Raw genomic sequence first — 113,066 nt, 5'->3', positions numbered from 1 at the left:
GCTCTACGAACTCGCATCCCGCTGCGCCGTTGCGGGTCCAGCAGAGGCGGGCACTGAGCAGATGAAGGCCCGGTATTCGGATGCGCAGCGGCACCTGCATGCGCGCCTCGGGAAAGTGTTCGATCCGGAATCCTTCCGGCGAAAGGTCCTGGAGGTGAGCCGCTTTCCAAGGGCGCGTGGTTCCCTGCCGCACTTCGCACCATATCGACACCGCCGCGCGCGCCGCACGGGCTACACGGCAATCGTACTCAGCGGCATCGGGCTCAGGCATTGCGTCTCCAATCGGCGGGCCCCTGATGGTCGCTGAAAGTTACCAGGCCGTTAACGATCTAAGCTGCACCGAGGCTGGAAAATAGACGAGAATGCGACCTGGTACCTCCATCGCCTTGATCCTGGCGGCACGTCAAGCCATCTTCAGTGCCAATGCCGCCGGGTACGAATCCGGTTCCATGCGAGAGGAGATTGCCGTGGTTGAGGCTGTGTATCCGGTTCCTTCTGACTGGGCTGCGAATGCCTTGATCGATGATACGCGTTACCAGGAGATGTACCGCAGGTCCGTTGACGATCCGGAGGGGTTCTGGCGCGACGAAGCCATGCGGATCGACTGGATCCGTCCGTTCACGAGCGTGAAGCAGACGAGTTTCAACGAGGAGGATTTCGGCATTTCCTGGTTCGCGGACGGAACGCTGAACCTTTCGGCGAACTGCCTCGATCGTCATCTCGCCACTCGCGGAGAGCAGATCGCCATCCTTTGGGAGCCGGACGATCCGAAAAAACCGGAGCGGCGGATCACGTATCGTGAACTGCACGAGGAGGTCTGCCGCTTCGCCAACGTCCTCAAGGCCAGGGGCGTGCGAAAGGGGGAGCGGGTCACCATCTATCTGCCCATGGTTCCTGAGGCGGCCGTTGCGATGCTGGCGTGCGCGCGAATTGGCGCTATTCACTCCATCGTCTTTGCCGGCTTTTCCCCCGATGCGCTTGCAGGCCGCATCCGCGACTGCGACAGCCGGATCGTCATCACGGCGGATCAGGGCCTGCGGGGAGGAAAGACAATCGCGCTGAAGGCCTGTGTCGACGATGCCTTGGCGACGTGCCCGGGCGTCGACACGGTGATCGTGCTTGCCCATACCGGGGCGGACGTTCCAATGGTGGACGGGCGCGACTTCGACTGGGCTCTGGCGGTGGCCGAACAGAGTGCCGACTGCCAGCCGGCGGAGATGAGCGCTGAGGATCCGCTCTTCATCCTCTACACGTCGGGCTCCACCGGCAAGCCGAAAGGCGTTCTCCACACCACGGGCGGCTATGCCGTCTGGGCCTCGATGACGCATGAGTATGTGTTCGACTATCGCCCTGGCCAGATCTACTGGTGCGCCGCCGATATCGGATGGGTGACCGGGCACTCATACGTCGTTTATGGTCCGCTCGCCAACGGCGCCACCACCGTCATGTTCGAAGGTGTTCCCACTTATCCGGATGCGAGCCGATTCTGGCAGGTGGTCGACAAGTTCGGTGTGGAGATCTTCTACGGCGCGCCGACTGCCCTGCGGGCCCTCATGCGCGAAGGCGACGAATGGGTTGCGCGGACCAGCCGCCGGTCCCTGCGCCTGCTCGGCTCCGTCGGCGAGCCGATAAATCCGGAGGCATGGTCGTGGTATCACGAGGTCGTCGGAAAGGGACGGTGTCCGATCGTCGACACGTGGTGGCAGACGGAGACCGGCGGTATCATGATTTCCCCTTTGCCGGGCGCCACCGCGCTCAAGCCCGGATCGGCCACTCGACCGTTTTTTGGCGTGCAACCCAGGCTGCTCGATGCGGAAGGGAAAGTGATCGAAGGGCCTGGCGATGGCTGTCTGGTGATCACCGACAGTTGGCCGGGGCAGATGCGCACCGTCTGGGGCGATCACGAGCGGTTCTTCCAGACCTATTTCAGCACGTTCAAGGGTACGTACTTCACAGGGGACGGCTGCCGGCGTGACGAAGACGGCTACTACTGGATCACCGGCCGCATCGATGACGTAATCAACGTGTCCGGACACCGGATGGGCACGGCCGAGATCGAAAGCGCGCTTGTGGCACATCCCAAGGTTGCCGAGGCCGCCGTTGTCGGAATGCCGCACGACATCAAGGGGCAGGGCATCTACGCCTTCGTGACCTGCAATGTCGAGGTCGAGCCCGACGAGGCGCTTCGCAGGGAGCTTGTTGCCTGGGTCCGACGCGAGATCGGCCCCGTGGCAACGCCCGATGTCCTCCAGTTCGCTCCCGGGCTGCCCAAGACCCGTTCTGGCAAGATCATGCGTCGCATCCTGCGAAAGATCGGCGAGAATGACGTAGCGAACCTGGGCGACACCTCCACGCTGGCCGACCCGTCGGTGGTCGATAACCTGCTGGCGAATAGGCCCCAGCCAGCGACTGCCTGAGGGTGGCGGGCGCGCGCTTTTCGCCTCGGTTGGAAAGCGCGTGCCCGTGTTGCGGGAAGGAGCCGAAGGTGTATGAGCGCCCCCGAAGTTCACATCGGGGAAAACTACGAAGATGCTGCCCAGGATCCAAACCGCTCCCTCGTTCAAGGACAACCTTCTGCAGATGCCGTCGATCGAGGGCGTGCAGCGCATCGATCTGGTGGACGATGCGGGTTCTGCGGTCGCCAGCATCGAAAACAAGCCGGGCAAGCAAGGCTCGCTCGCCGTCTACCAGTACCTTCGGCAAGCGTTCGGCCGTCTGGACGCAAACGCGGCCGAACATGGCCTTCTCGTCTTCGGAGAACACACGCAGGATGCGCGCAATCGGCCCGGCGCTCATCCGAACATTGATTTGCTGCTTGCCACCGCAACCGGCGGCCCTGTGTTACGCATCGAGGTGATTTCAACCGACATCTGAATTCTCCCCGACTTAGCTTTGGCGTGTCGTGCGGCAGGGGCGCGTGCAGTCGATGAAATGATGTACCGGCTCCGCGCCGTGAAAAGGATGGCATCGGCCAACAGGCGGCCGATGCCATGGGCCGTCCCTTTGCCGTTGACCGGCAGTTCTCAAATGATACGATACACAGTGTTGCATAAGTGCAGGGTTGCTTCTCTGCACGGGCAACGCACGCAGTAGGAGGGCACCGCGGGCACGCGCGGTGCTTCGCGACATGCGGAACGGGAGATCGAGGATGCAGAGGCTGGCGGAGCGGGATTATTTCACAGACTACGAGATCTTGAAGGAGCCTTACGCCTTCTTCGACGCCTTGCGGGAGCATGGCCCGGTATTCCAGCCGCCCGGCAAGGATTACTTCATCGTCACCGGCTTCGACGAGACGCTGGAAGTTCTGAAGAACCATGACGCCTTCTCCGCCGTGATCGGGCTTCAGGGTGCCGCCGCTCCGCTGCCGTTCACGCCTCACGGATCGGACATAACGCAGCAGATCGAGCAGCATCGCGCGCAGTTCGCGGGCGGTGACCAAGTCGTCAATCTCGATGACGATGCCCATACCCGGTTGCGCGCGCTCATCAACACGCTCTTTACGCCGTCCCGGCTCAAGGCCAGCGAGGCCTTCATCGCGGAGTACTCGGATCGGATGGTCCGGGAAGCCGTGGCTGCCGGAGGCGTCGAACTCATCGGCAAGATTGCCACGCCGTTCGTGACGGTGGTCGTGGCGGACCTGCTGGGCGTGCCGGTAGAAGACCGGCAGGTGTTCATGGACGCGATTGCCGCCGCACCGCCGCCGGGGAGCCTGGACGGCAGCAATCCCATGGAGGGAGAGAACCATCCCTTTGCCGTCATGGGGCGCTACTTCTACGGCTACATCGCCGAACGCCGTGCAAACCCGAGGCCGGACATCCTCACCGAACTTGCGGAGGCGACTTATCCGGACGGGACGAAGCCGGAAGTGCATGACCTGGTGCTGCTTGGTATGTTCATGTTCGGCGCAGGACAGGACACCAGTGCGAAGCTGCTGGGCAACGCGATGAAGTATCTCGTCGCCCGTCCGGAATTGCAGGATCAGCTGCGCGACGACCCCGGGATGATCCCGGCGTTCCTTGAAGAGGTGCTGCGTATCGAGGGATCGACGAAGCAGACGGCGCGGCTTGCCCGAAAGGATACGCAGGTCGGCGGTGTGAAGATCCCAGCGGGTACAAAGGTGCTTGTGGCTCTTTCAGCCGCGAACCGGGACGCCCGTCGCTGGGTAAACCCGAACGACCTCATTCTTGGCCGCAGGAGGATCGTCGAACATGTGGGCTTCGGACGCGGCAAGCACGTCTGCGCCGGCGCGCCGCTCGCGCGTGTGGAGGTTCGAGTGATCCTGGAGAAGTTCCTCGAGTACACCTCGAGGATCGAGCTTGACCCGGCACGGCATCCGAACGGAGTCGCCGACCTCGTCTACGAACCGAGCTTCATCATCCGCGGACTTGCGGAGATGCACCTCAAGTTGACTCCCGCCGAGAAACTTGGAGCCAGGATCGCTTCCGCCGCCGAGGCCTGACGGGTGCTTGTAGTGGGTGACGTTTCAGGGACGGACTCTCTGCCTGGATCCTGCCGGCTCTTGTGCCCCTGATCAGGTGAGGAGCACTGCCCCCGGAACTTGAACGTCCGGGGGCAGTGACGCCTTACTTCAAGCCGCGAGCCTTCAGCATCGGCTCCACCTGTGGATCGTGGCCCGTGAAGTCGCGGAACATCTCTCCGAAGTCCTTCGTATGGCCCTGGCCGAGGAAGGTCTTGCGGATATGTTCGCCGTTCGCGCGCGTCATGCCGCCGTTCTTCTCGACCCAGTCCCAACCGTCATGCGCGAGCATCTCGGTCCAGATGTATGAGTAGTACCCGGCCGCATAGCCGTTGTCCCAGATATGGCGGAAGTACGGAGTGCGGTAGCGGGGCGGGATGAGATCGGTGGCGAGGCCGGACGCCGCGAGAGCCTTGGCCTCGAACGCCATGGGCGCCTGCGCGGCCTGTTCCGGCGTGAGTTGGTGCCAGTCGTTGTCCAGCATCGCTGCCGACAGGGTCTCGCCCAGCCCCAGGCCCTGGTTGAACGTGGAAGCCGCCTTGATCTTCGTCACCAGGTCGGCGGGAATGACCGCGCCCGTCTGGTAGTGCTTGGCGTAGCTGTTCAGCACGACCGGCAGCGTCCCGAAGTTCTCGTTGAACTGGCTGGGGAACTCCACGAAGTCGCGCGCTGTGCTGGTGCCGGAGAGCGAAGGGTACTTCTGGCTTGCGAACAGGCCATGCAGGGCATGCCCGAACTCGTGGAACATGGTCATCACATCGTCGAAGCTGGCAAGCGCGGGCTGGCCCTCTGCGGGAGGAGCGATGTTCAAGGTGTTGGTGATGACGGGCTTCGTGCCGTGCAGGTAGGACTGCTCGACGAAGTTGTTCATCCAGGCACCGCCGCGCTTGTTCGAGCGGGCGAACGGGTCGAAGTAGAACAGGCCCAGCAGTGTGCCGTCCGCCTCGTGCACTTCATAGGCGCGCATCGTGGGGTGATAGACCGGCAGATCGGCACGCCGCTTGAAGGTCAGGCCATAGGTCTTGTTTGCGGCGAAGAACACGCCGTCCTCCAGCGTGCGCCACACTTCGAAGTAGGGCTTGATCTGGTTCTCGTCGAGATTGTAGCGCGCCTTGCGCACCTTCTCCGCATAGTAGGCCCAGTCCCAGGGCGCGAGCGGCTCGCTCTGTCCTTCCGCCTTCGCTGCGTCGGCCAGCAGCTTCGCCTCACGGTCCTGCGTGGCGCGCAGGGCAGGAACGAAGCCCTTCATGAACTCCATCGCCTGACCGGGCGTTTTCACCATGCGGTCGTACATCTGGTACGTCGCAAAGTCGGGTGCGCCGACCAGCTTCGCCTTGCGCGCGCGCAAGGTCGCTATCTGCGTGACCATCGCCGTCGTGTCATAGGCGTCCCCGCCCGAGGTGCGGTTGACGCTGGCATCCCACAACCGTTTGCGGCTGGTTCGGTTCGTCAGACTGCTCAGGGCCGCTTGCTGAGTGGTGTTGTTGAGCGCCAGCATGAACTTGCCGGGGTGGCCCTTCTCGGTGGCGAGGGCGGCGGCGGCGGCGATCTCTGCCTGCGAAAGGCCCGCCAGCTCTGCTGCAGTGTCGAAAACGGGCGCCTTGGCTGCGGTGGCCGTTGTCAGCTTCTGCGAGAAGGCGGTCTCAAGCTTGGCGATCTCCAGGTTCATCGCCTTGAGCTCGGTCTTCTGCGCGGAAGACAGCAGGGCGCCGCGATGAACGAACTTGTCGTAGGTCGTCTGCAGGAGCATGGCGTCTTCGCCCGTCAGCGCCTTGCCCTGCGGGCTGTCGTGGACGGCCTTGACGCGGGCGAAAAGCCGTTCGTCGAGGTAGATGTCGTCGTTGAGGGCGCTGATCAGCGGGCTGACCGCCGTATCCACCGCGTCGAGCGTGTCGTTGGTGTTGGCGGAGGTCAACTGGCCGAAGACGCTGTACACACGGCCCAGCAGGTCGCCTGACCGCTCGATGGCAACGATGGTGTTCTCGAACGTGGGCGCGGAACGGGCGAGAGTGATCGCGCGGATCTCCTGGCGCTTGGCCGCAATTCCCGCTTCGATCGCGGGCTGCCAGTCGGTATCCTTGTAAGCGGTGAAGTCAGGCGCCTGGAGATCCAGGGTGCTGGGCTTGGCGAAGGGGCCGGAATATGTCGCAACGGTTGCCGTAGCGGCATCCTTGGCAAAAGCTGTCACGGGAATTCCTCCAAGCAGGCCGGCGCCGAGGACGAGTGGGGCGGCAGCGGCCATGAGGCGGGTCTTCATCGAGTGGTTCTCCTGATCCGGCGGACGTGCTGCGGACGCGAGCACACCGCCGAAGTGGTCGATGCCCAAGCTTCAAGCGCAGATGCTTGTCAGACGCAAGCTTTGCGGTGCGAAATCAGAGGGCTTGCAGGGCTCAGACCTCTCGCAGATCGCAATGCGGCGGGTCATCCGAAGAGCCATGAGCCCAGCAGGCGGCCGGGCAGCAGCGTGAACATGCCGGCCACCGCAAGAGACAGGTAAGTGAGCGACATCGTGCGGCGATGCGCCGCAATGTTCCCCCGCCGGGCTTGCAGGATGCCGCGTGGGATCATCACCAACACCAGCACGGACAGCCCATGGATAAGACCGAGGCCGCCAGGCAGTCCGAAACTGGAGAGCGCCGCCACCATCATCAGGCCCCCCCAGATCCGTCCCGCCGTGCGATGGGCCTTGTCTCCCTTGCGGCGCAGCAGGACGTAGGCACCCACCGGCAAGGCGGGGATCACGGAGAGCAGGTGCAGCGTCAGCCAGAAGCCGCTGCCACTTGACCTTCCCGCGGCTCCGCCTGCAAGGCCTTGGATTAGAGCCAGCAGTATGGCGCCCCCGGCGATCGCACCTGCAATGACGATCCTCCGGTCGTAATCTGGCCCCGCGATCCTGGAGCGTGCAAGTATGTTCATGAATGTCTCCTTCTTGCCGCACGCTAGGCCCTATGCGGGCAAGCGCCAGCGCCGCTTCGTGTCTGGCACCGCGGCATTCGCGGGTGGGGCAGGACGGTGATGCCGGTGCCATTCGCGAAGCGTGAACTGGACGGCCGCCCGCAGGGTGTGCCCCGATGGCGCCGGGAGATGCTCGTGCTCTCCGGAATAATCCTGGCCATGACCGCACTTGGCCCGTTCAGCTCCTACGCGTCACCGCTGACGTCCAGGTTCCTTCATTGGGCGCTTCTTCTGCTGACTGGATACGCATTCTTCCGCCCAGTCATTTGGGCCGGGCAGGCTCTGGCCGATCGCACAGGGCTCTCGCAGTCTGCAGCGCTCGCGGTTGCCTGCCTGCTCGGCGCGGTGCCGACTAGTGTTGCCGCCGCACTCGTGTTCGGCGGCGTGCACTGGAGGGAGATGACGATCGACCAACTCGCGTTGATCTACATTCAGGTCCTGATCGTGGGTGCGACGGTGACGGTGGTCCAATTGCTGGCTTGCAAGGGGCAGCCTGCAGTGAAGGGTGTTTGCTCACCGGACACGTCGGGCGGGGCGGCGTCGCTGCTTCAGCCGCTGGACAACGGCGGAGACCTATCCCGTCCGGTGAACGGCCTGACGATCGAAGCAGGCAGCCCGGCCGAGTTCAATAAGCTTCTCCCACCCCACCTGGGTACGGAGGTGATTTGCCTGAGGAACGAGGATCATTATGTCAGGGTCTATACCACCTTGGGCAACGTCCTCCTGCTCATGCGTATGCGCGATGCCGTGACGCAGCTTGCAGGCCAGGGTGAGCGGGTGCACCGCAGTTGGTGGGTCGCCACCGCTGCCGTCACTCTCGTTATCCGAGAAGGTCGTAACGTGCGTCTAAGGTTGTCGGATGGGCGGGAAGTGCCCGTTGCCCGCTCTGCGGTGGCGGAACTGCGCGCGAAGGGGTGGCTCCAGGCCCTGCCTGCAGTCGCCTGAGGGGATGCCCCGCAGGATCTTGCCTCATGCGTTTGCGACGCTAGTGTTAGGGTATTCCATCTCAAAGGAAATCTTCCTTGTACAAGACATTGCGATTTGCCCTGGCCACCACTCTTGTCCTTCTGAGTTCCACCTCCATGTCTTACGCTGCAACACCCGCACCCGCCGACCCGCGCGATCCCGCAGACTCGTTGATCTGGCTGGAAGATCTCGACAGCGCACGCTCCATGGAGTGGGTGAAGTCGCACAACGCCACCACCGAACAGCGCCTGCAGGCAGACCCCCGCTATCAGCGCTTCTACAACGAAGCCCTTGCCATCATGGGTGCGAAGGACCGCATCCCGGCACCGCGCTTCCTGAACGGCCAGATCTACAACTTCTGGCAGGATGAGCAGCACCTGCGGGGCATCTGGCGCCGCACGACGCTGGCGGACTATCGCAGCGCGGAGCCGAAGTGGGAAACGGTGCTGGATATCGACGCACTCGGCAAGGCGGAAGGGAAGAGCTGGGTCTTCAAAGGCGCCAGCTGCCTCGAGCCCGAGCAGCGCCGGTGCCTCATCTCGCTTTCGAACGGCGGCGAAGATGCCGTCGAACTGCGCGAATTCGACCTTGTTTCCGGGACGTTCGTGGAAGGGGGCTTCCGCATACCGCGCGCCAAGCAGGGAGTTGCCTGGGAGGACGCCGATCATCTGTTGCTAGCAACCGAATGGACGCCTGGCGATGTAACCGCTTCCGGCTACGCTTATGTGGTGAAGCGTGTCGCCCGTGGACGCCCACTGTCCGAAGCGGTCGAGCTTTATCGTGGCCAGAAGAGCGACGTCGCCACTGCGCCGTCCGTGCTGCATGATGGTCAGGGCCGGTCACTCACGCTTATCGTGCAGGCGCTCGACTTTTTCCATTCGCGCACGCTTGTTCTGGGCAAGGACGGCAAGCCGCGTGAACTCAAGATACCGCAGAAGGTTTCCGTTGCCGGGCTGGTGGCAGGCCAGGTTGTGTTCAGCCTCGATGAAGCCTGGGGGGACTTGCCTTCCGGCGCCGTCGCAACGGCGCCTCTCGACGACGTGATCGCTCACCCTGATGCGATCAGGGCGCGGCTGGCCTGGAAGCCGGGTGCGCGACAGGCGCTGGAGGGGGTTTCGACCAGCCGTGACCGCCTGCTGCTCTCGATCCTCGACAACGTGAACGGCAGTCTGCTTTCGCTGGAGCCGACCGAAGATGGTACCTGGAAAGCCACGAAGCTGCCGCTTCCGGACAAGCTGGCGCTCGGCTTCGGTTCGGCGGACACCCGCAGCAACCTGGTCTTTGCAGCGGCCGAAGGCTTCACGACCCCGAGCAGCCTCTATCTCGTAGATGCCGCATCCGCGTCCGCCGAGCCGATCAAGAGCCTGCCGGCGCGTTTCGACGCCAGCAACCTGGTGGTTGACCAGTTCGAAGCGAAGTCCACCGATGGAACGATGGTTCCGTACTTCCTTGTCCATCGCAAGGACATGCCGCTCAATGGCTCCACGCCTGTCCTCCTCAACGCGTACGGTGGCTTTCAGGTAAGCTCCACGCCCTCCTACTCGGGCACTACCGGAAAGCTGTGGCTGGAGCGGGGCGGCGCATACGCGGTGGCCAACATCCGCGGTGGTGGCGAGTTCGGCCCTGACTGGCATCAGGCAGCCCTCAAGACCAAGCGCCAGATCGCTTATGACGACTTCGCCAGCGTTGCGCGGGACATGATCGCGCGCAAGGTCACTACGCCGAAGAAGCTGGGCATCGTGGGCGGTTCCAACGGCGGGCTGCTGATGGGTGTGCAGATGACTCAGTTTCCTGAGCTGTACAATGCGGTGGTGATCCAGGTGCCGCTGCTCGATATGATCCGCATCAGCAAGATCGCCGCCGGCGCGAGCTGGCAGGGTGAATATGGCGATGTCTATGCCGATCCTGAGGCGCGTGCTTTCTGGCTGAAGAATTCTCCTTACCATGCCCTCAAAAAGGGCGGAAAATACCCGGAGCCGTACATCTTCACCACCACGCGCGACGATCGTACCGGCCCCCAGCACGCGCGTAAGTTCGCCGCGCGCATGGAGGATCTCGGCCTGCCGTTCTACTACTACGAGAACACCGAAGGCGGGCACGGATCGGGCGCCGACATCAAGCAGTCGGCCAAGACCAGCGCCTTGTGGATGACTTATCTCGCGCGCAAGCTGGAAGATTGATCGGGATATTCCCCAGTCTTGCCCTGCAGGGCTGGGGGATCCGCCTGTTTTCTCTTCATGAAGCAGTCGGGCAGGTAGATCGACGCTGCCGGCCTGTTTACCCCAGCTTGAACCGCGTAGGTGGCAACTTCATTCCGGGAACGTCCGATCGCCCACGAAGAAGGAAGGAGTGCGGCGCGGAGATATTTCCCCCTACCTTGAGCGTGTCACCGCCGTCGGCCGGAACTACATTGAAATACATATCGCGCATGTCTTCGCCGCCGAAGCGAAGCTGGGTGATCGAGCCGGCAGCTCCCGGGTAAGGCGCAAGCTCACTCCCGCCGGAAGTGAGACGGGTAAAGGCGCTTGAGCGGAAGCCCGTGATCCAGACATTGCCGTCAACGTCGAGCGCCATGCCGTCTGCGTCCTCCTTCTCAAGAACGAGCCGGCGATTTGAAAGCAAAAGGTCCGCGCTCACGTCGAATGCCCAGGTGCCCCGGAAGGTGTCGTTGCAGTAGAAGCGGTTTCGCCCGGCATCGAACATGATGCCATTGCTAAAGCCAATATCGGCAAGCAGGATCACCTCGCCCTCGGCGGTCAGGCGGTAGATTCGGGTGGGGCCCGTCGCCTTCCCGGCGATGACCATCTCGATATCGATGGTGCCGAAAAACATGCCGCCTGCACCATCGGGCGCCAACTCGTTCACGCCGTTGATGGGCTTGCCATCGATCTGCTGCAACAGCCAGCCTGACCTTCCCGTGTCGGGATCGTTCCACATGATCCCACCTTCGCCCGTCGAAAGCACCGCCCCATCCGCGTTCACCAGAACGCCGCCCGTCCATTTTCGGTCAGTGTTGAAGGACGTGACGCTGGTCCCGTCGGGCTTCACGCCGTGAACGCCCCCGCCGATGACATCGCTGTACCAGATGATGTCACGCCGGTGATCAATCGCCAGACCTTCAAGATATAGCCCGGTCGCGATGGTTTCTATCGTGGCAGCTTCGCCGTGCGCCATCGTCGTCTCTCCCCCGATCGGTTGTGCTCATCAGGCCCGCGGGGCATCGCGCCCTCGGGTTCTACGGCTTACATTTTCACTTTGTAGGAGGCATACTGCGGCGGCGACGCTCCGGTGCCAGCGCGGACGGACGGGGGGTACTTCCCGCCGATATCCGTGATGCCGTAGTCCCGGCCGACCTCCGCTCCGATCACCGTCTTGCCGTTGAACCGGGCCACCATGGCGGGATCGTTGAACATGGCCCATGCCAGATGGCCGGTATAGCCGGCGGATTCCAACGTGCCTTCCAATTGCCGGCGCAACTCTGGCCTCGCTTCGAGCATGCCGGCCATGCGCTCGGTCGTGAGGGCGCCCATCCAGACGGAGGTGCAGGCCACGTTGGCACCGGCATCTGCAAAATCCGTACCCATGTCGAATGCCATCTTGTCCACCGCGGCCTTGTGAGCGCCGTAGCTGGGACCCATGCAGTAGTGCATCGAACCCGGGGAGGACGTGAAGAGGATCAGCCCCTTGTCCTGCCGGACCATATGTGGCGCGGCGTACCACGCGGTGACGAAGCCGCTGCGTGCCCCGACCGTGATCATGTCGGCCACTTCGAGTGCCTTTTCCCAGAACTGGCCGGAGTGCGCGGTGAGGGCACTGCCCTGCCAAGCGGCGTTGTTGACGAGAATGTCGATCCGCCCTTGCTCCGCGATCACCCGCTCGATCAGCGCCCTGATCTGGTCGTCGTCCGAGGAGTCGCAGCGAACGGCGATGCCTTGCCCGCCGGCTTCCGTTACTTCGCGAGCCGTGGCGTGGATGGTGCCGGGAACTTCCGCGTCGCCTTCGTTTTCCGAACGTCCTGTGACATAGACCGTGCAGCCGTGGGAGCCCAGAGCCACGGCTATTCCCCGACCGGCGCCCCGGCTGGCGCCCGTCACGATTGCGATAGCTCCCACTTCCCGCCCTCTCATATGTGATCGCGTAAATTCGTAATCATGTTAGCGGGAGCGAAGCACGGGTCAAACGGGAGGGGGGGACACCGCGCAAGCGTCGATAACATATCGTGGCCGCGAACGGCCCACCGCTTCCGATCAAACAGCCGCAGACAGGCCCATCCAGACCGCCATGGCGATCATCATCAGGTTCTCGGTGAGCGACACGAATCCCAGCGGCACATTGCTGGACCCGCCGACGCAGGCGCATTTCAGTTCCCTGCGGTCCAGGTAGACCGCCTTGAAAACGGACACGGCGCCCACGGTTCCGATGAACAGCGCCGTTGGCACGGAAAGCCAGGTCAACACGCCTGCTATCATCAGCACGCCGGCCAGTCCTTCCGCAAAGGGATAGACGTAGGAGTAGGGCACCCAGCGCCGTGCCAGCAGGTCGTAGTTGAGAAACATGGTAGCGAAGCTCTCGACGTTCTGGAGTTTGAGAAGAGCGAGCACGGCCATGCTGAAGCCGATAAACCATTCACCGGCGCGGATGGTAAATGGCGTTCCGTATACGGCGTAGCTTACCGCCAGCGCCATCAGCGCAGTCACGGCAAAGAGGGCAATTACGGGTTTGTAGGAGGTGGCCCTGGGATCCGGGACCGTCTTGCCGAAATGCCGGCGAAGGTCGTCGTAGCCCCCCACACGCTCGCCTGCGATGAAGATCTGCGGCGTGGTTTTAACCCCGTGTTCCGCCTTGAAGGCGTCGGTTTCTTCTCGTGTTTGCAGCCAGTGATCCTCAACTTCGTAGCCCTGGCGGCGCAGAAAATCCTTGGCCTTGAGGCCGTAGGGGCAGACATGCGTCTCCATGACCATGCGGTAGAGAATGGCGCGGCGCGGGTCGGCGAGCGAGATCATGCGGCAGCTTTCACCTTGTTTTCCTTGTGCTGCCACGCATATAGGGTCTGTACCATGGTACGGAGTCAAGACATGGCAGTACTGACGATCGCCGGACTCGCGCGTGCGGGGAACGTTGGCGTCGAGACGGTGCGCTACTACCAGCGCCGCGGTCTTCTGCAGACGCCTGACCGGCCGGGCGGCGCCGGCCATGCGGGCGGTGTACGGCGTTACGCTGAGGAGGACGTGCGCCGGCTTCGGTTCATCCGTTCGGGCCAGGCCGCAGGGTTCACGCTGGAGCAGATTGCCGAACTGCTGGCTCTGGATGCCACCGACGACCGGGCACGGGCTCGCGCGCTGGCGCACGAACGCATCGCCGCCCTGGACCTGAAGATCGCGGAACTGGAGGAGGCGCGCGCTTCACTTCTTCGTCTCGCCCGGGAGTGCGCAGACGGATCGGACGGACCGTGCCCTATCCTCGCCTCATTCGAACACAGCTAAGATTGTGAATCACAGGCGCCTGACGGGTTCCCAATCGGGAAGAGCAGATGTGAAGTTGCGTGCTCCCGCAGTGAGGTGATGCAATCGCCGGTCCGACTGAGGCGTCGCCACCCCTCGGTCCGTCATCCCAGCCGCGCGATCGTCACCATCCTCACCAGATCGGACAGCGTCCTCGCCTGCATCTTCATCATCACGTTCGCGCGATAGACCTCGACCGTTCGGGCGCTGATCTCCAGGTCGAAGGCAATCGCCTTGTTCGCCTGCCCCGCAACAAGGCCATCCATAACCTCTCGCTCCCTGGGGCTGAGAGTGTCGATACGATCGAGTACCGCCTGCCGCTCGGCTCCTGCCGTCTCCTCGTCGCTGTGCCTCGCAAGCGCATCGCAAATGGCGGTGATCATGACGTCGTCGTCGAACGGCTTTTCGATGAAATCGGCAACTCCTGCCTTCATCGCCTGGATGGCGAGGGGTACGTCGGCATGGCCGGTCACCACGATCACGGGCGTGCCTGCCGACCTGCGCCGCAGTTCCTCGGCGAGTTCCACGCCCGTCATGCCCGGCATCCTCACATCGGTGACTACGCAGGCACCGGCAAGGGGGGGAGCCGATTTCAGGAAAGCATCGGCTGAAGCGAAGGAGCGGACCCGGATACCCGCCACATCGAGCAGGAATTCCAGCGAGTGGCGCACGCTTTCATCGTCATCAATGACGTAAACGATGGGATCACGGGACATCGTAAAGACCTTCTTTTTCCACGCGCGGCAGCGTGAAGCGGAACAACGCACCGCCCCCTTCCGCCGGCTCGGCCCAGATGCGGCCGCCGTGGGCTTCGACAATGGTGCGCGAAATTGACAAACCAACTCCCATCCCGGTTCGCTTGGTCGTGATGAAGGGCTGAAACAGGCGATCGGCAACCTCGGAGGAAATGCCTGGCCCAGTGTCGCCCACCGTCACACGTGCCATCTCGCCCTCGAACGGCTCGATGCACACTGTTAGCTCGCGTTTTTCCAGATTCGAAGCGCTCATCGAATCGACCGCGTTTCGAACAAGGTTGAGGACGACCTGCTGCACCTGAACCTTGTCCGCCAATACGCGGTCGACCTGCTCGCTGAAGTCATATTGCACGCGTATGCCGTAGTCCTTCGCCCCGACAAGTGCCAGCGCGCTTGCCTCCTCCACGAGCCTGGGCAGGCTTTCGAGGGAACGCTCGGTCTCTCCGCGTGCGACGAAGTCGCGGAGGCGCCGGATGATGTCGCCCGCTCGCAGGGCCTCGGCAGCCGCTCGCCCGACAGCGTCGATCACACGGGAGTTGGCAACCTCCTCCCGCTCGAGGAGCATCCGGCTACCCTTCAGATAGTTCGCGATCGCGGAAAGGGGCTGGTTCAGTTCATGTGCCAGAGCCGAGGCCATTTCGCCCAGGGCGGTGAGACGGGAGATGTGGACCAGCTCGTTCTGCATCTCCTGCAGCCGGGCTTCCGCATGCTGGCGCTCGGTCAGGTCGCGTATGAAACCGGTGAAGAAGCGGCTGCCATTGACCTGCACTTCGCCTACCGCCAGCTCGATCGGAAAGGTGGAGCCGTCGCGCCGCTCGCCAACCACGATCCGGCCATGGCCGATGATGCGCCTTTCACCCGTGCGGTAGTAGCGTTCCAGGTATCCGTCGTGCGCGGAGCGGTAAGGTTCCGGCATCAGCACTTCGACGTTCTTGCCCGCGATCTCGTCGGCGCGCCAGCCGAACATCTGTTCCGCAGCGGGGCTGAAGTCACGGATCAGGCCGTCTCCGTCAATGACGACCATCGCGTCAGGAACCGTGTCGAGGATCGAACGCAGGTGGGCCTCCCGGTTCGCCAACTCCGCGCCGGCGGCTTCGGTGTCGAGGCGCGCCCTCTGGAACCACTCGCCGCCGACCGCGATGGCGAGGCCGATTACCACGAAAGCAGCCGCAGCGATCAGACTGCCATTTTCGACCGGCCCCGTCAGGCGATCGCACAGCAACCCCGCGGCCGCACCGGCAAACGCGGCGAGAGCGCCGGCGCGAAAGCCAGAGAGCGCACTCGCGACAACGACTCCGGGGACGAAAAAGATGAACGTCGCTCTCGATCCAAGATCATGAGCGAACAGCAGCCGGACCGCGGAACCGCCTGCAATGGCGATGAGAGCCAGGAACAGGGCGACCGGAAGAGACAGGCGGGGCAGGAAGCGGCTGGCGAAGCGGCCACGCCCCACCTCCGGTAAACCCCTTAGGGGCCGCTCGGTAGGGACATCATCCAAATTTTGGCACCTCTTCTGATCCCCTACCTACGGCGCATCGGCGGCACACAAGCAATCGTGCCGCGAACCGGAGACGTTCAATGACTGCACCGTTCATCGATCTTGGGGTCCATCATAAGGCCGGCGGCCTTTCGGACAAGGTCGCGCTCGGCTTCACCAAGGTGCTGCGCTGGTGCGCTGACACTTTCTTCGCACAGCGCTATGGTCACCGTGCCGTGGTTCTGGAAACGGTCGCCGCTGTTCCCGGTATGGTCGGCGCGACGATCAACCACCTCACGTGCCTGCGTCGGATGTGCGACGACAGGGGGTGGATCAGGACGCTCATGGACGAGGCCGAAAACGAGCGTATGCACCTCATGACCTTTATCGAGGTCTCCAAGCCCACGTGGTTCGAACGCGCGGTGATCATCGGCGTGCAGTGGGTCTTCTACGTGTTCTTCTTCGCCCTCTACCTCGTCAGCGCGAAGACCGCTCACCGCGTGGTCGGCTACTTCGAGGAGGAAGCCGTGATCAGCTACACGCACTACCTCGCCGAAATCGATGAGGGGCGCAGCCCGAATGTTCCGGCACCCGAGATCGCCCGCCGCTACTGGGGTCTGCCAGAAGACGCCACGCTGCGCGACGTGGTGCTGGTTGTCCGCGCTGACGAAGCGCATCACCGCGACGTCAACCATGGCTTCGCCAACGAATTGGCCGGGTTGCCAGTCGGCGCCATTGCCAAGTGCCCGCCGCATGCGGAGCTTTTGCCCAACTGGAAGAAGGCTGCCTGACTGCAGGCACGGCGGGGAGGACAGGGCATGCACGAGGATCATTCCATCCTGCTGTTCGAGAGCGATCAGGCAGTCCTGTCCTCCCTGCAGTTTGCGCTCACGCTCCAGGGGTTTATGGCCGAGGATGGCAGCACCTCTGGACTGAGCGCTGCAGCCTCATGCCTTGTGATCGACCAGCGATACAGGGCCGATGGACTCGCTTTCCTCGCACAGCTTCGCGCCGACGGGATCAAGGCGCCGGCGGTCCTTCTGGCGACCAACCCCACGCCGCGATTGCAGCGCCGCGCGGAGGCCTTCGATGTCGCCATCATCGAAAAGCCATTGCTGGGAGACGAACTTCCAGTCGCGCTTCACGCTCTTCTCACGTCCAGCAAGGCCGCCTGATATGGCACACAGCCCCATCAGGGAAGAAGACATCGCCCGGCTGGTGCCGACCTTCTACGGGCGCGTCAGGCAGGACAGCCTGCTTGGACCCATCTTCAACGACGCTGTCACCGACTGGGCTCATCATCTGGCGACGCTACAGGATTTCTGGTCATCGGTGCTGCTCGCAAGCGGGCGCTACAAGGGGCAGCCGATGATCGCCCACGTGCGCCATGAGAACCGCATGAGTCGTGAAGCGTTCGGCCGCTGGCTTGATATCTGGCGCCAGACCACGAGCGAACTTTTCGAGCCGGCCATGGCCGCCATGCTTCAGGAGAAGGCGGACCGCATCGCTGAAAGCCTGCAGCTGGGGATGAGCTTCTACCGCGACAGGAAATCGGCATGAGTGCGACAATTCCCCCGGGTGCCGTTGCCTACCAAAGGACGCCGACTTTCACCGAGACGACGATTCCTGATGCTCTTCGGAAGGACCACGCGACGAAGGCAGGTGCCTGGGGGCTGATCCGTGTGGAACATGGAACGTTGCGCTATGTCGTCACGGACCATCAGCGAACGCCAACGGAACGTATCCTGACCCCGTCGGCCGAGCCCGGCGTGGTGGAGCCCACCATCCTTCACCATGTGGAGCCGCTCGGACCAGTGCGTTTTCACGTCGAGTTCCTCAGGCTCCCATGACAGCCGGAGCCGGTGCCGGAGCCGGTGCCGACCTCAATGCCTCATTTTCAGAAAGACAAAGGAGCACCTAATGCGAACCGTCTCTCCTGCCGCCATGCAGATCGTCAAGAGCACGGCTCCCGCCATCGAGCAGTATGGGGTGGACATCACCACCGCCATGTATGCACGCCTGCTGCAGGATCCGGAGATCGCAGCCATGTTCGATCGCGCCGCGCAGGAAAGCGGCGAGCAGCCGAGGCGTCTGGCCGGCGCCATCCTTGCTTACGCCAAGAACATCGACAAGCTGCAGAATCTTGGACCAGCCGTGCAGCGGATGGTGGCGCGCCATGTGGAAACGGGCGTGAAGGCCGAGCACTACCCGCAGGTCGCCGCGGCGCTGCTCCCGGCCATCCGCGATGTGCTGGGGGAGGATGTGGCGACCGATGATGTGCTTGCCGCCTGGGGCGAGGCTTACTGGATGCTCGCGGACATTCTCATCGCCGCGGAAGCTCAGGCCTACCAGGAGGCGCGGTCCGCCTGACGAAACGCGGCTTCAGGCAGGCTACGCGGCCTGGCCCGGATCGCGCACACCTGCCTGAAGCTACTCGAGAACAAAATGCCGGCGGATGAACACTCCTCTTGCGCGCCGTTGACCGATCACGTCTTTCTACGGCAAGGGTGCGGCGAGGGGGGCTCCCATGCGCATTGTCATCATCGACGACAGCGGCCTTCGCGCGACCGTACTCGAAGAGGGGCTGCGCGATGCCGGCTACGACGACATTCACATCGTCCCGCCGCGCGGCGCCTTCGTCGCCCGGCTCGAACGCATGGCTCCCGATGTCGTGCTGATGGACCTTGGCAGCCCCAGCCGCGACACACTGGAGGAAATGCTCACCGTCAGCCGCGCGCTCGCCCGCCCCATCGCGATGTTCGTGGACCAGTCCGACGAAACGATGATCGGCGCTGCCATCGATGCCGGAGTGTCGGCCTACGTCGTCGACGGCTTGCGCAAGGAACGCGTCAAGCCGGTGCTGGAACTCGCGGTGCGGCGCTTCAACGCGTTCTCCCGCATGCAGGCGGAACTAGAGGACGCCCGAACCCAGCTTGCCGATCGCAAGGTGATCGACCGCGCCAAATCGATCCTGATGAACCAGCGCGGCCTGTCCGAACAGGATGCTTACGCTCTCCTTCGCTCGACCGCGATGAACCAGGGCAAGAAGATCGTCGACGTGGCGCAGGCACTGATAACAGCCAGCGACCTGCTGGGAGGGGTATGATGACGACCAACCTTCGCATTGCCTTCCTGCCGCTCAACGACGTGGCGGTTCTTGCCGCAGCGCGTGAGCAGGGGTTTGCCGAACAGGAGGGCCTGTCGCTTGATCTCGTGCGGACGACCAGCTGGGCAACGCTGCGCGACCGGCTCGTGTATGGACAGGTGCAGGCCGCGCATATGCTGGCTCCGCTGGCCGTGGCGGTAACATTGGGCCTGAGCCAGCAGCCGGCGGCGCTGGCCGCTCCGTTCAAGCTGGGCGTCAACGGCAACCTGCTGGTGATGACGAAGGAGTTCGCCGCCGCCCTGGCTCCCGATCCGGTGGCGCGGCTCGCAGACCCGACCGGCACGGCGCATGACTTTGCGGCCGCGATCGGGCTGTGGCGGCGCAAGCCCGTCATCGGCGTGGTTCACCGGTTCTCCAGCCACGCTCTGATACTGCGCTACTGGCTCTCCACTGCGGGCGTCGATCCTGATCGCGATGTGACCCTGCGCGTCCTGCCGCCATCGTTGATGGTCGAAGCGATCCAGGCTGGTGAGATCGACGGCTTCATCGCAGGAGAACCCTGGGGCAGCGCGGCTGTCGATTTAGGTACGGCGGAGGCGGTGGCCATCGGCCAGCGCATCTGGCAGCGCGGCGTCGAGAAGGTGCTGGCCTTTCGCAAGGCATGGCTGGAGGAGAACCCGGAGACGACCGACCGCCTGCTGCGCGCGCTCGCCCGGGCCGCCGTCTGGTGCGATGCGCCTGAAAACAGGGAAACGCTGGCAGACATGCTCGCGGAAACACGCTACGTCGGCCAGCCTTCCGAGCTGATCCTGCGCGGCCTGACCGGTTCCATCGTTCCGCGCGCCGGCGATGCGCCGGTTTCCACTCCGGATTTCATGCTTTTCTCCCGGGAGGCAACGCCTTTCCCATGGCGCAGTCAGGCGTTGTGGATATATTCGCAGCTCGTGCGCTGGAACATGGTCGAACCCTCTGCGGAGGCGGAGGGCAGGGCGGCCGCCGTGTTCCGGCCGGATGTCTACCGTCGCGCACTGGCCGGCAGCGACCTGCCGATGCCGGGCGCCAGCATGAAGCTGGAAGGCGCCGTGGCGGCGCCGCTCGGCGTGGGCTCGCGCAAGGGCGACCTGATGCTGGGCCCGGACAGGTTCTTCGACGGGCGGATCTTCGATCCTGAGCGAATCGAAGATTACCTCGCCGGCTTCGAGAGGCCGGAACGGGGACAAACCTGAACACGATCTGGAAGGGGAAGAGAGTGCTATTTTGCACCTTGCCAGATCCGGCGAATCACTCGAATATATGAAGGTCGCGCGATGATGCGCGTGTAACTGGACAGGCGGTCCCAAGGACGGGACGCCATCCTCACTGAATTCGCAGCAAAGCCGCTGACCGGGCTCACCACCAGGGTGACGTCCGGGCCGCGGCTTTTTTCGTGCCCGTTTCATTTTTCATGGGGGACGTATCATGGCCACCGCATTCTGGCGACCTGACCAAGACCCTGCCGGCTCCCCGGCAGACGACGTTCGCAGCAAGCCTGCCGTCAGCTTCTGGCAGGCCGGCCACGCGCCGACGCTCATCGCAGCCTTCCTTTATTTCGACCTGGCCTTCATGGTGTGGGTCCTTCTCGGACCGCTGGCGCCCGAGATCTCGAGAACCCTTGGCCTGACGCCCGCGCAAAAAGGACTGATGGTGGCGCTGCCGACCCTGGCAGGTGCGCTGCTGCGAGTCGTCAACGGCCTCCTTGTCGATCGCATCGGACCAAAGCGTGCAGGCGCGATGAATCAGGGCATCGTCATCCTCGGTCTGTTCCTTGCCTGGTCGACAGGCATCGACAGCTTCGGAGGCACCCTGGCACTCGGCCTGATCCTGGGCTTTGCGGGGGCAAGCTTCGCCATCGCGCTCCCGCTGGCGAGCCGGTGGTACCCGCCCGAACACCAGGGCAAAGCGATGGGACTGGCCGGTATGGGCAATTCGGGAACCGTCTTCGCCGCGCTGTTCGCCCCGACGCTCGCCAGACTGTTCGGCTGGAACGCCGTTCTGGGCCTTGCCTGCATCCCGTTGGCGCTTGTGCTCTGCCTGTACCTCGTGCTGGCCAAGGACGCGCCGAACCCGCCCGCACCACGTAAGCTGGTAGATTATGCCGCACTTCTCAGACAGGCTGACGCGTGGTGGCTGATGGCGTTCTATGCAGTGACATTCGGTGGTTTCGTGGGCCTTGCGGCATCGCTCCCGATCTACTTCACCGATCAGTTCGGCCTCAGCACCGTGGTGGCGGGATATTGCACAGCAGGCTGCGTCTTTGCGGGATCGCTCGTGCGTCCGCTGGGCGGCGCGCTGGCAGACCGGATCGGCGGCGTGAAAGCGCTGATGATGGTCTACGCCGTCGCCGCCATCGCACTTATCGGTGTATCGCAGGCGTCGGGGCTTCCGTCAGCTCTCGCACTCTTCGTCGTGGCCATGTTGGCGCTCGGCACTGGAAATGGGTCGGTTTTCCAGCTTGTGCCTCAGCGTTTCCAGGCCGAGATCGGCGTGATGACGGGCCTTGTCGGCATGGCAGGCGGCGTAGGCGGCTTCTATCTCGCCAGTTCGCTCGGCCTTGCCAAGCAGTTCACGGGAAGCTTCGCGCCGGGTTTTCTGATCTTCGCCTGCCTTGCAGTCGTTGCCCTCGTCTCGCTGGCGAAGGTGAAGACCCGCTGGCGTGCGACCTGGAAAACCGCCGCGCGGATCTAGGCGGGTTGATCGGGGTGGCGGCTTCCATCCGAAGCTGCCGCCGGCCCAAACCTCTACGTGCTGAGGGCGCGCCAAATGACAGTCATGATGAAAACGGTAGCCGCGCTAGCCATCGGAGGAGCCGCTTGTGCCGCATCCGCAGGGGCGCAGGAGATCACGGTCACACCGATCGCGGAAGCGCGGATCCGCTACGAGACTGCCGAGCAGGACGACATTGTCGCAAGGGCTCATGCCCTAACCATGCGCGTTCGCGGAGGAGCCCGGCTCGCCCGCGGGGCAATCAGCGCCAGCATCATCGGCCAGGGCAACCTCGCAGCGGTGGACACCTACTACGATGGACTGACCGGCGCCGCGTCGCGGCCACTGGTGGCCGATCCGCAGAACATCGCGCTTTACATCGCACAACTGCAGTACAGCGTTCGGGATCTGACGGTGACCGCAGGGCGTCAGAAAATTGCGCTGGATGACGAGCGCTTCGTGGGCAATGTCGCGTTCCGCAACAACGCGCAGACTTTCGACGCCGTTCGGGCGGAGATTGCGCCCGCGCAGGGCCTGAAGCTTGACCTTTCCTACGTCTGGAGCGTGCGCACGATCTGGGGCATCGACGGTAAGGAGGGGCGCCAGCAGGCGGTCGGCGGCAATAGCGTCCTCGCCAATATCGGCTGCAAGACGCCGGTCGGCACACTGACGGGGTTCGCCTATCTCGTCGATCAGGACGAGGCGGCAGTGCAGGGCTACCGCCTCTCAAGTCAGACATATGGCGCGCGACTTGCCGGTTCGCACGTCTTGGCGACATCCGTGAAGCTTGCTTACCAGGCGAGCTACGCGCGTCAGTCCGACTGGGGCCGCAATCCCGGTGATTACCGTGCCGGGTACTGGCTGGCCGACGCTTTACTTGACGTGCATGGCTGGAAGATAGGCGCGGGGTACGAAGTGCTTGGCGCTGCAAAAGGTCGAGTGGCGGGTTCGCCCTTCACGAGCTTCCAGACCCCGCTCGGAACCAACTTCAAGTTCCAGGGCTGGGCAGACAAGTTCCTGACGACACCGCCGGACGGCGTGCGCGACCTGTATGTGGGGGGCGGATATGGCGCCGGGCAGATGGGTTCGTTCTCCGCCGTTAGCCTGCAGGGGACCTGGCACCGCTTCGAGAGTGACCGGTTCGGCCAGCATTACGGTAACGAAATCGACCTTCTGGCGTCGGCGAAGGTGCGCGGGACGACCATTGCGCTGCGCTATGCCCACTACGAAGCCGAAACCCTTGCAACCGACACGGACAAGCTTTGGGTGCAGCTCGACTGGGCTATTTGACAAAAGCGACGTGAAAATCGCTTGAGCCGCCCGCCAGTTCCATTTATGTTGCAGTGCAAAGGGCAGTGTTGTCCTTCTCACATCGCCGAAATGTCCCGCTGAGGGGACGTGTAGGCACCGAATGATGGCAAGGCCGCCATCCTGACTCCCGGTTTCGCACCGGGGGTCAGGATGGCGGCCTTTTCTCGTTTTCAACTCCATTTCCCATGACAGCCGGAGTTTCGAACATGGACTTTCAGGACCGGATCGAACCGCAACAGACCCTCGCGACCGACTACGACGACGCGCTGGTCGTACCCTGCGACGATGTGCGCGAGCATCTGGTTGTCGTCGGCAACGGCATGGCCGGCTGCCGTGCCGTCGAGGAACTGCTGGCGCGTGACGCCGCCCGCTACCGCGTGACGATCTTCGGCGCCGAGCCGCACGTGAACTACAACCGCATCATGCTCTCGCCCGTGCTGGCGGGCGAGAAGACCTTCGAACAGATCGTCATCAACACGCGCGAATGGTATGACGAGAACGGCATCGATCTCATCACCGCCGATCCGGTCACCGCGATCGACCGCGCGGCAAAGACCGTCACCTCGCGTTCGGGCCGCACGATGCATTACGATCGCCTGCTGATCGCGACCGGCTCCGACCCCTTCATCATTCCGGTTCCCGGCAAGGACCTGCCGGGCGTCATCTCGTTCCGCGACATGAACGACGTCGATACCATGCTGGCGGCCGCCGAGGCCGGCAAGGCCTCCGGCGGCGGCTCGGCCGTGGTCATCGGCGGCGGCCTGCTGGGCCTCGAGGCGGCGCACGGCCTGACCCTGCGCGGCATGAAGGTCACCGTGATTCACCTGATGCCAACGCTGATGGAGCGCCAGCTGGACGAAGCGGCGGGCTGGCTGCTCAAGTCCGCGCTGGAAGCGCGCGGCCAGACCATCCTCACCGGCGCCGATACCGCCGAGATCTACGGCGAGGGCAAAGTCGAGGGCGTTCGCCTCAAGGACGGTCGCGAGATTCCGGCCAGCCTTGTCGTCATGGCCGTCGGCATCCGCCCCTCCATTGCGCTGGCGCGGGAGGCGGGACTGGAGGTCAACCGCGGCATCAAGGTTGACGACCACATGGCGACGAGCGACCCTTCCATTTTCGCGGTGGGCGAGTGCGTCGAGCATGACGGACAGGTCTACGGCCTTGTCGCGCCGCTGTGGGACATGTGTCGCAGCCTTGCTGATGGCCTTACCGACCAGCACACGGGCTATCGCGGTTCGGTCACCTCGACGAAGTTGAAGGTGGCAGGGCTGGACGTGTTCTCGGCAGGCGACTTCTCCGGCGGAGATGGATGCGAGGACATCGTGCTGCGCGATGCCGCCCGCGGGGTCTACAAGCGCGTGGTGGTGAAGGACGACCGCATTGTCGGCGCCGTGCTCTACGGTGATACGGCAGACGGCGGGTGGTACTTCGATCTGCTCCGTAAGGGCGAGAACGTCGGCGAAATCCGAGACCTGCTCATCTTCGGCCAGGCGTTTGCTTCGGGCGGTGCTGCGCTGGACCCTAAGGCCGCCGTTGCGGCACTCCCCGCAGATGCGGAAATCTGCGGCTGCAACGGCGTCTCGAAGGGACAGGTTGTCGGTTGTATCGAGGCTGGGGCCTGCAGCCTCGATGCGGTGCGCGCGACCTGCAAGGCCTCGGCCAGCTGCGGACAGTGCACCGGCCTCGTCGAGAACCTGCTCGCGCTGACGCTGGGCGAGGAGGTGAAATCCGGCCCCAAGACCATGTGCAAGTGCACCAGCTTCACGCATGACGACGTGCGCCGCGAGATCGTGGCACAGGACATGCGCTCGATACCGGAAGTCATGCACAAGCTGCACTGGTCAACGCCGGACGGATGCTCGTCTTGCCGCCCGGCGCTCAACTACTACCTGCTCTGCGCGCTTCCGGGCGAATACGTGGACGACCAGCAGAGCCGCTTCGTCAACGAGCGCATGCACGCCAACATACAGAAGGACGGCACCTACTCCGTCGTCCCGCGCATGTGGGGCGGCCTCACCAACCCGCGGGAGTTGCGCGCCATTGCTGACGTGGTCGAGAAGTACAACGCGCCCATGGTCAAGGTGACCGGCGGCCAGCGGCTCGACATTTTCGGCATCAGGAAGGAAGACCTTACCGCAGTCTGGGCAGACCTCAACGCAGCCGGGATGGTCTCCGGCCACGCCTACGGCAAGTCGCTGCGGACGGTCAAAACCTGCGTGGGTTCGGAATGGTGCCGCTTCGGTACGCAGGATTCGACCGGACTAGGGGTGAAGACGGAGCGAATGACCTGGGGCAGCTGGATGCCGCACAAGTTCAAGATCGCCGTCTCCGGCTGCCCGCGCAACTGCGCTGAGGCCACGATCAAGGATTTCGGAATCGTCTGCGTGGACTCCGGGTACGAACTCCACGTCGGCGGCAATGGCGGCATTCACGTGCGCGCCACCGACCTCTTGTGCAAGGTGAACACCGAGGAGGAAGCCCTCGAATACTGCGCCGCCTTCATCCAGGTCTACCGTGAGGAAGCGCGCTATCTCGAACGCACCGCGCCGTGGATCGAACGTGTCGGCGTCGCCTACGTGAAGTCCCGCGTGGTCGAGGACGAGGCGGGCCGCAAGGCGCTTGCCGACCGGTTCCACCACTCGCAGCGCTACAGCCAGGACGATCCATGGGCGCAGCGCGCTGCGGGCGACCGTGCCGACCTGCACCAGCACCTCGAGCCCACACCCCTTACACCTCAGGTACTCGAAGCGGCGGAGTGAACACAATGACCGACTGGATCGATATCGGAACTCTCAACGACATTCCTCAGCCCGGCGCCCGCACGGTCCGCCTTGAGGGGGAACCGGAGATCGCGGTGTTTCGCACCGGCGACGACAGGATCTTCGCGCTCGTCAACGAGTGCCCGCACAAGAAGGGGCCGTTGAGCCAAGGCATCGTCCATGGACATTCGGTTGCCTGTCCGCTGCACAACTGGAACATCGCGCTGGGGAGCGGTGAGGCGCAAGGGGCCGACAGCGGCTGCACCCCCACAATCGCCGTGCGCCAGGAAAACGGTCGCATTCTGATCGCGAGGCCTGCACCCATGAGGGATGCTGCCTGATGGGCGAGGCGGTCCGCACCACCTGCGCTTATTGCGGTGTCGGCTGCGGCATCTCGGCAACGCCCACGGGCGCGCGCGAGGTGACGATCCGGGGTGACGATGCGCACCCGGCCAACGGTGGGCGCCTCTGCTCCAAGGGAACGCACCTTGGCGAGACGATCGGGCTCACGGGCCGTCTCCTCCACCCGATGATCGGCGAGAGGCGCGTGCGCTGGGACAAGGCGCTGGACCTCGTGGCCAAGCGTTTTCGCGACACTATCGCCCGGCATGGGCCGGCCAGCGTCGCCTTCTACGTCTCGGGCCAGTTGCTGACCGAAGACTATTACGTCGCCAACAAGCTGATGAAGGGTTTCATCGGCTCTGCCAACATCGACACCAATTCGCGCCTCTGTATGTCAAGCGCCGTCGCCGGTCATAACCGGGCCTTTGGCGAAGACGTGGTGCCCGCCGGCTACGAAGATCTGGAAAAGGCGGACCTCATCGTTCTGATCGGATCGAACACGGCATGGTGTCATCCGATCGTCTACCAGCGGATCCAGGCCGCGCGCGCCGAACGGGGCACGAAGCTTGTGGTCATCGACCCGCGCCGAACCGAAACCTGCGAAGGCGCGGACCTTCACCTGCCACTGCGCCCCGGGAGCGACGTGGCCCTGATGAACGGCCTCCTTGCCTGGCTTGCCGAGCAGGGCATGGTCCACAAGCCGTTCATGGACAGCCACGTCGAGGTGCCGGAGGGTTTCTGGAAGCATCTGGGGACCGGCCACGACCTCTGGACCACGGCGAGGATTTGCGATCTCGATCCGGCGCTGCTGCGCCGGTTCTACGAGCTGTTCGCGGCGAACCCGCGCACGGTTACGATGTTCAGCCAGGGCATCAACCAGTCGATCCGCGGTACCGATCAGGTCAACGCGATCATCAACGTCCACCTTGCCACGGGGCGCATCGGGCAGCCGGGCGCCGCCCCGTTCTCAATCACCGGCCAGCCCAATGCGATGGGTGGCCGCGAGGTGGGCGGCCTCGCCTCGACACTGGCCGCCCACATGGACTTCGCGCCCGAAAACGTCGCGCGTGTTGGCCGCTTCTGGGCGGCGCCGGCCATGGCGACCAAACCGGGGCTCAAGGCAGTCGACCTGTTCCGCGCCATCGGGGAAGGCCGTATCAAGGCGCTGTGGGTCATGGCTACCAATCCCGCGGTCTCTTTGCCCGATGCCGCCACCGTGCGCGCCGCGCTGGAAAAGTGCCCCTTCGTCGTCGTCTCCGACGTCATTGCCGATACCGATACCACCGCCTATGCCGACGTGCGCCTGCCCGCTGCCGCATGGGGTGAGAAGGACGGCACCGTCACCAATTCGGAACGCACGATCAGCCGCCAGCGTCCCTTCATGGATCTGCCAGGTGAGGCAAAGCCCGACTGGTGGATCATCAAGGAAGTGGCCCGCCGGATGGGCTGGTCAGGGGAGTTCGCCTATGACACGCCCGCCGATATCTGGCGCGAGCATGCGCGTCTCACCGCCTATCAGAACGATGGTGCGCGCGTGCTCAACCTCGCCGCCCATGCGGCGATCGGCAACTCCGCCTACGAAGCGATGGAGCCGTTCCGCTGGGGCGGTACGCCCTTCGCCGACGGTCGTTTTCCGACGCCGAGCGGCCGCGCGCGCATGATCAAGGTTGGGCAGATGGAGCTGCAGGCGCCGCTCGCCGACTGGCCGCTGACGCTCAACACCGGGCGCTATCGTGACCAGTGGCATACGATGACCCGGACCGGACTGGCTCCCAAACTCGCGCGTCACCGCGAGGAACCGCTCGTCGAGGTTCACCCTAAGGACGCTGCCGCGCTGGACTTGAAGGATGGCGACCTTGCCCGTGTCTCGACCCCGCAAGGAAACAGCACCTTTCGCGTCCTCCTGAGTGAAGGCCAGCGATCGGGCGAGATATTCACACCGATCCACTGGACCGACCAAGTGTCCACCGGCGGCCGCACCGGCCTGCTGCCACGCCCGCTGGTGGATCCGCACTCCGGCCAACCTGGGTTCAAGTCCACCCCCGCCGCGCTCGCGAGGGTGGACACCGAATGGAGAGGCTTCCTCATCCTGCGCGGAGACGAGCCTGCTCACGTGCCCTGCTTTTGGGCAACGCGCGTGGCGGTGCCCGGCGGCGCCCTGTATGAAGTCGCCGGCAACGGCGACCCGTCCCGCATCGAATCCTGCCTGCCCAAGGGCGAGCGGATCGAGGCTATCGACGACACCCGAGGTACGCGCCGCGTCGCGGTGATCGTCGAAGGGAGGCTGGCGGGCGTGCTGTTCGTCACCCGCACCGGTATCCTGCCCCCGCGGAACTGGCTGATCGGGCAACTGGCCGTCGAGGGAGTCGGGGCTGCCGTGCTTGCCGCGCGCGGGCCCGGCAACCAGCCCGACAAGGGCGCGACCGTGTGCGTATGCTTCGACATCGGCCTCAACCAGATCGTGACCGCCATCCGTGAACAGCGATTGGTCGATGTGGCCGGAGTAGGCAGGGCGCTTGGCGCGGGCACCAACTGCGGATCATGCCGGCCCGCTCTCGCCAGGATAGTCACCCAGACCAACGAGGAGGTTCTCGATGCCGCAGAATGATGGCAACCATGAGCTTATCGCACCCGGCGAAGTCTGGCTGGTCGGAGCAGGGCCCGGTGATCCGGACCTGCTTACCCGCAAGGCGGAGAAATTGATCCGCGCCGCCGAAGTCGTCTTCTACGATGCACTGGTGGGTCCCGGCGTGCTTGCGATGATTCCCGTGGGCACGGAGCGGGTTTGCGTGGGCAAACGCTCCGGGCGTCACTCGAAGGATCAGCCGACGATTGACCGGATGCTTGTCGAGGCTGCCCTCGCGGGACGTCGCGTCGTGCGCCTCAAGGGCGGGGATCCGGCGATGTTTGCCCGGGCGACGGAAGAGATGGCGGCGTTACGCAAAGTCGGCGCACCCGTACATGTCTGCCCGGGTATCACGGCCGCCAGCGCCGTGGCCGCTTCAGCCGGCATGTCGTTGTCGCTAAGAGGAATTGCCCGCCGGGTGCAATTCGTCACCGCCCATTGCCGCAGCGGGCAGCCACTTGATCTGGATTGGCCGGCGCTGGCCGATCCCGCCTGCACCCTGGCAGTATACATGGGGCGGGAGGCGGCACCTGAACTCACCGCCGCGCTGATGGCGGCGGGCCTGCCAGGTTCCACGCCGGCGCTGGTCACCTGCGACGCCTCGCTCCCGACAGAACAGCAACTGCGCACCCGCCTCGATCTGCTGCCGCTGGTGACACAGGCCTTCGCCCATGATCGGCCCACGCTGATACTCATCGGTGAGGCCGTCGGACAGGCGCTGGTACATACGCCGGCGCAGGGCGAAGAGGCACAGATCCTGCCTGCGTGAGGGCAGGAACGGACTAGCGGGGCCGCCACGCCTCCAACTGCGTCAGGATGTCGCTTGTGATCTGTTCCGTTGAGAAGCCGGTCAGGTCACGGTGCCGTCCATCGCTGCCGCCTTGAGCTGAAAGCATCCAGGTCATGCTGCGGCGGCCTTCCGGTGCGTCGAGCGCGGTATAGGCGGCGAGGGGACGCTGCCGAGGAGAGAGCCGGTAACTGAAAACGCGCTCCGGCGCGAAAGTAATCGTGATGGAGGTCCAATCTTCCCCGCTGTCAACCTGGCTGTCGGCCCACCCTTCCGCCACCATAACCTCGCACACGCTGCGCAGCGCCGGCATGCCGTTGACTTCCATTTGACGGAGGACTTCCTTGCGGCTGGCGGGTACGAACAGGCGCTTCAGGCGCTCACCCACCGGTGGCGCTTCTTCTGAAAGGGCGACGCCGGACAGGTCCGCTCCCGCCTGCCTGACGAGGCCGAACGCCAGCAGGAGCATGATGATGCAGAAGGGCAGCGCGGCCAGCAGCGTCGCGGTCTGCAGCGCGCCGAGCCCCCCTGCCAGCAGAAGCAGGGTCGCCGTCACGCCGAGCAGCAGGCACCAGTACACCCGCTGCCACCGCGGAGTGTCGTCGGCCCCGCCGGATGCAAGCGTGTCGATCACCAAGGCACCGGAATCGGCAGAGGTGATGAAGAACACGCCTACGAGCAAAATTGCGAGCGTCGATGTGAAACCTGCAGCAGGCAGGTATTCAAGGAACTTGAACAGTGCGGTGGAGAGGTTCGCCTGCACCGCATCGGCAATCCCACCGGCCGCTCCCCCGAGGTCGAGCGCTATCGCGGTGTTGCCGAAAACCGTCATCCATAGGAAGGTGAACGCCGCAGGCACGAATAGCACGCCCACGATGAATTCACGGACGGTGCGGCCGCGCGAAATGCGGGCGATGAACATGCCAACGAAGGGCGACCAGGCAATCCACCAGGCCCAGTAGAACAGCGTCCAATCCGCCATCCACGCACGCGGCTCGTAGGCATAGAGCGTGAAGGTGCGCATGATGAAATGGTCGAGGTAAAGCCCGAAGTTCTGGACGAGCGCGTTCATCAGGAACAACGTCGGCCCCCATAGCATCACGAACACCATCAGCAGGACCGCGAGCGCAAGGTTGAGCTCTGACAACCGGCGGACTCCGCGATCGGCACCGCTGAGCACCGAGAGGCTTGCCGCGCCCATCACCACAGCGATCACCGTGACCTGCGAGCCCACCGTGTCCGGAAGTCCGTATATGTAGGCAAGACCGGCGGTCATCTGTGACACGCCGAAGCCTAGTGAGGTCGACACGCCGAACACGGTTCCGCACACACCAAAAATGTCGATCGCGTCCCCGATCGGCCCCCTGATCCTCTTGCCGAAGATCGGGTGAAGCCCCGAACGTAAAGTCAGTGGCAGGCCCTTGCGATAGGTGAAGTAGGCCAGGCTCAGGCCGACAAGAGCGTAGATCGCCCAGGCATGAACGCCATAGTGGTGGAAGGTGAGGGCCATCGCTTCCCGAGCGGCCGCCATGGTGCCGGGCGCGACGTCGGGCGGCGCGATGTAATGCTGGATCGGCTCGGCGACCGCGAAATACATCAGCCCGATGCCCATTCCCGCAGCAAACAGCATGGCCAGCCAGGAGACATAAGGGAAATCGGGCTCAGCGTCGTCCGGCCCCAGACGAAGCTTGCCGGCGGGCCCGAAACCCAGCGCGAGCGCGACGCCGACGAAGATCGCGACGCAGGCGACGTAGAACCAGCCGAAGGTCTCGATAACCCAGCTCTGAGCGGCCTGGAACGCGGCGCCGGAGGCGCCGGGCGCCAGAAGCGTCGCAATGAGCAGGGCAGCAATCGTTGCGGAAGCGCCCCAGAAGACGCGGGGGTTCATCGTGCGGTTCGCCATGGGGGTCAAGATAGACGCAACACGGCACAATGTTAAATGCTGCGTCCTTGCCTTCGAATTATGCTCCCTAAGGCTAAGCCAACATCCAGATCGCCGCGCCGAGCGCCAGCGTGGCAGCCACGAGCGCGCCTGTCATGAGGCGCATTTTCATAGGACGCAGGGTTCGGATCTGATGCGCTTCCAGGCGTGAGATGATGCTGCATGCACGGCGCTCTGCAGATACGAAGATGAAGATCGCGATCAAAAGGAAAGCGGTGGCGATCGCCTTTGGTACCCAAACCGGCTGCAGGGCCTTGAACAGAGCATTGAACCCGAGGCCAATGCCCACTGAGGCCATGCCCGTGCGGACCCACCCCGCAAAGCTGCGTTCGTGTGCGAGAATGGTCCGATCCTCGGCCAGGGACGTGCGGGTTTCCGCCAATTCGTTACGGTCTTCCTCAGCCAAGGCGCTCTCCGATTCCCGCGTCAGCCGGGGCGCCACTCGCCAAGAGTGCTGCCATCCGAATCTTCGAAAGCCACGCGATCGAGATGAGCAGCCACGATGCAGACGGGGCGCTGGTCCGGCCCGGCAGCGCGGCAGGCGATAGCTTTATCGTTGGGGAAAGCCGTGATGCGCCCTTCGAGCACCATGCGAAAGCCCGCCTTCGGCCAGGTCAACGGTGCTTCGTCCGTTGCACGCACCGTGTACTCATAGGCACGACCGTTGCGACGGCCCAGCCTTGACCCGCCGGCTTCGAACACCGCCGCGATCCCCAGCGTCTGTGGAGAGGCAGGAGAGGAGCCTGTCTGCAATGGATCGGTCTGCACCGCCGGGCAGGTTGCCGAGCCCAACCAGGGGTAGGGAATCCAGAAGCCTTCAACAGCCTCCCACTTGGCCGAAGTGCCGGCCTTTGCCAGCAAGGTGGAACCTGCCCAATCCCCCGGCATCATGCGCAGCTGAATTGCTTTGCGATCCACCGTCCAGTCGGCTGCGGCCAGGCCGCTTTCCTCAGCAGATCCTTCCTGCGCGGTTCCCGCGCCGCCACACCCGAATGGAAGGCGCACGGAAAAGCTGCGTCCAACCAGCGGGTCTTTTTTTCGGGAAACATCGCCGGCAGAGTATGCGGATGCGGCCTCCCTCGCAGCGGCCACGAGGTCGCTCCGCGTCAGGACGGGCGGCCGGGCCGGCACGACGGAACCGACCGGCTTCTCCTGCAAAGCAGGGGAATCATCCTGAACCTTCCTGGCGGAGGGATCAGCCGCTTCCTGTCCGCAGCCCGCGAGAATGCAAGCGGCAATCGCCGTCGTCAGCGTGCTTGACGCGGCCCGGAGGCGGGAGATCGTTGCTGGTTTGAGGTGAAGCATCGTCGGGCAGTAGCATCCAGGCTGGCATAATGGGAGCGCTGCGCCCTTAAAGCTTGACGTTGTGCCGAGGGCAAGGTTTGCCCGCACAATGAGTTTCAACCAAATCCTGGCGCTGGTCGTCCTCGTTGCCGTCGTGGGCGTGCTGATCCACGGCAAATTGCGCGCGGAAGTGGCTGCGCTGACGGCCGCTGCATCGTTGATGCTGACCGGGGTGGTACGCCCGGTGGAAGTGCAGGGAGCCTTTGCAAGCCCGGCCATCATCGCCCTCGCCTGCCTCTTCATCATCGCCTATGCGATCGAGCTGTCCGGGCTCCTCGGCCTGCTGATCCGCCAGGCAACCCGAATGTGTACTCGTCTGGGCAGTGCAGGACTGTGGATAGTGCTGGCGATGTGCGGAGCGGCATCGGCGGTGCTGAACAACACCCCCATCGTCGTGCTTGCGGCGCCAGTGGTGAAGGATGTCGCCACATCGCTGCAGTTGTCACCAAAGCGATTCCTGATCCCGCTCAGCTACATTACCATCCTGGGCGGTGCCTGCACCCTGATCGGCACCTCCACCAACCTGCTCGTCAACGACATGGCCCGCAACGCAGGGCAGCCGGTATTCAGCGTCTTCGAGATAACACCCGTCGGCCTCATCATCGCGGCAGCCGGGGCGCTGTATCTCTTCCTGGTCGGCGGACGCTTGCTGACTCACAGCGACGACAACGGACAATCAACGTCGCCTCACCTGCACGAGCAGACTGGCGACGGTATGTTAGGCGATGCGGAACTTTTCGCCGTCGACAAGGCCTTCGATCCAAAGAAGGCGCTCATCTCGCTGGCGGTTTTTCTGGGGGTGGTGGTCTCGGCCGCAATCGGGGTTACTTCAATCGCCGCAGCGGCATTCGCAGGGGCTGTGCTGCTGATACTGTTGAAGGTGATCAGCCCCGAGGAGGCCTATGCCGGTCTTCGCCCCGAGGTGCTGCTCCTGATCGCTGGAATGGTGGTGGTCGGCCTGTCGATCGAGATCACCGGGCTTGCGGCAACGGGGACGGCGCTTCTGATCGACTTCATCGAGCCGTTCGGACCACTCGTCGCCCTTGCCATCCTCTATGGCGCGACACTTTTCATCACGGAGTTCCTCTCGAACGCGGCGGTGGCGGTCCTGCTCACGCCGGTGGCGGTCGCATTGGCGGAAAGCCTTGGCGTGGCGCCGCGCCCGTTCCTCGTCGCGGTAATGATGGCCGCCAGCGCCGCATTCGCGACCCCGTTTGGCTACCAGACCAACGTGCTCGTTTTCCAGATTGGAGGATACAGGTACATGGATTTCGTACGCGTGGGAGTGCCGCTAAACCTCATCACCTGGGTCGTAGGTGTGATCGCGATCCCCGTATTTTTCCCGTTCTGACCGAAGTCCGCACGCCTAAGGGGCAGCGTCAGCGCAGCCAGACGCCTACGAGAGCGGCAAGGCTGACCAGCATGAGAAATCCGTTCACCGCGATGAGGATGGCGGGCGGCAGCCGCGGGGTGTCAGGCGTTGGTGGGGCAACACGGATCATCTCTCGCCGGACGGCGACGAAGAAGCAGAAGCCGCTGAACAGGATGAGAAGGCTCCCGGTGGCCAGCGCCAGCCCCTGCGGGACCACGCCCTCGAGTAGGGCGCCGGCTCCGACACCCGAGGCGAGGGCCGCAACCCCGGTCCGCACCCAGGCCGCATAGGTCCGTTCAGCGGCGAGCACGGTCCGGTCTGCCGCCAACTCGGTCCGGCGGTCGGCGCTGTCGACCTGCTGGTCCGCGCTTTCCTCAAGTTTCGCCGCGCTCTTCTCGAGCTTTCCCTGCCCGGATGCCGGGCGCATCTGTTCTCCTGCCATGGCAAGGCAAACGCACTGCGGCCGCCCAGGCTGCAACCGCTGCGCCGAATGGCCTGCAGTTCGGTGCTCCGGCTCCGGCCTTGCTCATCGGAGAACCGTTCATGCCCCGGTGGCAAGCCGGTGCTCGGGTACGATGACCGGCCAGCTTCCGGTGTTGTCGGTCCGGGCGGTGATACCATAGACCGATCTCAGCCTTGCCGGGGAAAGCACGTGGAGCGGCGGGCCCAGCGCGCCGACCTCACCACGATCAAGAAGAAGGAGGCGATCGCAAAACCGCGCCGCCATGGTAAGATCGTGCAGGACCGCGATGACGAGCTTGCCGGCTCGCGCCTCGGCAGCGAGCAGTTCCATGACGTCGATCTGATGGCCGGGATCAAGCGATGCGAGAGGCTCGTCTGCGACGAGTACAGGGGCCTGCACCGCGAGGGCGCGGGCGAGCATCACACGGGCTCGTTCACCACCGGACAGCTCTGTCGCGAGGCGCCCCCGTAGATGAGCCACATCGGCCTGCTCCAGCGCGGCTTCGATGATGGCGCTGTCTTCGGGGGAGATGGCGGAGAAAGGGGCGAGGTGCGGAAGCCGGCCTAGGGCGACCAGACGCTCGACGCTGAGTGGCCAATGCAGTGTGTGCCCCTGGGGCAGGTACGCGACCGACCGCGCGACCTGGCGGCGTGACAGCCCTGCAACCGGGCGCCCGTCAAGAAGTACTGCCCCGCGGGCCGGTTTCAGGAGGCCGAGAAGCGCCCGCACCAGCGTGGTCTTGCCTGCGCCGTTTGGACCGAGGATGCCGACGAGCATGCCGGGCGGAAATGTCGCCGTAACGCTGTTCAGGATCGGGCGCGGTCCGACGGAGACGCACAGATCGTCAAGGTGGATCGTCACCATACACGGCGTTCCTTCAGAAGGTGAGCAAGGAAGACCGGCACGCCCAGGAAGGCGGTCACGATTCCGAGCTTGAGTTCGTTGTTGGTGGGAATGAGCCTCACGCCCGTATCGGCACCCGTAAGCAGGACTGCGCCCGCGAGGAACGAGGGCAACAGGATGGCCGAGGGGCTGCGATCGGTGAGAGGACGGATGAGGTGAGGCACAATGAGGCCGACGAATCCAATCGAGCCGGACACCGCCACGGCTCCGCCGACGCCGATGCTGATGCCGAGGAGCAGGCGAATGCGGGTGCGGCGCAGATTGACGCCCAGCGCCTGCGCGCTGTCCTCCCCCAGGCTCAAGGCATCCAGCGAACGCCCGTCCAGCAGCAGCAGTCCCGATCCAAGAACCACGCAGGGCACGGCAAGCCATACATGCTCGATTGACCGGTTCTCCAAAGAGCCGAGCAGCCAGGTCGTGATTTCCATGGCTGCGAACGGGTTGGGCGACAGATTGAGCGCAAGGCTGATGCCCGCTCCAGCCAGGGTGGAGAGCGCTATGCCTGCCAGGATGAGCGACAGCGGGCTCTGGGAACGGCCGGCGAGGGCGAAGAGCGATGCGAGCGCCACAATGCTCCCGCCGATAGCCATGAGGGGCAGGACGAGGACATGCAGATCCGAAAAGCCAAAATAAAGCGCGCCGACGGCACCCAGCGCCGCGGCATTGGACGCGCCAAGGACTGAGGGTTCGGCAAGCGGATTGCGCAGGTAGCCTTGCAGCACGGCACCCGCGAGCCCCAACATGCCGCCGACTGCCAGACCGAGAATGGCGCGGGGAAGGCGAAGGTCGAACAGGATCGCAGTGGCCACAGGATCGCCGCTGCCGAGAAGCGCCGACCACAGCCGGGTCAGGCTGATGGCGGCGGGCCCCACCAAGAACGAGCCCAGCAGCATCAGGGTCGCCGCGACCGCCAGCAGGGGGATAAGAATAGCGCGGCGCGTGTCAGGTCTTCGATACATGGAAACAGGCACCTCGCATTGGATTGGTGACCCCGTCACGCTTGTGTCCCGGGGTTGCTCGATTATGGGGAATGGCATGTCGCCATTCTCGGAAACGCTGCGCCTTGCCGGACTCGCCCTGATCGGTTCGCTGCTGCTGACAAGCTGCGGCTCGTCGCCGTCCCCGTCCGGGAAGGGGCCGAGCGGGCAAGACGACGCGTGGCCGGAAGGGAAACCCAGCCGAATCGTGTCGCTCAACCTGTGCGCGGATCAGTACCTCCTGGCTCTGGCCGATCGTGAACAGATCGCCGGGCTGACCCGCAATGCGCCGGATCCGGCCATGTCGGCTGCGGCGTCCCGGGCGAGGGGCCTGCCCATTCTCAAGGGCAGTGCAGAGGAAGTCGCTGCGATCGAGCCGGATCTGGTGCTGGGCGCTTCCAAGCGCCGCTCGGACATGCTGGCAGGCCTGCCGCGCGGCAGTTACCGGATAATCGAACCCCCGACAGCACGGAGCTTCGCCGATATCGTGGTCCATATTCGGCAGGTCGCCCGGGCGGTGGGTCATCCGGAGCGTGGAGAGGCGCTGATCGCGAAGATGGAGCGCGATCTGGCTGCGATCCATATGGCGCATGTCGACAGGGTCGCCGCCTACTACCAGCGCCGTGGCTTCCTCACGGGTACGGGGACGTTGGTGGATGATCTCATGCAGCGCAGCGGCGTCACAAATCTTGCCGAGAAGCTGGATAAGCCGATACTTGCCCAACTCAGCCTCGAGGAACTGATCGAGGCCCGGCCCGATTACCTGATCGTGGAAAGCGACAGCGACGAAGTGGTCGATCAGGGCACCGAGATGCTCAACCACCCGCTTCTGAAGGACATTCCGCGCATTCGCCTTCCGCAGGCGTGGACGGTTTGTGGCGGGCCGGCTTACGTCGATGCGGCGCGCAGCCTGTCCCGCCAACTTGCAGAGGCTGAGAAAGCGCGGCTCAACGCTCACTGACGCGATCCTGCCAACACTCGCGCGCCTGCCAGCCGCGACGGTCCAGTTCAGGCCGGTCGGAGGGCTCCTCGGGGTACCCGATGCAAAGCAAGGCCACGAAGTGCCACTCCGGCGGGGTGCAGAGGAGCTGGTTCACGACGGCCGCCTCCAGGATCGAGATCCAGCCAAGGCCGATGCCTCGGCTGCTCGCAGCGAGCCACAGCGTGTGGATCGCAAGAACGGTCGAATAGCGTAGAGCTTCGGGCATCGTCCGGATGCCAAGGCCGTGTCCCGCAGACGGCCGTTCATCGGAATAGACCGCGACGATCTCGGGGGCTTCGCGCACACCATGCAGCTTGAGCGCGTTGTACAACGCCTGGCACTCGCCCTCGTAAGCCTGTCCCGCCTCCATGGCGGTCTCGTCGACATGCCGCGCAAGCGCGACGCGCAGATCAGGGTTGCGCACACGCACGAAGCGCCAGGGCTGGGCGTTGCCGACGGAGGGCGCAAAACGGGTCAGGGCGAACAACTGCTCCATCTCCGCTTCCGGCACAGGTCGACGTTGAAAATGCCGGACGTCGCGTCGCCACTCCAGCAGGGTTTCGAGCGCGCAAGCGGGAGATGTCCGGCCGTCGTCAGGCGTCGAAACGTCAACAGAGGTCAAAACTCGATACCGGCCTGGGCCTTGATGCCCTGCTCCCGAGAAGGATGCTTCACCAGCGTCATCTCCGTCACGAGGTCCGCCATGTCGATCAGTGCCGCCGGAGCGTTGCGGCCGGTGACGATGACGTGAGTGTCCGCAGGTTTGGCACGCAGCACTTCCAGGACTTCGTCGAGAGGAAGGTACTCGTAGCGCAGGACGATGTTGAGCTCGTCCGCCAGCACCATGTCGTAGGTTGGGTCGGCTATCATGCGCCGGACTTCCTCCCAGGCGGCACGTGCCGAGGCGATGTCCTGAGCGCGGTTCTGCGTGTCCCAGGTGAAGCCGTCACCCATTGGCCTGAATTCGACATGTTCAGGGAACCGGCCGAACACCGCCTTCTCGCCGGTATCCATGGCGCCTTTCACGAACTGGACGACACCGACCTTCTTGCCGTGGCCGATAGCACGCAGCACCATGCCGAGCGCAGCCGTGGTCTTGCCCTTGCCCTTGCCTGTATGGACGATCAGTAGGCCTTTTTCAGCGGTCCGCGCCGCCATGATCCTGTCGTGCGCCGCCTGCTTCTTTTTCATCTTGGCGGCGTGCTGTTCCTCGGTCCGTTCGGCCATCGATCATTCTCCTGCAAGCTGGGCGAGCTTCATGCGCGCGCTGTTGGATTTTGGTTGCCAGAGGCCGCGGTCCAGAGCTTCGGCGAGCCTTGCCGCCGTCTCGCGCAGGGCAGCCGGATTGGCCTCGGCCATGAAGGCGCGGACCGCCTCGTCCTCTATGAAGGCCGCGTAGACCGCATCGAAATGGTGGTCGCGCACGGCATGGGTGGTGGCGGCAAAGCCGAAGAGGTAGTCGACCGACGCGGCGATCTCGAAGGCGCCCTTGTAGCCGTGCCGCATGACCCCCGCGATCCATTTGGGATTGGTCACGCGGGCACGCACGATGCGGCCGATCTCATCTTCGAGCGTACGGATGACCGGCCGTTCCGGACGGCTGTGATCGTTGTGGTACGCCTGTGGCCGCCTGCCCGAGAGATGCTCCACCGCCGCAGCGATCCCGCCCTCGAACTGGTAGTAGTCGTCGCTGTCGAGCAAGTCGTGCTCTCGGTTGTCCTGGTTCTGCACGATGGCATCCGTCTGGACGAGGCGGCGGGTGAACAGGTCCCGCTCTGCATCGCCTTCGGTGCCGGCCCCGTAAGCATAGCTACCCCAATCGAGGTAGACGTTCGCGAGGTCGGCACGCTCGTGCCAGATCTTCTCGTCGATCATGGCCTGAAGCCCGGCGCCGTACGCCCCCGGCTTCGATCCAAAGACGCGAAACCCCGCGCGCATGCGGGCGGTCTCGGACGGGTCGCCGGCTTCGATGAGATGAACCGTTTCGGCCCGGTGCCGCGCGGCGGCGGGATTGTCCTCAGGCCCCTCGTTCAGGTCCATGACGGCGCGAGCGGCGCTGTCGAGGAGCGCCATCTGCTCGGGAAAGGCATCGCGAAAGAAGCCGGAGACGCGGAACGTGACGTCGACCCGAGGGCGATCAAGCTCGACCACTGTCATGATCTCAAAGCCGATGACCCGCCCCGAGGTCCAGTCCCAGCGTGGCCTAACACCCATGAGTGCGAGGGCCTGCGCGATGTCATCCCCGCCGGTGCGCATGTTCGCGGTGCCCCAGGCGGAGAGCGCGACTGCCCTGGGGTATTCGCCCTCGCGCTGAAGGTAATCCTCCACAAGGAGCTGTGCCGAGCGATAGCCAAGATCCCAGGCGGTGGCGGTGGGGACGGCGCGGGTATCGACCGAAAAGAAGTTGCGCCCTGTGGGAAGCACTTCGGGCCGGCCGCGGGTGGGCGCACCCGACGGTCCGGGCATGACAAAACGGCCATCGAGGCCGGCGAGGAGAGCGGCGGTCTCGGCAGGTCCGCAGGCATCGACGCGTGCGGCAAGGTCGCCAAGGACGCGCGACATGACAGCCTGCGAGGAAGGGCCGGGGGGAGCCACTCCTTCAACGAGGGCGGCGGCCAGCAGCTCGAGGCGCTCGATAGTGTCGCCGCAGGTTCGCCAGGGAGACGCCGACATATCCGCCAGAACGGGGGGCCTGTCGCCCGACCACGGAGTGGCCATCGTGCAGTCCAGCGGATCGAAGTCGAGCTCCAGATCGGCCGCCATCGCGCGCAGCAGCGACGCCTGACCGGGATGGTCATAGCCGCGAGGGGTACGGGCCAGCGCGACGAGCAGATCGGTGCGCTGGCGTCCCTCTGGGGAGCGGGTGAACACGTGCAGTCCGTCACGGATCTGCAGTTCTTTCAGCTCGCAAAGGTAATTGTCGAGCGCTGCCAGCGCGTCCTCGCCATCGCCCACGGCGCCCGCATCCGTATCGAGCCCCTGCGCACGAGCCAAAGCGAGGATCTCGGTCCTGAGGTGACTGATCCGGCGTGGATCCATTCCGGCAGCGAGATAGTACTCGTCCACCAGCGCCTCGAGCGCCTTGAGAGGCCCGTAACTCTCCGCCCGCGTCAGCGGCGGGGTCAGGTGGTCGATGATGGCAGCCCCGATGCGGCGCTTGGCCTGGGTGCCTTCGCCGGGATCGTTGACGATGAAGGGATAGAGCTGGGGGACGGGCCCCGCGCAGATCTCCGGGAAGCAGCTATCCGAGAGTGCCAGCGCCTTGCCGGGCAGCCATTCAAGGTTCCCGTGCTTTCCAACGTGGACGATGGCGTGCGCCGCGAAGACAGTGTTCAGCCAGAAATGGAAGGCCAGATAGCCATGCGGCGGTACAAGCGCGGGATCGTGGTAGGTGCTCTTGGGATCGATGTTGTAGCCGCGCGCAGGCTGCACCGCGACGACGACATGCCCGAAGCGATGCGCCGGAAGCTGGAAGGCGCCATCGCCGAAGAACGGATCGTTGTTCGGCTCACCCCACCGCGCGACCACCGCTTCGCGCACGCTTTCGGGGAGGCGGGCGAACCGCACGCGATAGTCCTCAAGCGACAGGCTGATCTCGCGTCTGCGCGCCCCTGAGCCCGACGCGTTGGTGATGCCGCCCAACAGGACGTCCATGAGCGCCGGGCCGTCCAGCGGAGCCCCGTCGATCCGATATCCCGCTCCACCGAGCGCGGCGAGGATGGCGGCAGCACTGGCGGGAGTGTCGAGGCCGACACCGTTGCCGAGCCGCCCGTCACGATTGGGATAATTCGCCAGCACAAGCCCGACGCGGCGCTGCGCGGCTGGAGTACGGCGCAGAAGAGCCCAGTTGGCGGCAAGATCGGCGACGAAAGCCACGCGGCCCGGCAGGACTTTGGGAACCACGATTCCGCATTGGGTACGCTCGTCGAAGCGTTCCGCCGCCTTGAAGGCGACAGCGCGCGCGAACAGCCGTCCGTCGACTTCCGGAAGCGCGACGTTCATGGCGAGATCGCGTGGCCCCAGCCCGCGCGCGCTGCCGTTCCAGTCCTCCGCGTCCATGCCTGCGAACACGGTCTGGAGGATGGGACAGTCGGCCTGTTCGAGCACGCTCGCTTGCCGCTGCTCGCCGGGGGAAGAGGCTGCGAAGGACGTCGTGTTCAGGATCACGTCGGGCCGTGCTTCAGCGATCACGCCGCGCAGCCAGTCGACGGCGAATGGCTCCCGCAGCGAACGGACATGTACGGAGAGGACGTTGAGGCCCCGCGCGATCAGCGCACGCACAAGCGCGTCGATGGCATCAAGCGTGCCGGCCATCATCAGCGCTCGGTAAAAGCACACCAGCGCCACCGGACGCCCGGCGATCCAGTCCGCCCGGACATCGGCTATGCTCGGGTGTTCGTTTCCGGCGAGATAGAGCCCCGCATCCGCGATCGTGACGGGTTCATCCGGCGGGCCGGCGTCCCTCCCGATCAGCCGTGCAGCATGGCGTAGGAAGCTGACCGCATTGGCGACACCGCCCTGGCGCAGATAATCTCTCAGGCGCTCGTTGATGTGCTTGGGAAGGGTGGACGCCGCATCGAGCGCGGGGTCCGGCTCGCGGCCATCCGCAATGGCGGCAAAGACGATCCCGTGCTCGCGCGCGGTCCGGGCGATCTCGTCCACTCCATAAGGCCAGTAGGATTTTCCACCCAGAAGCACGACGCAGACGAAGCGGGCCTTGGCTATGACCTTCTCGACATAGAGATCGACCGAATAGGGATGCTTGAGCTGGAGCAGGTTGGCGAGCCGTATCGATGGCGCGCTGTCGCCCAGTGCCGCGGCCGCCTTGGCGAAGCACGCGAGTTCGCTGTCCGCGACCGTGAGAAACACGATCTCGCCCGGGCTCTGGTCGAGGTCGATCGCTTCGTCGCCGTTGGAGACGGTCCCCGGGGTCGCGGACAGCAGGTGCATCAGGCTTGCGCCCCTGCCGGTTGACCCGCCAGGATCGGCGCCAGCGCCGCGCTGATCGCGGCCCGGTCGAGCCCCTTCTGGCCGATGACCACAAGTTGCGACAGCCGTATTTCATCCGGCTTCCACGCGCGGTCGAAGTAATGCTGGATACGCGGGCCCACTGCCTGGATCACCAAGCGAGCGGGGCGACCTTCCACCGCGACCATGCCCTTGACGCGCAGGATGTCGTGCTCGGCGATCAAGGCGGCAAGCGCGGCAAGCAGCGCGTTGCTCCCGGTGGGCTCCCCGCCCTTGACGACGAAGCTCTCAAAGTCGTCGTGATCGTGATCGGGGTCCACGTCATGGTGGGAGGGACGCGTGTCAAGGTCGTCCTCCGCCGCCGCGGTTATGCCCAGCAGCGCGCCGATATCGACGGCGCCGTGATCGGCCCGCACGATCTTCACTCCGGGACGCGTCTCGCCCGCGATCTGGTCCTGAACCGCCGCCAGCACCTCCGCATCGACGAGGTCGGTCTTGTTGAGCACGACCATGTCGGCACAGGCCAGCTGATCCTCGAACAGCTCTTCGAGCGGGCTTTCGTGGTCGAGGCTGGGATCGGCTGCCCGCGCTGCCGCCAGCGCCGCTTCGTCGGTCGCGAAGCGGCCAGCGGCAACGGCATCAGCGTCGATCAGGGCGACCACCCCGTCCACTGTCGCGCGGGTGCGGATGTCGGGCCACTGAAAGGCCTTCACCAGCGGCTTGGGAAGCGCCAGACCCGAGGTCTCGATGATGATGTGCTCGGGCGGGTTCGGGCGGTCCAGCAGCTTCTGCATCGTGGGCAGGAAATCGTCGGCCACGGTGCAGCAGATGCAGCCGTTGGCGAGTTCCACGATGTCCTCCTCAGGACATGCCGCGTCGTTGCAGCCCTTCACGAGCTCGCCATCGACGCCGACGTCCCCGAACTCGTTGATGACGAGGGCGAGGCGCCTGCCGCGTGCGTTCTGCAGGAGGTGGCGGATAAGCGTGGTCTTGCCTGCGCCCAGGAACCCGGTGATGACGGTGGTAGGCACTTTGCTCAAGCGGCTTCTCCTTCTTCGATTTCGAGCGGTTGATGGTCATTCAGCGCGCGCCAAGGGATGACGCGCGCGTCACCGGCTGCGGCAAGCCGCCGCAGCACGATCCGTGCCTTCGCCCGCCCGCGACGGGTGTTCGGCCACGCGGCAAATTCCGGAGCGGCGCCGGTGGTCAGCATGCGGTGCAGCCACTCTTCCACCGCCCGGTCTTCGGGCAGGCCGAAATTGTCGAGATGAGGCGAGAAGGCGGCGTCTATCTCCGGTATGAAGTCCTGCCGCTCTCCCAGCGGGGTTCGCCAGGGGGAGCGGGGATGGACGCTAAGGGCGGACTGCAGGCCATCGGGTATCGGGACGTTCGAGGAATGCGGCCGGTCCTTCGACACCAGCTTGAGCAGCAGGTGCGTGTGCGGGCCGACCGGCGATTGCCCCTCGGGCGGCGGTATCGGCTGAAACACCTCGATACGCCCGGCGGGGGACAGCATGACCCGGTGCGGCTGAGCGCGCAGGATCTGCGTCATGATGGCGGGGCTGGACGCCTGCGACCGTCCCGTATGCTGTTCGAGAATGCCGATTAGTCCTTCGTCCCGCGTCCGTACCGCCATGACAACGTTGCCGGTGCCCACGCCGATGTCGAAGAGGCGGGCGCTCCTGTCCTCGTCGCGCAGGGCACCCCCGTCGCAGCCGATGTCGCGGATGACCTGCGGGGGCGTGGGCGGGCGCTCGCAGCAGAACGCCAGGTGATGGCTCCAGCTCTCGCCGTCGGAAGACAGTGAATCCCAGGCGACAGGCCGGAGCGCCGCTTGCGGAGCGATGCGCATGCCTCCACGCGGCGTGACGATCTCGACGAGGTTCTCACCCCGGCGGATCGCCGCCGGTTCATCCTCGTTCCGGATGAATTCGCCGATGGCGCCGAAGCTGCCGATGCTCCAGCCGTTCGCGGGGTCGGCGGCGAGTTCGGCCATGAGGTTGAACGGTGCAAATGTCATGGAGCCTCCGCGGCAGAAAGAAAACGGACCGTCGTGCCGTCGTTGTCGCGCACGAGCCGCACGGGAATGCCGTAGAGAGCGCTGAGGAGCGCGGGCGTCGCCGCGCTCTCGATCGGACCGGCAGCCATGATCGCGCCGTCGCGGATCGCTACCAGGTCGTCGGCATGATTCAGCGCGAGGTCCAGATCGTGGATAGCGACGATTACGGTGCAGCCTTCGCGGGCGCGGGCCCGTACCCGCCGCATGGCGTCGATGGCATGCCGGGGGTCCAGACCGGCGGTCGGCTCATCCACGATGAGCAGTTCCGGCGCGCTCACGAAGGCGCGGGCCAACATGACGCGCGCGAGCTCCCCGCCCGACAGCGCATTGGCGGGGCGTTCCCGCAGATGCCCGACGTCGCACGATGCCAGCGCCCCTTCGATGGCGGGCAGAAAGCGCTGGGGGAGAGGTCCGAAGGCAGGTAACTGGGGTACAAGACCAAGGGCAACGACACGCTCGACGGTGATCGGCCAGTCGACATCCGCTCGTTGCGGCAGATAGGCACGCCGCCGTGCGAGCTCCCGGCGATGGAGGCGGCTGATATCCGCTCCGTCGAGCGTGACCCGCCCCGCGTCCGGCTGCAGGAGGCCGGCAGCGGCATTCAGCATGGTGCTCTTGCCAGCGCCATTGGGGCCGATCACCGCCGTCACCCGGTGCGCCTGAAACGTGGCGGAGTTCCCGTCCAGCACCTTGCGGCCGCGCCGGAGCACGGTCACCCGATCCAGTTTCAATACGCTCATGCGGTGCGGCTCCGCACATGCATGACGAGCCAGAGGAAGAACGGCGTCCCGATGAGGCTCGTGAAGACGCCGATGTTGAGGGGAGCACCGGCTAGGACGACGGTTCGGGTGGCGATGTCGGCCAGGGTGACCAGCAGAGCGCCGGCAAGCATGGCCGGAACGAGCGCCCGCCCCGGCTGGTACCCGACCAGCGGGCGCACCACGTGCGGCGCCATCAGCCCCACGAACCCGATAGCGCCCGCCGTGGCCGTGGCGGTGCCGACCGAAAGCGCTGTGCCGACGAGGGCCAGCAGACGCGTCCGCGCGACCGGTACGCCGAGGCTCTCGGCTTGCACGTCACCAAGTGCCAGAGTGTCGAGGGCACGTCCGGTGGATAGCAGGAGTGCAAGGCCCGGCACGATGAAAGGCAGCGCCAGTGCCAGGTGGTCCCAGCTGCGGTCACTCAGCGACCCCATGAGCCAGGTCATGATTTCGTAGGCCGCATAAGGGTTGGGCGCGAGGTTGAGCGCGAGCATGACAAGAGCCGTCGAGACCCCGCTGATCGCCACGCCGGCCAGGATCAGCGCCAGCGTACCCCCGGTCCGCGCCAGCAGCAGGACGATGCCTGCGGCGACGAATGCTCCGACGAGGGCGAACACCGGCGCCGCCAGAGGCAGAGCAGCGACAAACCCGAAATAGATCGCGACCACCGCTCCCAGCGATGCGCCCGAGGAAATTCCGAGCAAACCCGGTTCGGCGAGCGGATTGCGGAGCAGCCCCTGCAGTACGGCGCCTGACAAGCCGAGGCTCGCCCCGATGGCAATCGCCAGCATCACCCGTGGAAGCCGTATTTCCGTGACGATCAGGCCCGCAAGATCGGCCTTTCCGGAGAAAGCCGAAGCGAAGGCCTGGTGAGGTGACAGCCACACGGTTCCGGCCAGTGTGGATGCCGTGGCAGTCAGCAGAAGCAGCACCATCAGGGAGGGAGTGAGCCAGCGCATCACAACGTCTTTCCGGCGGCGAAGGGGAGGGGCGCCTGGACCTGCCTGGCAGCTGCCTGCAATTCGCCGCGCAAGCCGGAGATCGCATCCGCCACGAAGGGCGTGCCGCAGACGTAGTAGGACTGGCGCACGGTCAGCGTGCGCGCACCATCCCAGTAGCGCTGTACGAGCCTGTGGCGCTCGACGTTGTCCTGCAGGCCGGCGCGGCGCCCGGTTCCCGCGCCCTTGACGAGCAGAGTAGGGGCCGCGGCCAGCAGGACCTCGACGTCGGGGCGGCCGTAGGTGCTTGCCGGGGGACGGTTCGCGACGTTGACGGCGCCGGCGGCCTCCAGCACCGCATTGTAGAGCGAACCCTCGCTGGCATTGAAGCCGGCGCCGTCCCACGCCGCGACCTGGATGGCGGGTCCGGACTGCCGTGCGAGTTGCGATAGCTGGTGGTCCATGCGCGCGATCAGCGCCTCCCCCCGAGCTTCTTCGCCCACCGCCGCCGCAACCTGCCGTGTTATTGTCCGGATCTCATCGAAGCTGTCGGCATGGGCGACCTCGATCATCGGATAGCCGAGCCGCCTGAGCAGCATGCGGGTGGCCGGTGTCGTGAACGCTCCCGCCACGACAAGATCGGGCTGTTGCTGGACGACCTCTTCGGAAAGCCCGTGGTTGATCGCGACCTTCTGCGCCTCCCGATGCATCAGCGATCCGTCGGGATCGCGCGAAAGCCAGGTCACCGAAGCGATCCGCTCCGGCGGCAGCAGTGCGAGCACGAGCTGATCCGCGCACTGGTTCATCGACATCACCCGCAGGGGCCTGGGCCGGTGCGACGCTGACGAACCTGCTCGTTCCGCGCTGCCGACCGAAACCGGCAACGCGGCAAGGAGCAGCCCCGCGAAAAGGGCTCCAGAACGCATCAGAGGCGTACCCGCACGCCGCCGTAGGCGGCCCGCCCTGGCGTGGAGAACGTGAAGACCTCCTGGTAATCCTCGTCGAAGAGGTTCTCGACGCGGCCGAAGACCTGAAGCGTCCCGGAAATGTCGTAGGTGGCGGCCAGGTTCACCAGTGTAAAGGCCTTCAGGTCCACGAGCAGGCGCTGATACATGGAGTTGAAGGCGTAATCGCGCTGCTGCCCGTTGTGGCGCACGGTCAGCGTGGCCGACACGGGCACGGCCTCGGGCGCGTAGGTCAGGTTGAAGCTCGCGACGTTCTTTGGGCGTCGAACCGCCTGCGTTTCGACTGGAACTGCCGCCTGGTACGATCCATCCGCCGGTGCTGGGTTGACCAGCGCCGTCAGAACCTGCGGGGCCTTGAGATAAGTGTAGCTGGCGTCCACGTGCCAGTCGCCAAGACGGGCCTGAAGGTAGGTTTCGACGCCGCGCTGTTTGGCCACCACATCGTTGTTGATGCTCGTCGAGATGTATTGACCGCCGACCGAGGTGCCGACGGTCTGTATCTGGTTGTCGAACCGGCTGTGGAAGTACGTCGCGCCCAGCGTCAGTGCGCCTTCGAGCAGTCTCTGCTCCATGCCGGCTTCCCATCCGCGCGATCGTTCCGGCTGCAGGTCGGGGTTGCCGATGTACTGGCCGTCGACGTATCCGAAGAGTTCGGAGGAGGTGGGCGCCTTCACGCCCGAGCCATAGGCGGCGTGAATGCGCGTGCCGTTCGGGAAAAGGTAGCTGCCGGTAACCCGCGCGGTGGAGGCATCCTGGAAATAGTCGTTCGCGTCAATGCGTGCGGACGCGCCGAGTGCCAGCCTGTCATCGACGGTGACGTCGTATTGAGCAACGAAGCCCAGCGTGTCGACCTGCCGCGTACCGGTAAAGGCGTAGCCGGTAGGATCGACGTTGCGAAACTCCTCCCGCTCTGCATCGACGGCCAGCGTGAAGCGGTTCTTCACCCGCTCGTTGCCGAAGCGCAGCGTGTTCTCAAACGAACCGCGATAACGCCGGCCGCGATTGCCGTAGCTGTAGCCGTAGGCGGCAAAAGCGTCACGGTTGGCATCGGTGAGTTGCCCGGAAAGCGCCGTGGTCACGGCATCGTCGAACAGGCTCAACTCCGCGCGGACGAGGCCGTAGAATGCCTTGTTTCGGTAGTATGAGCCGGGCGTATCGATTGTGGTGATGACCGGATAGCCACGCACGACCGGCGAGGAGTCGTCGATCGCCTGATCGTTGAGGTCGGCCTTGGTATAGCTGTAGCGAGCAACGGCGGTGACCTTGAAGTCCGGCGTCGGCGTCCAGTTCAGCTTGCCCGACAGTCCGAGACTGTCGGAACCCAGATCGCGGTCTCCCGCAGGAGCGGTCGGATAGCCCTCGGTGGTGAGATAGCTACCGGATAGGGCGTAGTCGAATGTATCGCCCACAATACCCGCAGCGCGACCTGCCGTCGAAACCGTGCCGAATGAGCCACCCTCCACACGCGCGGTGAAGCCGGGCGCTTCGCGTCCCGAAAGCGTGGTATATGTGACGACGCCGCCTATCGCATCCGAACCATAGAGCGACGACTGCTGGCCGCGCAGGACTTCGACGCGGGCGGCTTCATCGGCGATGAGGGTGCCGAAATCAAATTCCCCGTGGAACGGGTCGGACGCCTTGATGCCATCGATGAAGACCAGCACATGATTGCCTTCCGAACCGCGGATGCGGATCTGGGTCAGGCCGCCGATCGCACCCGTCCGATTCACGGCGACGCCGGGAACGTCGCGCAGGACGTCGGACAGGACCCGCGTCTGGCGATTCTCAAGTGCTTCGCTGTCCAGAACCGTAATGGAGGAGCCGATCAGGTCGGCCGGAATGGCATCGCCCGAACGCGATGCGGTAACGACGATGTTCGTGTCGTCCGTCGCGCCGGTTTCGGCCAGCGCCGGCGTTGCCGCCAAGAGTGGGATCAGGGAAACAAAAGTCTTGGTCACGGCTGTTAAGCCTCCGCACGCCGAGCAACGTCAGGGCAGGGGCGTGCCGCCGGCAGCCCGTCAGCCGGTGAGGCAAACGGACGAACGAACGGTCGGCGCACGCCCACGGGCGGGCGCATGTCGCCCGCGATCGCGCACCGATGCGGCCCCGCCGCAAGGTTCGTCGCTCAGACGGAGATTGACCGTGCCGTGACCATCCCCTGGATCAAGGCAAGAGCGACCGGTGCGCTGGCAGGTCTCCTGGCTTGCGGGTCATCGCTTGATGCACGGCCTTCCCGGATCTCGCATCTTCATGCGTTCGATCCAGTGACCTGTCTGCCGATGGCACGGCCGACAATGTGCACTTCGCTCACCGCTCACAGTTGCAGGGACAGCCTCGGATTGGGATGGCGTGAACCATCCGCACCGCGTTCCCGTTTTAAGTCCTCTCGGACACCAGCGCGATCATGAACGTCCGCACACGCGAACATTCGCCGCCGCTCATAGGGCGCTGTGCGAGGAAAGCCAATCGCAGAATGCATCGTTCGGGCACGCCCAGACGATACGATGGTATGGCAATCGCCTGCGCGGCGAAATCGAGCGCTTGTCGCCCCTGAATATAAAGAACGCAGGGACGTGTTTGCCGGGAAGAGGCTGGCGGACAGGGTGGGATTCGAACCCACGGTGAGCTTGCACCCACGGCGGTTTTCAAGACCGCTGCCTTAAACCACTCGGCCACCTGTCCGCATACCGTCTAGTCCTGCCGATCCTGCACTTTCGTCGGTTCGCCATCAAGATGGAACCGCTTGGTGCGCGTCGCCTTCTGTGCCTTCCCTTCGGGGCTGGCGCTTCGGGAGACAGATAGGCCGGGTACTCTTCGGTCTGTCTGATGGTTGAGTGCCCTAGCTGTTTTTGCGGAGCATACAAGGTCTGTCCGCCACTGCTCGAAGCAATTGCGTCGATATCTTCCAAATCTCACCGAGAGGACAGGGGGGCAGGTGGGTATGCGCTGCCGGAATCAAGGCAGCCGCTGTACGCGTGTCATGCGACGGTAGGCCTTTTATGATGCGGCAAAAAAGCCCCGTCCTTCGGGGGATCGGGTTGAAGCCGAAGAACGGGGCGCAGGTGGTGTAAGGACGACTTGGTCTGCTGGACTACCCCCCTGAAGGGACAAGCTCCAGAACGCCGGCTAGCTGTTCTCCTTGATTGTACCACGCGTTGCTTTGAGCGGCTTCTTCTCTCATCTTCGCAAGTTGACGCTCTGCCTCGCCGTGGGAATTGGCGTACAGTACTCTGACGACATACAACTGGTCATGCTTCAGTCCGGGCGGGAGGGGGTGAAGCGTGGCAATCTTGTTGACCGCTCTCAAAGTTTCCCGGTCCAGATCACGGTGTCCTGACGATTTGAGGAGCGCGACGCCAGCCGGCGCTCCGGATTCACTGCAGTTGAACTTGACGGCCACCACGCCGCTACTTGGCCGCTGGGGACCGAAAGGCTCGGGATACCTGATCTCCCGGTCGATATCCTTGAAAACGCGATCGGACCAGCTTGCCAAAGTTGGCGGAGAGGCCGTGACAATTGTTTCGGCGTGGGCGGAGACTGTCGATCCGTAGGGCAGTATTGTTGCCACCGCCACCCAGGCGGTAATTTCTATTCTTTTCATGGCACAATGTCCCAAGTAGGTCGCTATGAAAGGCGAAAACACTTTGGGCGGACGCCACCTGTACGAGCGGGCTTTGTATATCAAGCGCAGGACTCGGTGGCCGGGGTAGACTGCGCCATATTTGTTCTTTGGTCTAGTGCTTTTACGAAATATTATGTTGCCGCGTATCTGCGATAGTAAATCTTTGTTTTAAAGCACTGTTCCCGATCACGTACATCATGGTTCCGTTCAACCGTATGGACGGACCGTCCGGCACGTGGCGAAGCCGACGATCAATCCTCACATGGCGTCAGGAGGTATGTTGGCTGCTCGGCACAAAGGGCCGGTTTTTGCCCTGTCGCGAGGGGCGGAGTGTCGATGAAGACCATGCAGCATGCGGTGGATGTCCCCCGACGCATGTCCTTCACCATTTGCAACCGCAAGGCTTTGTGCGAAGTTGCGTCGCGATGACTTTTGCCATGTTTCCGCGATCTCTGCGCAAAGCCCTTCTTGTTGTTGCTCTTGCGCTGCCGGCGGTTCCCGCCTGTGCTCAGTCCACCAGTTTCCCCGATTACCTGCAGCAGGTAGCTTCACGGGCACGGGTGCAGGGGGTGAGCGAAAGCGCGATCGCATCGGTGTTGTCCGGCCTCACACCGAACGAAAGAGTGATCGCCCTCGACAGTTCGCAACCAGGCAGCCGTGGCGCTCCGCCGCCGCTGGCGCCTTACATTGCGCAGCACGTGGGAAGCTCGATCATCTCTCGAGGCAAGGCGCGCTACGCTTCGCTCGCTTCCATCCTGCCGGGGATCGAGCGCCGCTATGGGGTGCCGGCCTCGGTGCTTTTCGCGATCTGGGGGCATGAAACGAACTACGGCAGCTACACGGGCGATTTCGATCTCGCGCGGTCGCTCGCGACTCTGGCGTGGGAGGGGCGCCGCCGGGAGCTGTTCGAAGGTGAACTCATCGCCCTGATGAAGATGGTCGATCGCGGCGTTCCCCGTTCGCAGCTCAAGGGGAGTTGGGCCGGTGCCTTCGGCTATCCGCAGTTCCTGCCGACCGTTTACCTGAGGCTTGCTGTCGACGGCGATGGCGACGGAAGGGCCGACATCTTCAACAGTTCCGCGGATACACTGGCATCGATCGCCAATTACTTCCGGGACGCGGGATGGCGTCAGGGCCAGCCGTGGGGCGTCCGGGTCAGCGTACCTGCTGACTTCAACACCGCTGCTTACGCCACGAAGCTGTCTTCACCAAGCTGCAAGGCCGTCCATGCGCGCCACTCCCAGTGGAAGACCGTCGCGCAATGGCGAGCGCTGGGCGTTGCGCCTCAAGGAGCCATCGGCAACGATGTGCTGGTATCCTTCTTTCAGCCAGACGGCCCTGGCACGCCCGCTTATCTGCTGAGCGGCAATTACCGCGTCATCCTCCAGTACAACTGCTCGAACTACTACGCCATGTCCGTGGGCTTGCTTGCGGACGAAATCGCCCGGTAAACGGTACGCTCCTGCCGGAAGCATGCCGGTCTGCAGCACGTAACCCCAGTTGCAGCGTATCACCACCTGGCAATTCGTGCCGCCAGCGCTCGTGCCGAACGCCAACCGTGCAAAAGCTGCCCCGACGCTGGAGCAGTGTCGGGGCGCGGGCTATAGGGATGCGCGAATCCTCCTGCGCGGACTGATTTCTACCAGTCTCCCGCGCAGAGTCAGGCGTCGGACGGCGCGGGAGAATACAGGTCTTGAAGTCACTTTCCAATGTCCTGACACTGGCGCTTGTCCTTGCCACCCCCGTCAGCGCCTCTGCCGCAGCTATGCCGGTTCCGCCCGCACAACTCGCGCCCATTCCCGTTATCCTGCTCGTGGATCTCGGCTCCGGGCAGGTGCTGCAGAAGCGCCATCCGGACACGCCCTTTCTCCCGGCCTCCGTCACGAAAGTGATGACGGCCTATGTAGCTTTTGAGGAAATCGGTGCGGGGCGCCTCAGCCTAGACCGCAAGTTCAACGAAAGCCCGGAGACGGAGCGGGAATGGTTCGCAAAAGGTACGAACATGTACCTGACTACGAAGGATTGGCCGACCACGCGCGATCTCCTGCATGGGATCATGACCGCTTCCGCAAACGACGCCTCCGTCGTTCTGGGGGAGGGCTACGCCGGCAGCGTCGCGGCGTGGACCGCGAAGATGAACGATGCGGCCCGCCGCCTTGGCATGACGCGCAGCCACTTCAACACGCCAAATGGCTGGATGGACGAGGGCCACACCTATGTCACGGCAAGTGACCTGGTGAAGCTGGCCGACGCGATGATCACCCGCTACCCTGACCTGTATCGGGAGTTCTCCGGGCATAAGCGCTGGGTCTGGCGTGACGTTCACATGCGCAGCCACGATCCCACAGTTGGCGTCGTCCCCGGCGCGGACGGCATAAAGACCGGTTACACCCGTGAAGCCGGCTACAACTTCCTGGGCACGGCCGAACGCGGTGGGCGTCGGCTTGTCATGGTTCTGGCCGGCGCGCCGCTGCCAAGGGTGCGGGACGATGCCGCCCGCGCCTTGCTCGAGTGGGGCTTCGCCGCCTGGGACACACGCCCCCTGTTCGACCAGGGCCAGACCGTCGCCCAAGCCCGGGTGCAGGGCGGTGACCGCCGCACACTGCCGCTGGTTGCCAATCGCCAGGTTCACGCAACCATCCCTCACGGCGTGAAGCCTCGGATCACACTTTCAGTCCATTACAAGGGTCCGATCGAGGCTCCCGTTCGCAAAGGACAGCAGGTCGGTGAACTCGAGATCCAGGTCGAGGGCCTGGAGCCGGGACGCGTCCCGCTTTTTGCCGGCCGCGACGTTAACAAGGCGGGCTGGCTGGACAGGCTGCTCAACGGCCTCGCCAACCTGATCTCATGATGCCGGGCCGTTTCATTGCTCTCGAAGGCGGCGAAGGGGCAGGCAAGTCCACCCAGGCGCGCCTGCTCGCGGACGCCCTGCGCCAGCGCGGGGTGGAGGTGGTGAGCACCCGCGAACCCGGCGGCACGCCCGGAGCGGAAGCGATCCGCTCGCTCCTGCTCGAAGGCGTGGAAGGCGACGGTGGCGATGGCTGGAACCCGCGCGCCGAAGCGCTTCTGTTCGCCGCTGCGCGTTCCGATCACGTTCACCGTCTCATTCGTCCAGCCCTTGCCCGCGGCGCCTGGGTCATCTGCGATCGCTATCTGGACTCAAGCCGCGCTTATCAGGGCGGCGGCGGCGGGCTTTCCGATGCGGACATCGGGATGCTTCACGCGATCGGCAGTGAAGGGCTTGTTCCCGACATGACCGTGCTGATCGAAGTGTCGCCCAATGTCGCCATGCGCCGGCTCGCAGCGCGGGACGAGGGCAGGACCGATCGCATCGGCGGGAGGGACGCGGCCTATCACGCGCGGGTTGCGGGCGCGTTTCGGACGATCTCGCAATCCGAGCCGGAGCGGTTCGCCCGCATCGAGGGGGATGGCGATCCGCAGACGACGCATGCCCTCATATTCGCGGCGCTCACTCCGATATTGCCGTGAACGAAGGGACATCTTTCATAGGTCAGGAGGCCGCGTGGCAAGAGTGGCTGTCCGCCATCCGGTCTGAGCGGATGCACCATGCCTGGCTGCTTGCCGGAGCCAAGGGGCTGGGCAAGCGCGCCTTCGCACGTGCAGCGGCGGCCGAACTGGTCCGCAACGATGAGAAGCCCGTCCACTCTGAGCTCCATCCCGACATACACATCCTCCAGCATCTTCCTGCCAACGATGACGAAGCGAAGAAGAAGGCGGAAGGCAAGGCGTACCAGACGAAGCGGAACATCACCGTCGATCAGGTTCGCGAGATGATCCGCCGCCTCGCGACCAAACCCACGATGGGGGCCCGGCGCGCCATCGTCATCGACCCTGCCGATGACATGGAAAAAGGCGCCGTGAACGCGTTGCTGAAAGCGCTGGAGGAACCTCCGGCGGGCACGTACTTCCTCCTCGTCACGCACCAGCCCGGACGCTTGCTGCCCACGATCCGCTCGCGGTGCCGTGTTCTCCGGTTCTCCGCCCTCGCGCCGGACCAGATCGAAGCGATGATCCAGCGCGAAGCGCCCGAAGCGGACGCGGCGTCCCGTGCGGCGGCCATCGCCGCTGCACAGGGAGCACCCGGCGTGGCGCTCGACATCGTCGAGCACGACCTCGGGGCCATGCACAGCCTCATGATGCGCATCCTGCGCAACGGCGATGCGGACTTCGTCCTGCGTGGAGGGCTTGCCGACGAGATGGGTGCACGTCCAGCGCGGGACCGGCAGCTTGCCGCGCTGGAGCTGGCACGCGCTGTTCTGGTACAGGAACTGCGCGAAGCCCCCCGGGCCCGGCAACTCCGCATCATCGAAGCGCATGGCGTGCTGACCAAGCTTGGGACGCAGGCGCCCACCTACAATTTCGATGCCGGCTTGCTTATAATGGAAATTGGCGGGTTGCTGGCATCGGTGGCAATGCCTAGAGAAGCCGCACGTTAGCGTGTTTTTTCGTGGTATCACCAGGTGAATGACGCGCCTGAAAACCGATCTGCAACACCAGTCAGGAAAGCGCGACGCCGCATGGGCGAGCCCTACTACATCACCACCGCCATCAGCTATCCCAACGGCCGGCCGCACATCGGCCACGCTTACGAAGCAATCGCCGCCGATGTGATCGCCCGTTTCAAGAAGGCGGAAGGGTTCGACGTCCGGTTTCAGACCGGGACGGACGAACATGGCCTGAAGATGGCGCAGAAGGCCCGTGATCTGGACGTGACTCCGGCCGCCCTGGCTGACGAGATGTCGTCCTACTTCAAAAGCATGTGCGATGCTCTGAACATCAGCTATGACGTCTTTATCCGGACGACCGAGCCGCGCCATCACGCCGCGACGCAGGAACTCTGGCGGCGCATGGAGGCGAACGGGGACCTGTACCTCGACCGGTACGAAGGATGGTACTCCGTGCGTGACGAGGCCTACTACGACGAAAGCGAACTTCAGGTCGGCGAAGACGGCGCGAAGCTATCGCCCCAAGGCACTCCGGTTGAATGGACGGTCGAGGAATCGTGGTTCTTCCGCCTTTCCCGTTACCAGGACAGGCTGCTCGATCTCTATGCCTCGGGTGAGTTCATCCGGCCCGAGAGCCGCCGCAACGAGATCCAGCGCTTCGTGGAAGGTGGACTGCGCGACTTGTCCGTTTCGCGCACAAGCTTCGACTGGGGCATCAAGGTTCCCGGCAGTGACAACCACGTGATGTATGTCTGGGTGGATGCGCTTACGAACTACATCACCGGTCTTGGTTTTCCCGATGAGGGCGGCGACTTTGCGCGGTACTGGCCAGCCAGCCTGCACCTGATCGGCAAGGACATCGTCCGGTTTCACACGGTCTACTGGCCAGCCTTCCTGATGAGCGCCGATCTTCCCGTGCCAAAGCAGGTGTTTGGTCACGGCTTTCTGCTGAACCGAGGCCAGAAGGAATCAAAATCGCTCGGCAATGTCACCGATCCTATCGCGCTGGCGGAAACCTTCGGCGTGGACACGCTTCGCTACTTCTTCCTTCGCGAAGTGGCTTTCGGCCAGGACGGCTCCTGGTCGACGGAAGCGATCGTGACACGCGCGAATGCGGAACTGGCGAACAGCTTTGGCAATCTTGCCCAGCGCAGCCTTTCCATGATCTTCAAGAACATGGATGGCGAACTCAAGGTACCCTCGGAAGTGTCCGAGGCTGACCGCACACTGCGTGCCGCCGTTGCGGAAGCCATTGCCGGTCTTCGCAGGGCGTTTGATGCCCTCGATTTCAGCGCCGGCCTGGAGGCCTGGATGCGGGGTGTATTCGCCTGCAACCAGTACGTTGACGATCAGGCACCCTGGGCGCTGCGCAAGAGCGACCCGGCCCGGATGGAAGCCGTGCTCATGACACTCTTCCAGGTCGTCCGCGATCTTGCCATCGCCGTTCGCCCCGTCGTTCCTTCCGCGATCGATGCGCTGCTCGACCAGATGGGTCAGGATGCAGAGAACCGCAACTATGCGGCGCTCGTTGATGAGGAATGGTTCAGCGCTCTCGTTGAGGCCGGCTTCCGCGTCGACAAGCCACAGGGTGTCTTCCCGCGCCTTGAGCTTCCCGTCGAGGCCGCAGCCTGATGTTCATCGACTCCCACTGCCACCTCGAATACGAAGGCCTTGTGGAGGATCAGCCGGCTGTTCTGGCGCGTGCGCGCGAGGCCGGTATCAAGGGCTTCCTCAATATCTCGACGCGGCAGGCGGAGTGGGATCGCGTGGTCGCCACCGCCAGCAGAGAGCCTGACGTCTGGGCATCGGTAGGCATTCATCCCCATGAAGCCGATCATCATGCCGACTTGGGCGAGGGGGCTCTCCTCGAAGCCGCTGCGCATCCGCGCGTCATCGGGATCGGCGAAACCGGCCTCGACTACTACTACGACAAATCGGATCGCGAAGTGCAACAGGCCCTGTTCCGCACGCACATCGCCGTGGCCCGCAGGACCGGGCTGCCGATTATCATTCATACACGGGATGCGGAAGAAGACACTGCCCGCATTCTCGAGGAGGAACTGGGGAAGGGGGCTTTCCCGGCCCTCATCCACTGCTTCACCGCGAGCGCCGAGTTCGGCCGAAAGGTGCTGGAGCTTGGGCTTACCATCAGCATATCGGGCATCGTGACTTTCAAAAATGCCAAGGACTTGCAAGAGGTTGTGAAGACCATCCCCGAAGATCGGCTGCTGGTCGAAACGGATTCGCCCTTCCTTGCCCCCGTCCCGCATCGGGGAAGGAAATGCGAGCCTGCGTTCACCGCCGACACGGCGCGTTTCGTTGCCGATCTGCGGCAGGTGAGCCTCGAAAGCCTGGGCGAGACCACCACGCGCAACTTCTTCAGTCTGTTCACCATGGCGAAGTACCAGGCGGCGCTTGCATGAAGGTCACCATCCTGGGCAGTGGCACATCGACCGGAGTACCGCGGCTTGGGGGCGAGGGCGGTTGCGCGGACTGGGGACTGTGCGACCCCGCCGAGCCGCGCAACCGGCGGACGCGAGTGGCCATCGTGCTGGAGAGCGATGCAGGTGCGCGCATCCTGGTCGACACCCCTACCGATCTGCGTTCGCAGCTTCTTGCCAACGACATACACCGCCTCGACGCTGTCTTCTGGACGCATGATCATGCGGACCACTGCCACGGCATCGACGACCTGCGCCCGTTACGGTATGGCCGTGCAGGCCCGATACCCGGCTATGCCCACGCAGAAACCGTGCGGCGCCTGAGGCAGCGTTTCGGCTACGTCTTTGCCGGACAATACGGCTACCCCACGCTTGTCTCGCTCGAGAACCTCGACACTCTGCGTCTGTGCGAAGGGTTCCGCGTCGGGCACGTGCAGATGCCTCACGGCGGCATGGATTCCACCGGCTTCCTCTTCGACGCCGACGGGAAATCAGTCGCTTATGCGACGGATTTCAACGAGATCACCAAAGGCATGGTGGACCTGTTCTACGGTTGCGACGTGTTGGTCGTGGACTGCTTGCGCCGCGAACCGCATCCCACGCACGCGCACCTTGCCATGTCACTCGAGCTGGCGGACGTCTGCCGTGCCGGTACAACCGTGCTGACGCATCTGGACAAGAGCATGGACTACGCGACGCTGTCCGCAGCCGTGCCGGACAACGTCATCGTCGGGTATGACGGACTGGTGGTTACGCCATGACACAGGCCGCCATGATCGTCTCGATCATCACGCTTCTGGGATGGCTGTTTCTGGTGCTGCGCAATTCCGAGATTCGCAGCCTTGATCGCAGCCGCGTACTGAAGCTGGCGGCGGTTTGGGCTGCGATCATCGTCACAATGCTTGTGGTCGTGCAGATGCTGGGCCTTAGTCGGCCGTAAGCCTCGTCACCCCACCCTTGATTTTACATAATCATGATTATCGTTCTTCGGTGGGTTCGAAATGAAGCATCAGGAAATCGACCGTCTTCTCTCCATCATGGCCCGGCTGCGCGATCCGCAGACCGGATGCGACTGGGACACGAAGCAGACCTTCGCTTCGATCGTTCCATACACGATCGAGGAAGCCTACGAGGTGGCGGAGGCTGTTGCCGTCAATGACATGTCGTCTCTGCGCGAGGAACTGGGAGATCTTCTTCTTCAGGTCGTGTTTCATTCGCGCATGGCCGAAGAACTCGGTCACTTTTCGTTTGCCGATGTCGCGGCGGCAATCGCAGCGAAACTCGAAGCTCGCCACCCCCACATCTTCGGCGATGACACCTCCAGTTCGACTCAGACCGAGCGCTGGGAAAACCTCAAGGCAAAGGAACGCGAGGCCAAGGGTGAGACCAGCGCGATGGACGGCGTGGCGCTGGCGCTGCCGGCGCTTCTGCGGGCTGAAAAGCTGCAAAAGCGCGCCGCGCGGGTCGGCTTCGACTGGCCCGATGCCCAAGGTGCAGCGGCCAAGGTTCACGAGGAAATGGCCGAACTGGCGGACGCTCCTGACGCCGAACGGCTGGAGGAAGCCGGTGACCTCCTGTTTGCAGCGGTCAACCTTGTCCGTCTGAACGGGCTTGCCCCCGAAGACGCCCTTCGCGCGGCAAACGCCAAGTTCGAACGGCGTTTCCGCGCGATGGAAGAACTCGCCAGGTCGTCAGACGAGGACTTCGCAACTCTCCCGCTCGACAAGCAGGAGAGCTATTGGCAGGCTGTCAAGCGCGACGAGTGATCTTCACAGGGCTTTGAAGCGCCCGAACTCCCGTTCGGACATCCGGACCTGGAGCCGGATCTGCGGCCCGCCGTCACCTTCTCCGGCCTCCTCCTCCGACACGACTTCGCCACGCGCGTGAAGGAAGGCGATGCGCTGTCCATCGGAAGCGGGAAGGACAAAGCTGTAGACGCGGGCGTCCTGCGTCAGCTTGCGCCCTGCGGTCTCGAGCAGGACATCGCACCCTTCCCCGGTCAGCGCGGAAAGCGGCACGATCGTCTCGCCTTCACGATGCTCCCGCGCCTCGCGAAGAGCTTCGGCCTGTGCCGGGCCGAGAAGGTCCCACTTGTTCCAGACTTCAATGATAGGGATCGACGGCTCCGTGGCCGCCTCTCCGGCATCCCCCTTCTCTCCAGCTGAATCCTTGTCCGACAGACCGAGAACGCCAAGGTCCGACAGCACCTCCAGCACCTGCCGCTTCTGCGCCTCGGTGTCGGGGTTCGCTATGTCACGCACGTGGACGATCACGTCCGCCGCCGTAACCTCTTCAAGGGTAGCGCGAAAGGCAGCCACCAACTGTGTCGGAAGATCGGAGATGAAGCCCACCGTGTCCGACAAAATGGCCTTTTCCAAACCCGGCAGCCGAATGGCGCGCATGGTCGGGTCGAGCGTTGCGAAAAGCAGGTTCTCGGCCATGACGCCGGCACCGGTGAGGCGGTTGAACAGCGTCGACTTGCCAGCATTGGTGTAGCCCACGAGCGCGATCACCGGCCAAGGCGCCTTTTCCCTGCGGTCGCGGTGGAGCCCACGGGTGCGGCGAACCTGCTCAAGCTCCCGACGGATTTTCGCCATACGATCGCGGATCATGCGTCGATCCGCCTCGATCTGTGTTTCACCCGGGCCACCGAGGAAGCCGAAGCCGCCGCGTTGGCGTTCCAGGTGAGTCCAGCTGCGGACCAGCCGTCCGGCCTGATAATCGAGGTGCGCCAGTTCCACCTGGAGGCGGCCTTCGGCGGTCGCTGCCCGCTCGCCGAAGATTTCGAGGATAAGACCGGTGCGGTCGATGACCTTGCGCTTCAGCTTTTCTTCGAGATTGCGCTGCTGGATGGCGCTGAGCGAACCGTCAACGATGACCAGTTCCGCCTCGTTGAGTTCGCAGGCGGTGGCAATGTTCTGGATCTGGCCTTCGCCGAAAAGCGTGCCCGCGCGGGGTTCACGTATGACGATCGCCATCGCCTCGGCCACAACCAGACCGATTGCAAGCGCGAGGCCTCTTGCCTCCTCCAGCCGGGCCTCGGGATCAAGATCGCCGCGGCCCCGCATCTGAGGATATACAACGAGGGCACGCGCGCCGCGCGTGACCTCACCTTTGAGTTCATCGTTCAAATCGGTTCAGCTTCTCTCAGTCTTCAGCCTCTTCATGCGCCTGGAGATCCACCGGGGTTACCGGCTGGATGGTCGAGACGGCATGCTTGTAGGCCAGTTGTACGTACCCCTCACGCTCCAGCAGCATGCAGAAGAGGTCGTAGGCGGCGACGCGGCCCTGCAGCATCACGCCGTTGATGAGGAACATCGTCACCTGCACGCCGGCATTGCGAATGCTGGAGAGGAAGACATCCTGCAGAACGCGCTGTTTCTTCGCGTTCTCCGGACCGCTGCCGAACTGGCCGGCATCGACCGGAGTGGAGGGCATGATGGTGGAGATTGCGTGCTTGTAGACGAGCTGCGACTGACCATCCCGGCGCAGAAGGATCGAAAAGTTGTCGAACCAGGTGACGATGCCCTGCAGCTTGACGCCCTTGACCAGGAACATCGTGACAGGCGTCTTGTTCTTGCGCAGCAAGTTCAGGAACTGGTCCTGCAGGTTCTGGCCACCCTTCCCAGCGGGAGCGGCAGTTACCGGCGGTGCCGTTTCCTCGACTTCGGGAGTCGGCGGCGGGGTGGGTTTGGGGCGCGCCGAAAGCGTACGTCCAGCCATGTCTCATTCTCCGTCTTTTTGGCGGCCGCCCCTGCGGTCCGCAATCTGGCCCCGTTCGTGACGGCAGCCGTTCTCGAATCGGAAGGTACTCACTTGCTGCAGTGCAGTAAACCGCGTTTTTGTAGCATAAATGTTACACAGGTTCAGGCCTGCTCATCGAGGTCCGATTCGTCCTCCCGCCTTTCGGACATGCCCAGGAGCTTCAGCTTGCGATGAAGCGCCGATCGCTCCATCCCGATGAACGCGGCAGTCTTGGAGATGTTGCCGGAGAAGCGCCGTATCTGCACGCGCAGATACTCACGTTCGAAGCTTTCGCGCGCCTCGCGTAACGGCGCGCTCATCATGACCGAGGCGCCGGCATCGCTGCCGCCGCGGCTGTTGAAGATCTCCGGCGGCAGCATGTCCGCCTCGATCGTTGCGAGCTTTTCCCGCGGGGCCATGATCACTGTGCGTTCGACGACATTGCGCAACTGGCGCACGTTGCCGGGCCATTCATAAGCCTGCAAGGCGGTCATCGCCTCCCCGCTGACCTGGGGCGGCGGCACGCCCTGCTCGTTGGCATACCGGGCGAAAAAATGGTCGACCAGTGCGGGTATGTCATCGCGCCGTTCGCGCAGGGCGGGGATCGAGATCGGCACAACGTTCAGGCGATAGAACAGGTCTTCCCGGAAGCGGCGCTCGGCGATCTCCTTCTCGAGGTCTCGCGACGTGGAGGAGACGACGCGGACATCCACCCGGATCTGCCGGGTACCGCCGACACGGACGAACGCCTGATCGGTGAGCACACGCAGGATACGCGCCTGTGTCGACAGCGGCATGTCCGCCACCTCGTCGAAGTAAAGCGTCCCGCCGTCCGCACTTTCGAGAAGCCCGGACCGGACGAGCGTCCCATCCACTTCCTCACCGAACAGTTCCTGCTCGAACCGCTCGGGTGTGATGCGTGCCGAGTTCACGCTGACGAAAGCGCTGCCGGCCCTGGGGCTCCAGGCGTGAAGCAGCCGCGCGGCCACCTCCTTGCCCGAGCCGGCGGGCCCGGTGATCAAAAGACGGCTTCCGGTGTTGGCCACGCGCTTCAACGTGGCGCGCACCTGGTTGATGGCGCCGCTGGAGCCGTTGAACTCTTCGCCCGTGGAAACGCCCTGCCGAAGCTGGGCGTTCTCTCGGCGCAGCCGCTCGGTCTCGGTTGCTCGGGCGACCAGATGCAGCAACTTCTCGGCTTCGAAAGGCTTCTCGATGAAGTCCATGGCCCCGCGCGAGATGGCGGCGACGGCAGTGTCTATGTTCCCGTGCCCGGAGAAGATGATCACCGGCAGTTCGGGTTCACGCGCCTTGATGGCATCCAGCACTTCCAGCCCATCCATGGGGCTGCCGTGAAGCCAGACATCCAGCAGGACCAGCGAAGGACGGCGCGCGTCAACAGCCGCCAAAGCGGATTCGCTGTCACCGGCCGTGCGGCATTCGTAGCCTTCGTCGCTCAGCACGCCGGCGACCAGTTCGCGGATGTCGCGCTCGTCGTCGACGATCAGGATATCTAGTGCCATGAGCCAATCTTCTTCGTCTGGATGAAACGGGTCACTGCGCTGCCTCCGGCTTGCGGAACGGCAACGAACCGGAAGTCTCGTGCGAGAGCGGGTTGTGGGCAAAGCGCATCGCCACGGTGGTTCCGCCACCGGCCGCCGCTGCGAAGGTCATTTCGCCGCCATGTTCCTCGATGATCTTGTTGACGATCGCCAGCCCGAGGCCGGTGCCCTTCTCACGCGTGGTGACATAGGGTTCGATCAGGCGTTCCTTGTCCTGCGACAGCCCGATGCCGTTGTCCGTGATCCGCACGAGGATGGATGTATCCTCCTCGAGCACCTCCACCGTGATTGTGCCGCGGTAGTCTTGTGGCGCCTCGTTCGCTTTGGCTTCCGTGGCTTCAACGGCGTTCTTGAGCACGTTTGTCATCGCCTGCCCATATTGATGGCGATCACACTCAATGAGGCCGATGTCACGCTCCGCGACGAAGCGGAAATCGATGTCGGGCCGTGCCACTTCCTGGAGGAAAAGCGCCTGCCGGGCGAGGGCTACCGGATCCTCCGGACGGAACACGGGCTTGGGGAGGCGGGCGAAGGAGGAGAATTCGTCCACCATCTTGCGCAGATCGCCCACCTGGCGAATGATGGTTCGGGTCAGATCCTCGAACAGTTCGGGATTGTCGGTGATCTGCTTGCGATAGCGGCGGCTGAGCCGTTCCGTCGCCAGCTGTATCGGGGTCAGCGGGTTCTTGATCTCGTGGGCGATGCGCCGCGCCACATCGGACCAGGCGGCCGTCCGCTGGTCGATCAGTTGGCGGGTGATATCCTCGAACGTGATGACGTGGCCCGTGGCATCGCGACTGGTCTTGACGGCCAGCGTCAGGAGGTCACCTCCGCGGTTGTACTGGACCAGGCCGCTGGGAGCGCCCTGCTCCACCAGTGCCGCCAGTGAGGGCGCAACTTCGGCGATCAGCATCCCCTCCGGTGCGGTGCCTGTGCCATCGGTCAGAAGTTTCTGCGCCGTCGAGTTCATCAGAAGGATACGGCCCTGCTCGTTCAGCGAGATGATGCCCGAGGTCACTGATTCCAGCACGGCTTCGATGAAGACGCTGCGCTCGTGAAGCTGGCGGTTTGCGCCAAGCAAAGCCTGCGTCTGCTTGTCGATCTGCGCCGTCATGCGGTTGAAGGCGCGGTTCAGCAGCCCGATCTCGTCCGCGCCCGTGCGCCTCTCGATGCGTAATGTGTAGTTGCCCGCGCCAACACCGCGGGCCGCGTCCACCAGTTCATAGAGCGGCTCCACCTGCCGGTCGGCGAACCGCAGCGCGAACCAGACGGACAGGCCCACCAGCGCCAGCGACGCCACGAAGAGCGCCACGTTGAACCGCAACTGGAGCACGCGGGCGCGGCTTGTAAGCACCTCGTAGGCCTGAACGATGTTCTCCGCCCGCTCCCCCTGGCTGAGCGAGAGCAGGTCGGAACTGCGCACGACAAGCAGATAGACCCCCGAAGACCGCTCGATGGGCGCAGCGGCGACGATGCGGTTGTCGCGGGCATTGACGACATAGGGTTCGCCCTTGTCCAGCCGGTCCAGCCCGTCCTTGCTGATGCGATTGTTCTCGGCAACGCCGACCGGATCGACGATGATCGGGGTCCGCTGGTCCCCGCCCCGGTCGATCTGGATGATGGCCGCGCCGCTCAGGTTACGGCGGACGACCTGATAGGAAAGGAAGGTCTGGAACTCGCGGCTCGCGACCGGCACCTGGCTGAGTTCGTCCCGTGCGTCTGTGGCCATGGCGACGGATTCGTAGCCAACGTCCCGCAGTGTCTGGTCATAATAGCCCCTCGCCAGTTTGTTGGCGTTTTCCAGCAGCCCGCGCGAACTGTCGGAGAACCAGAACTCGACGCCTGACTGGAACAACCACGAAGCGAAGATGACCACCAGCAGCGTGGGAATGGCCGAGATCAGCGAGAAAATGAAAACGAGCCGGACGTGCATCTGGCCGGTGCCGCCGCTGATGTTTTCAGCCGCGCGGCGCAGTGCCATTCGCCGCCCCAGCAGAACCAGGATCGCCATCGCCGGCACGAGCGTTCCGACGAGCAGGCTTGCCGTCAGGTTGGACGGCAGCAGCTCACGCCGGTCTCCACCGCCGTTGAGCGCGTACCAGGTCGTTGCGGTCATAACCAGGAAGGCAAGGACCGAAAGCACCTCCATGACGGCGAAGAAGTTGGCCCGGCGAGCAGCCAACTGCATGCGCCGCCACCAGCGTGGCCACGCCCGCTTACGCGCCTGTCTAGGAACCGGACCCTCGTTCATCGTTGCCCTGTTACAACAGGACTGTGGCCTGCCTGCAAGTGCAAATCCACAAGGGCCGCTTTAAGGACGACGAGCAAATTCCTCGGGATCGAGCGCCAGTTCGCCCAGGCGTTTGCGCAGGGTGTTGCGGTTAATCCCCAGCGCCTGCGCGGCTCGCAGCTGATTGCCGGCGGTCTCGCGCAGAACCTGCGCGAAGAGCGGCCGCTCGAAGGCCGCCATGGCGCTGCCGTAGATCGTTCCGCTCGCCGGGCGGGTGGCCGCGAGCCATGCCTCGACAGCAGCGTCAATGCTGGCCGAGGCGCCATGCGCCCTGCCCTCACCGTACGGAGCGCTTCCTCCGGTGCTTTCGCCGTTCGCACCGGATTGCTCCTGCGCCAGCAGCGGGACGATGCTTTCAACGTCGATCACATCCTCGCGCGCAAGCAAGGCGAGGCGGTAGACGAAGTTCTTCAGTTCGCGGACATTGCCGCGCCATGGTTGACGGCTGAGCAGTTCGCCTGCCTGCGGCGTCAGCTGGTGGCGGGGCAGCCCCTCGTTCGCCGCATGAAGCAGGAAGTGACGGGCAAGAGCGTCGATGTCATCCGGGCGATCACGCAGTGGCGGCATGTTGATCGGCACTACGTTGAGCCGGTAATACAGGTCCTCACGAAAGCGGCCTGCGGCGATTTCGGGCTCAAGATCCTTGTTCGTGGCAGCGACGATCCGTGTGTCGAGGCGGATCTCCTCGCGCCCGCCCACGCGGCGCACGGTGCCGGACTGAAGAGCGCGCAGGAGGCGGGTCTGCGCCTGCATCGGCATGTCACCGATTTCGTCGAGGAAGAGCGTACCGCCCGCAGCCTGCTCGAACTTGCCGACGTGACGGGCCACGGCCCCCGTGAAGGCGCCTTTCTCATGGCCGAACAACTCGCTTTCGATGAGTTCGGCCGGTATCGCGGCAGTGTTGACCGCGATGAAGGGTCCCGACCGGCGATGCCCCAGCTGGTGTATCGCCTCGGCAACGAGCTCCTTGCCGGTGCCCGACTCTCCGAGAATCAGCACCGTCAGGTCATTGCGCAGCACGCGCGTGATCATGCGGAAAACCGACTGCATGGCCGCACTGCGGCCGACGAGCGGCAGGCCTTCGATAACCGGCTCCTCTCCGATCGTCTGACCCTGCGCGGCGCCGGCGGCCTGCCGCACGGTGCGCGCGAGTTCATCGATATCGAAGGGTTTGGGAAAGTATTCGAAGGCACCGGTGTCCGTGGCTCGAACAGCGGTATCGAGCGTATTCTGTGCCGACAGAATGACGATCGGCATCTGCGGATGATGCTCCCGGACCCGATCGATGGTCTCGATCCCGTCGCCGTCGGGAAGCATCACATCGGTCACCAGCGCGGCGAACCGTCCTTCCCTCAGCATGCTGTCCCGTTCCGCCAGCGTCTGGCAGTGCGAAACGGAAAAGCCCTCCGCCTCCAGCGCCGCGGTAATGACGATGGCGATGGAGGTATCATCCTCGACCAGCAGGACATTCACGGCCGGCTCTCCAGGGTTCGTGCGCGCGCCTGAGGAGCCAGCGGCAGGTGGATGCGGAAGTGAGTCAGGCCGTTTTCCTCGTCGCGGTCATGCGTGACGCGACCGTTCATGTCGCGCACCAGCTTTCGAACCAGCGGAAGCCCGAGCCCCTGCCCGGAGTTCTTGCTCGTCACGAAAGGCTCGAAGATGTGGTCCCGCATCGCAGGGTCAATGCCGGGACCGTTATCGCTGATGCGGACCTCGATTGGCAGCCGCAGCGGCGCTCCGTCCTCCGCGATCTGAAGCTGAAGACCGCTCGCAAAGCGGGTTCGGATGGTCACGCGCGGCTCTTCGGCGTTCTTGCATGCGTCCACCGCATTCGTCAGCAGGTTTATCAGGACCTGTACAAGCCCGTCCGGGCTGCCGAGAACCGGCGGCAGGGACGGGTCGAACTCCTCGACAAGGCGGAACGTCGGCCGCACACCCTCCGCAGCGTTCATGACGTCGATCGCCCGGCGCGCCGCTTCGTGCAAGTTGCAGGCCTCGACGGGAGGTGCAGTTCGGCCGCTAAGCTTCTGCATACGTTCGATAAGATTGGCAATACGATCCACTTCGCCCGTGATGAGGTCGGTAAGTGCCCGATCCCGCTCGCCGATCTTGCGCGCAAGAAGCTGCGCCGCTCCGCGAATGCCGGCCAGAGGGTTCTTGATCTCGTGCGCCATGATCTCCGGACCGCGCAGGACCGCATCATCCGGAGCGCCCGGATCATCGCCCAAGGCATCCGCGGCGGTGTTGTCATGCAAGGTCACGACCTGCCAGCCCGGACTGTCCGCCACCGGCGCCACGTTGATATCGATGCGCCGGGCGCCGCGCCCCTTGAGTTGCACGACCACTTCGCGGGCCGACACGGGCGCTTCGGAGTCGGAAAGGCGATCCAGCAAGCGCCGATCGGATATGGTCATGATGTCGCGCAGCCGTGTGCCGATGAGGCGCCGGGCGGACTGGCCGAAGAACTGCTCGGCCGCAGGATTAAGGGCGGCGATGGTCAGGCCATCCTCCAGCAGCACCATGGCGTGCGGCAGACTTGCAAGCAGCCGCTGGGCTTCCGGTATTGCCGAGTTGCCCTCCAGCCTCATGCCGCCTGCAACTGCCCGCCGCCACTGTCACGGTAGGGGGCGTAGAACTCCGCCAGCTCGCGGAGCACCTCATCGGGATCCGCAATGAAGTTCACCTTGTTTCTGAACTCTGCAGATCCGCGGACGCCCTTGATATACCAGCCAAGATGCTTGCGCGCCATTTTGACGCCGGTCTCACCGCCGTAATGGTCCAGCATGTCTTCGTAGTGGCGGCGTATGATCTCGTACTGCTCGGCAACGGTGGGATCGGCCGACACCGACTGCCCGCGCCACCACTGCATGACCTGCGCGAGGAACCATGGGCGCCCATACGAACCGCGGCCGATCATCAGGCCGTCCGCGCCGGACTGCTCCAGAGCCTTCGCCGCGTCCTCGATGGTGCAGATGTCGCCATTGACGATCACCGGGATCGATACGGCGTCCTTTACCTTGCGGACGAAGGCCCAGTCGGCTTCGCCCTTGTACATCTGGTTGCGGGTGCGGCCATGGACGGTGATCATCCGCGCGCCGAGATCCTCGGCGATGCGGGCCAGCTCGGGCGCGTTGAGGCTGTCATGGCACCAGCCCATCCGCATCTTCACGGTGACCGGCACCTTCACCGCCTTCACCGTCGCCTCGATCAGACGGGTGGCAAGCGGCACGTCGCGCATGAGCGCGGAGCCCGCATCCCCATTCACGACCTTTCGCACGGGGCATCCCATGTTGATGTCGATGATGGCGGCGCCACGGTCCTCGACCAGCCGGGCCGCTTCTCCCATCTGCTCAGGGTCGCATCCCACGAGCTGCATGGAGACCGGGTCCTCGACCTTGTCCCACATGGCTTTCTGGATCGAGACGCGCGTCTCGCGGATCGCCGCAGGACTGGCTATCATTTCGGTCACGTTGAGGCCTGAGCCGAAGGCGCGGACCATTCGGCGGAACGGCAGGTCGGAAACACCCGTCATTGGCGCGAGCACGACCGGGCAATCGATCGTCACCGGACCGACATTGATCGGCTTGAGGGCCGGGGAAGCGGGCATCTGAGTCATGGTCTGCGCAACACTGCCTAAAAAACAGGCAGCGCATAGTGGATTGCCCTCGGCTCGGCAAGGGATTACCCGCCTCGACGATGTCGCAGATTGTCTCCGCAGGTCGCAAACACAGCCCGAATCGGCCGGGCGTTCGCACCGCCGCCCTGGTGGTCGCCGCGGGCCAGGGGCTTCGCGCCGGGCAGCCCATGCCCAAGCAGTTCGTCAATTGGCGCGGGAAGCCGGTGGTACGCCACTCGGTAGAGGCACTGCTGGCTGCCGGATGCGCGCCGGTGCTGGTCATGATCCCGCAGAACGCCGAGGCGGTGGTTCGCGCGGCTCTGTCCGGTCTGACGGACGTGGATTTCGCCATCGGCGGGGCAACCCGCCAGGAGTCGGTGCGGCTCGGCCTGGAAGCGATTGCGCGGGAAAAGCCCGACCGCGTGCTGATCCACGATGCCGCCCGGCCCCTTCTTCCGGCAGAGGTCGTCGAAAGGCTCCAGACGGCTCTGGACACTCACACGGCCGCAATTCCCGTCCTGCCCGTGAGCGACAGCCTCACCCATGCGGCCGGAGACATGATGGGCGCACCGGCGCGGCGGGAGGAACTGCGACGGGTGCAGACACCCCAGGCCTTTCATTTTTCCGACATTCTCGCCGCCCATCGCGCCTGGGACGATGCGCCCACGGCTGGGGACGACGCTCAGGTGGCACAGGCATGGGGCATGGAAGTGGCGCTGGTCGAAGGAGACGAGATCTTGCACAAGCTTACCTACGCCTCCGATTTTGCCCCGACCCGCGCGGCGGTACGGGTGGGTAACGGTTATGACGTCCACCGGCTCGAGGAAGGCGAGGAGCTGTGGCTCTGCGGCGTTCGCGTAGAGCATACGCACGGTCTTGCGGGACACAGCGACGCCGACGTCGCCATCCATGCGCTTGTCGACGCCTTGCTGGGTGCGATCGGCGCAGGCGACATCGGCCAGCATTTCCCCCCCAGTGACGAACAGTGGAAAGGCGCTGCCTCAGACCGCTTCCTTGCCCACGCCGCCGAACTTGTGGCGGAGGCGGGGTACGCCCTCGGCAATGCGGACGTGACGATCATCTGCGAGGCCCCAAAGATCGGTCCTCACCGGGAGGCCATGCGCGCACGGCTCGCGCAAATTCTCGGCGTCGACGCGAGCGCGATCAGCGTGAAGGCGACCACGACGGAGAAGCTCGGCTTTACGGGGCGCCGCGAAGGGATTGCCGCTCAGGCCGTGGTCAGCCTCGCGCTGTTGTAGGTTGCCTCCGGCTTCAAAGTTTACGAGGATAGTTTCAATGCGCTTCATTCCGCGAACCCTGGCCCTGCTTGCCGCGATTGCGCCCTGCACCGCCATGGCCGCGCAGTCCGTCTGCATCACCAAGGCGGAGGCGACCTCACTGATCACCTACGCCCTGCCTCAGGCGATCAGCGCAACGGCCAAGCGTTGCGCGCCGTCCCTGCCCGCGAACGCGTTCCTGCGCACACGCAGCGCAGAGCTGGTAAGCCGTTACGCCGGGCAGAAGGACCGCCACTGGCTCAAGGCCAAGCCCGCCTTCATGAAGGCCGTTAACGCGCAAGACGCCGGTTCGGCGAAAATGTTCGCAAGTCTGCCTGACGAGAGCCTGCGTCAGATGGCGGATGTGTTCGTCGAAGGCTTCGTGTCGCAGCGCATCGCCACGCGGTCCTGCAAGCAGCTGGATCTCGCCATTGATCTGCTTTCGCCCCTTCCCCCGGAGAACACGGCCGGCCTGATCGCGCTAACGCTGGATATGGCGCGCGACGCCAATGCCCGGGCCGGCAGCGTTTCGCTTTGCAAGGATTGACGATCATGAGCGAGCCCAGCCCCGTTTTCCCGGCAGACCTCCTCGAACTCGCTCGCCGCGTGGTGGAAAAGAACGCTGCAATCGGCCGAATGGTCGCCGTTGCGGAAAGTTGCACCGGAGGACTGGTCTGCGCTGCCCTGACGGAGATCCCCGGCTCCTCGGCCGTCCTCGATCGCGGGTTCGTGACCTATTCCAACGAGGCCAAACAGGAGATGCTCGGCGTTCATCCCGACATCATCGATTCCTTCGGCGCGGTCTCTCCGGCAACGGCGTGGGCCATGGCGCAGGGGGCGATCTCACGCAGCCGCGCGGACGTGGCCGTGGCCATCAGCGGGGTAGCCGGGCCGGGTGGTGGAAGCGAGATGAAGCCGGTGGGCACGGTTGTGTTCGCCTGCGCACAGCGCGGAGTCGAAGAGGTGAACGCGGAACAGAAGCAGCTGGATGGCCGCAGCCGCGGTGAAATCCGCCACCAGGCGACGATCGTCGCGCTGGAGCTGCTGCTTCCCTGACATGCGTGCCCGGCCAAAGCCGGGACGCGCAGCCATCACCCCGCCTGGGCGACGCCGTAAAGCTCGGCCGCGCGGGTCTCGAACGCAGCCACCATCTTGCGGAAAGCCTTGTCGAAGTACTGACCAGCCAGCTTCTCGAAAAGCGGGTTACGAAACGTGAACTTCACGTCGAACTCGATCTCGCAGGCCGTGTCACTGACAGCGTGGAACGTCCAGACATTGTCCAGATCACGCATGGGTCCATCTACGTAATGCACCCGTATCTGGCGGGGACGTTCCTTCTCCACGCGAGAGGTGAACTTCTCCCGCAGTGCCTTGAAGCCGACGAGCATGTCCGCGATCATCTCGTGCTCGCTATCAGACTTCACCCGCGTGGCGACGACCCAGGGCAGGAATTCCTGATAGCGGCCCACGTCAGCGACGAGGTCGTACATCTGTTCGGCGCTGTAGGGCAGGCGACGCGTTTCGTGGATTCCCGGCATGCGTCAGGCCCCTACGACCGCAACGCTTGCCTGCGTGCGGGCAAGCTGGGCTTCACGCGCCGCCTTCATTTCCGCGAAGTCCGAACCGGCGTGGTAGCTGGACCGGGTCAGCGGCGAGGACGCGACCTGCAGGAAACCTTTGGCCCGGGCGATGGCGCCGTAAGCCTTGAACGCCTGCGGCGTCACGAATTCCTTGACCTCGGCGTGCTTGGGCGTGGGCCGAAGGTACTGCCCCATCGTCAGGAAGTCGATATCAGCGCAGCGCATGTCGTCCATCACCTGATGGACCTCCAGTCGTTCCTCGCCCAGCCCGAGCATGATGCCCGACTTGGTAAAGATCGAGGGATCGTGCCGCTTCACTTCCTCCAGCAGCCGCAGCGACGCGTAATAGCGCGCGCCGGGGCGGATGGTCGGGTAAAGCCGGGGGACCGTTTCAAGGTTGTGGTTGTAAACGTCGGGCCGCGCTTCGACGATGGCTTCGACCGCTCGCTGCATCTTGTTGCGGAAGTCCGGCGTAAGGATTTCAATCGTGGTCGCGGGGGTGGCATCGCGCAGGGCGCGGATGACCTTCACGAACTGGCTGGCGCCACCGTCGGGCAGGTCATCCCGATCAACCGAAGTGATGACGATATGCTCGAGCCCTGTCTTGAGAGCCAGTTCCGCGACGTTGGCAGGTTCCATCGGATCGACTCGACCCGGCATTCCCGTCTTGACGTTGCAGAAGGCGCAGGCCCGGGTGCAGGTGTCGCCCAGGATCATCACCGTCGCGTGTTTTTTCGTCCAGCATTCCCCAATGTTGGGGCAGGCCGCTTCCTCGCACACCGTATTCAGCTTGAGATCGCGCATGAGCTGGCGCGTCTCGCCATAGCCCTTGCTGGTCGGCGCCTTGACGCGGATCCAGTCAGGCTTGCGCTGCCGCGCGCTTTCAGGGGCGGGTGCGGTGGACAGATCGTTCATGCGCCCCAGATAGTCACATGCGCGCCGGCTTGCCAGCACGAATATCCGGCTTAAGGCAATAGCAACGTTTACAAAGCAGCAATGGAACTCACCATGACCGACACCGACGATCGCGTTCTGAACCACCTGCTTCAAGGGTATCGCCGCTTCCGCGACAGTGGCTGGACCCCGCACCGGGAACGCTGGGCACAGCTCGGCCAAGGACAGGAGCCGGAGGTGATGGTGATCGCCTGCTCGGACAGCCGCGTCGATCCGGCACAGATTTTCGACGTCGATCCGGGCACCATCTTCGTGGTGCGCAACGTGGCGGCGCTTGTTCCGCCATTCGAGACTTCACCGGGGCACCACGGCGTCTCCGCCGCCCTTGAGTTCGCGGTGCAGGTGCTCAAGGTCAAGGAAATCGTCGTAATGGGCCATGGCTTGTGCGGCGGCTGCAAGGCGGCCCTCACGCAGGACCTGAAGGGCACAGAGCCGGGCCAAGGCGGCTTCATCGCGGACTGGATCGCGATGCTTGACGAGGCGCGGGAGCCTGTAGCCCACGCGCACGGCACGACCGGGCGTGAAGCGGAGCGAGCGATGGAGCAGGCGGCAGTCAAGGTCAGCCTCGACAACCTGATGACCTTCCCTTGCGTCCGCTCGAAGGTTGGCAAGGGCGAACTGACGCTGCGCGGCGCCTTCTTCGCGATCTCGGACGGCGTGCTGCATCTGCTTGATCAACGCACGGGTGAGTTCGCTCCCGCCGTCTGAGCAACTGGACGGGCTTGAACGAAAAAGGGCGCCGTTTTTGCCGGCGCCCTCTTCGTTCAGGGATCTCGGAAGATCAGTTGGCGGCAGCCGGGGCTGTCGACGCGGCGGCGGCCGGGGAAGCCTTGCCCTTGGCGTAGGCATCCCAAAGCTTGGCCACCGGCTGGCGGGTGCCGCTCACCTTGGCGAGGCTCGTCTGTGCTGCGGCGTACTTGCCCTGCAGCGCCTGCGACATGCCCAGACGAAGAGCGACTTTGTTCGCATCCACGCCGGCCATCGAGCTCGCCTTGCTGTAGAACGTCTCAGCCTTGGCGGGCTGGTCGTAGCTCAGGAAGACGTCGCCTGCGGCCACCACGGTGGCACCCGTCGCGCCGGCCTTGTTGGCATCGCGCTCGGTGGCAGCGAGCGAAGCCTTGTCCGCAGCCACGCGGCTTTCGGTGTTTGCCTTGTCCGGCACGTCCGCCGCGGTCAGCTTGCCCTTCGCAAGACCGTCGTTCATGATCTTCGACGCTTCTCCGGGGAAAGCGCGCGGATCGACGTTCTCGAGATACTCCAGGTAATCGCGACGGTCGTTCATCGAACCGGTGACGTACATCAGGCGCATGAGATCGACGTTCTGGTCACGCGGCAGCGAGGCGAGCTGGCGCACGACCGAAATGGAAGTGTTCCAGGCGCCGGGATAGTACTGCGCCAGCATGGCCGCATATTCGGTCGACGGTCCGAGCTGCTTTGCGGTGTAGGTCTGCTGCAGAACGTTGCGCAGCGCGGATTCGGACGGGGCGGCGCCCTTCGCCTGTGCGGCGGCGATGTCGTCCTTGGCCATCTGCAGCGCGGCCTGGGGATTGTTCGACCGCTTGTATGCGTCGGCGAGGACCAGATCGAGCTGGCCCGAGCTGTCGACGTAGCCTGCGTCCTTCGCCGCCTTCAGGTACTTCGCCGAGTTCGGGTAGTCCTTCATCTGGTACGCGGTGACGCCCGCATCGTAGTTCGTGGAACCCACCGCTGCCGCATCCAGCTTGCCGCTTTCCAGAAGCAGCATGTTACCCTGCTGCTTGAGCGCCAGATCCTGCGAAATGATGCCGTAGTTGCGCATCATCGAGCCGAGCGCGCTCTTGTCGTCCGGCGTGGTGGCGGTGCCGACGGCGTTCTGGAAGACGGCCTTGCCATCTCCGCCGACACCGGCGTCAAAGGCCTGCTTTGCAGCAGCAAGGTTCTCCGGGGTAGCCTGACCGCCTGAAATCTTCGCGGTGGCGTCGGCCATCGCCTTCTGGATCGGAGCGGCAACCTTCACGAATTCGGGCGAGAAATTGGTAGCGCCGGCCTTCTCCTTCTTCGCGGCGACCGCGGGAGTGGCAGCCACGACCGCCAGGCCGCTCGACAGGGCGACGGCAAGAGCGACACGGGAAACAAGGAACTTGCGAGCCATCAAGGCTACTCCTCTCAACGACAGAACCAAAATCCTGCGGGCATGGGACATCCTGCCTCCCAGGATCGAAAAACGGGGCGCTCGGGTTTGGCTGGGAAATAGACCCTTTGCAACCTCCCGCCGCGATTACGGCGACGCGGCTTAACGCGCATTGAATTCAATTCGTCGCAGTCGTTCAGGTTCCACACGGGTCTCCCGCGCGCGCGAACAGCTTATGTGTGGAAAACGATGCCTGGCATTCCTGCGTGGGACAGCTTCCGGTGGCTTTCCCTGCACGCTTGGCCTAGTGCGGTTCATCCACCCCTTCCCGCAACAACGGCGAAACAATCTTCGTGAGCGACGAGACCCAGAACCTGCCGATCGGCCCCGATGGCGAATTCACCCGCGTCGACATCGTCGACGAGATGAAGACGAGCTACCTCGACTACGCGATGAGCGTGATCGTGAGCCGCGCGCTGCCCGACGTGCGCGACGGCCTGAAGCCGGTTCACCGCCGCATCCTCTACGCCAGCCAGGAAGGCGGCTTCGTCGCCGGGCGCCCGTACCGCAAGTCCGCGAAGATCGTCGGCGACGTCATGGGCAACTACCACCCGCACGGTGACAGCGCGATCTACGACGCGCTGGCCCGCATGACGCAGGACTGGTCGATGCGCGTCCCGCTCATCGATGGTCAGGGCAACTTCGGCTCGATGGACCCCGATCCCCCGGCGTCGATGCGTTACACCGAGGCGCGCCTTGCCCGTGTCGCCAACTCCCTTCTTGATGACCTCGACAAGGATACCGTCGATTTCGTCGACAACTACGACGGTTCGCGTCAGGAGCCTTCAGTCCTGCCGGCGCGCTTCCCGAACCTGCTCGTCAACGGCGCGGGTGGTATCGCGGTCGGCATGGCGACGAACATCCCGCCCCACAACCTGGGCGAGGTGATCGACGGCTGTTTCGCCATGATGGACAACCCCGGGATTACCTCGGAAGAGTTGTTCCAGATTATTCCCGGCCCTGACTTCCCGACCGCACCGCTGATCCTCGGTCAGTCCGGCGCGCGCAATGCGGCGCTGACCGGCCGTGGCTCCATCATCCAGCGCTGCCGCAGCCACGTCGAGGAAGGCCGCGGATCGCGCCGGGACGCGCGCTCGATCGTCCTCACCTCGATCCCCTTCCAGGTCGGCAAGTCGGCCCTGGTCGAGAAGATCGCAGAGGCCGCCAAGGACAAGCGGATAGAAGGCGTCTCGGACATCCGCGACGAATCCAACCGCGAAGGCGTACGCGTTGTCATCGACCTGAAGCGCGACGCTTCGCCCGAGGTCGTGCTGAACCAGCTGTGGCGCAGCACCCCCGCCCAGTCGAACTTCGCCGCCAACATGCTGGCGATCCGGGGCGGCCGTCCCGAGATCATGTCGCTGCGCGACATCCTCCAGAACTTCATCCAGTTCCGCGAGCAGGTCATCACCCGCCGCACCAAGTTCGAGCTGAACAAGGCGCGTGACCGGGCTCACATCCTGCTCGGCCTCGTCGTCGCGGTATCGAACCTCGACGAGGTGGTGAAGATCATCCGTTCGTCGCCCAATCCGGCCGAAGCGCGTGCCAAGCTGCTCGCGAAGGAATGGCCGATCGGCGACATCGCGCAGTACATCCGCCTCGTCGAGGCGATCGAGCCCGAAGCGGAGGCCGAAGGCGGCATCTACCGCCTGTCCGAAGTGCAGGTGAAGGCGATCCTCGATCTGCGCCTGCACCGCCTGACCGCGCTCGGGCGCGACGAGATCGGCGACGAGCTGAAGCAGCTTGCCATCGCGATCGAGGAATACCTCGCAATCCTGGCCGACCGCGTGAAGCTCTACGGCGTCATGCGCGAGGAACTTCAGGCGGTACGTGACGCTTACGCCACCCCGCGCGTCTCCGAGATCACCGCCGCCTTCGACGGGATCGACGACGAGGACCTGATCGAGCGCGAGGACATGGTCGTCACCGTGACTATGGACGGCTACATCAAGCGCACTGCGCTCTCCACCTTCCGCGCCCAGAACCGCGGCGGCAAGGGCCGCGCCGGCATGGCGACGAAGGACGAGGACGCTGTGACGACGATGTTCGTCACGTCCACGCATAACCCGGTTCTGTTCTTCTCGACCGCAGGCAAGGTCTATCGCCTCAAGGTCTACAAGCTCCCGGAAGGCGGCCCCACCACGCGCGGCCGTCCGATCGTCAACCTCCTGCCCGCACTGGACAAGGACGAGACGATCCAGACCGTCCTGGCCCTCCCCGAAGACGAGGCCGAATGGGGCAAGCTTTCCGTCGTCTTCGCCACGGCCAAGGGCAACGTGCGCCGCAACGCGATGGACAGCTTCGCCAACATTCCGAGCAACGGCAAGTTCGCCATGCGCTTCGACGAGGGCAGCGAGGACCGTCTCATCGGCGTCGCCCTTCTCGAGCCGAGCGACGACGTGCTGCTGGCCACCCGCCAGGGCAAGGCCATCCGCTTCCCCGGTGACGACGTGCGTGAATTCACGAGCCGCACATCGACGGGCGTTCGCGGCATGACGCTCAAGGGTGACGACGAGGTCATCTCGCTCTCGATCCTACACCGCGTCGGCACCGACGCCGAGGAGCGGGAGCAGTATCTGCGCTTCGCACCCTGGAAGGGCGAGAAGGAAGGCGAGCCCACTCTGTCCGCAGAGCGCATGGCCGAGTTGCAGGAACGCGAGCAGTTCATTCTCACCGTCTGCGCCAACGGCTACGGCAAGCTATCCTCCGCCTACGAGTATCGCCGCACCGGACGCGGAGGCCAGGGCATCACAAACATCGACAACATCGGCCGCAACGGCCCTGTCGTCGCCAGCTTCCCGGCGACGCGCGCCCAGCAGCTGATGCTGGTTACGGACCAGGCCAAGCTGATCCGCCTGCCGCTGGACTCACTGCGTGTCATCGGCCGCGGCTCCGCAGGCGTGCGCCTCTTCACCGTATCGGCTGACGAACATGTTGTCAGCGCTGTGCGCCTCGACGAGGAGCCCGAGAACGACGCTCCGGACATCGCCGTCGCGGCGGAAATCGAGATCCCGGCAGCGGACCTCGCGGAGGATGAAGGCGACAGCGAAGCGTGATCACGGGCGCACATCCCGCGGTCGCGTACAAGATCCTGACCGGCGAGCAGTTCGAGCGACTGCTCGCCGACGGAGCCTTCAAGGGTGCGCCGGTCGATCTCGCGGATGGCTACATCCACATGTCGGCCGCCGATCAGGTGCAGGCGACTCTGGACAAGCACTTCGCCGGGCAGGAAAACCTGCGCATCGTTGCCGTCGATCTGACGGTCTTTGGTGATGGCGTTAAGTGGGAGGTTTCGCGCGGTGGCGCGCTCTTCCCGCATCTCTACGGCGACCTTCCTCTTTCCGGCGTGCTTTCACATGCTCCCGTGGAGCGGGACCGTAGCGGGAGTGTGCAGCTTCCCGGCTGAAGGCGGCAGCCACCCTGCTGTCGGTGTGGAATCTTGACTTCTATAACCTATTAGGTTACAAACCTCCTCATCTGCGGCGGACGGGGCCTCGTCCGCCAAGGTGTCTCGGGTCGGCGTCGTGGGCGGTGCGCGGGTGTAAAGCCGTGGACCACGCCACGAGCGTCCTCCCGGAGCGGTTCACTGGACGGGCGGCACAGCGGCCCCTCCACCCCAACTTTCGTGCAATCGGTAGCCTTCTGCGTGAAGGCAGCTTCCCACGAAAGCGGACACAGCCCTGTCTTGCGAACCCGCACGGCCTGTCCGAACCGTCTCCGTCACAGGGTCGCGCCGGGCTGTCCTGACTGCTACCCGGCCGTTCGCACGACAGTCTCCCTCCCCGCGTTCCAGCAGGGACGCCCCGACGCCGGCCCGGTTTTGCCTCGCGTTTCCCCCCAAGGCGTAAAGCCCGCATTCGCCAGCGGGCGTTTTGCGGTGCCTATCGCTTGCCGCCGCGCAACTGCAGTTCACCGGTTACGCCCGTGGCCAGGACAAGGTTGCCAAGGTAGAACAGCGGCCAGGCCGCGAGCCTCAGCACTGACGCCGCAGAACCTCCCCCGGCAATTTCCAGGACGACGCCAGCGAGGATCAGTGCCGCGCCGAAACCGACGCGCTGGCGCGGGAACGTGCTGATCCATGCAGACGCCGCCATGCCTCCAAGGCCCAAGCCGAGGAAGAGCGGAAAAGGGACGCCCGCCCGATCCGCCGCGACGTAGCACAGCAGCGGCGTCCCGAGCGTCAGCACCAGCGCTGAAACACGCCCGCCCGCGTCAACAACGGGTTGACGGTGAACCAGGAACAGCGTCAGACCAAGCAGGTAAGCCACCAGCAACGCGTTGAGCCCGATCACCGGCGCATAGTACCACAGCGCCGAGCCGATCCCCTGCAGCGCGAGCATTCCCGCCAGCGATCGTGTGTCATTGCCCCGGTGGCGCAAGACGGCATAGACGGCGAGGAGGAGCAGCGGCGCCGCATTGAGCACCAGCAGGTAAAGTCCCGGCAAGGCGCTGTCCTGCAGCCAGGCCCAGGCGGCGGCCATAAGAATGCTTGCCAGCAACCAGGGTCGGCGTTCGATCAGCGCGCGCTTGGGCATCGGTCCTCCTGAAAGTGTACCCGAGCGCTATGACAGGTGCGCCGCCCCTTTTCCATCGTGGCGAGAAGGTCTAGGCGCCTGATCCATGACCCATCAGATCCACATCATCGGCGGCGGCCTGGCCGGAAGCGAAGCCGCGTGGCAGCTCGCCCGCCGCGGCTTCCGCGTCCGCCTTTCGGAAATGCGCGGCACCGGTGAACGCAGCCCCGCACACCAGGGCGACGGGCTGGCCGAACTGGTCTGCTCCAACTCCTTCCGCTCCGACGACAGCGAGAAGAATGCCGTAGGCCTGCTGCACCATGAAATGCGCCTCTGCGATTCGCTCATCATGGGCGCTGCGGCAAAGGCGCAGGTGCCGGCGGGTTCCGCACTGGCCGTGGACCGCGACGTCTTCTCCGCCGAAGTCGAAGCGCGCCTCACCGCCCTTCCCAACCTGGAGATCGTGCGCGAACGCATCGACGCGATTCCGGAGGGCGGGCCCGTCATCGTCGCCACCGGCCCGCTGACCGCCGAGGCGCTCGCCGGATCGATCGGCCGCGCGACGGGCGCAGACAGCCTCGCCTTCTTCGATGCCATCGCACCTATCGTTTACCGCGACACGATCGATATGGACGTGTGCTGGATGGCTTCGCGCTGGGACAAGGGTGAGACGAGGGACTACATCAACTGCCCGATGACCAAGGAGCAGTACCTGGAGTTCCACGCCGGGCTGATCGCGGGCGAGAAGACGGCTTTCAAGGAGTGGGAAGCCGATACGCCTTACTTCGACGGCTGCATGCCCATCGAAGTCATGGCAGAGCGCGGCGTAGAGACGCTGCGCTTCGGGCCGATGAAGCCGGTGGGCCTGGACAACCCGCACTGGGCGACGCCGGAGCATCCGAACGGCCGCTGGCCCTACGCCGTCGTTCAGCTTCGGCAGGACAACAAGCTCGGCACGATCTGGAACATGGTCGGCTTCCAGACCAAGCTGAAGCACGCCGAACAGGTCCGCCTCTTCCGCACGATCCCGGGGCTCGAGAACGCGGAGTTCGCGCGGCTCGGCGGCCTTCACCGCAACACCTTCATCAACTCGCCCGTCCTGCTCGACCGCACGCTCCGCCTGAAGAGCGCGCCACATGTGCGCTTCGCCGGGCAGATCACGGGCTGCGAAGGCTATGTCGAAAGCGCGGCGGTGGGCCTCCTTTCCGGGTTGATGGCCGCTTCCGAACTGGCGGGTCACGACTGGCAGGCCCCGCCCCGCACCACCGCGCTGGGCGCCCTGCTCTCCCACATCACCGGCGATGCGGATGCGGAAACCTACCAACCCATGAACGTCAACTTCGGCCTCTTTCCCCCGCTGCACGACGTGAAGAAGAAGCAGCGCAAGGAAGCCTACACGGCGCGCGCCAAGGAAGACATCGCACCCTGGCTGGGCGGCATCGCAGTCTGACGGCAGGCCGTCCCCTCAGCAGGAGCACTTCGGCTTGGGCTTAGGCGACGGCGCTGTCTTCCGGAACTCGGCAGGCGTGAGATAGCTGTCGCGATCCGCGTCCGCACTTTCGAACTTGTCGACGGTGGCGACCGCCCATTCCTCGAACGTCAGCAGGTTGTTGCCGTCCTTGTCGAGCTTGCGGAAGGCTTCCGAACGGGTCGACAGCATTTCGTTGCGGGATACACGCCTGTCCCGGTCCCGGTCGTAGCGGCCAAACCTTCGCTGTTCCCGGCTGAGTTCGGTCGCCTCAGGCAGTTCGGGACCGACCGCCTCGCCCGCATCGGCGCTGGGCAGCGGGGCCGGGGCCGGAGGCACCGGCTGCGCCTTGGGAGCCGCTGATTCGACCTGGGCATGACCTTGCCACCAGAACAGGCCGATGCCGAGCAGCACGAAAACGGCGATGCCGCCAAGCAGAAAGCGGTTCATTACGGGACCCCTCAATGATCCCGCCGCTCTAACCCCGCCTCGTCCCCAAAAGGAAATTACATCCCTGCAATCAGAAGCCCAGCAGGCCGAGCCGCATCGCCTTCAGCAGGGCGGCCGGAGACGTCGCTCCCGTTTCATCGCCTTTGGCAAGCCTGCGGGCGGCAAGGCCCTGCAGCACCATCAGCGGGCGCAGGGCGCGCGAGACGCGCACGCCGGACGCGGGGTATGCTCTCACCAGTTCAAGCACCGTTTCCCGCTCGGCGCCGTGACCAAGGCGCATGGCCAGATCGTTAAGCGCCCAGGCGCGGCCCAGTACCAGCGCCGCATCCCGTTCGCTGCTCCGCCCAAGCGCATCCGCGAGGGCGGCGCAGGCTTCGCCGCGGCCTTGCGCCATGGCCTCGAGCGCAGTGCGCGGCAGGGGCGCCGGCCCGGTCATATTCTCCCAGCCGTCCACCAGTGCCGAAAGCCCGCCGTGATGACCGTTCCAACTCTTGAGTAGCGCGAGAAGAGGCTCGCCCTGCGGCCACTGCTCGGCAGGTTGACCAAGAGATTCACGCCACCATGCGAGACGCAACTGCGCCATCATAGGCTCACGCGAACGGCGTAGCAGATGCGCCAGGCGCGCATCAAGGGCGAGGAGCGCCAGCGTCTGCTCGCGCGCGTTGCGAGGGGCGTAGACCAGCGCGAGGCGCGAAACCGTCGGCAGCGACTGGACGAGGATGTCGTGATTGGACGCGAGGATTTCAGGAGATGGGGAGTCAGTCACGCCGCCTCCCTAAAGCAGCATCGCCGTCATGCAAACGGCGAAGATCGAAAGCGAAGGGGCGGCGGCTTGCACCACCGCCCCCAAGGCTCTTATCGGTAAGTGACCTTCTTCACCGCCGCAACGATGCGGTAGGCGTCGATGATCGCCATCTTTTCGAGGTTTGCAGCATAGGGCAGCGGCACGTCTTCGTTGCAAACGCGCACGACCGGCGCATCGAGGCTGTCGAAGCCTTCTTCCATGCAGATCGCGGAGATCTCCGATGCGATCGAGCAGACCGGGAAGCCTTCTTCAGCCACGACGAGACGGTTCGTCTTGGCGAGGCTCGCCAGAACCGTCTCCTTGTCCAGCGGGCGCAGGGTACGAAGGTCGATGACTTCCGCCTCGATGCCTTCGGCAGCCAGGGCCTCGGCGGCTTCCAGGGCAAGGCCGACGCCGATTGAGTAGGACACGATGGTCACGTCCTTGCCTTCGCGCATGATGCGGGCTTTGCCGATCGGCAGGACATGATCGTCAAGCTCGGGCAGCTCGAACGAGCGGCCGTAGACCAGCTCATTCTCGAGGAAGACGACCGGGTCCTCCGAACGGATGGCCGCCTTCAGCAGGCCCTTCGCATCCGACGCGTCATAGGGAGCGATGACGACCAGGCCGGGGACGTTCGCGTACCAGGGACCATAGTTCTGCGAGTGCTGCGCGCCGACGCGCGATGCCGCACCGTTCGGGCCGCGGAACACGACCGGACAACGCATCTGGCCGCCGGACATGTAGTTCGTCTTCGCCGCCGAGTTGATGATGTGGTCGATCGCCTGCATGGCGAAGTTGAACGTCATGAACTCGACGACAGGGCGCAGCCCCCCCATGGCCGCGCCCGTGCCGATGCCGGCGAAGCCGTACTCGGTAATCGGGGTGTCGATGACACGGGTCGGACCGAACTCCTCCAGCAGCCCCTGGGTCACCTTGTAGGCGCCCTGGTATTCGGCCACTTCCTCGCCCATCACGAAGACGCGGCTATCACGGCGCATCTCCTCGGCCATGGCGTCGCGCAGCGCTTCGCGGACAGTCGAGGTCTTCATGTTGGTGCCGTGCGGCAGTTCAGGATCCCGCGCGGTCTTGATGTCGGAGTGCAGGTTGGCGGTGCCGCTCTCGGCCGGCTTCTTGTCCTCGGCGGGCTTTTCGCCCGAAGCCGGCTGTTCGTCGAGCTTCGCTTCGGCCTTGGGTGCTTCGATGGCAGAGGCGTCTTCGCCCTCGCCCGCCAGCACCGCGATCACGGTCCCGACCTTCACGCCCTCGGTGCCTTCGGCAACAAGGAGCTTGCCAATCGTGCCTTCATCGACGGCCTCGAATTCCATCGTCGCCTTGTCGGTCTCGATCTCGGCCAGGATATCACCGGAGGTGACCTCGTCCCCCTCCTTAACCAGCCACTTGGCCAGCTTGCCCTCTTCCATGGTCGGGGAAAGAGCGGGCATCTTCAGTTCGATCGCCATCTCAGTAGCTCTCCACCAGGACGTCGGTATACAGTTCGGAAGGCGTGGGTTCAGGCGAGTTTTCGGCGAAGTCCGCAGATTCGGCTACTTGGGCGCGCACGCGCTTGTCGAGTTCCTTAAGGCTTTCTTCGGTCACGCCCATTGCGATCAGTTCGTTTTTGGCATGGTCGATCGGATCACGCTTTTCCCGTACGCCCTGCACTTCCTCGCGGCTGCGGTACTTGGCGGGATCCGACATCGAGTGCCCGCGATAGCGGTACGTGTTGAGCTCCATCAGGACCGGACCATTGCCTGCGCGCACGTATTCCAGCGCGATCTCGGCCGACTTGCGCACTTCGAGCACGTCCATGCCATCCACCGACATGCCGGGGATGCGGAAGGCGGTGCCGCGACGATGGAAGTGCGTCTCGGCCGAGCCGCGCTTTACGGCGGTGCCCATGGCGTAGCCATTGTTTTCGATCACAAAGATGATCGGCAGCTTCCAGAGAGCCGCCATGTTGAAGCTCTCGTAGACCTGGCCCTGGTTGGCCGCGCCGTCACCGAAGTAGGCCATCGCAACGCCGCCGTCCTCACGGTACTTGTGAGCGAATGCCAGACCCGCGCCAAGCGAAACCTGCGCGCCAACGATGCCGTGGCCGCCGTAGAAGCGGTGCTCCACGGAGAACATATGCATCGAGCCGCCCTTGCCCTTCGAGATACCGGCTTCACGCCCGGTAAGCTCGGCCATGATGACCTTGGGATCGATGCCGTAGGCGAGCATGTGGCCATGATCGCGATAGCCGGTGATGACCGAATCCTTGCTCCCGTCGAGAGCGGACTGCAGCCCCACGGCCACGGCTTCCTGGCCGATGTAGAGGTGGCAGAAGCCGCCGATCAGACCCAGACCATACAATTGGCCGGCCTTTTCCTCGAAGCGGCGAATGAGCAGCATCTGCTCATAGAAGCGAAGCAGCTCTTCCTTGGAAGGCTTGTAGCGCTTGTCCGCGTCCAAGGCTTCCTGAAGGCTGTGGAGCGCGAAATCCTCTTTTTCGGTAGCCGTTTCGGCCGCCGTGTTCTTTGCTTTCGGCAACGGGTGCTCCCCATCGTTGGTGCGATTGTTGAACGGCGGTATAGGAAGGACGCCCGAAAAGCGAAAGCGCAGAGGCTTGAAATTAGCCCGCGAACGCGGCCTTTTTTGCAACCTGACTTGCAGATTTCAGCATCACGCGCCTCTCCATCTGAAGAGAACGCAGAACCGCTCAGGGAAGTTGCATCACCATCTCGTCAGGATGCACGACGTTGAGCTGGCTGCGGACCAGTTCGCCCGCCAGGTCCGGATCCATCCGTTCCGGGTTCAGGAGCGCAACTCTGTTTTTGAGATGGTCCCTCGACAGCTTGAGATCGACGAGCTGCTTCTCACGTTGCTCGAGCAGCCGCTGGTTTTCACCCCAAGCGAGGAGCCCACTGGGACCGGCCACGCACCACAGGACCATGAGCAGAAGCAGCGCGAGGGCAAGGCCCTGCACCAGTCGCTCCTTGGCAATGTTGGTGTCCTGTCGCACGTGCCGCATCAGCCTCTTGAATCACATGTGATTCGGGGTTGCAAGCCCATTCAATAAAGGATTCGTCCGTTTTGCGACAGGCGAACTCCGATGGCCAGAGGCGTCGTCTCAAAGTTTTAATGTTGATAAGAATGACGGCTCATTCGGTTCATCGCTGCCGTCACCGGGAGATGCGCATCCCGGTTCCGCTTTTGCGCCGACCCTGCTAGGCGCGCGGCATGTTGACCATCCGCGATATCACTGTGCGCCTCGGCGGCCGCACGATCCTTGACGGCGCCTCCGCCACGCTGCCGCAGAACGGCAAGATCGGCCTGATCGGCCGGAACGGCGCCGGCAAGTCGACGCTGGTGAAGACGATTATCGGCGAGCTTGAACCGGATGGCGGATCGGTGGAGATGCCTCGCCGCGCTCGCCTCGGCTACATCGCCCAGGAAGCGCCCAGCGGTACGCGGACCCCGTTCCAGGCGGTGCTGGAGGCAGACACCGAACGCACGGCGCTCCTGGCCGAGGCAGAGACCTGCACGGACCCGAACCGCCTGGGCGACGTTCACGAGCGCCTCATCGCCATCGATGCCTATACCGCACCGGCCCGGGCCGCGCGGATCCTTGTAGGGCTGGGATTCGACGAGGAGATGCAGGGCCGCGCGCTGGACAGCTTCTCCGGAGGCTGGAAGATGCGCGTCGCTCTCGCGGCGCTGCTGTTCTCCGAGCCCGACGTCATGCTGTTGGACGAGCCTTCGAACCACCTGGACCTCGAAGCGACGCTCTGGCTGGAAAATTTCCTCAAGGGCTACCCCAAGACGCTGCTGGTCATCAGCCACGAGCGCGATCTGCTGAATACCGTCGTGGATCATATCCTTCACCTTCAGGTTGGGCGGCTTACACTGTACCCCGGCAACTACGACAGCTTCGAGCGGATCCGCGCGGAACGAGCGGCACAGGCTGCGGCAGCTCGCGCAAACCAGGAAGCGCAGAAGAAGAAGCTGGCCGAGTACGTTGCCCGCAACTCCGCGCGCGCATCCACGGCCAAACAGGCCCAGTCACGCGCGAAGATGTTGGCCAAGATGCAGCCCATCGCGGCCATGGCCGAAGACAGCTCGCTCAGCTTCAACTTCCCGAGCCCGGACGAACTGCGCCCGCCGCTCATCACCCTCGACCTCGCTGCGGTAGGATACGAAGCGGAAAAACCGATCCTGCGACGCCTGAACCTGCGGATAGATCCGGAGGATCGGATCGCGCTGCTTGGACGCAACGGCAATGGCAAGACCACCCTTGCCCGCCTGCTCGCTCGTCAGTTGGAACCGATGGAAGGCGCGATCAACTTCTCCCCCAAGATCCGCATCGGGTACTTCACGCAATACCAGGTCGAGGAACTGCCTTCCAACTCCACGCCGCTGGAGCTGATGACCCGCGCCATGGAAGGCAAGACCCCGCTGGCGGTGCGCGGTCAGCTCGGCCGCTTCGGCTTTTCCGGAGACAGGGCGACGGCGGAGACCCGCACGCTATCCGGCGGCGAACGCGCGAGGCTGGCCCTTGCGCTGGTGACACGTGATGCCCCGCACATGCTCATCCTGGACGAGCCGACCAATCACCTCGACGTGGATGCCCGCGAGGCGCTGGTCCAGGCGCTCAACGATTTCGAGGGCGCTGTCATTCTCGTGAGCCACGACCGCCACATGGTCGAACTGGTCGCCGACCGCCTGGTGCTGGTCGATAGCGGCACGGCGACAAACTACGACGGCTCAATGGAAGATTACATCGACTTCGTGCTCGGCCGCAACCAGCCGAAGCCCGACGCATCCGCCCGCTCGGGAAGCGCCCCGGCGAAAAAGTCCGGCGCCATCGCACGCGAGGAGCTCAAGGCGCTGCGCAAGCGGGTGACCGAAGCGGAGACGCGCATGAAGCGCCTGCAGATGCAGGTTGACGCTCTTGTCGAGGCCCTGTCCGATCCGGCTGCGGCGAAGGGTGAGTTCAAGGGACTGAACCTCGGCGAGCTTGGCAGGAGGCATGACACGGCGTCCACAGCGCTTGAGCAGGCCGAAACGGATTGGCTGGAGGTCCACGAAGAACTCGAGGCTCTCATGGGGCGCGGACAGAGCGTTTCCGCGAAATGAGCGTCGCCTTCCGCAGGGACGGAGATGAGGAGCATCTCGAGCCCAAGTTCGAGGTGCCGATCCCACCCGGGCCAAACCTCGTCACGGCAGCCGGGATGACCCTCATAGAGGAGAGGATCGAAGCGTTGGACGCCCGGATTGCAACCATCTCGGATGAAACAACACTGGCTGCGGCACGGCGAGACCTTCGCTACTGGCGCAACCGCCTTGCCACGGCGGAGCTGCAATCGACGCCAACCGGCAGCACCGTCCAGTTTGGCAGTCGCGTCCGCTTCACCCTGAACGGCAAGCCGCGAGAGATTGTGATTGTCGGCCATGACGAGGCCGATCCGGCCAGGAACCGACTTGCCTTCACCGCTCCGCTTGCCCGGGCCCTGCTCGGGGGCGAAGCTGGTGACATCACGGATTTCGGCGGGTGCGAGGACGCGATCGAAATAGTGGAGGTGACGCCGGCCTGACGCCGTCCCGGGGACAGTGGGCGGGGCGGCACACCCTGAACCGCCTCGCCGTCAGACGATCAGCGGACCCAGTCCTTTTCGTTGACGCCCAGCAGGCGCAACACATCCGTCAGGTCACCGCGATCGATCCACCCGTTCGCGGCATTGCGCGCTTTCGGCTTCGCGCGGTAGGCGATGCCATAGGTAGCCGCCTCCAGCATCGGGATGTCGTTTGCGCCATCCCCGGTTGCCAGGCTGGTGATGCCTTCTCCCCAGCGCTCCTCTGCGGCTGTTATCTCAGCAAGAAGCGTCGCCTTCTTCACTGCGGAATCGACGATGTCGCCGGCCAGTCCCCCCGTGAGCTTGCCCCCCGCGACCTCGAGGCGATTGCCGACCACATGATCGAAGCCCAGCATTTCCCCAACGGGATCGGCGAAATGGTGGAAGCCGCCCGTGACCAGGATGGTACGGCAGCCCAACTGCTTGAGCGTTTCCACAAGGACCTTCGCGCCCGGCATGGGCTTGATGCGACTGGTGAGACACTCGTCGATAGCGCCCGTGGACAGGCCATCAAGAAGACCGACGCGTTCCCGCAAGGCCTCCGCAAAATCGAGTTCGCCCTGCATCGCGCGCTCGGTGATGGCGGCTATGCGGTCCTTCAGGCCCGCGAAATCCCCGAGTTCATCGATGCATTCCTGACCGATCATGGTGGAATCCATGTCGGAGATGAACACGCGAGGCACCACCGGTTCGTCCGTGGTGATAAGGCCGTCACTGGGACTGAAGTGCGCGTCGATCGCAGCACGCATGGCTGCAGCGTCATCGTCGGGCGAGTCGATCTGCATCGTCCTGCCACAGAAATCGAGCATGGCGGCGTCCGCGATACGGACGCCTGCCCGCGCCATCTGCGCCTTTGCGGCTTCGAGTTTTGTCGAAAGATGGTCTGGTTCTGCTATCAGCCGCGCTATGAGCACTGCGAATTCCCTTGATGCGCCCTACGATATCGCCGCCGGAGACCGACCGCCTCTGGCGCTCATTGCAGGGCCGACCGCCAGCGGCAAGAGCGATTGTGCAGTGGCGCTGGCGCAGGAGCTGGAGCGACGGGGGCGGCGTGCCGTCGTCATCAATGCCGACAGTTCCCAGGTCTACTCTGACCTGACCATCCTCAGCGCAAGACCTAGCGAGGCGGACATGGGCGGCATCGAACACCGCCTTTTCGGCGCCTGGGACGGTGCGCAAAGTTGTTCCGCAGCGGACTGGGCACGCGAGGCCAGCAAGACGATCGCGGAGATCCACCGCGAAGACGCCGTCCCGATCCTCGCGGGCGGAACGGGTCTCTACATCCGCACGTTGCTGGACGGCATAGCACCGGTTCCGGAGATCGCCCCCGATGTCCGCGAGGAGGTACGCGCGCTGCCGGTCCACGTTGCCTTTGCTGCCCTGCAAAAGGAAGATCCGGACCGTGCCGCCCGCCTCGCGCCCGCTGATACCGCGAGGATAAGCCGTGCGCTCGAGGTCGTGCGATCGACGGGCAAGCCCCTGAGCCACTGGCAAGGTCGGATGACCGGCGGCATCGCAGGCGCAGTGGCGCTTCACCCCGTGATCCTGCTTCCTGAACGACAGACCCTCTATGCCCGCTGCAACCTTCGGTTCGAGCGCATGGTGGAACGCGGCGCGCTCGACGAAGTGGCCGCGCTTCTTGCCCGTAACCTGGATCCGGGTCTCCCCGTCATGCGCGCCATCGGCGTGCCCGAACTCGCCGGTGTGCTGCGTAACGAATGGTCGCTGGAGAGTGCAATTCAGCGCGGCAGTCAAGCCACCCGGAATTATGCCAAACGGCAGTTCACGTGGCTTCGTCATCAGCCGCCGGAAAGCTGGCCTCGGCAAGAAATTAAAAATTACAAGGAGAACGGCCTGAGTGCAATTATATTGCGTTTTCTGTGTTGACCTGCAACATGCGGATGCGTAGAGGCCCTTCACCTGCTGATTGGAAGTGATGCGGGAGGAGAGGAAGACCCGGTGCGGCCCAGCCGTTGTGCCGGGTCGGTTTCATTACGGCATCGAGCAAAGCCTGAAACTCGAGCCTGCGCCTTTTGCCGAGGCGGATTGAGAAGGAACGTGTTGTGAGTGAAGAGCGCAGCGGCGCCAGCATCCTGGTCGAAAGCCTGGTCAAGCAGGGGGTGGAATTCGTATTCGGCTACCCGGGCGGTGCCGTGCTTCCGATCTACGATGCCCTTTTCGGCGACGAGCGACTTCGGCACATCCTTGTACGCCATGAGGCGGGAGCGGCGCACGCTGCGGAAGGCTATGCTCGATCCACGGGCAAGCCGGGCATCGTTCTGGTCACTTCTGGCCCAGGCGCTACAAACGCGATCACCGGCATCGCGGATGCCTACATGGATTCCATCCCGATGGTGGTCATCACGGGCCAGGTGCCCACGGCCCTGATCGGTTCCGACGCCTTCCAGGAGGCGGATACGGTCGGCATCTCGCGTCACTGCACGAAGCACAACTATCTCGTCAAAGATCCCTCGGAGCTGGCGGCAGTCATCGACGAGGCGTTCCAGATCGCCACGACCGGCCGCCCCGGCCCCGTGCTCATCGACATTCCCAAGGACGTCCAGATCGCAACCGCGGTTTGGAGCGACGGGCCTGTCCAGCGCCACCAGCGCTATAGCCCCCGCACGGAAGGCACCTCGGAGGAAATCCGCCGTGCCGTGGAGATGATCGCAGCCGCAAAGGCGCCGATCTTCTACACCGGCGGCGGCATCATCAACGCGGGGCCCCGCGCCACCGCCCTGTTGCGTGAATTTCAGGCGAAGACCGGCGCGCCCGTCACGTCTACCTTGATGGGGCTGGGCGCCTTCCCTGCCGATCATCCGGACTGGTTAGGCATGCTGGGCATGCACGGCACCTACGAAGCCAACATGGCGATGAATCAGGCGGATCTCATCATCTGCCTTGGCGCTCGTTTCGATGACCGCGTCACCGGTCGTCTCGACGCCTTTTCGCCCAACTCCGAGAAGATCCACGTCGATATCGACCGCGCCTCCATCAACAAGACGGTTCAGGTGGACCTGCCCATCATCGGCGACTGCGCGACCGTGCTCGAGCAGATGCTGGTCGAATGGAGCAGCCGCAAGCCTCAGGATCTCACCGCGTGGAAGTCCAGCGTCGAGGAGTGGCGTGGCCGCAAGAGCCTGGCTTATCCGGCGAACCCGCAGGCGATCATGCCCCAGCTGGCAATCGAGCGCCTCTATGAACTGACGAAGCACAAGGATCCGGTGATCTCCACCGAGGTCGGTCAGCACCAGATGTGGGCGGCGCAGTACTTCCCCTTCTTCTCGCCGAACAAGTGGCTCACGTCCGGTGGCCTTGGCACCATGGGCTATGGCTTGCCCGCCGCCATCGGCGCGCAGTGCGGCAATCCTGATGGCCTGGTGATTGACATCGCTGGCGACGCCTCGATCCAGATGAACATCCAGGAATTGGGAACCGCCACGCAGTACCGCCTACCGGTCAAGGTGTTCATCCTCAATAACGAGTGGATGGGCATGGTTCGCCAGTGGCAGGAACTGACCTACGAGAGCCGCTACTCCAACTCCTATTCGGACAGTCTGCCCGACTTCGTGAAGCTGGCTGAGGCCTACGGCTGGAAGGGCATCCGCATCGAGAACGAAGCTGAACTTGACGCAGGGATCCAGGCCATGATCGATCATCCCGGTCCGGTGATCGTCGACTGCCTGGTTCACAAGGAAACGAACTGTTTTCCGATGATCCCCTCGGGTGCGGCGCATACCGACATGATCCTCTACGGTGACAGCGTTGCCGGCACGATGGATGACGAAGCCAAGGCGCTGGTCTGAGGACGCGAGACGAACAATGATGCACATTCAGCATGAAGCCGAGGAGCGGCACGTCCTCACCGTGACCGTCGATAACGAGGCGGGCATTCTCGCCAAGATCGCCGGTCTGTTCACGGCGCGGGGCTACAATATCGACAGTCTCACCGTGGCGGACATCACCGATAACCATGCGGTGAGCCGCATCACGATCGTGACACACGGGCCGCGCAGCCAGATCGACCAGATCCACGCCCAGCTTGAGCGTCTGGTCCCCGTCCACAAGGTGGTCGACCTGACCGAAGTCGGGCCGCACGTCGCGCGCGAACTGGCGCTGGTGAAAGTGGCCGGTGTCGGTGACAAGCGCGTCGAGGCTTTGCGCATCGCCGAAGTCTTTCGGGCCCGGCCGGTCGATACCACCACCGAAAGCTTCATCTTCGAGATGACCGGCGCGCCGGACAAGATCGACAGCTTCGTAGCGCTGATGCGCGATCTCGGCCTTGTCGAAGTGGGTCGGACCGGCATCGTCGCGATGGCTCGGGGCCCGCAAGAGGCCTGATATTCAAAGCTTGCGCCCGCCTCGATCGAGGCGCCGCCAAACATGACCGCGGTCCCGCCCTGCGGGATTACAGAAGGAAGAACGATGAAGGTCTACTACGACGCCGATTGCGACATCAACCTGATCACCGACAAGAAGGTCGCGATCCTGGGTTATGGCAGCCAGGGTCATGCCCATGCCCAGAACCTGCGCGATTCCGGCGTCAAGGAAGTCGCCATCGCACTTCGCGAAGGTTCGGCCACGGCAAAGAAGGCGGAAGCGGCCGGCTTCAAGGTCCTGTCGAACAAGGAAGCGGCCGCATGGGCCGACGTGCTCATGATCCTCGCACCTGACGAGCACCAGGCTGCGATCTACGCCGCCGACATCCATGACAACCTGAAGCCGGGCGCGGCGCTTGCCTTCGCCCATGGCCTCAACGTCCACTTCGGCCTGATCGAACCGCGCCCCGACATCGACGTGTTTCTGATCGCGCCGAAGGGCCCGGGCCACACCGTCCGCTCGGAATATCAGCGTGGCGGCGGCGTGCCCTGCCTCATCGCCATCCATCAGGACGTGACCGGCAACGCTCAGGACGTCGCCCTTGCCTACGCATCGGGCGTTGGTGGCGGCCGCTCAGGCATCATCGAGACCAACTTCCGCGAGGAGTGCGAGACGGACCTGTTCGGCGAACAGGCCGTACTCTGCGGGGGCGCCACCGCGCTGGTCCAGGCCGGCTTTGAGACGCTGGTGGAAGCCGGCTACGCACCGGAAATGGCTTACTTCGAGTGTCTCCACGAGCTCAAGCTGATCGTCGACCTGATGTATGAAGGCGGCATCGCCAACATGCGCTACTCGATCTCGAACACCGCCGAATACGGCGACATCAAGACCGGTCCGCGCATCATCACCGAAGAGACCAAGAAGGAAATGAAGCGCGTTCTGGAAGATATCCAGTCGGGTCGCTTCGTGAAGGACTTCGTGCTCGATAACCGAGCGGGCCAGCCCGAGCTGAAGGCGTCGCGCCTTGCTGCCAAGCGTCACCCGATCGAGGAAACCGGTGCCAAGCTGCGTGCCATGATGCCGTGGATCGGTGCCAACGCTCTCGTCGACAAGAGCAAGAACTGAGCCGAAGCGGCAGGCGGCCTTGGTCGCCTGCCGCTTCCTCCCACCACGCCTACCGGTGGTTCACTTCCGCCTGCGGGTTGGCGCATGGAAATCCGGTGGTTTGTCCCTGACCCACCGCACGAAGCGGTCTATCTCAGGCACCTGCCGAAGGGCGGAGGGCTCCGGCCGCAGGCGCGCGAGCTGCCCATTGTCCAACACCGCGTGAATGCTTCTATGGCATATGGGATGCAGCGGTACCGTCAGACGTCCGCCCCTGCTTTTGGGGATGGGATGATGCCATTCCACCCGCCGCCCCAGAGGGCGCCCGCACAACCAGCATTCACCGTGATCCGTAGTCACGTCATTTCCTTTTTCCGGATCATTAGGAAGTTATCAAAGTTTCAACCTTAACAGGGTGGCATCCGGTTGGTCATGTCCCTTCGGGCACCTGCGAGGTTGACGGTTAAATGACGGCATTCGGTCGGCGAAATGGTTTAAGCGGTATGGGCCAGGGAGCCCGCCCGGCTTTTGGTGTAGCGAAGCCGCTGAAGAGCGGCGGCGACAGCGCCAGCATACCCGCCAGCGCGCCCCCAGTACCCGACCCTTTCGGCAGCGACGCCGCTCCCTTGCGGGAGGATGCGATGTCGCGCCTTGCAGATCGTGCTAACGCTGTTCACGAGCAATCGGAACAGAGCGGCTTCGAAGCCTCCATCCACAAGATCAAGGAGCAGGTCCTTCCCCGCCTGCTTGAGCGGGTCGATCCGGAAGCGGCGGCGACGCTCACCAAGGACGAGCTTTCTGAAGAATTCCGCCCCATCATCATGGAGGTGCTGGCTGAGCTGAAGATCACCTTCAACCGGCGCGAACAATTTGCGCTCGAGAAGGTGCTCATCGACGAGTTGCTCGGCTTCGGTCCGCTGGAGGAGTTGCTCAATGATCCCGATATCTCCGATATCATGGTCAATGGCCCGAACCAGACGTATGTCGAACGGAAAGGCAAACTGCAGCTCGCATCCACCAAGTTCCGGGATGAGCAGCATCTGTTCCAGATTGCCCAGCGCATCGTAAACCAGGTCGGGCGCCGCGTGGACCAGACCACGCCGCTGGCCGACGCTCGCCTGAAGGACGGCAGCCGCGTCAACGTCATCGTGCCGCCGCTTTCACTGCGCGGCACTGCGATCTCGATCCGCAAGTTTTCCGAAAAGCCCATCACCATCGACATGCTCAAGGATTTCGGCTCCATGAGCGAGCAGATGGCGACTGCGTTGAAAATCGCGGGTGCCTCGCGCATGAACATCGTCATCTCTGGCGGCACCGGCTCAGGTAAGACGACGATGCTCAACGCATTGTCGAAGATGATCGATCCGGGCGAACGCGTTCTGACGATCGAGGACGCAGCCGAACTGCGGCTCCAGCAGCCCCACTGGCTTCCGCTTGAAACCCGCCCGCCGAACCTTGAGGGTCAGGGCGCGATCAGCATCGGCGATCTTGTGAAGAACGCCCTGCGCATGCGGCCCGATCGCATCATCCTGGGCGAAATCCGTGGCGCGGAGTGCTTCGACCTTCTCGCCGCCATGAACACCGGCCACGACGGATCCATGTGTACGCTACACGCGAACAGCCCGCGCGAATGTCTCGGTCGTATGGAAAACATGATCATGATGGGCGACATCCGGATCCCCAAGGAAGCCATCAGCCGCCAGATCGCCGAGTCTGTCGATCTCATCGTGCAGGTCAAGCGCCTTCGTGACGGGTCGCGTCGCACGACGAACATCACTGAGGTGATCGGCATGGAAGGAGACGTGATCGTCACTCAGGAGCTCTTCAAGTTCGAGTATCTCGACGAGACCGAGGACGGAAAGATTCTCGGCGAGTTCCGCGCCTCGGGGCTTCGCCCCTACACTTTGGAAAAGGCGCGGCAGTTTGGGTTTGACCAGGCTTATCTCGAAGCCTGTCTGTGACGAAGTCGTCCTCCCTCGTCTGAGGGAGGACGAACCGGGCTTACTTGCCCTGCTTTTCGAAAGCTGCGGTGATATCGATGCGGGTCCGGTCGCTGACTGCGGGGACATACTTGCTCACACCGAAATCGCTGCGGTTGATCACGCCCGAGGCATCGAACCCCACCGTATAGGCCTTGTTCATCGGGTTCACCCCTGCGGCCTTGAACGTCGCCCTCAAGGTGACCGGCCGCGTGACGCCATGGAACGTGAGGTTGCCGGTGATATCCGCCGTGCGATCGCCGGTACGCACCACCCTGGTGGAAACGAATCGCAGGGTGGGATACTTCGCGGCGTCGAACCAGTCAGCGCTGACCAGTTCCTGATCGAGCTTCGCGTTGGTGGTCGAGACGGTGGCGACCGGAACCGTCACGTCGAGCTTGGCTGTAGCAAGGTTCGCAGGATCGAGCGTGAGCGATCCCTTGGCACCAGGCAGCGTGCCGAAGAAGTCGTTGATACCAAAGTGTTCAACCGTGAACCGTACAAGCGAGTGCGCGCTGTCCAGGGTGTACTGCCCAGCCTGTACGGCCGCTGCGTTGGTGTTGGCCTGCTGCGCGACGATCGGCGCCGCTACGACGAGCGACAGAGCTCCGAGAGTGGATGCGAGGATGCGTTTCATTCGAAGTTCTCCTACGAGAAACATGCGTTAGACGGGCCATCCTGTTCCCAGAACGTGTTCAAACAAGACAGTCCGACAAAGCTGTTTCACATGTTCGGATTACTAGAACAAGCTAAGGTGCATATGCCCCGCCGAGCCACTGCCTGACGGTGAACGCCAGCAGGAGCACAGCGACCATGAAAGCCAAGAAGAAGATCGCGATCCATGGCATGAAACCAACCCGCTCGATGTCGGCGCGGCGCTGCCTGCGATAGTCCCCGATCCAGGCCACTGTCGCCAGAATCATCGCGCAACCGCAAAGCCAAGGGGCAAGAAAAGAAATATCCATACCTCGCCTTGCCCTTCTGCGGAGCAGAGTTAAAGCGGCCTTCCGTGACCGCTTGCTCTACCCCCAACAAATCCGACCGGCCCTCTGACCGCCCAATGCGTGCGATCGGACTGCGGTTAGCGGCAATGGTTGCTCTTGCGACCATGTTCATGCTGGCAAAACTTGCAGGCGAAGCGGGAGTATCCGTTGCCGAAATCGTCTTCTGGCGGCAGGGAATGGCTGTGCCCATCATCCTCGGCTGGCTTGCGGCGACCGGGCAACTCACCGCAATACGCACTCGCCGGCTTAGAAATCATGCCCTTCGCGCCACGACGGGTACCCTCGGTCTTTGCTGCAACATTGGCGCTGCGACGCTGTTACCGTTGTCCCTTGGAACAACCCTCGGGTTCACCGCCCCCCTGTTCGCCGTCCTCGTGACCGCATTCGTACTGCGCGAGCGAGTGGGCCCGTGGCGGTGGACGGCCGTCCTCCTTGGCTTTTTGGGGGTAATTGCGATCGCGCAGCCATCGGGCGAAGCCATGCCTGCGATCGGCGTGGCCGCTGGCCTCGGTGCAGGTCTGGTGGTTGCTATTGTCAGCTTTCAGATCCGCGATCTGTCACGGACAGAAACGCCGATCGCCTGCGTGTTCTGGTTCTCCTTCTTCGGCGCTCTCCTGGCCGCCTTCCTTCTCCCGATATACGGGAGCGCGCATGGCACGCGAGAATGGCTGCTCCTGTTCTCGATCGGGCTCGCCGGCACCATAGCGCAGTTCCTCATCACCTCTGCCCTGCGGTTCGGTCAAGTGGCAACGGTTGTGGTGATGGACTACACGACGCTCATCTGGGCGACGCTGTACGGCTGGGCGATCTGGGGGCACCTCCCTTCGGCGTCGATGTGGCTGGGCGCACCGATGATCATCGCTGCAGGCTTGATCATCACCTCACGCGAGCACTTCCTGTCGCGCCGGGTGTCGCCGGCCTCGGCACTGGACGAGAGTGCGACCCGAGATATTCAGGGAACCTGATCTTTTACCATGTGTTCTGGACCCTGCGCGGCGTGGCTGCACCCGCGCGTCCCTGGAAAAGGAATTCGGACATGGTCAAGAAGCTGGTTCTAGCTCTCGTAGCTGGTGGGATCGTGATGTCGGCCTCGGCCTGCAACACCGTGAAGGGCGCTGGTCGCGACGTGGAGTCGGTCGGCCAGGCGGGACAAGACGCCATCAACTGACGCACTGCAGGCGGTCACGACAAGGGAGCCGCGGTTCCGAGCCGCCTGCAATTCGCCTGTTTCGGGGCAGGCGTTCACCTCCACCGAGGCGGTTGAATGCCGAAGTGGACTGCTGCCGCAGTTAGTGGGCGGGAAGGTATCCCTACCTTCCCGCCGTTTACGCGCTTATCTTCCGCCGGCTTCGCTACGCGATGGCGTTCCGGCTGCTGCAGCATCGCCTTGCCACACCAGAACCGGCTTACGTGCTGCCAGCGTCTCGTCAAGCCGGCGGCGCGGCGCAAAGTGGGGCGCGGAGTGCAGGCTTTCGTCGCCCGCCTTGGCACGTTCGGCCAGGCTGCGGAGCGAGGTGATGAAGCGGTCCAGCCCCGCCTTGCTTTCCGTCTCGGTCGGCTCCACCAACATGGCACCCTTCACGACCAGCGGGAAATAGACCGTCATGGGGTGGAACCCTTCGTCAATGAGCCCCTTGGCGATGTCGAGCGTGGTGAAGCCTTCGGCGAGACCGGCATCGCTGAACAGCGCCTCATGCATGCACGGGCCACTTGCGGCGAAGGGTGCCGGAAGCAGGTCCTCGCAAGCCCGCAGGACATAGTTGGCGTTGAGAACCGCGTCCTCCGCGACCTGACGAAGGCCGTCCGCGCCATGGCTCAGGATATACGTCAGAGCGCGTGTGAACATGCCCATCTGGCCGTGGAACGCCACCATGCGTCCAAACGCCTGTGCATGGCCTTCACCCGCATTCTCCTCCTCGACGAGACGCACCGATCCGTCGGCCCCACGCGTCACGAAGGGGAGCGGCGCAAAGGGAGCCAGTGCCTCCGAGAGGACTACTGGGCCCGCGCCCGGTCCGCCGCCGCCGTGCGGCGTAGAAAAGGTCTTGTGAAGGTTGATGTGCATGGCATCAACGCCGAGGTCGCCCGGACGAACCTTGCCGACGATCGCATTGAAGTTTGCCCCATCGCAGTAGACGTAGCCACCCGCTGCGTGAACCGCATCCGCAATCTCGCGCATGTCCGGTTCGAAAAGGCCGCAGGTGTTGGGGTTCGTGATCATCACCCCTGCCACGTTCGGTGCCAGTTTCGCCCTGAGAGCTTCAACATCCACTCTTCCGGCCGGAGTGGCGGGAATGGTCTCTACCTTGAAGCCTGCGAAGGCGGCCGTGGCCGGGTTCGTGCCATGCGCGCTCTCCGGCACCAGCACCACGTCGCGCGTTTCACCACGTGCGTCGAGGGCAGCGCGGATGCACAAAAGACCGCAAAGTTCACCATGTGCACCCGCCTTCGGGCTCATGGCCACCGATGCCATTCCCGTCAGCTTCATGAGCCAGTCAGCCAACTGTTCGATGACTTCGAGCGCTCCCTGCACCGTCGTCTGAGGCTGCATCGGGTGTACGTCGGCGAATCCCGGCAGCCGGGCCATCTTCTCGTTAAGGCGCGGGTTATGCTTCATGGTGCAGGACCCGAGCGGAAACGGCCCCAAATCAATCGCGTAGTTCTGTCGCGATAGGCGGGTGTAGTGACGGACCACCTCGGGCTCGGTCAGGCCCGGCAAGGCAGGCGCCTCGCTTCGAAGGAACCGGGCAAGGCCTTCTATGGGGGAACGGTCCGCATAGTCGATGTCGACACCGCACTTGTCGGCTGCGCCGAGCTCGAAGCTGAGGCCCTCTTCAAGCATCAGGCCGTAATCGCCTGACAACGTTGTGTTTTCTGCTCTTTCTGCCTGACCCAGCGAGGGGCGCCAACCGGCCGCGTTGGGGGCGCTCATGCATTGCCTCCTGCAAGAACGGCTTGCAGCGCTGTGGCGAAAGCCTCTATATCTTCATCTGTCGTGGTTTCGGTCGCAGCGACCAGGAGACCTTTGTGCAGACCGTCCGCGACGGGGAATAGCCGACCCAGCGAAACGCCGCCGAGAACCTGCCTGTCTGCCAGCGCGCGAACGACTTCGCGCGCGTCGCGCGGAAGAACCACTGTGGCCTCGTTGAAGTACGCTGTGTTGAGCACCCGCACGCCCGGAATCCTCGCCAGGCGCTCGAACGTGGCTTGAGCCTTGGCATGATTCACGACGGCGAGTTGAGCCAGCCCCTCACCGCCAAGCAGCGTCAGATGGACACTGAAAGCCAGCGCGCAAAGACCTGAGTTGGTGCAGATATTACTTGTCGCCTTTTCGCGACGAATATGCTGCTCCCGCGTGGAAAGGGTCAGGACGAAGCCGCGCCTGCCTTCCGCGTCGACGGTCTGGCCGCATAAGCGGCCGGGCATCTGCCGAACGAACTTCTCGCGACACCCGAAGAGCCCGAGGTAAGGTCCGCCGAACTGAAGTCCCACTCCCAGCGACTGTCCTTCGCCGACGACAATGTCAGCGCCGAGCGCGCCCGGCGCCTCGATGAGCCCAAGCGCGACCGGTTCGGTGACGACCGCTATGAGCAAGGCACCCTTCGCGTGTGCCGCCTCCGCGATGGCGGCAAGGTCGGGAATACGACCCAGAACGTCGGGGTATTGCACTACGACACAGGAGGTTTGGTCATCGATGCTGGCGATGACCTCATTGTCGTCCGGCTCGGCGACCAATTCGGGGGAGAGACTGACGATGTCATCCCTGGTGAACTTCGCCATCGTGCGAACCACTTCGGCGTAATGAGGATGCAAGCCCCCGGACAGAATCGCACGGCCCTTGCGGGTCACACGAGCTGCCATCAGAATGGCTTCCCAGCATGCCGTCGAACCATCGTACATGGATGCGTTAGCGATATCGGTCCCGAACAGGCGCGCAACTTGAGTCTGGAATTCAAAGAGAACCTGCAAGGTCCCTTGCGCAATCTCAGGCTGATACGGCGTGTATGCGGTCAGGAACTCGCCGCGCTGAATCAAGTGGTCAACCGACGCCGGGACGTGATGGCGGTAAGCGCCAGCGCCAAGGAAGAACGGAACGGAGCCAGCGCTGATGTTCTTGGCAGCCAGAGCAGTCATGTGGCGTTCGACGGCCATTTCGCTGGCATGCGCTGGCAGACCGTCGATCGGCGCGGTCAGACGTGCGGCGGCGGGAACGTCGACGAACAGATCGTCCACGGATCGTGCGCCGATGGTTTCAAGCATGGCTGCCCGATCGGCCGGGGTTAGCGGGAGATATCGCATAAGGCGTTTTCCTGAATGAACTTCAGTTCGTAGCTGCCTTGACGAGGGCGGGCACTTTACAGACGAGGCGCGGAAAGAGCCACGGTCGTCAGCCCACGACGTCCTCCCGATCGGCGCGCAATCGGGAGGACGAACCCATCAGAGACTTTCGAGGTAAGCCTGGTACGCTGCCTCATCCATGAGGGCGCCAAGCTCCGATACATCGCCCAGGGTCACGCGGAACAGCCAACCTCCGGTCTCCGCCTCGGTGTTCACCAACTCGGGCTGGTCTTCCAAGGCCGCATTCACCTCGGCGATGGTTCCGGAAACCGGGGTGTAGACGTCCGATGCAGCCTTGACCGAGTCCACGACGGACACGGAATCGCCTTTGGCGACGGTCGCACCCTCTGCGGGGAGATCGACAAAGGTGATGTCGCCAAGCTGGCCCTGCGCGTAATCGGTAATGCCGACTGTGCCGAGGTCACCTTCGACTTCGATCCACTCGTGGTCTTCGGAAAAATAGCGGGTCATGGAAAGCTCCTCAGCGATGATAACGGTGGGGGACGAACGGCATCGACACGACCTTGGCGGTCAGCGTCTTGCCGCGCACCTCCACGATCAGTTCGGCACCCTCCGCCGCATGGGCGGTGTCGACGTAAGCCATGGCAATCGGCTGTTGCAGGGTGGGAGAGAAACCGCCGGAAGTGACAACGCCACTTTCCTGATCTGCAACAAAAATTTTTGCTCCTTCGCGAGCAGCCATACGCCCTTCGAGCATGAGGCCGACGCGGCGACGAGATGTGCCATTCGCGAAGTCCGCGAGCACCCGCTCCGCCCCGGGGAAGCCGCCTTCAATCCGACGCCGCTTGTTGACGGCGAACTTGAGCTCTGCGTCCACGACGCTCGTTTCAGGTTTAAGATCATGGCCGTAAAGCGGCAGGCCCGCTTCAAGCCGGAGACTGTCACGAGCACCCAGCCCAATCGGCTTCACCTCCGGCTCGCTGCAGAGAAGGTCGGCAACCTGGGTCGCAGCCGCCGCGGGTATGGAGATCTCAAAACCGTCCTCGCCCGTATAGCCCGAGCGACTGATCCAGGCGTCCACACCGGCGAGCTGGAACGCTGCGCCCTTCATAAAGGTCAGCGATGACAGCGGGATGTCGCCCGAAGCGTGTCGCTCCAGCGCGGCGAAGGCCTGCGGCCCCTGCAGCGCCAACAAGGCGCTTTCATCAAGGTGATTGAGGTTTACCTCATCCGGCAGAAGCTCGCGCAACGTGCCAATATCGTCCCACTTGGTGGCGCCGTTCACCACAAGGTAGAACCCGGTTTCCCAGCGGGTGACCATAAGGTCATCGAGGATGCCGCCGTTCTCGTCCAGCAGCAGCGAGTACCGCACCGCTCCGCTCTTCAGCGTAGACAGATCGATTGGCAGCGCCGCTTCGATTGCCGCTTCAGGGGCTTGCGTGTCGCCCTCCTCGCTCGAGATGTAGAGCTGGCCCATGTGGCTCACGTCGAACAGACCAGCGTTCTCTCGAACCCAGAGGTGCTCGGCCATGATGCCTTCGTACTGAACGGGCATATGGTAGCCGGCGAATTCGACCATGCGACCGCCTTTATCGCGATGCCAAGCATCAAGCGGCAAGTTGAGCGGGGCGAGTTCCTCCACGCCATCTTCATCGGTAACAGGGTATTCGCTCAAGACACGACTCCGCGCGCAGACATGGTACACCAGATACGGTGCCCCCTCTGTCACGGAAACCTGAGAGCTTCCCCAACATACCCCGGATGAGATGAGTTGGGTTACACCGTCGGCGGCCACGCATCGGATGGAAGCGGGGCACTTTCCAGAGGCTCGCTTTCGACGCTGCGCGGTCCTTTTGCCTGAGAGATTCCGGGGCGGTTGCTCCTTCGGCGCCTTCCCGACGAATCGGTCTGGTCTCTCCCGCGCGTGTCAGCGAGTGCCGACAGCCTTGGGTGAGCGCCTCGCGCAAGTCAACGTTGCGATGGCGCAACCGTCGGCGATAAAGATTGAAACGAGGTTTAGGGTGTTGATCCGGCGGCCTAGGTCGGCGGCGGTGCCGGATTTCATTTGCGGCTGGCCGCCTGCACGATCGCGTCAAACTCGTGAACAAACCTGCCTTCCACGGGTTGCTCGGCCAAACTTACAATCGCTTTCGCCACATCCGATGCGCGGATGGAACGATAGCGGCGCAGAGGCCCATGAAACAGGAGCGCTCCGACAGCAGGAGCCGTCAATTGCCCCAGCCGCTCCAACGGACGTGACTGGCCTCTTCGACCGCGAAGCAGGCTTGGTCGCAGCACGTCGAGGCGTTTCAACGGCAAGCGTGCAAGTGCATCCTCCGTCTCGCCCTTTACCTGGAGGTAAAAGCTGCGGCTTTGTCGGTCAGCGCCCACCGATGAAACGACGATCATGTGCGTGATACCGGCTGCCACGGCACCTTCAGCCACGTACCGGACGAGATCATGATCAATGGCTCGGAACTGCGGTCTGCTGCCCGCAGCCTTCATCGTCGTTCCCAAGGCGCAGACAAGAACGTCGGCCCGGGACTCGCGGATGAGGCTGGGCCAGTCGATTGGCTCCCCTGCCAGGAACTCGGCATCAGGAGGAACTGTTTCGCTGCGCCTGCGCCCGACCCCCACCACGTGAACGTCATCGCGCCCTGTGCAATGCTTCATGATGGCTGAACCAACCAGTCCGGTCGCGCCGACCAGGCAGATGCGACGTAGCTTCGAATTCATACTATCAGACGTTGCTCAGGCCTTCGGTCGTGCGCCCGTAGATCTCGGCATGGCGCGCGATGGCGAAACGATCCGTCATGCCGGCGATGTAGTCCGCTATGTGGCGACTGCGGGCCGGTTCGAAGCGCGGCATGGTATCGATCCAGCTGTCTTCCATCAGAACCGTCTCCTGAGAATAGGCAGAATAGAGTTCCGCCAGCAGCGCCCGTGCGCGGCGCGCCGTCTCCAGTTGCTCCGGGTGATGGTAGAGACGATCATACATGAACCGCTTGAAGGTTCGTTCGGCCTCGGCCATTTCCGGCGAAAAAGCCACGAGCGCCTTCCCCGCCGCACGTACATCATCGACGCTTTCGATCCCGACGAGGTTGTCGCGCGTCTGCGCCACAAGATCGTTCACCATGACACCGATCTGCGTGCGGATCAGTTCGGCAAGCTGGCGGTCCAGCGGAGCGTTGGGATAACGCCGCTCCACCTCTTTCCAGTGATCCCGGACGAAAGGTTGAGCGAGAACCTCTTCCAGTTCGAGGAATCCAGCTCGCAGCCCGTCATCGATATCGTGATTGTCGTAAGCGATATCATCCGAGAGAGCGGCAACCTGAGCCTCAAGCGACGCGTGCGTTCCCAAGTCCAAGTTGTAGGCAGCGTCCAGTTCGGCCAGCGCCCAAGTCGGCTGAAGGACTGGCCCATTGTGTTTGGCAAGCCCTTCCAATGTCTCCCAGGTCAGGTTCAGGCCATCGTGCTCGCAATACGGACTGTCGAGGCGCATCAACGTGCGCAGTGTGTGAGCGTTATGGTCGAAACCGCCCGCCTTGTGCAGCGCCGCGTTCAGCGCGTCCTCTCCGGCATGCCCGAAGGGCGGGTGCCCGATGTCGTGGGCCAGAGCCAAAGCTTCTGTAAGATCTTCATCGAGGTGGAGGATGCGTGCGATCACGCGCGCGATCTGTGCCACCTCAAGGCTGTGCGTCAGCCGGACCCTGTAGTGATCGCCGTCCGGCGCCACAAAGACCTGAGTCTTGTAACGCAAGCGGCGGAAGGCGATCGAATGGATGATCCGGTCCCGATCCCGCTGGTACGGGCTTCTTTCGCCACGAGGCAGGCCGTTCTCGATGGAGAACTCCCGCCCACGAGTGCGGGCGGGGTTGGAGGCGTAAGGGGCCAAGGCATGTATGAAGGTCAAGCGCGCGGGCTCCGCGAAGGCGAATGGTAACTGCTTGCCTCGCTCTAGCGGGTTGAACTGTCACCGCACAAGAGCACCGCCACAGGGCCGGGGCCGAAACGGATGAGCCTCAGGAGGCGATGATGCCCACGACCATGGCGACGATGACGACAGTGATCGCAGCACCCCAGGTCGAAGCTTTCACGAAGCCATTATAGGTCTGCGTTGCAGACTTGATGTCGTGTCCGGACGCCATTGTCTCTTCACCCCAAAACTGTTTACCTGTTCCGCAGCCTTAGCGTTACGATTACATGCGCTCAAGCACCAAGAGAGAACATCGCGGAAACGCAGCATCCACACCGCCGGGTCCACCACACCAACCGACAGGCCGGCACTTAACAGCGTCTTTACCCATTCCCCTTAAGTGGTCTCATTCGTAACCAGAGGCGGTAGAAACGGCGACACCCATGGCGGATCTTGATCAGCGCCTCCTCATGCTCATCGACGATGAACCCGCGCAAAGCCGCCTCATCTCCGCGCTGGCATCTCGCGAAGGATGGCGGACGCTCATCGTGCGCGATGCGGAAACCGCGATTGCCACTCTCGGTACGCGGCAGGGCATGCAGCTCTCGGCCATCATCCTTGACCAGGGGGTGCCGGGTGACGAGGCCTGCGCGCTGATCTCGGAGCTCAAGTCCCGCCGGCCGGCCCTGCCGATCCTGATGCTGACGACGAGCACCTCCCCCGTGCTTGCCGTCGAGGCCATGCGTGCGGGCGCGACCGACTATCTCGTAAAGCCGGTCGCTCCTGATCGCCTGATGCACGCCCTGCGTTCGGCCACGACGCAGGAAGCACCTCGTGACGAGCTGGCGCCGTTAACCGAGAAGATGCCGTCGAACCCCGATTTCGAATCTATGATCGGCGCCGCGCCCAACTTCCGCAAGGCTCTGGCGGTGGCGGCGAAAGCCGCCCGGGGGCACGCGCCTGTCCTCATCGAAGGGGAAAGCGGATCAGGCAAGGAGATGCTGATCCGGGCCATGCATGCGGCATCCCCGCGTGCCCGCATGCCCCTTCGGATCATCAACATCGAAGGGGTCCCTGCCAACTCGATAGAATCGGTTCTCTTCGGCCACGAGAAAGGCGCATTCCCCGGCGCGTTCGATCGCCAGGTCGGCGCACTCCAACACTGCGACGGCGCTACCCTGGCGCTGGATGAGATCGACCGCCTTCCTCCCGCCGTGCAGGAGCGCTTGCTTGAAGCGGTGAAGAAAGGGGACTGCCGCCCGATCGGTGCGCGCCACTCCTTCCGCGTGGACGTGCGCCTTATCACCGCCAGCAACCTGCCGCTGGCGGACCTGGCGGACCAGGGCCACTTCGATCCGGAACTGCTCGCCGCTCTGTCACCGACGAAAGTGACGCTGCCGCCTTTGCGGGAACGAACCGGAGACATCCCTGCCCTTGCCCGTTTCTTCCTGGCGCGGATCGGTGAACAGCCGGGGCTGCGCGAGCTTGGCATCACTGACGGCGCCCTCTCTCTGCTGGCCGCTTACGACTGGCCCGGCAATGTACGCCAGTTACAGACCGTCCTGTTCCGCGCAGCTGTGTTCTGCGAGGGGGACGCCCTGACGTCCGAAGATTTCCCCCAGCTTGTGAACATATTGGGCACAACCTTATCCACAGCCCCTGCGATGCCCGAAAGTGCCGGCGTGATGCTCTACACGCCGGATGGTCATCTGCGGCCGCTGGAGGAAATCGAAGCGGATGTAATCCGGCTGGCCATTGGCCTTTACCGCGGCAGAATGACGGAGGTGGCCCGGCGCCTGGGCATTGGTCGATCCACGCTTTATCGCAAGCTCTCTGAACTGGGGATCGACAACGCAGCCTGAAGCTGCTGCTTGGGTAGAGTCGAAAGGCAATTGCCGCACCGCGTGAGCAGCCCGGCAACGCAGTTGCGAGTTGTCGGTTTAGAGATTTTCGATGTAAACAGTTGGCACGCGATAACCACGCTTCGCCATCGCCTTTACGTACGTTCCGCGTTCGTGGCGCAGTTCGGTGCCGTATTCCTCCCAGGCGTCCCGCTGATCCTCGATGTCGCTGGCGTGGCGAAGGTCGGACGAGAGTTCCTTCTGAGTCTCGTTCACATTGGCCCGATAGTTGAACCAGTGCTTGCCCTCGATCCCGCCGATGGGCGATCGAATGATACGATCCTCCTCAGCCCGGGCCGCCTTCTCCTCATACATGGTCGGGACAACGGCGATGGCGGTTACAGGTGCAACGGCAAGGGCCAGCGCGGCGGCGCGAAAAATGGTGGTCTGCTTCATGGGTTAACCCCTTTTCTGCTTTCCATGCGAAGCGGAATTGCCTCGCTCAGAAGTGAAACGGGGATAAGGGCTTTTTGCGTCCACTGACGTGACGAAAGGAGCCCCGAATGCGGCAATTTGACACGGGCGCGCTTTCATCAGCCGCTCGTTCATCCAGCAGAAACCCTGGGTTCATCCAGGCGCAAGCTTATGCATCGGGTGTGCAGGAGAAATCCGTCAGAGCCGCGTCCCGCAGACCGCGCCAAACCCGGACAGCCTGTATTGTCTCCCGGACATCATGCACTCTGAGGACATGCGCCCCTGCATCCATTGCCTTGACGGCAAGAGCCAAGGATCCACCAAGCCGCTCATGCGCGGGGGCCTCATTCGACAGAGCACCGATCATTCGCTTGCGGCTGACGCCGACGAGAAGCGGATGACCGAGCGCGTGGAAGAGAGGGAGGGCATTGAACAGCGCCAGATTCTGCGCCAGCGTCAGGCCAAAGCCGAACCCGGGATCGAGGAGGATGCGATCACCCGGTATGCCGGCGGCGAGGCACGCATCGCGCCGGGCGGCAAGCCAGTCGAACACATCAAGCGCAACATCGTCGAAATCGCCGCCGGTGTGAAGATCGTCTCCCGGACCGGGAGCGTGCATCAGCACCACAGGTGCAGCAGACGCCGCGGCCAGTTCCAGACTTCTTGGATCGTATCGCAAGGCCGACACATCGTTGAGAATGTGCGCTCCCGCAGCGAGCGATGCCTGCATCACGGCGGGGCGGCGGGTGTCCACGCTTATCGCCGCACCCATGGCGGCAAGACGTTCCACCATGGGGATCACCCGCTTGAGCTCATCCCCTTCCCAGACCGCGGCAGCCCCCGGCCGAGTGGACTCGCCGCCAACATCGATGATCGCCGCGCCGCTTTCGAGCATGGCTGAGGCGTGAGCCGAGGCATTTGCCGCGTCGTCGAGGAACTTGCCTCCGTCGGAGAAGCTGTCCGGTGTCATGTTCAGGATGCCCATGACCTGCGGCTGCTCGAAGCGAATGACGCGTGTGCCACATTGGAGAGGACCGTGAACCCTGCGCAGGTTAGCCCATTGCCTCTCCGCTGATGCTCCAAGATCATCCGGCAGCGCCACCAGCGCCTGGGGCATTTCGGCGGAAGATACGCGGGACCGGGAGATCGTGCGCCGTCCATCCCGCACGATGATGGCGAAGCGATTGGCCCAGACCATCGTACCGGCTAAACGGATTGCCTCGCCGTCCTCGCTCTGAGGGCTCTCGGCCATGCCGATCGGGCGGATGTAGATCTTGCGTGTCATCTCAGGCGCCTGCCGGGAGCGGAACGGTATCGAACAGCATCGACGTCATGATTGACCCGACTGACCCGGGCACGGGTGTCCCAGCGCTATGGCTCATCACGGCTCCGTGGCGAGGAGATACAACTGGCGGATCGCGTCGACAGGCTTGACCTCGCCCTCATGCTCCAGATGCCAGAAGGTCCAGCCGTTGCATGACGGCGCCCCCTGCAGATCCTTGCCGACACCATGGATCGAGCCGCTGACATCTCCCGCCAGAAGCGACCCATCGGCTCGCACCGTTGCGACGTGACGCCGCTTTTTGTCGAACAGCCGCGTTCCCGGTTCGATCCAGCCCGTTTCGACGAGCGTGCCGAACGCCACCTTCGGCGCTGAACGCTTCGACTGCATGGTCTTGAGCGCACTCTCGTCCAAAGGCAGCGCCATCTCGATACGTTCGAGCGCGGCTTCACGGTAGTCGCTCTCACGCTCGCAGCCAATCCATTCGCGGCCCAGACGCTTGGCTACGGCACCGGTGGTGCCTGTCCCGAAGAAAGGATCGAGAACCACGTCGCCCTTGTTGGTCGTGGCCAGCATCACGCGATACAGCAGCGCTTCCGGCTTCTGCGTCGGGTGAACCTTACGTCCTCCCTTCTTGAGACGCTCGGCACCGTTGCAGATCGGCAGGACCCAGTCGGAACGCATCTGCAGTTCGTCGTTGAGCGTCTTCATGGCGCGGTAGTTGAAAGTGTACTTCGACTTCTCACCCATGCTCGCCCAGATCAGCGTCTCGTGCGCGTTGGTGAAGCGGGTGCCCTTGAAGTTCGGCATCGGGTTGGCCTTGCGCCACACGATGTCGTTCAGGATCCAGAACCCCATGTCCTGCATGATCGCGCCGAGGCGGAAGATGTTGTGGTACGAGCCGATCACCCAGAGCGAACCTTCCGGCTTCAGCACGCGGCGCGCCTCGGTCAGCCAGTCACGCGTGAACTGGTCGTAGGCGGCGAAGCTGGAGAACTTGTCCCAGTCGTTCGTCACGGCATCGACGTGGCTGCCGTCCGGCCGCGCGAGATCGCCACCAAGCTGCAGGTTATACGGAGGATCGGCGAACACCATGTCGACGCTGGCGTCGGGAATGGTGCGCATCGCTTCAATACAGTCACCCGGAATGATGTGGCCGAGCGGAAGCAGCTCCTTCGGGGTCGGCGCAGGCGCCTTTGCCCGAATGCGTTCCTTGACCAAAATCTGCCCCATGACTGCTCCGATAAACTGTGGATATGCCTCTAGGGTGATTCATCCGGGACTCTGCGTCAAGCCGCGACTCGCGGAAAATCCTCGTGATTCACCTGTTCAGCAGCGGGGGAACAAAAGGAATCCGACACAAGATATCAGCCCGTCCGAATCACGATGACTCAAGATGTGGTGCATGCTGCCGCCGGCTTGAGGTGGATAACTTTTTTGATGAGCCCGGCCGGCCGTCTCAAACCATTGCACCTTTCGCAACTGCACTGCGGAACCATGCATTTGCCGCAACAACTCTGCACCGCCAAATGGGGCTGCATGCTGCAATGCAGCAACAACCCCTTACGTGTGAGTTTGCCATGTTTTCGCTGATTTCACTTTATTTCGCCTACCGCCGCGACGTTGTGCTCGCTGAACGCTACATCGCAGGGTCCGACATCCACGCCCTGCCGACGAACACGGGACCGGCCGCTTCCCCGGCTACGGTAGAAGTCGAAGCCAAGCCGCTTCCACTCGCAGCCTGAGTTCCGCGTCCCCGCGCCTAGATAAGTAGCTGCAGCTGCGCCACGGGCGCAAAGCTGCGGCGATGGTGCAGGGTTGGACCATGTTGCCGCAGCGCAGCGAGGTGCTCGGGCGTGCCATACCCGGCATTTCGCTCCCACCCGTAATACGGGTGTTGCGCGGCCAGATCGCGCATCATGCGGTCGCGATGCTCCTTGGCTATGATCGATGCCGCTGAGATACACGGCTCGATCGCGTCGCCGCCTACGATTGCACGTGCGTTCCACCGCCACTCGTCCCGCCGACCCGCGGGTGTCATGTTCCCGTCGACGAGGACTTCTCCGGGCTCCTCGCCCATTGTTTCACATAAAGCCTGGACCGCCCGCGTCATCGCGAGCATCGTGGCGCCAAAGATGTTGAGGCGGTCGATCTCGTCCACCTCGACGACGCCAACTGCCCAATGGCACCGTCGCTTGATCCGCTCCTCCAGTTCCGAGCGACGGTTTGCCGACAGCTTCTTGGAATCATCAAGCCCTGCGGGGCGGGGCTTGCACAGGACAACGGCGCCTGCCACCACCGGTCCGGCGAGCGGACCACGCCCGGCTTCGTCAACGCCGATCGTGTACCGTTTCGTGTCACCGGAACTTGTGAAACAGGAAAGCATTGGCCCCGACATGATCGCAAGACGACTCCTCATTGCCCTATCGCCTTTCGCCGTGGCGCTCGCAAGCTGCGGAAATGCCGCCACAGGGGAAAAGGGGGCCGGCGCAACCCCGGCCGCTGCCGGCGACCAGGCGCCCTTCAAGATCGATGCCGTCGCCTCCTTCGAAGAGCCCTGGGCTATGGCCGTGGACGCGGGTACAGGAACCATCTTCGTCACCGAACGAAAGGGCGCGATCCGCTTTCACACCCCCGATGGCCGTTTGGGCGAGGTTACCGGTATTCCCACAGTCGATTACGGCGGCCAGGGAGGTCTGGGAGACTTCGTCTTCGCTCCCGGGCAGACGGGCACCACGCTTGACCGCCGAACGGTCTACCTGAGCTGGGCAGAAGCGGGATCAGGTGATACACGTGGCGCGGCAGTCGGTCGGGCAGACCTCGTTTGCGAGGCACCGACGCAGTGTTCCCTCAATAACCTGAAGGTCATCTGGCGCCAGACGCCGAAGGTCACGGGGCGTGGCCATTACTCGCATCGCCTCGCCTTCTCTCCCGACGGGCGGTATCTGTTCGTGGCATCGGGCGATCGCCAGAAGATGACCCCGGCACAGGATCTCGGCACCACGCTGGGCAAGATCGTGCGGCTGTTGCCGGACGGCACGCCGGCTCCCGGCAACCCCTTCGCCGACAAGCCTGCGCCCACAAACGAGATCTGGTCGTATGGCCACCGCAACATTCTTGGCCTTGCCTTCGATCCTGAAGGGCGTCTTTGGGATCTTGAGCACGGACCTGCGGGGGGTGACGAACTGAACCTGGTCAAGCCGGCCGCCAACTACGGCTGGCCCCTCGTATCCGACGGCGATCATTACGACGGGCGGCCAATCCCGCGCAACTCGACGCGACCGGATCTTGCCCGGCCGGCGATCACCTGGAACCCCGTCATCGCTCCCGGCGACTTCATCTTCTACACCGGCAACATGTTCCCGGCATGGAAGGGGCAGGCGCTGATTACCGGTCTGGTTGCGACCGGACTGGTGCGTGTCTCGATCCGCGGAGACAAGGCACAGGAGGAAGCGCGCTATCCGCTCTCAAACCGTATCCGCGAGATCCGCCAGGGCGAAGATGGCGCGATCTGGCTCCTTGAGGATGGAGAGAGTCCTGAAAGCGGCCGGCTCCTCCGGCTTACGGCGGCGCGCTGATTATCCGATTTGAATCGACAAACGGGCGCGCCGCTCCTATCGCGCGCCCGCAATGTCCCAGACCGACTTCGAAGCCGCCACCATCATTCCTCTCGATAATGTCGACCCGGCGCTTGTTGAAGCGCTGCTGGACTCGGCGTTCGAACCGGAAAGACGTACGCGCACCGCCTACAAGGTGCGTGAAGGCGTGGAATGCCTCGGAGGCCTCAGCTTCGCTGCGCTCGACGCCCAGGACATGCTGGTGGGAACCATCCAGTGCTGGCCGGTCGCGCTGACGACCCCTGAAGGCCGGGCTCATCCGATGATCATGGTAGGACCCGTCGCCGTTCTTCCGGGGCATCAGGGGATGGGCTACGGCAAGGCGCTCATGTCCGCCAGCATGGCCGGGATCGACGATCGCGCGCCCCTGCCCCAGGTCATGATCGGTGATCCCGCGTACTACGGGCGCTTCTGGGGTTTCTCCAACGCAGGCACCGCCGGATGGGATCTGCCGGGGCCGTTCGAACGTCACCGTCTGCTTGTCCGCTGCCCTAATGCCGCCGTGCTGCCGGAGCATGGCATGCTCGGTCCCTGGGTGCGATAATCGCTCCACATTTGGCCTTGGTTCTTGGACCTTGGCGCAGGAGCACCTATCTGGCATCGCGAAACGATGCCCTACGACCCACCTCCCGACCTTGCCGCGCTGAGCCTTGCTGACGTTGCCGACCTTGTCGCGGCCCGCAGGCTGCCGCCCGTGGCAGAGTGGTCTCCCGAGGCAGAGGGTGACAGCGAGATACGCATTGCGGCGGACGGCCGCTGGTATCATCAGGGCGGAGAAATCCGACGGCCTGCCATGGTCCGGGCGTTCGCCTCTCTGCTAACCTGTGATGCGGACGGGCAGCACTGGCTGGTCACTCCGACGCAACGGCTCACCATCGAGGTGGAAGATGCGGCTTTCATGGGGATCGACATGAAGCAGGAGAAGGACGCCCTCGCGTTTCGACTGAACACCGATGAGCTTCTGATTGCCGGGCCGGACCACCCCATCGTCGCCGAGGGGGACCCTGATACTCCCGCGCTGTACATAGGCGTGCGGAACGGCACGCGTGCTCGACTCGATCGCAGCACCTATTCCCAACTCGCTGAAATCGCCATTGATAATGGCGACCTTACTGTTCAGAGCATGGGCCTGCGTTTCGCGTTGGTTCCTGCATGAGCGCTTTGCTAGGAGGGATAAGGCGGCGCTTCGAGATCGGCCATGC

General features: G+C 63.9%; 107 protein-coding genes, 1 tRNA gene and 3 riboswitches (2 of these 111 cut by a window edge). Of the genes, 52 read left to right on the top strand and 56 right to left on the bottom strand.

The annotated features are described in order from the left end of the window. On the bottom strand, positions 1-271 hold the 5' portion of the coding sequence (locus QOL62_RS04505) for a PilZ domain-containing protein (protein WP_103729754.1). Its footprint begins 47 nt before the window's first position; 271 of the gene's 318 nt are visible here — the first part of the coding sequence; the start codon lies at positions 269-271; its stop codon lies off the left edge, out of view. A 196-nt stretch (positions 272-467) separates the two neighbouring features. On the opposite strand from QOL62_RS04505, the gene acs reads away from it, so the two are divergent. The 3 genes from acs (at position 468) to QOL62_RS04490 (ending at position 4,459) form a co-directional block, all read left to right on the top strand. Further along, entirely contained in the window at positions 468-2,417 is a 1,950-nt protein-coding gene (gene acs / locus QOL62_RS04500) for an acetate--CoA ligase (RefSeq protein ID WP_283405476.1), read from the top strand. Positions 2,418-2,529: 112 nt separating this feature from the next. Further along, the gene (locus QOL62_RS04495; RefSeq protein ID WP_103729753.1) at positions 2,530-2,874 is read left to right on the top strand and encodes a DUF2322 family protein; all 345 of its coding nucleotides are present in this window, start codon (positions 2,530-2,532) and stop codon (positions 2,872-2,874) included. A 274-nt stretch (positions 2,875-3,148) separates the two neighbouring features. After that, positions 3,149-4,459, top strand: coding sequence for a cytochrome P450 (locus tag QOL62_RS04490; RefSeq protein ID WP_283405347.1), 1,311 nt, complete (start codon positions 3,149-3,151; stop codon positions 4,457-4,459). A 124-nt stretch (positions 4,460-4,583) separates the two neighbouring features. Here QOL62_RS04490 and QOL62_RS04485 read toward each other — a convergent pair whose 3' ends face one another. Both QOL62_RS04485 and QOL62_RS04480 read right to left on the bottom strand, forming a co-directional pair. Further along, a complete protein-coding gene (locus QOL62_RS04485) occupies positions 4,584-6,734 on the bottom strand; it encodes a M3 family metallopeptidase (protein ID WP_283405346.1) in 2,151 nt (716 codons plus the stop codon). 164 nt (positions 6,735-6,898) lie between these two features. After that, complete coding sequence (locus QOL62_RS04480) at positions 6,899-7,393, bottom strand: DUF2306 domain-containing protein (protein ID WP_283405345.1); 495 nt, start codon at positions 7,391-7,393, stop codon at positions 6,899-6,901. A gap of 99 nt (positions 7,394-7,492) precedes the next feature. Between QOL62_RS04480 and QOL62_RS04475 the strand changes: the two genes are divergently transcribed. Then, positions 7,493-8,377: a LytTR family DNA-binding domain-containing protein gene (locus QOL62_RS04475; protein ID WP_283405344.1), complete on the top strand. Its 885-nt coding sequence runs from the start codon at positions 7,493-7,495 to the stop codon at positions 8,375-8,377. Between the two features lie 137 nt (positions 8,378-8,514). Continuing rightward, positions 8,515-10,578: a prolyl oligopeptidase family serine peptidase gene (locus QOL62_RS04470; RefSeq protein WP_283405343.1), complete on the top strand. Its 2,064-nt coding sequence runs from the start codon at positions 8,515-8,517 to the stop codon at positions 10,576-10,578. A gap of 97 nt (positions 10,579-10,675) precedes the next feature. Here the strand turns inward: QOL62_RS04470 and QOL62_RS04465 are convergent, their stop codons facing one another. From QOL62_RS04465 to QOL62_RS04455, 3 genes are all read right to left on the bottom strand, one after another. Next, positions 10,676-11,572 carry an SMP-30/gluconolactonase/LRE family protein gene (locus QOL62_RS04465; RefSeq protein WP_283405342.1) on the bottom strand — a complete coding sequence of 299 codons (897 nt, stop codon included), beginning with the start codon at positions 11,570-11,572 and terminating at the stop codon, positions 10,676-10,678. Between the two features lie 68 nt (positions 11,573-11,640). Beyond that, positions 11,641-12,510 (bottom strand): SDR family NAD(P)-dependent oxidoreductase, encoded by an 870-nt coding sequence (locus QOL62_RS04460; RefSeq protein ID WP_346770662.1) that lies wholly within the window; start codon positions 12,508-12,510, stop codon positions 11,641-11,643. 135 nt (positions 12,511-12,645) lie between these two features. Further along, positions 12,646-13,401, bottom strand: coding sequence for a MauE/DoxX family redox-associated membrane protein (locus QOL62_RS04455; protein WP_379511633.1), 756 nt, complete (start codon positions 13,399-13,401; stop codon positions 12,646-12,648). A 72-nt stretch (positions 13,402-13,473) separates the two neighbouring features. On the opposite strand from QOL62_RS04455, the gene QOL62_RS04450 reads away from it, so the two are divergent. Further along, positions 13,474-13,881, top strand: coding sequence for a MerR family transcriptional regulator (locus QOL62_RS04450; RefSeq protein ID WP_283405340.1), 408 nt, complete (start codon positions 13,474-13,476; stop codon positions 13,879-13,881). Positions 13,882-14,003: 122 nt separating this feature from the next. Here the strand turns inward: QOL62_RS04450 and fixJ are convergent, their stop codons facing one another. Both fixJ and QOL62_RS04440 read right to left on the bottom strand, forming a co-directional pair. Beyond that, the gene (gene fixJ, locus QOL62_RS04445; RefSeq protein WP_283405339.1) at positions 14,004-14,615 is read right to left on the bottom strand and encodes a response regulator FixJ; all 612 of its coding nucleotides are present in this window, start codon (positions 14,613-14,615) and stop codon (positions 14,004-14,006) included. Then, positions 14,605-16,107, bottom strand: coding sequence for a sensor histidine kinase (locus QOL62_RS04440; protein WP_283405338.1), 1,503 nt, complete (start codon positions 16,105-16,107; stop codon positions 14,605-14,607). The genes fixJ and QOL62_RS04440 overlap by 11 nt, the downstream gene beginning before the upstream one ends. 125 nt (positions 16,108-16,232) lie before the next feature. Between QOL62_RS04440 and QOL62_RS04435 the strand changes: the two genes are divergently transcribed. From QOL62_RS04435 to cobA, 13 genes are all read left to right on the top strand, one after another. Next, positions 16,233-16,922, top strand: a complete 690-nt coding sequence (locus tag QOL62_RS04435) for an alternative oxidase (protein WP_283405337.1) — start codon at positions 16,233-16,235, stop codon at positions 16,920-16,922. A gap of 27 nt (positions 16,923-16,949) precedes the next feature. Further along, the gene (locus QOL62_RS04430) at positions 16,950-17,306 is read left to right on the top strand and encodes a DNA-binding transcriptional response regulator (RefSeq protein ID WP_283405336.1); all 357 of its coding nucleotides are present in this window, start codon (positions 16,950-16,952) and stop codon (positions 17,304-17,306) included. A gap of 1 nt (position 17,307) precedes the next feature. Next, complete coding sequence (locus tag QOL62_RS04425; protein ID WP_283405335.1) at positions 17,308-17,691, top strand: group III truncated hemoglobin; 384 nt, start codon at positions 17,308-17,310, stop codon at positions 17,689-17,691. After that, entirely contained in the window at positions 17,688-17,981 is a 294-nt protein-coding gene (locus tag QOL62_RS04420) for a TehB family protein (RefSeq protein ID WP_283405334.1), read from the top strand. Before QOL62_RS04425 ends, QOL62_RS04420 begins: the two co-directional genes overlap by 4 nt. A gap of 70 nt (positions 17,982-18,051) precedes the next feature. Further along, positions 18,052-18,501, top strand: a complete 450-nt coding sequence (locus QOL62_RS04415) for a globin domain-containing protein (RefSeq protein ID WP_103729739.1) — start codon at positions 18,052-18,054, stop codon at positions 18,499-18,501. A 157-nt stretch (positions 18,502-18,658) separates the two neighbouring features. Next, on the top strand, positions 18,659-19,237 hold the full coding sequence (locus QOL62_RS04410) for an ANTAR domain-containing response regulator (protein WP_103729738.1): 579 nt from the start codon (positions 18,659-18,661) through the stop codon (positions 19,235-19,237). Beyond that, positions 19,237-20,463: a CmpA/NrtA family ABC transporter substrate-binding protein gene (locus QOL62_RS04405; RefSeq protein WP_283405333.1), complete on the top strand. Its 1,227-nt coding sequence runs from the start codon at positions 19,237-19,239 to the stop codon at positions 20,461-20,463. Before QOL62_RS04410 ends, QOL62_RS04405 begins: the two co-directional genes overlap by 1 nt. Before the next feature lie 232 nt (positions 20,464-20,695). Further along, positions 20,696-21,961 carry a nitrate/nitrite transporter gene (locus QOL62_RS04400; protein ID WP_283405332.1) on the top strand — a complete coding sequence of 422 codons (1,266 nt, stop codon included), beginning with the start codon at positions 20,696-20,698 and terminating at the stop codon, positions 21,959-21,961. Between the two features lie 75 nt (positions 21,962-22,036). After that, positions 22,037-23,269: an alginate export family protein gene (locus tag QOL62_RS04395; RefSeq protein WP_283405331.1), complete on the top strand. Its 1,233-nt coding sequence runs from the start codon at positions 22,037-22,039 to the stop codon at positions 23,267-23,269. Between the two features lie 227 nt (positions 23,270-23,496). Further along, positions 23,497-26,049, top strand: coding sequence for a nitrite reductase large subunit NirB (nirB, locus tag QOL62_RS04390; RefSeq protein WP_283405330.1), 2,553 nt, complete (start codon positions 23,497-23,499; stop codon positions 26,047-26,049). A 5-nt stretch (positions 26,050-26,054) separates the two neighbouring features. Further along, a complete protein-coding gene (gene nirD / locus QOL62_RS04385) occupies positions 26,055-26,390 on the top strand; it encodes a nitrite reductase small subunit NirD (RefSeq protein WP_283405329.1) in 336 nt (111 codons plus the stop codon). After that, a complete protein-coding gene (locus tag QOL62_RS04380; protein ID WP_283405328.1) occupies positions 26,390-28,999 on the top strand; it encodes a nitrate reductase in 2,610 nt (869 codons plus the stop codon). The genes nirD and QOL62_RS04380 overlap by 1 nt, the downstream gene beginning before the upstream one ends. Next, on the top strand, positions 28,986-29,786 hold the full coding sequence (gene cobA, locus QOL62_RS04375; RefSeq protein ID WP_283405327.1) for a uroporphyrinogen-III C-methyltransferase: 801 nt from the start codon (positions 28,986-28,988) through the stop codon (positions 29,784-29,786). Before QOL62_RS04380 ends, cobA begins: the two co-directional genes overlap by 14 nt. A gap of 13 nt (positions 29,787-29,799) precedes the next feature. Here the strand turns inward: cobA and QOL62_RS04370 are convergent, their stop codons facing one another. From QOL62_RS04370 to QOL62_RS04360, 3 genes are all read right to left on the bottom strand, one after another. Further along, on the bottom strand, positions 29,800-31,707 hold the full coding sequence (locus QOL62_RS04370; protein WP_283405326.1) for a BCCT family transporter: 1,908 nt from the start codon (positions 31,705-31,707) through the stop codon (positions 29,800-29,802). Between the two features lie 73 nt (positions 31,708-31,780). Further along, complete coding sequence (locus QOL62_RS04365) at positions 31,781-32,152, bottom strand: YidH family protein (RefSeq protein WP_103729871.1); 372 nt, start codon at positions 32,150-32,152, stop codon at positions 31,781-31,783. A gap of 20 nt (positions 32,153-32,172) precedes the next feature. Continuing rightward, positions 32,173-32,751 carry a hypothetical protein gene (locus QOL62_RS04360; protein ID WP_283405325.1) on the bottom strand — a complete coding sequence of 193 codons (579 nt, stop codon included), beginning with the start codon at positions 32,749-32,751 and terminating at the stop codon, positions 32,173-32,175. A gap of 388 nt (positions 32,752-33,139) precedes the next feature. Between QOL62_RS04360 and QOL62_RS04355 the strand changes: the two genes are divergently transcribed. Then, positions 33,140-34,441, top strand: a complete 1,302-nt coding sequence (locus tag QOL62_RS04355) for an SLC13 family permease (protein WP_283405324.1) — start codon at positions 33,140-33,142, stop codon at positions 34,439-34,441. 28 nt (positions 34,442-34,469) lie between these two features. On the opposite strand, the gene QOL62_RS04350 is transcribed toward QOL62_RS04355, so the two are convergent. From QOL62_RS04350 to QOL62_RS04340, 3 genes are all read right to left on the bottom strand, one after another. Further along, positions 34,470-34,904 carry a YidH family protein gene (locus QOL62_RS04350; protein WP_283405323.1) on the bottom strand — a complete coding sequence of 145 codons (435 nt, stop codon included), beginning with the start codon at positions 34,902-34,904 and terminating at the stop codon, positions 34,470-34,472. A 99-nt stretch (positions 34,905-35,003) separates the two neighbouring features. Then, the gene (locus QOL62_RS04345) at positions 35,004-35,789 is read right to left on the bottom strand and encodes an ABC transporter ATP-binding protein (protein WP_283405322.1); all 786 of its coding nucleotides are present in this window, start codon (positions 35,787-35,789) and stop codon (positions 35,004-35,006) included. After that, the gene (locus QOL62_RS04340; RefSeq protein WP_379511631.1) at positions 35,783-36,787 is read right to left on the bottom strand and encodes a FecCD family ABC transporter permease; all 1,005 of its coding nucleotides are present in this window, start codon (positions 36,785-36,787) and stop codon (positions 35,783-35,785) included. Before QOL62_RS04340 ends, QOL62_RS04345 begins: the two co-directional genes overlap by 7 nt. Positions 36,788-36,863: 76 nt before the next feature. Here QOL62_RS04340 and QOL62_RS04335 point away from each other — a divergent pair, with 76 nt between their 5' ends. Then, positions 36,864-37,766, top strand: a complete 903-nt coding sequence (locus QOL62_RS04335) for an ABC transporter substrate-binding protein (RefSeq protein ID WP_283405321.1) — start codon at positions 36,864-36,866, stop codon at positions 37,764-37,766. Here the strand turns inward: QOL62_RS04335 and bluB are convergent. From bluB to QOL62_RS04280, 11 genes are all read right to left on the bottom strand, one after another. Next, positions 37,753-38,343: a 5,6-dimethylbenzimidazole synthase gene (gene bluB / locus QOL62_RS04330; RefSeq protein WP_103729870.1), complete on the bottom strand. Its 591-nt coding sequence runs from the start codon at positions 38,341-38,343 to the stop codon at positions 37,753-37,755. The genes QOL62_RS04335 and bluB overlap by 14 nt on opposite strands. Positions 38,344-38,405: 62 nt before the next feature. Beyond that, positions 38,406-39,014, bottom strand: coding sequence for a cob(I)yrinic acid a,c-diamide adenosyltransferase (gene cobO / locus QOL62_RS04325; protein ID WP_283405320.1), 609 nt, complete (start codon positions 39,012-39,014; stop codon positions 38,406-38,408). A 3-nt stretch (positions 39,015-39,017) separates the two neighbouring features. After that, positions 39,018-42,737 (bottom strand): cobaltochelatase subunit CobN, encoded by a 3,720-nt coding sequence (cobN, locus tag QOL62_RS04320; RefSeq protein ID WP_283405319.1) that lies wholly within the window; start codon positions 42,735-42,737, stop codon positions 39,018-39,020. Continuing rightward, the gene (gene cobW, locus QOL62_RS04315; RefSeq protein WP_283405318.1) at positions 42,737-43,795 is read right to left on the bottom strand and encodes a cobalamin biosynthesis protein CobW; all 1,059 of its coding nucleotides are present in this window, start codon (positions 43,793-43,795) and stop codon (positions 42,737-42,739) included. Before cobW ends, cobN begins: the two co-directional genes overlap by 1 nt. Beyond that, complete coding sequence (locus tag QOL62_RS04310) at positions 43,792-44,775, bottom strand: DUF6925 family protein (protein ID WP_283405317.1); 984 nt, start codon at positions 44,773-44,775, stop codon at positions 43,792-43,794. The genes cobW and QOL62_RS04310 overlap by 4 nt, the downstream gene beginning before the upstream one ends. Continuing rightward, positions 44,772-45,554: an ABC transporter ATP-binding protein gene (locus QOL62_RS04305; RefSeq protein WP_283405316.1), complete on the bottom strand. Its 783-nt coding sequence runs from the start codon at positions 45,552-45,554 to the stop codon at positions 44,772-44,774. The genes QOL62_RS04310 and QOL62_RS04305 overlap by 4 nt, the downstream gene beginning before the upstream one ends. Beyond that, positions 45,551-46,534, bottom strand: a complete 984-nt coding sequence (locus QOL62_RS04300) for a FecCD family ABC transporter permease (protein ID WP_283405315.1) — start codon at positions 46,532-46,534, stop codon at positions 45,551-45,553. The genes QOL62_RS04305 and QOL62_RS04300 overlap by 4 nt, the downstream gene beginning before the upstream one ends. Beyond that, positions 46,534-47,439: an ABC transporter substrate-binding protein gene (locus QOL62_RS04295; RefSeq protein ID WP_283405314.1), complete on the bottom strand. Its 906-nt coding sequence runs from the start codon at positions 47,437-47,439 to the stop codon at positions 46,534-46,536. Before QOL62_RS04295 ends, QOL62_RS04300 begins: the two co-directional genes overlap by 1 nt. Then, positions 47,439-49,436, bottom strand: coding sequence for a TonB-dependent receptor (locus tag QOL62_RS04290; RefSeq protein ID WP_283405313.1), 1,998 nt, complete (start codon positions 49,434-49,436; stop codon positions 47,439-47,441). Before QOL62_RS04290 ends, QOL62_RS04295 begins: the two co-directional genes overlap by 1 nt. 213 nt (positions 49,437-49,649) lie before the next feature. Then, positions 49,650-49,891, bottom strand: a riboswitch (cobalamin riboswitch). Positions 49,892-50,070: 179 nt separating this feature from the next. Beyond that, positions 50,071-50,160 (bottom strand) — tRNA-Ser (locus QOL62_RS04285). 409 nt (positions 50,161-50,569) lie between these two features. Next, entirely contained in the window at positions 50,570-51,079 is a 510-nt protein-coding gene (locus QOL62_RS04280) for an energy transducer TonB family protein (RefSeq protein ID WP_283405312.1), read from the bottom strand. Between the two features lie 446 nt (positions 51,080-51,525). On the opposite strand from QOL62_RS04280, the gene QOL62_RS04275 reads away from it, so the two are divergent. The 9 genes from QOL62_RS04275 (at position 51,526) to mazG (ending at position 59,773) form a co-directional block, all read left to right on the top strand. Next, positions 51,526-52,551, top strand: a complete 1,026-nt coding sequence (locus tag QOL62_RS04275) for a lytic murein transglycosylase (RefSeq protein WP_283405311.1) — start codon at positions 51,526-51,528, stop codon at positions 52,549-52,551. Positions 52,552-52,793: 242 nt separating this feature from the next. After that, positions 52,794-53,951, top strand: coding sequence for a D-alanyl-D-alanine carboxypeptidase family protein (locus QOL62_RS04270; protein ID WP_283405310.1), 1,158 nt, complete (start codon positions 52,794-52,796; stop codon positions 53,949-53,951). Next, on the top strand, positions 53,948-54,589 hold the full coding sequence (gene tmk, locus QOL62_RS04265) for a dTMP kinase (protein ID WP_283405309.1): 642 nt from the start codon (positions 53,948-53,950) through the stop codon (positions 54,587-54,589). The genes QOL62_RS04270 and tmk overlap by 4 nt, the downstream gene beginning before the upstream one ends. After that, complete coding sequence (locus tag QOL62_RS04260; RefSeq protein WP_283405308.1) at positions 54,586-55,557, top strand: AAA family ATPase; 972 nt, start codon at positions 54,586-54,588, stop codon at positions 55,555-55,557. Before tmk ends, QOL62_RS04260 begins: the two co-directional genes overlap by 4 nt. 81 nt (positions 55,558-55,638) lie before the next feature. Further along, positions 55,639-57,198 (top strand): methionine--tRNA ligase, encoded by a 1,560-nt coding sequence (gene metG / locus QOL62_RS04255; protein WP_103729711.1) that lies wholly within the window; start codon positions 55,639-55,641, stop codon positions 57,196-57,198. After that, positions 57,198-57,989 (top strand): TatD family hydrolase, encoded by a 792-nt coding sequence (locus QOL62_RS04250; RefSeq protein WP_283405307.1) that lies wholly within the window; start codon positions 57,198-57,200, stop codon positions 57,987-57,989. The genes metG and QOL62_RS04250 overlap by 1 nt, the downstream gene beginning before the upstream one ends. After that, a complete protein-coding gene (locus QOL62_RS04245) occupies positions 57,986-58,768 on the top strand; it encodes an MBL fold metallo-hydrolase (RefSeq protein ID WP_283405306.1) in 783 nt (260 codons plus the stop codon). Before QOL62_RS04250 ends, QOL62_RS04245 begins: the two co-directional genes overlap by 4 nt. Continuing rightward, on the top strand, positions 58,765-58,947 hold the full coding sequence (locus QOL62_RS04240; protein WP_283405305.1) for a hypothetical protein: 183 nt from the start codon (positions 58,765-58,767) through the stop codon (positions 58,945-58,947). The genes QOL62_RS04245 and QOL62_RS04240 overlap by 4 nt, the downstream gene beginning before the upstream one ends. Positions 58,948-59,008: 61 nt before the next feature. Further along, on the top strand, positions 59,009-59,773 hold the full coding sequence (mazG, locus tag QOL62_RS04235; RefSeq protein WP_103729707.1) for a nucleoside triphosphate pyrophosphohydrolase: 765 nt from the start codon (positions 59,009-59,011) through the stop codon (positions 59,771-59,773). Between the two features lie 3 nt (positions 59,774-59,776). Here mazG and hflX read toward each other — a convergent pair whose 3' ends face one another. The 7 genes from hflX to dusB form a co-directional block, all read right to left on the bottom strand. Next, positions 59,777-61,138 (bottom strand): GTPase HflX, encoded by a 1,362-nt coding sequence (gene hflX / locus QOL62_RS04230; protein WP_283405304.1) that lies wholly within the window; start codon positions 61,136-61,138, stop codon positions 59,777-59,779. A 16-nt stretch (positions 61,139-61,154) separates the two neighbouring features. After that, entirely contained in the window at positions 61,155-61,730 is a 576-nt protein-coding gene (gene hfq / locus QOL62_RS04225) for an RNA chaperone Hfq (protein ID WP_283405303.1), read from the bottom strand. 143 nt (positions 61,731-61,873) lie between these two features. Continuing rightward, the gene (ntrX, locus tag QOL62_RS04220; protein ID WP_283405302.1) at positions 61,874-63,271 is read right to left on the bottom strand and encodes a nitrogen assimilation response regulator NtrX; all 1,398 of its coding nucleotides are present in this window, start codon (positions 63,269-63,271) and stop codon (positions 61,874-61,876) included. A 31-nt stretch (positions 63,272-63,302) separates the two neighbouring features. Beyond that, positions 63,303-65,498 carry a sensor histidine kinase gene (locus tag QOL62_RS04215; RefSeq protein WP_103729703.1) on the bottom strand — a complete coding sequence of 732 codons (2,196 nt, stop codon included), beginning with the start codon at positions 65,496-65,498 and terminating at the stop codon, positions 63,303-63,305. 123 nt (positions 65,499-65,621) lie between these two features. Beyond that, the gene (locus QOL62_RS04210; protein WP_283405301.1) at positions 65,622-67,073 is read right to left on the bottom strand and encodes a sigma-54-dependent transcriptional regulator; all 1,452 of its coding nucleotides are present in this window, start codon (positions 67,071-67,073) and stop codon (positions 65,622-65,624) included. Then, the gene (locus tag QOL62_RS04205) at positions 67,070-68,188 is read right to left on the bottom strand and encodes a two-component system sensor histidine kinase NtrB (protein WP_103729701.1); all 1,119 of its coding nucleotides are present in this window, start codon (positions 68,186-68,188) and stop codon (positions 67,070-67,072) included. Before QOL62_RS04205 ends, QOL62_RS04210 begins: the two co-directional genes overlap by 4 nt. Next, on the bottom strand, positions 68,185-69,216 hold the full coding sequence (gene dusB, locus QOL62_RS04200) for a tRNA dihydrouridine synthase DusB (protein ID WP_283405300.1): 1,032 nt from the start codon (positions 69,214-69,216) through the stop codon (positions 68,185-68,187). The genes QOL62_RS04205 and dusB overlap by 4 nt, the downstream gene beginning before the upstream one ends. Positions 69,217-69,296: 80 nt before the next feature. Between dusB and QOL62_RS04195 the strand changes: the two genes are divergently transcribed. Genes QOL62_RS04195 through QOL62_RS04185 form a run of 3 tightly spaced genes read left to right on the top strand, consistent with a single transcriptional unit; the run spans position 69,297 to position 71,549 of the window. Then, positions 69,297-70,475 (top strand): bifunctional 2-C-methyl-D-erythritol 4-phosphate cytidylyltransferase/2-C-methyl-D-erythritol 2,4-cyclodiphosphate synthase, encoded by a 1,179-nt coding sequence (locus QOL62_RS04195; RefSeq protein WP_283405299.1) that lies wholly within the window; start codon positions 69,297-69,299, stop codon positions 70,473-70,475. 37 nt (positions 70,476-70,512) lie between these two features. Further along, the gene (locus QOL62_RS04190; RefSeq protein WP_283405298.1) at positions 70,513-71,040 is read left to right on the top strand and encodes a hypothetical protein; all 528 of its coding nucleotides are present in this window, start codon (positions 70,513-70,515) and stop codon (positions 71,038-71,040) included. A gap of 5 nt (positions 71,041-71,045) precedes the next feature. After that, complete coding sequence (locus tag QOL62_RS04185; RefSeq protein WP_283405297.1) at positions 71,046-71,549, top strand: CinA family protein; 504 nt, start codon at positions 71,046-71,048, stop codon at positions 71,547-71,549. 35 nt (positions 71,550-71,584) lie between these two features. Here QOL62_RS04185 and QOL62_RS04180 read toward each other — a convergent pair whose 3' ends face one another. After that, on the bottom strand, positions 71,585-72,031 hold the full coding sequence (locus tag QOL62_RS04180; RefSeq protein ID WP_283405296.1) for a type II toxin-antitoxin system RatA family toxin: 447 nt from the start codon (positions 72,029-72,031) through the stop codon (positions 71,585-71,587). A 3-nt stretch (positions 72,032-72,034) separates the two neighbouring features. After that, positions 72,035-72,988: a lipoyl synthase gene (gene lipA / locus QOL62_RS04175; RefSeq protein WP_283405295.1), complete on the bottom strand. Its 954-nt coding sequence runs from the start codon at positions 72,986-72,988 to the stop codon at positions 72,035-72,037. A 93-nt stretch (positions 72,989-73,081) separates the two neighbouring features. On the opposite strand from lipA, the gene QOL62_RS04170 reads away from it, so the two are divergent. Next, positions 73,082-73,735, top strand: coding sequence for a carbonic anhydrase (locus QOL62_RS04170; RefSeq protein ID WP_283405294.1), 654 nt, complete (start codon positions 73,082-73,084; stop codon positions 73,733-73,735). 73 nt (positions 73,736-73,808) lie between these two features. On the opposite strand, the gene QOL62_RS04165 is transcribed toward QOL62_RS04170, so the two are convergent. Next, positions 73,809-75,158 carry a hypothetical protein gene (locus tag QOL62_RS04165; RefSeq protein WP_283405293.1) on the bottom strand — a complete coding sequence of 450 codons (1,350 nt, stop codon included), beginning with the start codon at positions 75,156-75,158 and terminating at the stop codon, positions 73,809-73,811. Positions 75,159-75,562: 404 nt separating this feature from the next. Here QOL62_RS04165 and gyrA point away from each other — a divergent pair, with 404 nt between their 5' ends. Both gyrA and QOL62_RS04155 read left to right on the top strand, forming a co-directional pair. Beyond that, positions 75,563-78,253, top strand: coding sequence for a DNA gyrase subunit A (gyrA, locus tag QOL62_RS04160; protein ID WP_379511660.1), 2,691 nt, complete (start codon positions 75,563-75,565; stop codon positions 78,251-78,253). Next, positions 78,250-78,603 (top strand): DUF952 domain-containing protein, encoded by a 354-nt coding sequence (locus QOL62_RS04155; protein WP_283405291.1) that lies wholly within the window; start codon positions 78,250-78,252, stop codon positions 78,601-78,603. The genes gyrA and QOL62_RS04155 overlap by 4 nt, the downstream gene beginning before the upstream one ends. A gap of 475 nt (positions 78,604-79,078) precedes the next feature. Here QOL62_RS04155 and QOL62_RS04150 read toward each other — a convergent pair whose 3' ends face one another. Beyond that, entirely contained in the window at positions 79,079-79,732 is a 654-nt protein-coding gene (locus QOL62_RS04150; protein WP_283405290.1) for a hypothetical protein, read from the bottom strand. 85 nt (positions 79,733-79,817) lie between these two features. Here QOL62_RS04150 and trmFO point away from each other — a divergent pair, with 85 nt between their 5' ends. Then, a complete protein-coding gene (gene trmFO / locus QOL62_RS04145; protein ID WP_283405289.1) occupies positions 79,818-81,161 on the top strand; it encodes a methylenetetrahydrofolate--tRNA-(uracil(54)-C(5))-methyltransferase (FADH(2)-oxidizing) TrmFO in 1,344 nt (447 codons plus the stop codon). 15 nt (positions 81,162-81,176) lie between these two features. Here trmFO and QOL62_RS04140 read toward each other — a convergent pair whose 3' ends face one another. From QOL62_RS04140 to QOL62_RS04120, 5 genes are all read right to left on the bottom strand, one after another. After that, positions 81,177-81,629 carry an EF-hand domain-containing protein gene (locus tag QOL62_RS04140; RefSeq protein ID WP_103729690.1) on the bottom strand — a complete coding sequence of 151 codons (453 nt, stop codon included), beginning with the start codon at positions 81,627-81,629 and terminating at the stop codon, positions 81,177-81,179. A 70-nt stretch (positions 81,630-81,699) separates the two neighbouring features. Next, on the bottom strand, positions 81,700-82,395 hold the full coding sequence (locus QOL62_RS04135) for a hypothetical protein (protein WP_283405288.1): 696 nt from the start codon (positions 82,393-82,395) through the stop codon (positions 81,700-81,702). An 89-nt stretch (positions 82,396-82,484) separates the two neighbouring features. Continuing rightward, positions 82,485-83,876 carry a pyruvate dehydrogenase complex E1 component subunit beta gene (locus QOL62_RS04130; protein ID WP_283405287.1) on the bottom strand — a complete coding sequence of 464 codons (1,392 nt, stop codon included), beginning with the start codon at positions 83,874-83,876 and terminating at the stop codon, positions 82,485-82,487. 1 nt (position 83,877) lies between these two features. Further along, the gene (pdhA, locus tag QOL62_RS04125) at positions 83,878-84,945 is read right to left on the bottom strand and encodes a pyruvate dehydrogenase (acetyl-transferring) E1 component subunit alpha (RefSeq protein ID WP_103729687.1); all 1,068 of its coding nucleotides are present in this window, start codon (positions 84,943-84,945) and stop codon (positions 83,878-83,880) included. A 169-nt stretch (positions 84,946-85,114) separates the two neighbouring features. Then, on the bottom strand, positions 85,115-85,426 hold the full coding sequence (locus tag QOL62_RS04120; RefSeq protein WP_103729686.1) for an FtsB family cell division protein: 312 nt from the start codon (positions 85,424-85,426) through the stop codon (positions 85,115-85,117). 209 nt (positions 85,427-85,635) lie between these two features. Between QOL62_RS04120 and QOL62_RS04115 the strand changes: the two genes are divergently transcribed. Further along, entirely contained in the window at positions 85,636-87,531 is a 1,896-nt protein-coding gene (locus QOL62_RS04115; protein WP_283405286.1) for an ABC-F family ATP-binding cassette domain-containing protein, read from the top strand. After that, on the top strand, positions 87,528-87,989 hold the full coding sequence (locus tag QOL62_RS04110) for a GreA/GreB family elongation factor (protein WP_283405285.1): 462 nt from the start codon (positions 87,528-87,530) through the stop codon (positions 87,987-87,989). Before QOL62_RS04115 ends, QOL62_RS04110 begins: the two co-directional genes overlap by 4 nt. A 59-nt stretch (positions 87,990-88,048) precedes the next feature. Here QOL62_RS04110 and serB read toward each other — a convergent pair whose 3' ends face one another. Then, a complete protein-coding gene (gene serB / locus QOL62_RS04105; protein WP_283405284.1) occupies positions 88,049-88,873 on the bottom strand; it encodes a phosphoserine phosphatase SerB in 825 nt (274 codons plus the stop codon). A gap of 61 nt (positions 88,874-88,934) precedes the next feature. On the opposite strand from serB, the gene miaA reads away from it, so the two are divergent. From miaA to ilvC, 4 genes are all read left to right on the top strand, one after another. Further along, positions 88,935-89,915 carry a tRNA (adenosine(37)-N6)-dimethylallyltransferase MiaA gene (miaA, locus tag QOL62_RS04100; protein ID WP_103729684.1) on the top strand — a complete coding sequence of 327 codons (981 nt, stop codon included), beginning with the start codon at positions 88,935-88,937 and terminating at the stop codon, positions 89,913-89,915. A gap of 176 nt (positions 89,916-90,091) precedes the next feature. Beyond that, the gene (gene ilvB, locus QOL62_RS04095) at positions 90,092-91,834 is read left to right on the top strand and encodes a biosynthetic-type acetolactate synthase large subunit (RefSeq protein ID WP_283405283.1); all 1,743 of its coding nucleotides are present in this window, start codon (positions 90,092-90,094) and stop codon (positions 91,832-91,834) included. Positions 91,835-91,850: 16 nt separating this feature from the next. After that, the gene (gene ilvN / locus QOL62_RS04090; protein WP_103729682.1) at positions 91,851-92,369 is read left to right on the top strand and encodes an acetolactate synthase small subunit; all 519 of its coding nucleotides are present in this window, start codon (positions 91,851-91,853) and stop codon (positions 92,367-92,369) included. Positions 92,370-92,453: 84 nt separating this feature from the next. Beyond that, the gene (gene ilvC / locus QOL62_RS04085) at positions 92,454-93,473 is read left to right on the top strand and encodes a ketol-acid reductoisomerase (protein WP_103729681.1); all 1,020 of its coding nucleotides are present in this window, start codon (positions 92,454-92,456) and stop codon (positions 93,471-93,473) included. A gap of 60 nt (positions 93,474-93,533) precedes the next feature. On the opposite strand, the gene QOL62_RS04080 is transcribed toward ilvC, so the two are convergent. Then, positions 93,534-93,812, bottom strand: coding sequence for an HNH endonuclease (locus QOL62_RS04080; RefSeq protein WP_283405282.1), 279 nt, complete (start codon positions 93,810-93,812; stop codon positions 93,534-93,536). A 107-nt stretch (positions 93,813-93,919) separates the two neighbouring features. On the opposite strand from QOL62_RS04080, the gene QOL62_RS04075 reads away from it, so the two are divergent. Continuing rightward, positions 93,920-95,413, top strand: a complete 1,494-nt coding sequence (locus QOL62_RS04075) for a TadA family conjugal transfer-associated ATPase (RefSeq protein ID WP_199183831.1) — start codon at positions 93,920-93,922, stop codon at positions 95,411-95,413. 40 nt (positions 95,414-95,453) lie between these two features. Here the strand turns inward: QOL62_RS04075 and QOL62_RS04070 are convergent, their stop codons facing one another. Further along, on the bottom strand, positions 95,454-96,068 hold the full coding sequence (locus QOL62_RS04070; protein ID WP_283405281.1) for a YceI family protein: 615 nt from the start codon (positions 96,066-96,068) through the stop codon (positions 95,454-95,456). Between the two features lie 112 nt (positions 96,069-96,180). Beyond that, entirely contained in the window at positions 96,181-96,354 is a 174-nt protein-coding gene (locus tag QOL62_RS04065; RefSeq protein WP_233203982.1) for a hypothetical protein, read from the bottom strand. Positions 96,355-96,491: 137 nt separating this feature from the next. On the opposite strand from QOL62_RS04065, the gene QOL62_RS04060 reads away from it, so the two are divergent. After that, positions 96,492-97,400 (top strand): DMT family transporter, encoded by a 909-nt coding sequence (locus tag QOL62_RS04060; protein ID WP_283405280.1) that lies wholly within the window; start codon positions 96,492-96,494, stop codon positions 97,398-97,400. A gap of 71 nt (positions 97,401-97,471) precedes the next feature. After that, positions 97,472-97,603, top strand: a complete 132-nt coding sequence (locus QOL62_RS04055; RefSeq protein WP_103729675.1) for an entericidin A/B family lipoprotein — start codon at positions 97,472-97,474, stop codon at positions 97,601-97,603. Positions 97,604-97,768: 165 nt separating this feature from the next. Here the strand turns inward: QOL62_RS04055 and gcvPB are convergent, their stop codons facing one another. From gcvPB to QOL62_RS04020, 7 genes are all read right to left on the bottom strand, one after another. Further along, on the bottom strand, positions 97,769-99,367 hold the full coding sequence (gene gcvPB, locus QOL62_RS04050; RefSeq protein ID WP_283405279.1) for an aminomethyl-transferring glycine dehydrogenase subunit GcvPB: 1,599 nt from the start codon (positions 99,365-99,367) through the stop codon (positions 97,769-97,771). Further along, positions 99,364-100,734: an aminomethyl-transferring glycine dehydrogenase subunit GcvPA gene (gene gcvPA, locus QOL62_RS04045; RefSeq protein WP_283405278.1), complete on the bottom strand. Its 1,371-nt coding sequence runs from the start codon at positions 100,732-100,734 to the stop codon at positions 99,364-99,366. Before gcvPA ends, gcvPB begins: the two co-directional genes overlap by 4 nt. A 138-nt stretch (positions 100,735-100,872) precedes the next feature. Then, complete coding sequence (gcvH, locus tag QOL62_RS04040) at positions 100,873-101,244, bottom strand: glycine cleavage system protein GcvH (RefSeq protein ID WP_283405277.1); 372 nt, start codon at positions 101,242-101,244, stop codon at positions 100,873-100,875. Positions 101,245-101,254: 10 nt separating this feature from the next. Continuing rightward, positions 101,255-102,409: a glycine cleavage system aminomethyltransferase GcvT gene (gene gcvT / locus QOL62_RS04035; RefSeq protein WP_283405276.1), complete on the bottom strand. Its 1,155-nt coding sequence runs from the start codon at positions 102,407-102,409 to the stop codon at positions 101,255-101,257. Between the two features lie 37 nt (positions 102,410-102,446). Then, positions 102,447-102,568: riboswitch (glycine riboswitch) on the bottom strand. Between the two features lies 1 nt (position 102,569). Then, positions 102,570-102,665, bottom strand: a riboswitch (glycine riboswitch). Between the two features lie 130 nt (positions 102,666-102,795). Next, positions 102,796-103,470, bottom strand: coding sequence for an NAD(P)H-binding protein (locus tag QOL62_RS04030; protein WP_283405275.1), 675 nt, complete (start codon positions 103,468-103,470; stop codon positions 102,796-102,798). A gap of 4 nt (positions 103,471-103,474) precedes the next feature. Then, entirely contained in the window at positions 103,475-104,638 is a 1,164-nt protein-coding gene (locus tag QOL62_RS04025; RefSeq protein ID WP_283405473.1) for a deoxyguanosinetriphosphate triphosphohydrolase, read from the bottom strand. 118 nt (positions 104,639-104,756) lie between these two features. After that, a complete protein-coding gene (locus tag QOL62_RS04020) occupies positions 104,757-104,882 on the bottom strand; it encodes an aa3-type cytochrome c oxidase subunit IV (protein WP_103729669.1) in 126 nt (41 codons plus the stop codon). Between the two features lie 211 nt (positions 104,883-105,093). On the opposite strand from QOL62_RS04020, the gene QOL62_RS04015 reads away from it, so the two are divergent. Further along, positions 105,094-106,512 carry a sigma-54-dependent transcriptional regulator gene (locus QOL62_RS04015; protein WP_103729668.1) on the top strand — a complete coding sequence of 473 codons (1,419 nt, stop codon included), beginning with the start codon at positions 105,094-105,096 and terminating at the stop codon, positions 106,510-106,512. A gap of 78 nt (positions 106,513-106,590) precedes the next feature. On the opposite strand, the gene QOL62_RS04010 is transcribed toward QOL62_RS04015, so the two are convergent. From QOL62_RS04010 to QOL62_RS04000, 3 genes are all read right to left on the bottom strand, one after another. Beyond that, the gene (locus QOL62_RS04010; protein WP_283405274.1) at positions 106,591-106,947 is read right to left on the bottom strand and encodes a hypothetical protein; all 357 of its coding nucleotides are present in this window, start codon (positions 106,945-106,947) and stop codon (positions 106,591-106,593) included. A 187-nt stretch (positions 106,948-107,134) separates the two neighbouring features. Then, the gene (gene folP, locus QOL62_RS04005; protein ID WP_283405273.1) at positions 107,135-108,250 is read right to left on the bottom strand and encodes a dihydropteroate synthase; all 1,116 of its coding nucleotides are present in this window, start codon (positions 108,248-108,250) and stop codon (positions 107,135-107,137) included. A gap of 96 nt (positions 108,251-108,346) precedes the next feature. Next, entirely contained in the window at positions 108,347-109,480 is a 1,134-nt protein-coding gene (locus tag QOL62_RS04000) for a site-specific DNA-methyltransferase (protein ID WP_103729665.1), read from the bottom strand. A gap of 83 nt (positions 109,481-109,563) precedes the next feature. On the opposite strand from QOL62_RS04000, the gene QOL62_RS03995 reads away from it, so the two are divergent. After that, the gene (locus QOL62_RS03995) at positions 109,564-109,992 is read left to right on the top strand and encodes a hypothetical protein (protein ID WP_283405272.1); all 429 of its coding nucleotides are present in this window, start codon (positions 109,564-109,566) and stop codon (positions 109,990-109,992) included. A gap of 17 nt (positions 109,993-110,009) precedes the next feature. Here QOL62_RS03995 and rnhB read toward each other — a convergent pair whose 3' ends face one another. After that, positions 110,010-110,633 (bottom strand): ribonuclease HII, encoded by a 624-nt coding sequence (rnhB, locus tag QOL62_RS03990; RefSeq protein ID WP_283405472.1) that lies wholly within the window; start codon positions 110,631-110,633, stop codon positions 110,010-110,012. Between the two features lie 10 nt (positions 110,634-110,643). On the opposite strand from rnhB, the gene QOL62_RS03985 reads away from it, so the two are divergent. The 4 genes from QOL62_RS03985 to QOL62_RS03970 form a co-directional block, all read left to right on the top strand. Continuing rightward, entirely contained in the window at positions 110,644-111,825 is a 1,182-nt protein-coding gene (locus QOL62_RS03985) for a PQQ-dependent sugar dehydrogenase (RefSeq protein WP_283405271.1), read from the top strand. Positions 111,826-111,877: 52 nt separating this feature from the next. Then, the gene (locus QOL62_RS03980) at positions 111,878-112,408 is read left to right on the top strand and encodes a GNAT family N-acetyltransferase (protein ID WP_103729662.1); all 531 of its coding nucleotides are present in this window, start codon (positions 111,878-111,880) and stop codon (positions 112,406-112,408) included. Between the two features lie 66 nt (positions 112,409-112,474). Further along, complete coding sequence (locus QOL62_RS03975; protein ID WP_283405270.1) at positions 112,475-113,020, top strand: DUF1285 domain-containing protein; 546 nt, start codon at positions 112,475-112,477, stop codon at positions 113,018-113,020. Further along, positions 113,017-113,066, top strand: the 5' end (the start) of a protein-coding gene (locus QOL62_RS03970; protein ID WP_283405269.1) for an NUDIX hydrolase. It continues 559 nt past the right edge of the window; 50 of the gene's 609 nt are visible here — the first part of the coding sequence; it begins with the start codon at positions 113,017-113,019; its stop codon lies beyond the right edge, outside the window. The genes QOL62_RS03975 and QOL62_RS03970 overlap by 4 nt, the downstream gene beginning before the upstream one ends.

Source organism: Novosphingobium panipatense, from assembly GCF_900182875.1.
GTDB lineage: Bacteria > Pseudomonadota > Alphaproteobacteria > Sphingomonadales > Sphingomonadaceae > Novosphingobium > Novosphingobium panipatense.
This window is presented reverse-complemented; position numbering and strand designations above follow the sequence as displayed.

What these genes read in the sequence shown, in the direction of transcription:
- QOL62_RS04370 (WP_283405326.1), bottom strand. Translation starts at nt 31,707, where the DNA reads ATGGCGAACCGCACGATGAACCCCCGCGTCTTCTGGGGCGCTTCCGCA.
- QOL62_RS04030 (WP_283405275.1), bottom strand. Translation starts at nt 103,470, where the DNA reads ATGAATTCGAAGCTACGTCGCATCTGCCTGGTCGGCGCGACCGGACTG.
- QOL62_RS04120 (WP_103729686.1), bottom strand. Translation starts at nt 85,426, where the DNA reads ATGCGGCACGTGCGACAGGACACCAACATTGCCAAGGAGCGACTGGTG.
- QOL62_RS04435 (WP_283405337.1), top strand. Translation starts at nt 16,233, where the DNA reads ATGACTGCACCGTTCATCGATCTTGGGGTCCATCATAAGGCCGGCGGC.
- QOL62_RS04130 (WP_283405287.1), bottom strand. Translation starts at nt 83,876, where the DNA reads ATGGCGATCGAACTGAAGATGCCCGCTCTTTCCCCGACCATGGAAGAG.
- QOL62_RS04305 (WP_283405316.1), bottom strand. Translation starts at nt 45,554, where the DNA reads ATGAGCGTATTGAAACTGGATCGGGTGACCGTGCTCCGGCGCGGCCGC.
- ilvN (WP_103729682.1), top strand. Translation starts at nt 91,851, where the DNA reads ATGATGCACATTCAGCATGAAGCCGAGGAGCGGCACGTCCTCACCGTG.
- trmFO (WP_283405289.1), top strand. Translation starts at nt 79,818, where the DNA reads ATGACCCATCAGATCCACATCATCGGCGGCGGCCTGGCCGGAAGCGAA.
- tmk (WP_283405309.1), top strand. Translation starts at nt 53,948, where the DNA reads ATGATGCCGGGCCGTTTCATTGCTCTCGAAGGCGGCGAAGGGGCAGGC.
- QOL62_RS04495 (WP_103729753.1), top strand. Translation starts at nt 2,530, where the DNA reads ATGCTGCCCAGGATCCAAACCGCTCCCTCGTTCAAGGACAACCTTCTG.
- QOL62_RS04190 (WP_283405298.1), top strand. Translation starts at nt 70,513, where the DNA reads ATGCGCTTCATTCCGCGAACCCTGGCCCTGCTTGCCGCGATTGCGCCC.
- QOL62_RS04000 (WP_103729665.1), bottom strand. Translation starts at nt 109,480, where the DNA reads ATGGGGCAGATTTTGGTCAAGGAACGCATTCGGGCAAAGGCGCCTGCG.
- QOL62_RS04425 (WP_283405335.1), top strand. Translation starts at nt 17,308, where the DNA reads ATGGCACACAGCCCCATCAGGGAAGAAGACATCGCCCGGCTGGTGCCG.
- QOL62_RS04300 (WP_283405315.1), bottom strand. Translation starts at nt 46,534, where the DNA reads ATGCGCTGGCTCACTCCCTCCCTGATGGTGCTGCTTCTGCTGACTGCC.
- QOL62_RS03980 (WP_103729662.1), top strand. Translation starts at nt 111,878, where the DNA reads ATGTCCCAGACCGACTTCGAAGCCGCCACCATCATTCCTCTCGATAAT.
- QOL62_RS04340 (WP_379511631.1), bottom strand. Translation starts at nt 36,787, where the DNA reads ATGTATCGAAGACCTGACACGCGCCGCGCTATTCTTATCCCCCTGCTG.
- ilvC (WP_103729681.1), top strand. Translation starts at nt 92,454, where the DNA reads ATGAAGGTCTACTACGACGCCGATTGCGACATCAACCTGATCACCGAC.
- nirB (WP_283405330.1), top strand. Translation starts at nt 23,497, where the DNA reads ATGGACTTTCAGGACCGGATCGAACCGCAACAGACCCTCGCGACCGAC.
- rnhB (WP_283405472.1), bottom strand. Translation starts at nt 110,633, where the DNA reads ATGCTTTCCTGTTTCACAAGTTCCGGTGACACGAAACGGTACACGATC.
- gyrA (WP_379511660.1), top strand. Translation starts at nt 75,563, where the DNA reads ATGAAGACGAGCTACCTCGACTACGCGATGAGCGTGATCGTGAGCCGC.
- QOL62_RS04295 (WP_283405314.1), bottom strand. Translation starts at nt 47,439, where the DNA reads ATGCGTTCTGGAGCCCTTTTCGCGGGGCTGCTCCTTGCCGCGTTGCCG.
- gcvPB (WP_283405279.1), bottom strand. Translation starts at nt 99,367, where the DNA reads ATGAGCGCCCCCAACGCGGCCGGTTGGCGCCCCTCGCTGGGTCAGGCA.
- QOL62_RS04480 (WP_283405345.1), bottom strand. Translation starts at nt 7,393, where the DNA reads ATGAACATACTTGCACGCTCCAGGATCGCGGGGCCAGATTACGACCGG.
- metG (WP_103729711.1), top strand. Translation starts at nt 55,639, where the DNA reads ATGGGCGAGCCCTACTACATCACCACCGCCATCAGCTATCCCAACGGC.
- QOL62_RS04410 (WP_103729738.1), top strand. Translation starts at nt 18,659, where the DNA reads ATGCGCATTGTCATCATCGACGACAGCGGCCTTCGCGCGACCGTACTC.
- QOL62_RS04415 (WP_103729739.1), top strand. Translation starts at nt 18,052, where the DNA reads ATGCGAACCGTCTCTCCTGCCGCCATGCAGATCGTCAAGAGCACGGCT.
- QOL62_RS04115 (WP_283405286.1), top strand. Translation starts at nt 85,636, where the DNA reads ATGTTGACCATCCGCGATATCACTGTGCGCCTCGGCGGCCGCACGATC.
- QOL62_RS04075 (WP_199183831.1), top strand. Translation starts at nt 93,920, where the DNA reads ATGACGGCATTCGGTCGGCGAAATGGTTTAAGCGGTATGGGCCAGGGA.
- QOL62_RS04110 (WP_283405285.1), top strand. Translation starts at nt 87,528, where the DNA reads ATGAGCGTCGCCTTCCGCAGGGACGGAGATGAGGAGCATCTCGAGCCC.
- QOL62_RS04185 (WP_283405297.1), top strand. Translation starts at nt 71,046, where the DNA reads ATGAGCGAGCCCAGCCCCGTTTTCCCGGCAGACCTCCTCGAACTCGCT.
- QOL62_RS04485 (WP_283405346.1), bottom strand. Translation starts at nt 6,734, where the DNA reads ATGAAGACCCGCCTCATGGCCGCTGCCGCCCCACTCGTCCTCGGCGCC.
- QOL62_RS04275 (WP_283405311.1), top strand. Translation starts at nt 51,526, where the DNA reads ATGACTTTTGCCATGTTTCCGCGATCTCTGCGCAAAGCCCTTCTTGTT.
- QOL62_RS04140 (WP_103729690.1), bottom strand. Translation starts at nt 81,629, where the DNA reads ATGAACCGCTTTCTGCTTGGCGGCATCGCCGTTTTCGTGCTGCTCGGC.
- cobN (WP_283405319.1), bottom strand. Translation starts at nt 42,737, where the DNA reads ATGCACCTGCTGTCCGCGACCCCGGGGACCGTCTCCAACGGCGACGAA.
- QOL62_RS04020 (WP_103729669.1), bottom strand. Translation starts at nt 104,882, where the DNA reads ATGGCGTCCGGACACGACATCAAGTCTGCAACGCAGACCTATAATGGC.
- QOL62_RS04240 (WP_283405305.1), top strand. Translation starts at nt 58,765, where the DNA reads ATGACACAGGCCGCCATGATCGTCTCGATCATCACGCTTCTGGGATGG.
- QOL62_RS04215 (WP_103729703.1), bottom strand. Translation starts at nt 65,498, where the DNA reads ATGCAGTTGGCTGCTCGCCGGGCCAACTTCTTCGCCGTCATGGAGGTG.
- cobA (WP_283405327.1), top strand. Translation starts at nt 28,986, where the DNA reads ATGCCGCAGAATGATGGCAACCATGAGCTTATCGCACCCGGCGAAGTC.
- QOL62_RS04490 (WP_283405347.1), top strand. Translation starts at nt 3,149, where the DNA reads ATGCAGAGGCTGGCGGAGCGGGATTATTTCACAGACTACGAGATCTTG.
- QOL62_RS04355 (WP_283405324.1), top strand. Translation starts at nt 33,140, where the DNA reads ATGAGTTTCAACCAAATCCTGGCGCTGGTCGTCCTCGTTGCCGTCGTG.
- folP (WP_283405273.1), bottom strand. Translation starts at nt 108,250, where the DNA reads ATGACACGCAAGATCTACATCCGCCCGATCGGCATGGCCGAGAGCCCT.
- hfq (WP_283405303.1), bottom strand. Translation starts at nt 61,730, where the DNA reads ATGGCTGGACGTACGCTTTCGGCGCGCCCCAAACCCACCCCGCCGCCG.
- QOL62_RS04465 (WP_283405342.1), bottom strand. Translation starts at nt 11,572, where the DNA reads ATGGCGCACGGCGAAGCTGCCACGATAGAAACCATCGCGACCGGGCTA.
- QOL62_RS03985 (WP_283405271.1), top strand. Translation starts at nt 110,644, where the DNA reads ATGATCGCAAGACGACTCCTCATTGCCCTATCGCCTTTCGCCGTGGCG.
- QOL62_RS04470 (WP_283405343.1), top strand. Translation starts at nt 8,515, where the DNA reads ATGTCTTACGCTGCAACACCCGCACCCGCCGACCCGCGCGATCCCGCA.
- QOL62_RS04345 (WP_283405322.1), bottom strand. Translation starts at nt 35,789, where the DNA reads ATGGTGACGATCCACCTTGACGATCTGTGCGTCTCCGTCGGACCGCGC.
- QOL62_RS04430 (WP_283405336.1), top strand. Translation starts at nt 16,950, where the DNA reads ATGCACGAGGATCATTCCATCCTGCTGTTCGAGAGCGATCAGGCAGTC.
- QOL62_RS04180 (WP_283405296.1), bottom strand. Translation starts at nt 72,031, where the DNA reads ATGCCGGGAATCCACGAAACGCGTCGCCTGCCCTACAGCGCCGAACAG.
- QOL62_RS04245 (WP_283405306.1), top strand. Translation starts at nt 57,986, where the DNA reads ATGAAGGTCACCATCCTGGGCAGTGGCACATCGACCGGAGTACCGCGG.
- QOL62_RS04280 (WP_283405312.1), bottom strand. Translation starts at nt 51,079, where the DNA reads ATGAAAAGAATAGAAATTACCGCCTGGGTGGCGGTGGCAACAATACTG.
- miaA (WP_103729684.1), top strand. Translation starts at nt 88,935, where the DNA reads ATGAGCACTGCGAATTCCCTTGATGCGCCCTACGATATCGCCGCCGGA.
- nirD (WP_283405329.1), top strand. Translation starts at nt 26,055, where the DNA reads ATGACCGACTGGATCGATATCGGAACTCTCAACGACATTCCTCAGCCC.
- QOL62_RS04055 (WP_103729675.1), top strand. Translation starts at nt 97,472, where the DNA reads ATGGTCAAGAAGCTGGTTCTAGCTCTCGTAGCTGGTGGGATCGTGATG.
- QOL62_RS04455 (WP_379511633.1), bottom strand. Translation starts at nt 13,401, where the DNA reads ATGATCTCGCTCGCCGACCCGCGCCGCGCCATTCTCTACCGCATGGTC.
- QOL62_RS04065 (WP_233203982.1), bottom strand. Translation starts at nt 96,354, where the DNA reads ATGATTCTGGCGACAGTGGCCTGGATCGGGGACTATCGCAGGCAGCGC.
- gcvH (WP_283405277.1), bottom strand. Translation starts at nt 101,244, where the DNA reads ATGACCCGCTATTTTTCCGAAGACCACGAGTGGATCGAAGTCGAAGGT.
- QOL62_RS04070 (WP_283405281.1), bottom strand. Translation starts at nt 96,068, where the DNA reads ATGAAACGCATCCTCGCATCCACTCTCGGAGCTCTGTCGCTCGTCGTA.
- QOL62_RS04420 (WP_283405334.1), top strand. Translation starts at nt 17,688, where the DNA reads ATGAGTGCGACAATTCCCCCGGGTGCCGTTGCCTACCAAAGGACGCCG.
- cobO (WP_283405320.1), bottom strand. Translation starts at nt 39,014, where the DNA reads ATGGCCGAACGGACCGAGGAACAGCACGCCGCCAAGATGAAAAAGAAG.
- lipA (WP_283405295.1), bottom strand. Translation starts at nt 72,988, where the DNA reads ATGAACGATCTGTCCACCGCACCCGCCCCTGAAAGCGCGCGGCAGCGC.
- QOL62_RS04380 (WP_283405328.1), top strand. Translation starts at nt 26,390, where the DNA reads ATGGGCGAGGCGGTCCGCACCACCTGCGCTTATTGCGGTGTCGGCTGC.
- serB (WP_283405284.1), bottom strand. Translation starts at nt 88,873, where the DNA reads ATGGCGCGGGCAGGCGTCCGTATCGCGGACGCCGCCATGCTCGATTTC.
- QOL62_RS04010 (WP_283405274.1), bottom strand. Translation starts at nt 106,947, where the DNA reads ATGAAGCAGACCACCATTTTTCGCGCCGCCGCGCTGGCCCTTGCCGTT.
- fixJ (WP_283405339.1), bottom strand. Translation starts at nt 14,615, where the DNA reads ATGTCCCGTGATCCCATCGTTTACGTCATTGATGACGATGAAAGCGTG.
- QOL62_RS04475 (WP_283405344.1), top strand. Translation starts at nt 7,493, where the DNA reads ATGCCGGTGCCATTCGCGAAGCGTGAACTGGACGGCCGCCCGCAGGGT.
- QOL62_RS04310 (WP_283405317.1), bottom strand. Translation starts at nt 44,775, where the DNA reads ATGACATTTGCACCGTTCAACCTCATGGCCGAACTCGCCGCCGACCCC.
- QOL62_RS04015 (WP_103729668.1), top strand. Translation starts at nt 105,094, where the DNA reads ATGGCGGATCTTGATCAGCGCCTCCTCATGCTCATCGACGATGAACCC.
- QOL62_RS04205 (WP_103729701.1), bottom strand. Translation starts at nt 68,188, where the DNA reads ATGAGGCTGGAGGGCAACTCGGCAATACCGGAAGCCCAGCGGCTGCTT.
- QOL62_RS04400 (WP_283405332.1), top strand. Translation starts at nt 20,696, where the DNA reads ATGGCCACCGCATTCTGGCGACCTGACCAAGACCCTGCCGGCTCCCCG.
- QOL62_RS04450 (WP_283405340.1), top strand. Translation starts at nt 13,474, where the DNA reads ATGGCAGTACTGACGATCGCCGGACTCGCGCGTGCGGGGAACGTTGGC.
- mazG (WP_103729707.1), top strand. Translation starts at nt 59,009, where the DNA reads ATGAAGCATCAGGAAATCGACCGTCTTCTCTCCATCATGGCCCGGCTG.
- QOL62_RS03975 (WP_283405270.1), top strand. Translation starts at nt 112,475, where the DNA reads ATGCCCTACGACCCACCTCCCGACCTTGCCGCGCTGAGCCTTGCTGAC.
- QOL62_RS04250 (WP_283405307.1), top strand. Translation starts at nt 57,198, where the DNA reads ATGTTCATCGACTCCCACTGCCACCTCGAATACGAAGGCCTTGTGGAG.
- QOL62_RS04195 (WP_283405299.1), top strand. Translation starts at nt 69,297, where the DNA reads ATGTCGCAGATTGTCTCCGCAGGTCGCAAACACAGCCCGAATCGGCCG.
- QOL62_RS04395 (WP_283405331.1), top strand. Translation starts at nt 22,037, where the DNA reads ATGACAGTCATGATGAAAACGGTAGCCGCGCTAGCCATCGGAGGAGCC.
- gcvPA (WP_283405278.1), bottom strand. Translation starts at nt 100,734, where the DNA reads ATGCGATATCTCCCGCTAACCCCGGCCGATCGGGCAGCCATGCTTGAA.
- QOL62_RS04335 (WP_283405321.1), top strand. Translation starts at nt 36,864, where the DNA reads ATGTCGCCATTCTCGGAAACGCTGCGCCTTGCCGGACTCGCCCTGATC.
- QOL62_RS04060 (WP_283405280.1), top strand. Translation starts at nt 96,492, where the DNA reads ATGCGTGCGATCGGACTGCGGTTAGCGGCAATGGTTGCTCTTGCGACC.
- QOL62_RS04405 (WP_283405333.1), top strand. Translation starts at nt 19,237, where the DNA reads ATGACGACCAACCTTCGCATTGCCTTCCTGCCGCTCAACGACGTGGCG.
- ntrX (WP_283405302.1), bottom strand. Translation starts at nt 63,271, where the DNA reads ATGGCACTAGATATCCTGATCGTCGACGACGAGCGCGACATCCGCGAA.
- QOL62_RS04170 (WP_283405294.1), top strand. Translation starts at nt 73,082, where the DNA reads ATGACCGACACCGACGATCGCGTTCTGAACCACCTGCTTCAAGGGTAT.
- QOL62_RS04165 (WP_283405293.1), bottom strand. Translation starts at nt 75,158, where the DNA reads ATGGCTCGCAAGTTCCTTGTTTCCCGTGTCGCTCTTGCCGTCGCCCTG.
- QOL62_RS04350 (WP_283405323.1), bottom strand. Translation starts at nt 34,904, where the DNA reads ATGGCAGGAGAACAGATGCGCCCGGCATCCGGGCAGGGAAAGCTCGAG.
- dusB (WP_283405300.1), bottom strand. Translation starts at nt 69,216, where the DNA reads ATGACTCAGATGCCCGCTTCCCCGGCCCTCAAGCCGATCAATGTCGGT.
- QOL62_RS04150 (WP_283405290.1), bottom strand. Translation starts at nt 79,732, where the DNA reads ATGCCCAAGCGCGCGCTGATCGAACGCCGACCCTGGTTGCTGGCAAGC.